General features: G+C 40.4%; 93 protein-coding genes, 10 tRNA genes and 3 rRNA genes (1 of these 106 running past the window's edge). 70 read left to right on the forward strand and 36 right to left on the reverse strand.

Annotation, left to right across the window (positions count from 1 at the left end; genetic code table 11):
• Positions 1-217 precede the first annotated feature (217 nt).
• Both J8Z25_RS06625 and J8Z25_RS06630 read left to right on the forward strand, forming a co-directional pair.
• On the forward strand, positions 218-3,076 hold the full coding sequence (locus J8Z25_RS06625; RefSeq protein WP_250661874.1) for a TonB-dependent receptor domain-containing protein: 2,859 nt from the start codon (positions 218-220) through the stop codon (positions 3,074-3,076).
• 93 nt (positions 3,077-3,169) lie between these two features.
• Positions 3,170-4,816 carry a tetratricopeptide repeat-containing sulfotransferase family protein gene (locus J8Z25_RS06630; protein WP_167658861.1) on the forward strand — a complete coding sequence of 549 codons (1,647 nt, stop codon included), beginning with the start codon at positions 3,170-3,172 and terminating at the stop codon, positions 4,814-4,816.
• 46 nt (positions 4,817-4,862) lie between these two features.
• Here J8Z25_RS06630 and J8Z25_RS06635 read toward each other — a convergent pair whose 3' ends face one another.
• The 4 genes from J8Z25_RS06635 to J8Z25_RS06650 all read right to left on the reverse strand — a co-directional run bounded on the left by J8Z25_RS06635 (position 4,863) and on the right by J8Z25_RS06650 (position 9,078).
• A complete protein-coding gene (locus J8Z25_RS06635; protein WP_250661875.1) occupies positions 4,863-6,653 on the reverse strand; it encodes a putative 2OG-Fe(II) oxygenase in 1,791 nt (596 codons plus the stop codon).
• Between the two features lie 53 nt (positions 6,654-6,706).
• Positions 6,707-7,084 carry a hypothetical protein gene (locus J8Z25_RS06640; protein WP_250661876.1) on the reverse strand — a complete coding sequence of 126 codons (378 nt, stop codon included), beginning with the start codon at positions 7,082-7,084 and terminating at the stop codon, positions 6,707-6,709.
• Positions 7,085-7,138: 54 nt separating this feature from the next.
• Positions 7,139-7,840, reverse strand: coding sequence for a DUF547 domain-containing protein (locus J8Z25_RS06645; RefSeq protein ID WP_250661877.1), 702 nt, complete (start codon positions 7,838-7,840; stop codon positions 7,139-7,141).
• Between the two features lie 62 nt (positions 7,841-7,902).
• A complete protein-coding gene (locus J8Z25_RS06650; protein ID WP_130051828.1) occupies positions 7,903-9,078 on the reverse strand; it encodes a DUF547 domain-containing protein in 1,176 nt (391 codons plus the stop codon).
• Positions 9,079-9,718: 640 nt separating this feature from the next.
• Between J8Z25_RS06650 and J8Z25_RS06655 the strand changes: the two genes are divergently transcribed.
• The 4 genes from J8Z25_RS06655 (at position 9,719) to J8Z25_RS06670 (ending at position 17,874) form a co-directional block, all read left to right on the forward strand.
• Positions 9,719-12,382 (forward strand): TonB-dependent receptor, encoded by a 2,664-nt coding sequence (locus tag J8Z25_RS06655; protein ID WP_167658864.1) that lies wholly within the window; start codon positions 9,719-9,721, stop codon positions 12,380-12,382.
• Positions 12,383-12,967: 585 nt separating this feature from the next.
• The gene (locus J8Z25_RS06660) at positions 12,968-15,610 is read left to right on the forward strand and encodes a TonB-dependent receptor (RefSeq protein ID WP_167658865.1); all 2,643 of its coding nucleotides are present in this window, start codon (positions 12,968-12,970) and stop codon (positions 15,608-15,610) included.
• A 50-nt stretch (positions 15,611-15,660) separates the two neighbouring features.
• Entirely contained in the window at positions 15,661-16,635 is a 975-nt protein-coding gene (locus tag J8Z25_RS06665) for a class I SAM-dependent methyltransferase (protein WP_167658866.1), read from the forward strand.
• A 99-nt stretch (positions 16,636-16,734) separates the two neighbouring features.
• On the forward strand, positions 16,735-17,874 hold the full coding sequence (locus J8Z25_RS06670) for a transporter substrate-binding domain-containing protein (protein WP_250661878.1): 1,140 nt from the start codon (positions 16,735-16,737) through the stop codon (positions 17,872-17,874).
• 6 nt (positions 17,875-17,880) lie between these two features.
• Here J8Z25_RS06670 and J8Z25_RS06675 read toward each other — a convergent pair whose 3' ends face one another.
• Positions 17,881-18,978 (reverse strand): ISAs1 family transposase, encoded by a 1,098-nt coding sequence (locus tag J8Z25_RS06675; protein ID WP_175081192.1) that lies wholly within the window; start codon positions 18,976-18,978, stop codon positions 17,881-17,883.
• Positions 18,979-19,088: 110 nt separating this feature from the next.
• Here J8Z25_RS06675 and J8Z25_RS06680 point away from each other — a divergent pair, with 110 nt between their 5' ends.
• Positions 19,089-21,122 (forward strand): ATP-binding protein, encoded by a 2,034-nt coding sequence (locus tag J8Z25_RS06680; protein WP_250661879.1) that lies wholly within the window; start codon positions 19,089-19,091, stop codon positions 21,120-21,122.
• 1 nt (position 21,123) lies between these two features.
• On the opposite strand, the gene J8Z25_RS06685 is transcribed toward J8Z25_RS06680, so the two are convergent.
• On the reverse strand, positions 21,124-22,023 hold the full coding sequence (locus J8Z25_RS06685; RefSeq protein ID WP_250661049.1) for an IS5 family transposase: 900 nt from the start codon (positions 22,021-22,023) through the stop codon (positions 21,124-21,126).
• Between the two features lie 125 nt (positions 22,024-22,148).
• On the opposite strand from J8Z25_RS06685, the gene J8Z25_RS06690 reads away from it, so the two are divergent.
• From J8Z25_RS06690 to radD, 5 genes are all read left to right on the forward strand, one after another.
• A complete protein-coding gene (locus tag J8Z25_RS06690) occupies positions 22,149-22,721 on the forward strand; it encodes a response regulator (RefSeq protein WP_250661880.1) in 573 nt (190 codons plus the stop codon).
• Between the two features lie 65 nt (positions 22,722-22,786).
• Positions 22,787-23,686, forward strand: coding sequence for an IS5 family transposase (locus J8Z25_RS06695; RefSeq protein WP_250661049.1), 900 nt, complete (start codon positions 22,787-22,789; stop codon positions 23,684-23,686).
• 28 nt (positions 23,687-23,714) lie between these two features.
• Positions 23,715-24,275 carry an Hpt domain-containing response regulator gene (locus J8Z25_RS06700; RefSeq protein ID WP_250661881.1) on the forward strand — a complete coding sequence of 187 codons (561 nt, stop codon included), beginning with the start codon at positions 23,715-23,717 and terminating at the stop codon, positions 24,273-24,275.
• Between the two features lie 110 nt (positions 24,276-24,385).
• On the forward strand, positions 24,386-24,691 hold the full coding sequence (locus J8Z25_RS06705) for an H-NS histone family protein (RefSeq protein WP_063707100.1): 306 nt from the start codon (positions 24,386-24,388) through the stop codon (positions 24,689-24,691).
• A gap of 69 nt (positions 24,692-24,760) precedes the next feature.
• On the forward strand, positions 24,761-26,506 hold the full coding sequence (gene radD, locus J8Z25_RS06710) for a DNA repair helicase RadD (protein WP_250661882.1): 1,746 nt from the start codon (positions 24,761-24,763) through the stop codon (positions 26,504-26,506).
• Between the two features lie 25 nt (positions 26,507-26,531).
• Here the strand turns inward: radD and J8Z25_RS06715 are convergent, their stop codons facing one another.
• Complete coding sequence (locus J8Z25_RS06715) at positions 26,532-26,864, reverse strand: ribonuclease E inhibitor RraB (protein WP_130051822.1); 333 nt, start codon at positions 26,862-26,864, stop codon at positions 26,532-26,534.
• Positions 26,865-27,035: 171 nt separating this feature from the next.
• On the opposite strand from J8Z25_RS06715, the gene J8Z25_RS06720 reads away from it, so the two are divergent.
• From J8Z25_RS06720 to J8Z25_RS06745, 6 genes are all read left to right on the forward strand, one after another.
• Positions 27,036-28,763: an autotransporter assembly complex protein TamA gene (locus J8Z25_RS06720; RefSeq protein WP_502934594.1), complete on the forward strand. Its 1,728-nt coding sequence runs from the start codon at positions 27,036-27,038 to the stop codon at positions 28,761-28,763.
• Positions 28,763-32,449, forward strand: coding sequence for an autotransporter assembly complex protein TamB (tamB, locus tag J8Z25_RS06725; RefSeq protein ID WP_167658868.1), 3,687 nt, complete (start codon positions 28,763-28,765; stop codon positions 32,447-32,449). The genes J8Z25_RS06720 and tamB overlap by 1 nt, the downstream gene beginning before the upstream one ends.
• A gap of 91 nt (positions 32,450-32,540) precedes the next feature.
• Positions 32,541-33,431: a peptidylprolyl isomerase gene (locus J8Z25_RS06730; RefSeq protein ID WP_178926822.1), complete on the forward strand. Its 891-nt coding sequence runs from the start codon at positions 32,541-32,543 to the stop codon at positions 33,429-33,431.
• Positions 33,432-33,680: 249 nt separating this feature from the next.
• Entirely contained in the window at positions 33,681-37,571 is a 3,891-nt protein-coding gene (gene hrpA, locus J8Z25_RS06735) for an ATP-dependent RNA helicase HrpA (RefSeq protein ID WP_250661883.1), read from the forward strand.
• A gap of 73 nt (positions 37,572-37,644) precedes the next feature.
• Positions 37,645-38,058, forward strand: coding sequence for a response regulator (locus J8Z25_RS06740; RefSeq protein WP_256855174.1), 414 nt, complete (start codon positions 37,645-37,647; stop codon positions 38,056-38,058).
• An 8-nt stretch (positions 38,059-38,066) separates the two neighbouring features.
• Positions 38,067-38,363, forward strand: a complete 297-nt coding sequence (locus J8Z25_RS06745; RefSeq protein WP_130051816.1) for a PilZ domain-containing protein — start codon at positions 38,067-38,069, stop codon at positions 38,361-38,363.
• A gap of 9 nt (positions 38,364-38,372) precedes the next feature.
• Here the strand turns inward: J8Z25_RS06745 and J8Z25_RS06750 are convergent, their stop codons facing one another.
• Positions 38,373-39,563, reverse strand: coding sequence for a class I SAM-dependent methyltransferase (locus tag J8Z25_RS06750; RefSeq protein WP_250661884.1), 1,191 nt, complete (start codon positions 39,561-39,563; stop codon positions 38,373-38,375).
• A 135-nt stretch (positions 39,564-39,698) separates the two neighbouring features.
• On the opposite strand from J8Z25_RS06750, the gene J8Z25_RS06755 reads away from it, so the two are divergent.
• The gene (locus tag J8Z25_RS06755) at positions 39,699-40,346 is read left to right on the forward strand and encodes an HD domain-containing protein (protein ID WP_239977729.1); all 648 of its coding nucleotides are present in this window, start codon (positions 39,699-39,701) and stop codon (positions 40,344-40,346) included.
• Between the two features lies 1 nt (position 40,347).
• Entirely contained in the window at positions 40,348-40,740 is a 393-nt protein-coding gene (locus tag J8Z25_RS06760) for a VOC family protein (protein ID WP_130051813.1), read from the forward strand.
• Positions 40,741-40,756: 16 nt separating this feature from the next.
• Here the strand turns inward: J8Z25_RS06760 and J8Z25_RS06765 are convergent, their stop codons facing one another.
• Positions 40,757-41,746, reverse strand: a complete 990-nt coding sequence (locus tag J8Z25_RS06765) for a response regulator (protein WP_167658872.1) — start codon at positions 41,744-41,746, stop codon at positions 40,757-40,759.
• On the reverse strand, positions 41,743-45,072 hold the full coding sequence (locus tag J8Z25_RS06770; protein ID WP_167658873.1) for a PAS domain S-box protein: 3,330 nt from the start codon (positions 45,070-45,072) through the stop codon (positions 41,743-41,745). The genes J8Z25_RS06765 and J8Z25_RS06770 overlap by 4 nt, the downstream gene beginning before the upstream one ends.
• 137 nt (positions 45,073-45,209) lie before the next feature.
• On the opposite strand from J8Z25_RS06770, the gene J8Z25_RS06775 reads away from it, so the two are divergent.
• Positions 45,210-46,280: a GGDEF domain-containing protein gene (locus tag J8Z25_RS06775; RefSeq protein WP_130051810.1), complete on the forward strand. Its 1,071-nt coding sequence runs from the start codon at positions 45,210-45,212 to the stop codon at positions 46,278-46,280.
• Here the strand turns inward: J8Z25_RS06775 and J8Z25_RS06780 are convergent.
• Entirely contained in the window at positions 46,277-47,257 is a 981-nt protein-coding gene (locus J8Z25_RS06780) for an ion channel (RefSeq protein WP_130051809.1), read from the reverse strand. The genes J8Z25_RS06775 and J8Z25_RS06780 overlap by 4 nt on opposite strands.
• A gap of 99 nt (positions 47,258-47,356) precedes the next feature.
• Between J8Z25_RS06780 and J8Z25_RS06785 the strand changes: the two genes are divergently transcribed.
• A complete protein-coding gene (locus J8Z25_RS06785; RefSeq protein ID WP_205987934.1) occupies positions 47,357-48,040 on the forward strand; it encodes a M48 family metallopeptidase in 684 nt (227 codons plus the stop codon).
• Positions 48,041-48,153: 113 nt separating this feature from the next.
• Here the strand turns inward: J8Z25_RS06785 and J8Z25_RS06790 are convergent.
• A tRNA-Tyr gene (locus J8Z25_RS06790) sits at positions 48,154-48,238 on the reverse strand.
• A 48-nt stretch (positions 48,239-48,286) separates the two neighbouring features.
• Positions 48,287-48,371 (reverse strand) — tRNA-Tyr (locus tag J8Z25_RS06795).
• A gap of 112 nt (positions 48,372-48,483) precedes the next feature.
• On the opposite strand from J8Z25_RS06795, the gene J8Z25_RS06800 reads away from it, so the two are divergent.
• Entirely contained in the window at positions 48,484-48,999 is a 516-nt protein-coding gene (locus tag J8Z25_RS06800; protein ID WP_250661885.1) for a VC2046/SO_2500 family protein, read from the forward strand.
• Positions 49,000-49,149: 150 nt separating this feature from the next.
• Complete coding sequence (locus J8Z25_RS06805; RefSeq protein WP_130051806.1) at positions 49,150-49,449, forward strand: DUF6172 family protein; 300 nt, start codon at positions 49,150-49,152, stop codon at positions 49,447-49,449.
• A 53-nt stretch (positions 49,450-49,502) separates the two neighbouring features.
• Here J8Z25_RS06805 and J8Z25_RS06810 read toward each other — a convergent pair whose 3' ends face one another.
• From J8Z25_RS06810 to J8Z25_RS06820, 3 genes are all read right to left on the reverse strand, one after another.
• A complete protein-coding gene (locus J8Z25_RS06810; protein WP_130051805.1) occupies positions 49,503-49,943 on the reverse strand; it encodes a hypothetical protein in 441 nt (146 codons plus the stop codon).
• A 148-nt stretch (positions 49,944-50,091) separates the two neighbouring features.
• Positions 50,092-51,060, reverse strand: coding sequence for a cysteine synthase A (gene cysK / locus J8Z25_RS06815; RefSeq protein WP_130051804.1), 969 nt, complete (start codon positions 51,058-51,060; stop codon positions 50,092-50,094).
• Positions 51,061-51,518: 458 nt separating this feature from the next.
• Positions 51,519-53,852, reverse strand: a complete 2,334-nt coding sequence (locus J8Z25_RS06820; RefSeq protein WP_502934595.1) for a carbohydrate binding family 9 domain-containing protein — start codon at positions 53,850-53,852, stop codon at positions 51,519-51,521.
• Between the two features lie 215 nt (positions 53,853-54,067).
• Here J8Z25_RS06820 and J8Z25_RS06825 point away from each other — a divergent pair, with 215 nt between their 5' ends.
• From J8Z25_RS06825 to J8Z25_RS06885, 13 genes are all read left to right on the forward strand, one after another.
• Positions 54,068-55,219: a dicarboxylate/amino acid:cation symporter gene (locus J8Z25_RS06825; protein WP_054553767.1), complete on the forward strand. Its 1,152-nt coding sequence runs from the start codon at positions 54,068-54,070 to the stop codon at positions 55,217-55,219.
• 108 nt (positions 55,220-55,327) lie between these two features.
• Positions 55,328-55,978, forward strand: a complete 651-nt coding sequence (gene uvrY / locus J8Z25_RS06830) for a UvrY/SirA/GacA family response regulator transcription factor (protein WP_054553647.1) — start codon at positions 55,328-55,330, stop codon at positions 55,976-55,978.
• A gap of 8 nt (positions 55,979-55,986) precedes the next feature.
• Complete coding sequence (uvrC, locus tag J8Z25_RS06835) at positions 55,987-57,810, forward strand: excinuclease ABC subunit UvrC (RefSeq protein WP_250661886.1); 1,824 nt, start codon at positions 55,987-55,989, stop codon at positions 57,808-57,810.
• Between the two features lie 41 nt (positions 57,811-57,851).
• Positions 57,852-58,397 carry a CDP-diacylglycerol--glycerol-3-phosphate 3-phosphatidyltransferase gene (gene pgsA, locus J8Z25_RS06840; protein ID WP_130051801.1) on the forward strand — a complete coding sequence of 182 codons (546 nt, stop codon included), beginning with the start codon at positions 57,852-57,854 and terminating at the stop codon, positions 58,395-58,397.
• A gap of 139 nt (positions 58,398-58,536) precedes the next feature.
• A tRNA-Gly gene (locus J8Z25_RS06845) sits at positions 58,537-58,612 on the forward strand.
• A 12-nt stretch (positions 58,613-58,624) separates the two neighbouring features.
• A tRNA-Cys gene (locus J8Z25_RS06850) sits at positions 58,625-58,698 on the forward strand.
• Positions 58,699-58,732: 34 nt separating this feature from the next.
• Positions 58,733-58,819, forward strand: a tRNA-Leu gene (locus tag J8Z25_RS06855).
• Between the two features lie 62 nt (positions 58,820-58,881).
• Positions 58,882-58,957, forward strand: a tRNA-Gly gene (locus tag J8Z25_RS06860).
• Between the two features lie 39 nt (positions 58,958-58,996).
• Positions 58,997-59,083, forward strand: a tRNA-Leu gene (locus J8Z25_RS06865).
• Positions 59,084-59,208: 125 nt separating this feature from the next.
• A tRNA-Gly gene (locus J8Z25_RS06870) sits at positions 59,209-59,284 on the forward strand.
• 18 nt (positions 59,285-59,302) lie between these two features.
• Positions 59,303-59,376 (forward strand) — tRNA-Cys (locus J8Z25_RS06875).
• A 35-nt stretch (positions 59,377-59,411) separates the two neighbouring features.
• A tRNA-Leu gene (locus J8Z25_RS06880) sits at positions 59,412-59,498 on the forward strand.
• A gap of 183 nt (positions 59,499-59,681) precedes the next feature.
• Entirely contained in the window at positions 59,682-60,128 is a 447-nt protein-coding gene (locus tag J8Z25_RS06885) for a hypothetical protein (protein ID WP_250661887.1), read from the forward strand.
• Positions 60,129-60,145: 17 nt separating this feature from the next.
• Here J8Z25_RS06885 and J8Z25_RS06890 read toward each other — a convergent pair whose 3' ends face one another.
• Positions 60,146-61,564: an alanine/glycine:cation symporter family protein gene (locus tag J8Z25_RS06890; RefSeq protein WP_130051799.1), complete on the reverse strand. Its 1,419-nt coding sequence runs from the start codon at positions 61,562-61,564 to the stop codon at positions 60,146-60,148.
• 591 nt (positions 61,565-62,155) lie between these two features.
• Between J8Z25_RS06890 and J8Z25_RS06895 the strand changes: the two genes are divergently transcribed.
• The 8 genes from J8Z25_RS06895 to ihfA all read left to right on the forward strand — a co-directional run bounded on the left by J8Z25_RS06895 (position 62,156) and on the right by ihfA (position 72,979).
• Positions 62,156-63,696: ribosomal RNA gene (locus J8Z25_RS06895) — 16S ribosomal RNA — on the forward strand.
• Between the two features lie 278 nt (positions 63,697-63,974).
• A 23S ribosomal RNA gene (locus tag J8Z25_RS06900) occupies positions 63,975-66,857 on the forward strand.
• 126 nt (positions 66,858-66,983) lie between these two features.
• Positions 66,984-67,098 (forward strand): 5S ribosomal RNA (rrf, locus tag J8Z25_RS06905).
• Together the 16S, 23S and 5S rRNA genes form the textbook arrangement of a ribosomal RNA operon.
• Positions 67,099-67,450: 352 nt before the next feature.
• Complete coding sequence (locus J8Z25_RS06910) at positions 67,451-68,506, forward strand: DUF2066 domain-containing protein (protein ID WP_250661888.1); 1,056 nt, start codon at positions 67,451-67,453, stop codon at positions 68,504-68,506.
• The gene (gene hda, locus J8Z25_RS06915; RefSeq protein WP_178927468.1) at positions 68,506-69,216 is read left to right on the forward strand and encodes a DnaA regulatory inactivator Hda; all 711 of its coding nucleotides are present in this window, start codon (positions 68,506-68,508) and stop codon (positions 69,214-69,216) included. The genes J8Z25_RS06910 and hda overlap by 1 nt, the downstream gene beginning before the upstream one ends.
• A 77-nt stretch (positions 69,217-69,293) precedes the next feature.
• Positions 69,294-70,274, forward strand: coding sequence for a phenylalanine--tRNA ligase subunit alpha (gene pheS / locus J8Z25_RS06920; RefSeq protein ID WP_062568835.1), 981 nt, complete (start codon positions 69,294-69,296; stop codon positions 70,272-70,274).
• Positions 70,275-70,289: 15 nt separating this feature from the next.
• Positions 70,290-72,677 carry a phenylalanine--tRNA ligase subunit beta gene (gene pheT, locus J8Z25_RS06925; RefSeq protein WP_130051797.1) on the forward strand — a complete coding sequence of 796 codons (2,388 nt, stop codon included), beginning with the start codon at positions 70,290-70,292 and terminating at the stop codon, positions 72,675-72,677.
• Between the two features lie 2 nt (positions 72,678-72,679).
• On the forward strand, positions 72,680-72,979 hold the full coding sequence (gene ihfA / locus J8Z25_RS06930) for an integration host factor subunit alpha (protein ID WP_002960690.1): 300 nt from the start codon (positions 72,680-72,682) through the stop codon (positions 72,977-72,979).
• 62 nt (positions 72,980-73,041) lie between these two features.
• Here the strand turns inward: ihfA and J8Z25_RS06935 are convergent, their stop codons facing one another.
• Entirely contained in the window at positions 73,042-73,848 is an 807-nt protein-coding gene (locus tag J8Z25_RS06935; RefSeq protein ID WP_130051796.1) for a DUF2989 domain-containing protein, read from the reverse strand.
• Positions 73,849-74,022: 174 nt separating this feature from the next.
• Here J8Z25_RS06935 and J8Z25_RS06940 point away from each other — a divergent pair, with 174 nt between their 5' ends.
• The 9 genes from J8Z25_RS06940 to ccoG all read left to right on the forward strand — a co-directional run bounded on the left by J8Z25_RS06940 (position 74,023) and on the right by ccoG (position 85,682).
• Entirely contained in the window at positions 74,023-75,465 is a 1,443-nt protein-coding gene (locus J8Z25_RS06940; RefSeq protein WP_167658630.1) for a glyceraldehyde-3-phosphate dehydrogenase, read from the forward strand.
• A gap of 202 nt (positions 75,466-75,667) precedes the next feature.
• A complete protein-coding gene (locus J8Z25_RS06945; protein WP_250661889.1) occupies positions 75,668-76,795 on the forward strand; it encodes a M14 family metallopeptidase in 1,128 nt (375 codons plus the stop codon).
• A 287-nt stretch (positions 76,796-77,082) separates the two neighbouring features.
• Positions 77,083-78,585: an alanine/glycine:cation symporter family protein gene (locus J8Z25_RS06950; protein ID WP_130051793.1), complete on the forward strand. Its 1,503-nt coding sequence runs from the start codon at positions 77,083-77,085 to the stop codon at positions 78,583-78,585.
• A gap of 151 nt (positions 78,586-78,736) precedes the next feature.
• Positions 78,737-79,063 carry a hypothetical protein gene (locus J8Z25_RS06955; RefSeq protein ID WP_130052303.1) on the forward strand — a complete coding sequence of 109 codons (327 nt, stop codon included), beginning with the start codon at positions 78,737-78,739 and terminating at the stop codon, positions 79,061-79,063.
• A 1-nt stretch (position 79,064) separates the two neighbouring features.
• A complete protein-coding gene (locus tag J8Z25_RS06960) occupies positions 79,065-79,346 on the forward strand; it encodes a YeaC family protein (RefSeq protein WP_054561213.1) in 282 nt (93 codons plus the stop codon).
• The gene (locus tag J8Z25_RS06965; protein WP_250661890.1) at positions 79,336-82,017 is read left to right on the forward strand and encodes a DUF349 domain-containing protein; all 2,682 of its coding nucleotides are present in this window, start codon (positions 79,336-79,338) and stop codon (positions 82,015-82,017) included. Before J8Z25_RS06960 ends, J8Z25_RS06965 begins: the two co-directional genes overlap by 11 nt.
• Positions 82,018-82,071: 54 nt before the next feature.
• Positions 82,072-82,629: a YceB family lipoprotein gene (locus J8Z25_RS06970; RefSeq protein ID WP_130051790.1), complete on the forward strand. Its 558-nt coding sequence runs from the start codon at positions 82,072-82,074 to the stop codon at positions 82,627-82,629.
• A gap of 112 nt (positions 82,630-82,741) precedes the next feature.
• Positions 82,742-84,148: a sigma-54 interaction domain-containing protein gene (locus J8Z25_RS06975; protein WP_250661891.1), complete on the forward strand. Its 1,407-nt coding sequence runs from the start codon at positions 82,742-82,744 to the stop codon at positions 84,146-84,148.
• A gap of 151 nt (positions 84,149-84,299) precedes the next feature.
• On the forward strand, positions 84,300-85,682 hold the full coding sequence (ccoG, locus tag J8Z25_RS06980; RefSeq protein ID WP_130051788.1) for a cytochrome c oxidase accessory protein CcoG: 1,383 nt from the start codon (positions 84,300-84,302) through the stop codon (positions 85,680-85,682).
• Positions 85,683-85,711: 29 nt separating this feature from the next.
• Here ccoG and J8Z25_RS06985 read toward each other — a convergent pair whose 3' ends face one another.
• From J8Z25_RS06985 to J8Z25_RS06995, 3 genes are all read right to left on the reverse strand, one after another.
• Positions 85,712-86,128: a hypothetical protein gene (locus J8Z25_RS06985; protein WP_130051787.1), complete on the reverse strand. Its 417-nt coding sequence runs from the start codon at positions 86,126-86,128 to the stop codon at positions 85,712-85,714.
• Positions 86,129-86,311: 183 nt separating this feature from the next.
• Positions 86,312-87,217 carry a M14 family metallopeptidase gene (locus J8Z25_RS06990; protein WP_250661892.1) on the reverse strand — a complete coding sequence of 302 codons (906 nt, stop codon included), beginning with the start codon at positions 87,215-87,217 and terminating at the stop codon, positions 86,312-86,314.
• A 62-nt stretch (positions 87,218-87,279) separates the two neighbouring features.
• Positions 87,280-87,870 carry a hypothetical protein gene (locus J8Z25_RS06995; protein WP_250661893.1) on the reverse strand — a complete coding sequence of 197 codons (591 nt, stop codon included), beginning with the start codon at positions 87,868-87,870 and terminating at the stop codon, positions 87,280-87,282.
• Between the two features lie 152 nt (positions 87,871-88,022).
• Here J8Z25_RS06995 and J8Z25_RS07000 point away from each other — a divergent pair, with 152 nt between their 5' ends.
• Positions 88,023-89,060, forward strand: a complete 1,038-nt coding sequence (locus J8Z25_RS07000; protein WP_130051784.1) for an AI-2E family transporter — start codon at positions 88,023-88,025, stop codon at positions 89,058-89,060.
• Positions 89,061-89,119: 59 nt separating this feature from the next.
• Here the strand turns inward: J8Z25_RS07000 and J8Z25_RS07005 are convergent, their stop codons facing one another.
• The 5 genes from J8Z25_RS07005 to J8Z25_RS07025 form a co-directional block, all read right to left on the reverse strand.
• A complete protein-coding gene (locus J8Z25_RS07005; protein WP_130051783.1) occupies positions 89,120-89,536 on the reverse strand; it encodes a hypothetical protein in 417 nt (138 codons plus the stop codon).
• The gene (locus tag J8Z25_RS07010) at positions 89,523-90,860 is read right to left on the reverse strand and encodes an ATP-binding protein (protein ID WP_250661894.1); all 1,338 of its coding nucleotides are present in this window, start codon (positions 90,858-90,860) and stop codon (positions 89,523-89,525) included. The genes J8Z25_RS07005 and J8Z25_RS07010 overlap by 14 nt, the downstream gene beginning before the upstream one ends.
• On the reverse strand, positions 90,854-91,528 hold the full coding sequence (locus tag J8Z25_RS07015; RefSeq protein ID WP_054552907.1) for a response regulator transcription factor: 675 nt from the start codon (positions 91,526-91,528) through the stop codon (positions 90,854-90,856). Before J8Z25_RS07015 ends, J8Z25_RS07010 begins: the two co-directional genes overlap by 7 nt.
• Before the next feature lie 2 nt (positions 91,529-91,530).
• Complete coding sequence (locus J8Z25_RS07020) at positions 91,531-91,782, reverse strand: PepSY domain-containing protein (protein ID WP_130051781.1); 252 nt, start codon at positions 91,780-91,782, stop codon at positions 91,531-91,533.
• A 152-nt stretch (positions 91,783-91,934) separates the two neighbouring features.
• Positions 91,935-92,234, reverse strand: a complete 300-nt coding sequence (locus tag J8Z25_RS07025) for a YciI family protein (RefSeq protein WP_175580462.1) — start codon at positions 92,232-92,234, stop codon at positions 91,935-91,937.
• Positions 92,235-92,410: 176 nt separating this feature from the next.
• Between J8Z25_RS07025 and J8Z25_RS07030 the strand changes: the two genes are divergently transcribed.
• Complete coding sequence (locus J8Z25_RS07030; RefSeq protein WP_130051780.1) at positions 92,411-93,835, forward strand: sodium-dependent transporter; 1,425 nt, start codon at positions 92,411-92,413, stop codon at positions 93,833-93,835.
• Positions 93,836-93,906: 71 nt separating this feature from the next.
• On the opposite strand, the gene J8Z25_RS07035 is transcribed toward J8Z25_RS07030, so the two are convergent.
• The gene (locus J8Z25_RS07035; protein ID WP_167658624.1) at positions 93,907-94,545 is read right to left on the reverse strand and encodes a CPBP family glutamic-type intramembrane protease; all 639 of its coding nucleotides are present in this window, start codon (positions 94,543-94,545) and stop codon (positions 93,907-93,909) included.
• A gap of 57 nt (positions 94,546-94,602) precedes the next feature.
• The gene (locus J8Z25_RS07040; protein ID WP_250661895.1) at positions 94,603-95,190 is read right to left on the reverse strand and encodes an inner membrane-spanning protein YciB; all 588 of its coding nucleotides are present in this window, start codon (positions 95,188-95,190) and stop codon (positions 94,603-94,605) included.
• A gap of 192 nt (positions 95,191-95,382) precedes the next feature.
• Between J8Z25_RS07040 and J8Z25_RS07045 the strand changes: the two genes are divergently transcribed.
• Together J8Z25_RS07045 and J8Z25_RS07050 are read left to right on the forward strand one after the other, a co-directional pair.
• Entirely contained in the window at positions 95,383-95,652 is a 270-nt protein-coding gene (locus tag J8Z25_RS07045) for an HU family DNA-binding protein (RefSeq protein WP_130051777.1), read from the forward strand.
• A 136-nt stretch (positions 95,653-95,788) separates the two neighbouring features.
• A complete protein-coding gene (locus tag J8Z25_RS07050) occupies positions 95,789-96,361 on the forward strand; it encodes a type 1 glutamine amidotransferase domain-containing protein (protein WP_167658622.1) in 573 nt (190 codons plus the stop codon).
• 54 nt (positions 96,362-96,415) lie between these two features.
• Here J8Z25_RS07050 and trpA read toward each other — a convergent pair whose 3' ends face one another.
• Genes trpA through J8Z25_RS07080 form a run of 6 tightly spaced genes read right to left on the reverse strand, consistent with a single transcriptional unit; the run spans position 96,416 to position 102,976 of the window.
• Positions 96,416-97,228, reverse strand: a complete 813-nt coding sequence (gene trpA, locus J8Z25_RS07055) for a tryptophan synthase subunit alpha (RefSeq protein ID WP_250661896.1) — start codon at positions 97,226-97,228, stop codon at positions 96,416-96,418.
• Positions 97,225-98,409, reverse strand: a complete 1,185-nt coding sequence (gene trpB, locus J8Z25_RS07060; RefSeq protein ID WP_250661897.1) for a tryptophan synthase subunit beta — start codon at positions 98,407-98,409, stop codon at positions 97,225-97,227. The genes trpA and trpB overlap by 4 nt, the downstream gene beginning before the upstream one ends.
• Before the next feature lie 7 nt (positions 98,410-98,416).
• Entirely contained in the window at positions 98,417-99,781 is a 1,365-nt protein-coding gene (gene trpCF / locus J8Z25_RS07065) for a bifunctional indole-3-glycerol-phosphate synthase TrpC/phosphoribosylanthranilate isomerase TrpF (protein WP_250661898.1), read from the reverse strand.
• Entirely contained in the window at positions 99,774-100,793 is a 1,020-nt protein-coding gene (gene trpD / locus J8Z25_RS07070; protein ID WP_178926836.1) for an anthranilate phosphoribosyltransferase, read from the reverse strand. Before trpD ends, trpCF begins: the two co-directional genes overlap by 8 nt.
• A gap of 9 nt (positions 100,794-100,802) precedes the next feature.
• On the reverse strand, positions 100,803-101,408 hold the full coding sequence (locus tag J8Z25_RS07075; protein WP_130051771.1) for an aminodeoxychorismate/anthranilate synthase component II: 606 nt from the start codon (positions 101,406-101,408) through the stop codon (positions 100,803-100,805).
• A complete protein-coding gene (locus J8Z25_RS07080) occupies positions 101,408-102,976 on the reverse strand; it encodes an anthranilate synthase component 1 (protein WP_250661899.1) in 1,569 nt (522 codons plus the stop codon). The genes J8Z25_RS07075 and J8Z25_RS07080 overlap by 1 nt, the downstream gene beginning before the upstream one ends.
• A 535-nt stretch (positions 102,977-103,511) precedes the next feature.
• Between J8Z25_RS07080 and rnm the strand changes: the two genes are divergently transcribed.
• The 8 genes from rnm to J8Z25_RS07120 all read left to right on the forward strand — a co-directional run bounded on the left by rnm (position 103,512) and on the right by J8Z25_RS07120 (position 109,559).
• Positions 103,512-104,351 carry an RNase RNM gene (gene rnm / locus J8Z25_RS07085; RefSeq protein WP_130051769.1) on the forward strand — a complete coding sequence of 280 codons (840 nt, stop codon included), beginning with the start codon at positions 103,512-103,514 and terminating at the stop codon, positions 104,349-104,351.
• A gap of 9 nt (positions 104,352-104,360) precedes the next feature.
• Positions 104,361-104,984 (forward strand): L-threonylcarbamoyladenylate synthase, encoded by a 624-nt coding sequence (locus J8Z25_RS07090; RefSeq protein WP_167658620.1) that lies wholly within the window; start codon positions 104,361-104,363, stop codon positions 104,982-104,984.
• Positions 104,985-104,992: 8 nt separating this feature from the next.
• Positions 104,993-105,829 carry a segregation and condensation protein A gene (locus tag J8Z25_RS07095; RefSeq protein WP_175580461.1) on the forward strand — a complete coding sequence of 279 codons (837 nt, stop codon included), beginning with the start codon at positions 104,993-104,995 and terminating at the stop codon, positions 105,827-105,829.
• Between the two features lie 213 nt (positions 105,830-106,042).
• Positions 106,043-106,405, forward strand: coding sequence for a hypothetical protein (locus J8Z25_RS07100; RefSeq protein ID WP_239977212.1), 363 nt, complete (start codon positions 106,043-106,045; stop codon positions 106,403-106,405).
• Between the two features lie 250 nt (positions 106,406-106,655).
• Positions 106,656-107,114 carry a hypothetical protein gene (locus J8Z25_RS07105; protein WP_250661900.1) on the forward strand — a complete coding sequence of 153 codons (459 nt, stop codon included), beginning with the start codon at positions 106,656-106,658 and terminating at the stop codon, positions 107,112-107,114.
• Positions 107,115-107,294: 180 nt separating this feature from the next.
• Complete coding sequence (locus tag J8Z25_RS07110; protein WP_250661901.1) at positions 107,295-108,146, forward strand: GNAT family N-acetyltransferase; 852 nt, start codon at positions 107,295-107,297, stop codon at positions 108,144-108,146.
• A gap of 278 nt (positions 108,147-108,424) precedes the next feature.
• Entirely contained in the window at positions 108,425-108,979 is a 555-nt protein-coding gene (locus J8Z25_RS07115; RefSeq protein WP_250661902.1) for a cytochrome b, read from the forward strand.
• A 1-nt stretch (position 108,980) separates the two neighbouring features.
• Positions 108,981-109,559 (forward strand): YceI family protein, encoded by a 579-nt coding sequence (locus J8Z25_RS07120; RefSeq protein WP_130051764.1) that lies wholly within the window; start codon positions 108,981-108,983, stop codon positions 109,557-109,559.
• 32 nt (positions 109,560-109,591) lie between these two features.
• Here the strand turns inward: J8Z25_RS07120 and J8Z25_RS07125 are convergent, their stop codons facing one another.
• Both J8Z25_RS07125 and J8Z25_RS07130 read right to left on the reverse strand, forming a co-directional pair.
• Positions 109,592-110,452, reverse strand: coding sequence for a TIGR02285 family protein (locus J8Z25_RS07125; RefSeq protein WP_167658617.1), 861 nt, complete (start codon positions 110,450-110,452; stop codon positions 109,592-109,594).
• A 112-nt stretch (positions 110,453-110,564) separates the two neighbouring features.
• Positions 110,565-110,732: a hypothetical protein gene (locus J8Z25_RS07130; protein ID WP_165381452.1), complete on the reverse strand. Its 168-nt coding sequence runs from the start codon at positions 110,730-110,732 to the stop codon at positions 110,565-110,567.
• A 363-nt stretch (positions 110,733-111,095) separates the two neighbouring features.
• Here J8Z25_RS07130 and J8Z25_RS07135 point away from each other — a divergent pair, with 363 nt between their 5' ends.
• From J8Z25_RS07135 to J8Z25_RS07150, 4 genes are all read left to right on the forward strand, one after another.
• Positions 111,096-111,671 carry a dienelactone hydrolase family protein gene (locus tag J8Z25_RS07135; RefSeq protein ID WP_250661903.1) on the forward strand — a complete coding sequence of 192 codons (576 nt, stop codon included), beginning with the start codon at positions 111,096-111,098 and terminating at the stop codon, positions 111,669-111,671.
• A 46-nt stretch (positions 111,672-111,717) separates the two neighbouring features.
• Complete coding sequence (locus tag J8Z25_RS07140) at positions 111,718-112,659, forward strand: acetoacetate decarboxylase (protein WP_250661904.1); 942 nt, start codon at positions 111,718-111,720, stop codon at positions 112,657-112,659.
• An 8-nt stretch (positions 112,660-112,667) separates the two neighbouring features.
• The gene (locus J8Z25_RS07145) at positions 112,668-114,899 is read left to right on the forward strand and encodes an NAD(P)-binding protein (RefSeq protein WP_250661905.1); all 2,232 of its coding nucleotides are present in this window, start codon (positions 112,668-112,670) and stop codon (positions 114,897-114,899) included.
• A 142-nt stretch (positions 114,900-115,041) separates the two neighbouring features.
• Positions 115,042-115,343 carry the 5' end (the start) of a TonB-dependent receptor gene (locus J8Z25_RS07150; protein WP_250661906.1) on the forward strand. 1,963 nt of this gene lie beyond the right edge of the window, so only the first 302 of its 2,265 coding nucleotides appear in the window; its start codon is at positions 115,042-115,044; its stop codon lies off the right edge, out of view.

Here is a 115,343-nt window from a genome sequence, read left to right on the forward strand (position 1 = left end):
GATCAAGTGGACAGGTTTAAATGCTTATTTGGGTGTTTTTTGTTCACAAAAACAGAAAAAGTAAACTTTTTGCTGCTTCATTAAAAAATTGTAAATAAAGAGCTGGATATTTTGTTTTATTTGTTTATTATTTGTTTGTCGCAGTCCTGATGCGATACAAATAATAAACAAGCTTATGCTAAATATAACCACAACATAGTGGTCCAGGGAGAATCAAATGTTAAATAATAAAGTTTCAAAAGCAGTTCGCTTAGCGCTTGCTTTTGGTACAGCTTCAACAGCTGCGTTTTCTGTAAACTCTTATGCTGCCGAAGAAGAAGCAGTAGAAAAAGTTGAACGTATTGAAGTTACAGGTTCACGTATCAAACGTACTGATATTGAGACTGCAAGCCCAGTACAAGTTACAACAGCTGAAGATATCGAAGTTGCTGGTTTTACTCGTGTTGAAGACATGATGAACAGCTTGCCTCAACTTGAAGCTTCAAGTACTGCATTCCAATCAAATGGTGCTTCTGGTACTGCTACTCTTGATTTACGTGGTATGGGCTCACAACGTACCTTAGTACTTATCAATGGTCGTCGTATGCAAGCAGGTGGTATCTATAGCCAATCTGCAGATATCAACCAAATCCCAGCAGCACTTATCAAACGTGTTGATGTTATGACTGGTGGTGGTTCATCAACTTATGGTGCTGACGCAGTAGCGGGTGTTGTAAACTTCGTAATGGACGATCAATTCGAAGGTTTCGAAGTAAACTTAGGCTCAACAGCTTATCAACATGATAACGATAACGAGTACATCCAAGGTTTAATGGATGAAAAAGGTTTTGAATACGAAAGCGGTAATACTGGTTTTGATGGTTCATCGTTTGATTTCTCTGCTACGCTAGGTGGTTCATTCGATAGCGGTAAAGGTCATGCTGTAGGTTATTTTACTTACAACAAACAAAACGAATTACGTCAAGGTTCACGTGATTACTCATCTTGTGCATTATCTTCTACAGGTACTTCATGTGGTGGTTCTGGTAACGCAGTTGTTCCTAACTTCTATATCGCTGGTGTTACAGATGCTGGTGGCTTCAATTGGGATGATTACGATTACTGGACACTAGGTACTGATAGCAGCTTCATTCCTTCAAGCGGCAACCTATATAACTATGCGCCAGTTAACCACTTTATGCGTCCAGATGAACGTCATACACTTGGTTTATTTGCTAACTATGAAGTAAATGATAACTTCCACCCGTTCATTGAAGCTATGTTCATGCGTGACCGTACTTCTGCACAAATCGCAGAATCTGGTACGTTCTTCAACGAAAATTATGTAATGGATTATGATAGCCCATTACTAACTGATGCACAGCGTCAAAACCTAACTGACCGTTTCGGTTTAACTTCAGGTGACCAATTTGCAACTTACATCGGTAAACGTAACGTTGAAGGTGGTCCTCGTGTTAACCAACTTGAGCATAGCTCATTCCGTTTAGTATTAGGTAGTAAAGGTGAAATTAGTGACCTTTGGTCATATGAAGCGTTCATGCAATATGGTTCAACTTCTTCATCTTCTGCATACGAAAATGACTTCTTCGGTCCACGTATCAGTACAGCTCTTTCTGCAAATGGTGAAGATTGTGCGGCAACTGACGGCTGTATTCCTTACGAAGTATTCACTTACCAAGGTGTTTCTGCTGAAGCAGCTGGCGCACTAACTGGTACTGCAATCCTTAACGGTGTTACAGAGCAATTCATCGTAAGTGGTTTCGTAACAGGTGAATTTGAATTTGGTCTACCTTCTTCTGATTACCCAATTGCAGCAGTATTTGGTGCTGAGTACCGCGAAGAGACATTCGGCCGTACAGCGGATGAAGTTTACGCGCAAGGTCTACTACTTGGTCAAGGTGGTCCAACTAAGAGCCTTAACGGTGAGTACGATGTAACAGAATTCTTCGGTGAGTTAAGCTTACCAATCGTTGAAGGCATCACTGGTGTTGAAAGCCTATTAATCGACTTAGGCTATCGTTGGTCTGATTACAGCACTTCAGGTTCAGAGCCTACTTATAAAGTAGCAATGAACTGGGATGTAACTGAAAACTGGAAAATCCGTTCAAGCTACAACCGTGCAGTACGTTCAGCAAACAATGGTGAATTATTTGCTCAACAAAGCCGTGGCTTATGGGGTGGTGTAGATCCATGTGCGACTGCAACTCCAGAACTTAGCCAATCAGCTTGTGCAAACACAGGTGTTTCAGCTTCTCAGTATGGTAGCATCGGTAAGAGCCCTGCGGATCAGTACAACGGTTTCTTCGGTGGTAACCCAGAACTTCGTCCTGAAATTGCAGACACAATCACCCTAGGTGTTGTTGGTAACCCATTTGAAGATTTCAACTTCTCAATCGACTACTGGGATATCGAACTTGAAGACGCAATCGGTGCAATTGACCCTGAGTTAATCGTTCGTCAATGTGGTCTAACAGGCGATGCACAGTTCTGTGATAAGATTGAACGTACACCTGGTAGCGGTAGCTTATGGGTTGGTTCTGGTCAAGTTGTTGCAACTAACACTAACTTAGGTAACATTCACTTTGAAGGTATCGATTTAAGTGCTAACTACGACATGGAAATTGGCGGTGGTACACTTTCGACTAGCCTAATCGGTACTTACATGATGACTAAAGAATATGAAGATATTCCAGGTGTAAGTGAACCGTATGATTGTGTTGATACACTAGACAATGGCTGTTTCCCACAACCAGAATGGCGTCATGTTCTTAGCGCAAGCTACGACACTGGCAGCTGGTGGAAAGCGACAGCTAAATGGCGCTTCTTTAGTGGCGTGAACGATTACACTGGTTCTGACACATTAGTTCAAGACGGTATCGGTTCACAAAGCTACCTTGACCTTAAGGGTTCATTCACAATCAATGATTACACTCGTGTTCTTGTTGGTGTGAATAACGTATTAGATAGAGAGCCACCATTAGTAGGCGGTACATTATCTACAAATGGTAACGCAGTAGCTGGTTACTACGACACACTTGGTCGTTACTTCCACGCAAGCGTTTCATTAAAATTCTAATTTGAATTAATTAATGTATGATAAAGCGAGCTTCGGCTCGCTTTTTTTATGGGGAAGCTTTTTTTATGGGGAAGCTTTTTTTATGGGGAAACAATGACATCAGAACAACACACGTTTACCCAAGCTGTTGCTTTACTTCAGCAAGGTAAAGTTAGCCAGGGGATAGAATTATTAAAACCGTTAACACATAACAGTGAGTTTGCTGAAAAAGCGTTACAGATTCTCTTTAAAGTTGCTATGCAGCAACAAGACACTGAAACAGCCATTTCTTATTGCCAGCAACTGGTATCAATTGCTCCTACAAAGTTTGATTACGTACTGACCCTAGTACAATTAAGTTTAAGTTGTGGTGAGCTAGAAATTGCAAAAAACGCGCTATTACCTTTATATGAGACAAACCCGCAGCAAGCTGATATTTGTTTTCAGCTAGGTAAAATAGAAAGAAAGCTTGATAACGCAGATGCAGCATTAACTTATCTAGATCAAGCGAGGGTTTTGTCTGAGCAGTTTAAAGTACCTGCTTTAATCGAAATCTCTTTTGTCCATAATGATCAACTACATCAGCCAGATTCAGCAATAAAGTATTTAGAACAGGCAATTAGTGCCGATAGTAATAATCTGCAAGCCCACTTTGCATTGGCAAATATTTATGAACAACTCGGTGATAAAGACAAGGCTAAGAAGGGATTTCAACAGGTTTTAAAAATAGATGCATTTAATGCGATGGCTCAAGCAAGATTGGCCGATATTGAAACCTTCACTGAACGCGATGCAATTGACTATGAACGAGCAAGCTTAGCCATATTACAGCGGGAATCAGATGATATAGCGTGTGCTGATATTTATTATGCACTTGGTAAAGTATTTAATGATTGCAAAAATTATCAGCAAGCTTGGCATTATTATGTAAAAGCTAATCATTACAATAAAAAGTATTTACCAGCCTATGATCGCCAATCTGTTGAGAAGATTACTGACTACACCTTAGCTCGTAATATTGTTCTGCAAGAAGCGAATAGCTCAATAACACCAATTATAATTTGCGGTATGTTTCGTTCTGGCTCAACACTAATTGAACAAATCATCAGCTCTAACGAGCAAATAGCGGCAGGTGGTGAAATTGCCTATTTACATTCATCGTTATTCAATTTAATTGGCGATGAAAAGGCTCTTGCTAATAAGGCTAAAGAGCCTGAATTTATTGATGGTTATAAAGAACAATTAACCTTAAGAGCTGAAGGTGCGCTTTATGTAACAGATAAACGCCCTGAAAATTACCTTTACTTAGACATTATCAAGCAGCTATATCCAAAAGCTAAGATTATCTGGACAGAGCGAGATATTAAAGACAATAGCTTATCAGCTTTTTTCCAGCATTTAGGTCCAAGTTTAAATTATGCTGTATCGCTAAACGATACATTGCATCATTACGAGCAGCAACAACGAATTAAGTCACATTGGCAGTCGCGTTTTGGCGATGATATTTTTACTCTGAATTACGACCAGCTCGTTTGCTCACCTGAGCAAGTGTTAGAACAGTTGTTTAGTTTTTTAGGGCTAGAATACTCTGATGAAGCCCAGCGGTTTCATAATAAATCTGGCACTGTAAGTACAGCGAGTGTCTGGCAGGTTAGAAAACCACTTTATAAGTCTTCGTCAGGTCGTTTTGTAAATTATCTAAAGCATATACAGGCTGATGAGAAATCCTATTTAGATGCAAAAGCGCTTTTAAATAGATAACAGCTAATTAGAGGAAAAGACCATCAGTTTGATGGTCTTTTTTTCACTATTTTAAGGGCATGATATCGCAAGGAATTGTTAGCCTAGGACTCTTACTTTTGAGTTGGTAAGTGCCATGCCAAATATAGCTAGGGAAAATAATAATATGACCTTCTTCTGGGCATATTTCACGAGCAATAGATTCTCGATCACCTAAGTTAAGACTTGTTTCCCCCAGTTTTAACCAACCATTTTTAGTCGGATCATCTTTACTCATTTCATCAGGAATAGAAATATAGCTCGGAGCCGATAACCAACCTTGTGGGTGAATATGGTTAGCATGAAAACCACCTTGTTCTAGTTTGACAGACCAACTACCTTTGGCAACAAAGCGTTGATGGTTACGTGCCAATAGAGGATGGTTAGCATCTTCTGGCAGCTGCTGCAGATATTGGTTTATGCATGTCGTCATTGATGACTTAAATAAATCAATGAGTTGATTAGAGCGGTGCAACAGGTGACCCTGCGTTTGACTGCCACTGCGCACACTTTGATCTAATGGTTGTAGTTTATTGGTGTGTAGGCCAATCATTAGCTCTTGCAGTTGTTTATTGAAATCGCCATACGTTTTAAAACCATGCGGGGCAGGAAGCTCCATTACCTTAACGAATTTATCAAGGTTAGTTAACCAATGATATTTATCATTATTTGATAGTCGCCAAGCAATACTTAAATATGCCCAAAGCTCTTGGTTATTAGGATTAAATTTTACTGCGGTTTCTAAATGAGAGATCGCTGAGCTGTAATCGCCTTGTTGTATGTAAAAGTTTGCTAAATCAATACAGTAACGAGCATTTTGTGGGGCTGCTTTGACTAGTTGCTGAAGGAGTGAAAATGCTTTTTCTGCTTCTCCTGTTTTATCAAGAAGAATACTATGGGCATGAAGTAAATCTAAGTTCTGCGGATGGCTTTGTGTTGCTTTACTACTTATAACTAACGCTTCTTCTAACTTGTCTAATTGCAGCAATTGGCCAATTTGAGAATGGATTAAAACAGGGTTAGCATCATAGTTTTTAAAAGTATGGGCATATGAACTCATCAACTGGTTTTGTGAGTGTTCCCAGTAGAGCTTATTAAGACTTTCATGTGCAGGTACATAGTTAGGAGCAAGCTCTAAGCATGCCTTGAGATGAGCTTGTGCATGTTCATATTGTTGTAAATCATAATGTGTACAACCAACTATATAATGTAATTCAGCACTTGGTTGCTGTTTTAAAAGCATTTTCAAAAGCTCCAATGCTTTGTCAAATTTACCCAAATTACGATAATTACACGCTTCTTTATAAACGAAATGAAATAGCCCCTTTAATTGGGCTGGTAATTTTGTTTGAAAATAGTCTTCGATACGTTGTAAATCACCCAATCGCTCGAAAAGCTCTAGAGCGAGCCAGTGATATCGAACTAATGAAGTTTGCGAAGGGGATGTTTCGTTAATAAACAGCTCAGCCTTCAGTAATTCGTCTTGGTTAATTAGACTTTCGATATAATTAAGTCGTGGCTTTTCGAGTGACAAAGAAGCTGTGTTGTATTCACAAAACTGAATACACTCTGCATACTTTTTTTGTTTACAAAGTAGATTGGTGTAGTTGTCTAAAAGGCCAACATGATTACTAAATTGGCTAAGGCCTTTTAAATAACACTGCTCTGCTTCAAAAGTTTTGTTTACAGCTGATAAACATAAGCTATTCAATGTATACCAATCAGCGGTTTTATTTGTATGTAAAGAAAGGAGTTGTAATGCCTGCACATATTGTTGTTGATTGAATGCGTGCAAAGCTCTTTGCAATGTATTATTCACTCGTACACCCTGTTTTTGCTTTATGTTAACAGGGCGTACAGTAAAGTAAAATATTACTCTTGATTTACATCAAGGTCTTTGATTTCTACTGTACCTTTAATACGTTCTCTTTGTTTATAAAGCTTGCGAATTTTCTTCCAAACTTGTGGTGGATATCGACCAAATTGAGCTAGCCGCTTCGTTAAGGGATCGGCGATATAGCTTCCATCTGCTGCACGATATCCATATGTTATTCCACCTATACCTTCTAACGGAGCCCTGTTAATAGCTGAAGAGGCTCCATAGGCTCTATGCGTGCGATATAAATCCACGATATGCCAATCATCTATTGTAAGCTTAAACCCTTTAGATGACTCTACAGCATCTTTTAAAGAGCCATTAGTATAGTGTTCAATATGAGACTTTAAATCTTGTTCAAAGTCGTCAAACAAGGCTTCTGTTTGCTGGTAGTAGACGGATAGGTAAAGCCTATCTTTCCCTTTAATTTATATACCTCGGTTAGAATTAACAAATTCCTCACCATTGTCTGCTAGTTGGTAATACACTTTGCTTCCTACATAGGCTTCTGGGCGAAGATTTGGGCTGCCGATATTCCCTTGATGAAAGCCGTACATTACAATCGGTTTACTTTTGCCAAACTTTTTAAAGACAATGTTGTGTTGTATGTCATTTAAAGACAGGCTATGTCCCATAACAGTAATAAATTCCTCATCAAGTAATGAATTATCACCAAATAATAAATCTTCAGTACTGAAGATAGGGTAGTGCTCAATGAGTTTCTCTAATAATGCTGTGGTATATAAATTTAGCCAATAAGCGAGTTGCTCAGATAGGACGAGCTCATTAAGAGGGATTTGTTCAAGGCTCAGACGTATTTTTCTAAAACCAGTTTTTAGGTTTGCCTTTACAACTTCTTCATAATAAAAACGGTTTGCTTCTAAAGCAGTATCGTTATTTTTATGTGCTCGGGTGCGTGTCCCAATGCTTGATTGGCCTTTTCGAAAACCTCGGTCTGAGCGGCCTAAGTCAATAACAGTGATTTTAAGCAACTGATCTAAATCACCATAAGATATTGTTAAATCATTATCTAAGCCGAAATCGGCAAATTCTTCTGGTAGAGTGTCTAGTTTTGCTGACGAGTATGCAGTAAAGAAAATTGTGGTAATTAATAAGAGTGGTTTAAGCATAGCGAACTCCCTGTTCAGAAAAAGCCACCCATCACATTCTTTTGACGAGTGGCTATCTTATTTTAATTCTTTGAATCAAGATCCTTAATCTCAACAGAGCCACTGTTGTCTTGGCGCTTTAAATTAAGCTTTTTGATTTTTTCTAACATTTCAGGAGAAAAACGACCAAAATCCATGGTGCGCATCATAATTGAATCAGTAATGTGACTAACGTTTACTGCCCCAATACCAGCGCCACTACCTTCAGGGCCGATAGGTACTGCAGAGTTGCTTACAACAGCATTTAGCATTGCCGCAGGGTTAGTTGATGCAGAACCGCCATAGTCACGGTCGGTGCCATATAAATCAGTGATACTCCAATCTTCAATATCAATTTTGAAGCGCTTGGCGTATTTAACATCGCTTTTCATTTGACCTTCAGCATAGTCTTCTAAGTGCTCACGTAAGTCATTTTCGAAATCTGAAAATAAAGACTCAGCTTGTTCATAATACTTAGACACATAAAGGCGGTTTTTACGCTTAATTTGCATGCCTCGATTTGAGTTTACAAACTCTTCACCATTTTCAACAAGTTGATGGTAAACCTTGCTACCTTTATACGCTTCATCTCGAAGGTTTGGGCTACCAATGTTACCTTGATAAAAGCCATACATAACAATTGGCTTCTTTTTACCGAATTTTTCAAAAACAATTTTATGTTGAATATCATTGAGTGAAAGTTTGTAACCGGCAACGGTTAAAAACTCATCTTCTAAAATTGAGTCATCACCAAAAAGAAGATCTTCCGTATCACGAACAGGGTAGTGTTCAATTAACTTTTCAACCATCGCTGTATTATATAGGTTAAGCCAATATGCCAATTGTTCATCAAGGCTTAAATCGTTTAATGACACTTCACTCGGTACCTTTTCTAGGCTAAGCCTAATTTTGTGAAATCCATCTTTTATGTCTGATTTAACAACCCCTTCGAAGAAAAAACGATTGGCTTCAAGCGCAGTATCATTATTTTTGTGGGATTTCATGCGTGTGCCAATAGAGGATTGAGATTTACGAGAACTTCGATCTGATTTCCCCATATCTATTACGGTCATTTCAAGTAGCTTATCGAGATCCTCGTACGAGACTTTAATGTCACGATTGAGACTAAAGTCAGAAAACTCTTCTGGGAGTTCATTTATTTTTGCATACGAAGAAAGTGAGCAAAAAGTAAATGTAATTAGTAATAATTGTTTAATCATGGTTTTTCCTTGTTGTTTTAACAATCTAACTATTGCTGATTGTTACATTTTTTTCAAGTGATCATGTACCGAATATATAACTGGATCCAATGTTTACCCTAGTAAATAAGGAGGTGTTGTAAATTGCTGGTTAAGTTGTCTTTCTGTTTGTGGTTAATAGAATGTTCATTCTATTAACTTTTGCATTTTTAAGTCTTGATTTTATCATTACCCTTTAATTTGACCTGTTTAATTGTGAATTGACCGTAATTACTGGGTGTTTATTTTTTTATTTTTATTTTTTACCAGATAAAAAATCTAAAACAACAAAGCTTTAATTGTTGCTTTTATTGCAATTAATTGGTTGGTTTTGTGCTTGTACCTATATTAATGCCAGAAATGTGGATTTTTAAATTCTTTTATAACTTGTTGTAAACACTGTCATGCTCTTTGTAATTCAAGGGATTTAAAGGTGTTAATGTTGTTTTTTTATTTTGGGTGTTCTTATATTTATTGTTAAAAGTTGAACTTTTGCGTTACTGAAGTGTTGACCTTTGAGAGTCGCGAGTATTATTATCATGGCTCAAAATGACTGTGTAATATGCATTTATTTTGAATAACTATAAATATTCCATGAATAACATGGACCAGGGAGAATCAAATGTTAAATAATAAAGTTTCAAAAGCTGTTCGCTTAGCGGTTGCTTTTGGTGCAGCTTCTACTGCTGCATTTTCTGCAAGCTCATTTGCAGCAGACGAAGAAAACGCAGAAAAAGTTGAGCGTATTCAAGTTACAGGTTCACGCATCAAACAAGTAGACCTTGAAAACAGCTCTCCAGTAACTGTTTTATCAGCTGCAGAAATTAGCCTTTCAGGTGAGCCTACAGTTGCTGACGTTTTAAATAACCTTGCTTCTAACTCTTTCGGTTCTTGGAAGGGTGTATCTGGTTACGGCGCAGGTGGTGCAGCATCTTCTAACATCAACTTACGTGGCCTGGGTTCTGATGCGACACTTGTATTATTAGACGGTCGTCGTATGCCTGGTACCAGTTCATCTTCAGGTTCATCAGCAGATACTTCAATTATCCCAATGGCAGTTGTTGAGCGTGTTGAAATCCTTCGTGATGGCGCATCAGCTGTTTATGGTTCATCTGCAGTTGCTGGTGTAATCAATATCATCACTAAGAAAGATTTTGATGGCGTTAGCGTTAAATACGATTACGAGGTACCTAAAGTAGAAGGTGGCGAAAGCAAAACTTTCTCAATTACTTCAGGTTATACATCTGAAAAAGGTAATATCATTTTCACGTATGAGAACTCACGTGACAACGCAATCTTCGACAAAGAAATTTGGGCGATGGACGATCCTACGTACGGTGCGTACAGTGGTTATAGCCATGTACCAAACTATCGAATTGGTGGTGCAGGTAGCTACATCTCAAACCCAGAGTTATGTGATCAAACAGCTGACGTAGTGAATGCTATGGATGAAAATGGCGTTGGCGGTTGTTTATATAACTACGGTAACGTTACAAAATTCTACCCAGACGTAGAAAATAACTCATTCTTAACAAACTTTAACTATGAACTAACTGATAACATCCGTTTTGTTGGCCGTGCAATGGCAAGTTTCAACGAAACAAATTCACGTTATGCTGGTACTCCAGTATCTACGGGTGCTGTATGGATGGACGCTGACAACCAGTATAACCCAGAAGGCGAAGACATCCGTCTTTACATGCGCTCTGTACCAATTGGTAACCGTGACACTAAAACAGAAGTTGTTACAACTGATATCGTATTAGGTCTTGAAGGTTTCACTGATATTGGCAATGGCCTTGATTGGGAAATCAACTACCAAAATAGCATTTCTAAAACAAACGTTTTCGGTAGTAACCTAGTTAACGACGTAATGTTACAAAACGCGATTGATTCTGGTGAGTACGATATTCTTAATACTACTGGTATGAGCTACGATGAGTGGAACACTCAATTAACTGATTTATACCAATATGCAGCGCACACTGGTACTTATGAAGGTCGTTACGAAAGTCAACAAATTGATGGTTTAGTGTCTACTACTTTTGTTGATAACGGTGACTTCGTTATTGCTGGTGTTGTTGGTGCTGAATTTGAAGAAATTGATTTCACTCAAGTATCTGATCCTGAATCTGCAAATGGTTTCATCTCTGGTGGTTCAGGCGGTGATGACGTGTATGCAACTCGTGACCGTACTGCTGCTTACATGGAAATCCAAGCAAGCTTACCATACGAAATTGATGTAACAGTTGCTGGTCGTTATGAGAAATACGAACAGTCTGGTATGACAAACCTTGGTGAAAAGAGCACTACATTCGATAAAGTTGTTCCAAAAGTAGGTGTTACTTGGCGTCCAACTGAAACATTATTAATCCGTGGTTCTTGGGGTGAGTCTTTCCGTGCTCCTAACATGGGCGAAATGTTCCAGTCTTATGCATTAAGTTTCCCAACTGTTCGTGATACAGCATGGTGTGATGCTAACCCAGGTCAAGCACTAGAAGGTTACTGTTCTGACGCTGGTGAGCAAGTAGCGACATGGTTCGGTGGTAATGCAAACCTTACTGAAGAAACAGGTGATTCTACGACTCTTGGTTTCGTATGGGATATCGTTGATGGTTTAGCCGTAGAATTAACTTACTACGATATCAGCTACGAGAACCGTATTGATGACGTAAGCACTACTGAGCTTCTACGTATTGAACAAGAAGAGGGTGGTTTAGGTTCTACGCCAGATGCTATCGACCGTGCTAATGGTAATGGTCAAATTGATTACATCTACACAGGTTATATCAATAAAGCATCACTACAAACGTCTGGTATCGACTTCTCAACTCGTTACAAGCATGAAACTAGCTTCGGTGACTTCGGTGTTATGCTAAACGTTTCTAAAGTTATGGAATTTGAAGAGAAAGCTGACAAAGATGCAGAACCATTTGATTATGCAGGTCTTCAAGATTACCCAGATTGGAAAGCTGATTTAGGTGTTAGCTACTCTTATGAAGACTACAGTGCGTCTTGGACTATGTTCTACGTAGGTGCACAAGAGTCTGGTAATGAAGAGTGGGGTGTTGATTACCTTGCTGATGTACCTTCATACTTCAAGCATAATGCTCAGTTCACATACACTGCACCAACAAATACTAAAATTTCTGTAGGTGTTAACAACGTATTTGATAAGAAAGCTCCTTCTTGGTATGACGGCTTCCGTGACTACCGTGATTCAAGCTGGTCATTATACGATCAAACAGGTCGTTCAATGTACCTTCGTTTAGAACAAAAATTCTAAACTTTGAAAACAAATTAGTATAAGCAATAAAACCCCGCGACATCGCGGGGTTTTTTTTGTTTAATTCTCGTTTCTCAATACTTAAAAATGGATTCATCAATATTAGTTGTTGTTAAAACCGCTGTGCTTCGGTTTGCAAAAACTTAATTACAAACCTTTTGTCTTAGTCTGATTTTGTGCAAACAGTCGTTCTTTCTAAGAAAAATCTTTAAGTTATCGAATAAAGTTCCCAGTAAATAGTGTTGTTGTTTTCGCAAAAACGAAAGCTTATTGGTTTTGTTTTTTGGAACTATCTTTTAGAGCTTTAATGGTTTTTTTATTGTATTAAAAAGGCTGTGTCGGTTATTTTAAAATTAGTTTGTCCCTATTTTTAAAATAACGGTTAATGGTGTATGAATGGTTTTGGGAGTATTTTTAGATATAACGAATTACTGGATTTTACATTAAAAAACAAAGGTTAAAAAACTGTTGACCAAAAGTTGTCCCTGATATTAGTATTTAATTCCCTTATAGGGTACTAGTACCTCTTTAAGGGTTAAAATAAATTAATAAAGTCATAACATGGATATGACCAGGGAGAATCAAATGTTAAATAATCAAGTTTCAAAAGCAGTTCGCTTAGCGATTGCTTTTGGTGCAGCGTCAACTGCTGCATTTTCAGCAACGAGCTATGCTGCTGATGATAAAGGTGTAGAAGAAGTTGAACGTATCGCCGTAACAGGTTCACGTATTAAACGAACTGACTTAGAAGGCTCAATTCCTGTAACAGTTATTGACCGTGCTTCAATCGACTTTTCAGGTCAAACTTCAGTTTCTGATTTGATCCGTAATACAAGCTTTAACTCAGCAGGTTCATTCCGACCTCAATCTGGTAGTTCAGCTCAAGGTGTTTCGCAAGTTAACTTACGTGGTTTAGGCGCATCTCGCTCTTTAATCCTTGTAGATGGTCGTCGTCTTCCTAAATCACCATCAACTGGTAATTCTCAAGACTTAAACTCAATCCCTATGGCTGCTGTAGAGCGTATCGAGATTTTATCTGATGGTGCTTCAGCTGTTTATGGTTCTGATGCGATTGCGGGTGTAATCAACATTATTACTCGAAAAAACTTTAATGGTGTTGAGGTACGTCTAGGTGCGGGCGATGTAAGTCTTCCTGAAGAAGGTGGTGACCGTGAGGAAGGCTCTGTAGTTTTCGGCTCATCAAGCGATAATGCATCAGTGATTGGTGGTATTTCTTGGAATAGCCGCGATATTATTTATGAACACGATTACCCTTGGGTTCAACCTGGTGCATCTAGCTTTGGTGTGAACGCTTTAAAAGAAGCTGGTTACAGATCTATCATTTCTCAAGAAGAATGTGACAGCTTAGAAAACTTCATGTATGGCTCTACGGGTGCCTGTGGTTATAACTTCAACGCAACCAATGCTAATGAAGCATCAACAGGTAACCAATCTGCTTTCCTAAAAGCAGAATATGAGATAAATGACGATTGGAAAATCTTCTCGCATACTCTTGTTTCTAAAACAAAATCATTTGGTCGATATGCTCCTTCTTTGAATGATGCAGGTGATGCAGCTTTCTTATCAGATGATAGCCCTAACAACCCTATTAACCCAAATAGCCCTTTTTACGATGCAGAATTTGCAAGCTATATGGCTGACAAACGAGCTGGTGAAATTGCCAATGGCGATGATCCAAGTTTAGTTCAAATCCGTCACCGCTTTGCTGCATTGGGTAACCGTGATAACAACGTAGATAACTGGTCTACAGATTTCTTATTCGGTGCTGAAGGTTCAATTGGTGATGTTTTTGTTGATTTTGGTGCACGTAAGACTAAAACTAAAACATACGAAATCGGTCGCAACTACTTAATGGGTAGTAATGCCCGTGCTGCAATGGATAGTGGCGCTTATATGTTAAATGACCCATTTGGTGATCGTTTTACAACGGATACTGAGAAGAGCGATTATCAAGAGCTTTTAAGCGGTCTTAAAGTAACTACTTCTCGTATTGGTGAATTCAATCAAGAAGAGCTATTCGCGTCAGCATCATTCGATGTCATTGAAATTGGCGGTGGTATGATTCAAGCGGTAGTCGGTGCAGAATACCGTAAAGAAGAGTATCAAGATACTTATGATTCACTTTCAGAAGCTGGTCAAGTCGGTGGTTCATCAGGTAACAGTGCGGGTGGCTCTCGTGACGTTAAAGGTGCTTACTTCGAAGCATTGTTCCCGTTAATGGATGATCTTGAGATGACTCTTGCTGGCCGTTATGATGAATATTCAGATTACGGTAGTGATTTCTCGCCAAAAATCTCGTTTAAATACGATGTAATGGAAGGTTTAGTTCTTCGTGCTTCTTATGGGGAAGGCTTCCGTGCTCCAACACTTGATATCACGACAGCTAAGCCAGCACCTGACAACCCAAATGTTAGCGATGACCCTTCTTGTCTAAACTTTGGTCTTGAAGCTGGTTGTGACGTTCAAGTTAACGCAGTTACGCTTGCTAACCCAGAAATTGGTTCTGAAACATCTAAACAAACGTCAATAGGTTTAGCTTATCAACCAACAGATTGGTTAAACTTCTCTGCAGATTATTATGATATTGAAATATCAAATATGATCCGTTTCTTTGGCGCAACAACTATTCTTAACCGTGAACAAACAGGTGACCCAATTCCTGCAGGTTTAGGTGTAGAGCGCTTAAGCAATGGTGGTATCGACTTAATCACTCAAGGTTATGCTAACGAAGGTAGCTGGTCTATAAATGGTTTAGACTTGAACTTGAATACAACGTTTGATTTTGGTGATGCGGGTACATTCAAGCAAACTCTACAATGGAGTCACCAGTTTGAAAGCGTTGTAGATGGCGGCCGTAATACACTTAAAGATCCAGGTGAGCCTCAAGACCGTGCTGTTCTTAACAATACGTATACTTGGAGTGACTTTGACTTTGTATGGAATATCAATTTAATTGGTAAGCAATATGAAGACGTGACTCAAAATGATGATGGTTCTTTAGATAAGACAGGTAATATTGCAACTTGGGTAACACATGATTTGCAAGTTACATATAACATGTCTACGGGTACGCAGATTTCTCTAGGTATGCAAAATGCCTTTGAGAAAGAGCCGCAATTAAGCCCATTTGGCGGTCGTAACTATAACTTCGATTTATATGACGCATACGGACGTATTACATACCTTCGCTTCCGTCAATCATTCTAAATAAAACAATATGAGGGGTGGGCTTAAGCCCACCTTTTTTTGGAGTAAGTGTGAAACATTGGGACTCATATTGGCTATCGACTGAAACTTTAAGCAGTTTTGCCCAAAGTAATCACAAAGATGGTTATCAAGGAGATGTTTTAAATTTCTGGAATGCCATTTTTAGAGAATTTCAATCATCAGCCAAACTTTTAGATATTGGTTGCGGAAATGGTGCCTTGGCTGTTTTAGCTGAACAATATCCAAATGAATTTGAAATTACGGCAATTGATGCTGCGAATATAGATCCTACTAAGCATTTTAACGACAATGAAAAAGTTTCTCTTTCACTAAAAAACATCAATTTTTACAGTGAAATGTGTTGTGAAAAGTTAAACTTTAACGATTCATCTTTTGATTACCTCATTAGTCAATTTGGCATTGAATATTCAGATCTAAACTTTTCTTTTCTTGAAGCTAATCGAGTACTTAAAAGTGGTGGCGAACTGATTGCTTTAGTTCATCATAGAAATTCTTTCATTACCCAAGATTGCCAACAAGGAATTAAAGTACTTTCACAATTCGTAAATCAAGATGGGCTCGCATATAAAGTTAGAAACTTTGTTAATTTCTGTAGTAATTATCGTCTAATAGAAAAGCCAACGGCAAAAGAACAAAATGAATTCCTACAAAATAATGAGAAGCTGTTATTAGATTTTAAAAAAGTTCAAATTAATTTTAACTCTGAAATTGAACAAGATTGGTTTGGGCAGTTAGCAAAAAGTTTTATTCCGATGATAGTAAACTGGAGGGAAGTAGCTGTTCATCAAGTTGAGAGTTTGATTGAGGAACTTGCTAATTATAAATTACGGATAAATGAGCAAATCGAAGCCTCTTGGAGCGAAGATGATCAAAAGGCAATCATTTCTAATATGAGCTCAAGCTGGGAAACCTTTGATATTACGCCCAAAAAAATTGATGGAGAATTGTTCTGTTGGGTATTAAGAGCTAAAAAGTTACAGGAAAACACTGATATCTTTCGCTAAGCACATAATTGTGTAGAGTGTAAGCTTTAATAATACAGTGTATTGGTATTGTAAGAATTTGGCTAAATGAATTTCAACTTCAAGCTATAAACAATAATTGTGTATTCAAATTACACTGCTAGAATATATTTAGTTATTGCTTTTTTAAATGGTCAGGCTCTGATAAGACTACTTCTGTTTTACTTTTCTATTATTACGCTTTCATTTTCTGGTGATGTGTTTGCAACACAACTCAAAGCGGGTATCGTTAACTATAACTTTTTCCCTTACCATACTCGCGACGCTGATGGCCAGTTCTCAGGTGTAATTGTTGGTTACAGTAATGAAATCGCTCGTTTGGCCGAAGCTGATCTCGAATACCGCGTTTATGATAGCCTAGATGAGCTTTTAGATGCCCTTAAAGCTGGTGATGTTGACTTTGCCGTCGGCTTAAATAAAACCTCACAACGTAAAAAGCACTTTTTATTCTCAACGCCATTCATGGAAGCGCCAAGAGGTATTGTTGCGAATAAGTCCATCGCGAATGATGCATTAAAAAATTTGGCTAGCCTGCGATGGGTGTGTATTACGGGGAGTTCGCACTGTGAATATCTAGTAGAAAATGGTGCGCTATTTATCAACCGTTTTATAAAACCAGAGGACGCCTTTAAAAAAGTAGCTGATGGCTCATTTGATGCGTTTATGGGTGATTACTCGGTTTTATCTCACCAACTTAAAAACCTTTCCCAAGAAAACCTGAAAGTTGTAAGTCCAGTTTGGTTATCCAGTGAAACCCTGCATGTTATGTTTAATAAAAATAATACGGCATTACGTAATCAGGTTAATTCGGTATTAGCTGCTATTTCTCCTACAACTAAACAACTATGGGAAAGCTCTGCCAGTGAAGAGTATTTAGCAGCAAAAGCTTATAGCCAATTTAAGCGTGATTTCAATCAGATTGACAAAGTGGAAGATAATAATTACTTACTCACTTTTTCTTTTGTAGATGGTTTATTTCCAATTCACGCAACCAGTAATATAGGAGAAGCAAAAGGCTATTTAAACGACACTTTGGAACTATTAGCACAACGAAGTGATTTTCAATTTAAATATATACCAGCTGCCAACTCTCAAGAGCTAGAAAGGCTCTTTTTAGCTAATAAAATTGATTTAATTCCAACCATGAACCCCACAAAAATAGAAGAAGGTGTGTTAATTGCGTTACCCTCTCACTATCAGGGTGAGAGCATACTTTGTTAACAAGTATTAACCAAAGATAAGCTCAGCCCTGAATTCATCGTCAAAACTAGCCCTAACACACTTACTGCGTATCGAGTCTTTACGGCCTTTGTGCTGTTTTACCAGGTTGCGAACAACCCGTCTGAACAGCGCCATATTCTCCGCCGAAATCGGCTCGCTTATCTGGCAAGCGTCTTCCTTAAAGACGACATCCAACACCCAGTGCTGCTGATTTTCTATGTGCCAATGATGGCGGATTGCTTTCTGCAACATCTGTGCATCTGGCTCGACAGAAGTAACATAAAAGTGCGTGTCTATTTTTATTATTGAGTCGGACTTATTGTGCCTTTCGACTGCGACCAACGAAGTAAGCCCTGGCCATTTTTCTTTTATCTCTTTAGGCAGTTTGTCTGCTTTTAGAGCGTAAGTGATCCGTGTTTCCTGACGTCCATGCCCATTGCTGGTTTGTACGTCCTCAGGCAAATCTCCCTCTTCTTCAAAAGCTTTTTCAAAACATGAAGCGACTGCTTTATAAAGCGTTTTCTGATTTGCTTTGACCTGAACCAAATAGTCCGCATCTCTTGAAGTCAGTGCTGAGAGTGTCGCTTTCTGACAATGTAGTGCATCTAGTGTGATGATAGAGTCTGAAATATCGAGCACATCTAATAAGGCCCTAACTGCTGGGATCTCGTTAGATTTACTTTCTACGGTACGCTGATACAAAGTTAAACCAGATTCACAATCAAAAGCGGACACCAAGTGTAAGTTATCCTCACGCTTTTTACTGGCACCACGCAGAGTTTTCCCATCAAATGCAATAATTGGCTTGTCAGATTGAGTTCGTTGCTCGTTAACCCAACTAAGCAGGGCCAAAATCAGAGAGTCAGTTTCCACTGTTTTAAGAATACGAGCAATACTATGTCGCGTTGGAATACCATGTTTAAATGCTCTGAACTGTCGGAGCCAAGACAGCTTGCTGTGTCCAAACACTTCGATATCTTTCCAGCCTTCACAACCAGATAAAACCGCCGAAATGATAAGAAATAAGACATCAGTAAGGTCATGATGTTGATTGATGAAAGAACGCTTATCTTCCACAAGTTCAAGGTGGCTAAATAACGACATAATTAACAAGTAGATAGTGACAATGTGGGCGTTATTAGATCAGAAAAGAGGCGGATGTTAAAGCCTTTTTACAAAGTGCGATCCCGCCGTGCTCTCACTATAGTTTAGAGATGGTGTTAATCTCTAAACGAGCTAGTCAAACCAAGCGAATTGGCTATTTAGAGGTGTTCGCCGATCCTAAACAAAAGCTATTGACCAATGAATTAGTCGAAACAGTCTCATTTGATTCAATCAAAACGCTGTTTTATGCATTGAGAAATGACAACATAGATGCGGTGATACTACCGCAAAGTATTGCGGCGTATCAGCTAAACCAATTTTATATTGGTGAGTTTTATATCAATCCAAAATACCGTTATACCCAGCCTATTTATTTTTTAGTGAATAAACACTTCTCAGAATTTGCGACTCTGCTAGACAGCCTATTTAAAACATTGACCAGCAATGATTTTAACTATGTTGTTAGTCGTCACGGAATTTTTAGTATTGAACGTGGTTACGACCGTAAAACTGTTAATACCACAGCTATTCTCATTTTAATTTTGATTGCTGTGTCGGTAATTTATTTTATTAGCTGGCGATTAACCATTAATCGTGAAATTGCAAAGCGCAAAGATGCTGAAGAAGTGGCTTTAAGTAAGCTTAATTTTACCCAAAAACTGATAGATGACTTACCCACTATGGTGGTGATACAAGATCAGCACCAAAAGCGTATTATGTGGAACAGAGCTTATAAAGAAAATTTTGCTCACTTATGGGATGAAAAAAACCAATATTTGCGCGGAGATATTAAAGTCGTAAAAAAACTGATTTCGCAAAATGAGCAAAGTTTAAATTCAGGCAAGGTAATCAATCAGCATATAAATTACACGAATAAATCGGGTAAAGAGCTGGAGTTACTTTACACCAAAAAGCCATACTTGGGCTCAGGGGGTGAATTTGCAGGTATTATGACGGTGATCACTGATGTAACTGAACATCGTCACCTTCAGCGTGAGAATCAATCTGTACAGCAACTGTTACAAACCATTACGGACACAATACCTGGAGGTGTATTTCAGTATGAGTACTACGATGACGGTGAGGGTTGTTATACCTATATTAGTAAAGGTGCACAGAGTTTATTAGGGATTACTTCGCGAATGATTAACCAGCGCGGCATGACGGGATGTATTTCGCCGCTTATTGTTGATGAAGACCGAGTGCAAATTGCAAAGAGTTTTAAAGCAGCGAGTAAACTCAACAAAATGATTGATATTGAGTTTCGGATAAACAATCTAGGCCAGCAAATTTGGTGTCGTTTTATTGCCAATGCAGAAACTAATAAGCGCGAAAATAAGCAGGGTGTGCGTTGGAATGGTATTTTGCTTGATATCAGCATACTCAAACGTCAGCAGGAAGATTTGAATAAAGCAACGGAGCTTGCACATCAAGCTCAGTTGGCGAAAGGTCGTTTTATTGCCACTATGAGCCATGAACTAAGAACACCTATGTCTGGAGTAAATGGCTTTATAGAGCTTTTAAAATCATCATCACTTGATGAAGAGCAACACTATTTAATCGAGCACATAGAGAGCTCAGTAACAAAGCTTCGCACTTTAGTCGATGATATTTTATATTTCGCAAACAGTAGTACAGGTAATATCGAAGTCGACTTAAGAGAAACCGACCTTGAGGCGCATTTATGCCGTGTTATGCGTGCTCATGAGTACCTCGCTAAGCAAAAAGGGCTCGCTTTCAATGTACTATGGCGTAAAGCTACTTTTAATTTGGCTTTGGTCGATATAAGTCATTTGATGCAAGTGCTTTCTAATGTACTAAATAACGCCGTGAAATTTACAGAGCAAGGGACAATAAGCTGTGATGTTTTATTTGATAAGCAATCTTTAAAGATTGAAGTATCAGATACAGGTAAAGGTATGACAGCCGAGCAGTTGGCTAATATATTTACCCCTTTCGAGCAGGCAGATAACTCTATTCAACGTCGCTATGGTGGTACTGGATTAGGCTTAAGCTTGGCAAAGCAACTTGTTGAAGCTATGCAGGGTGAAATCTCCCTATCAAGCACCTATGGTAAAGGCACTAATGTTTATATTTCAGTAGGCCTTGTTGATCAAATACAGCTCTCTAACAAACTCACTTAACTTACTGATATTTAGGCAGACCAAGGGTGTTGATCTTATTTAGCGCCTTCACTTTGATCATCGCTTCAACCAGCTGGCGATTGTAATCACGCGCATTTAGCTTAGCCCCCATCAACTGTTTAAAACGGTACATCGCTGTTTCTGCTAATGAGCGCACATGATATCCACTGAGCTTTTTCCATTGTGCGATTCCTAACTTATTGCACAACATGACAGCCTCATTGCGTGGATGCTTATCAGTCCACAGCCGTGCATTCTCTCTCGGCGGGATAGCAGGTATCGCGCCTTTTTCAGTAATTTCTGCATAGCAGCGGCGGCTATCATAAGCACCATCAGCGCTCACTCTATCTATACGCCGGCGTAATGGTCTTATCAAATCTTGGAGGGTCTCGCCGTCGGTGACGTTACTGAGCGTCATTTGCGCCCCCACAATATCATGCGTGTTGGCATCCACCGCAAGGTGCAGTTTTCGCCACTTTTTTCTTGCCTTTACGTGGTGCTTCTGTGCATGCCATTCACCTTCGCCAAACACCTTAAGTCCTGTGCTATCAACTACAATATCTACAAATCCAGTGGTGCGGACTTTACTGCGAAATTTAATATTCAACTCAGCACTGCGCTTACACAGACAACTGTAGGTTGGGGCTTCAAGCGGAAGCTTCATCAAAGATAATACCGATTGTGTGAACCCTTGTAGTGCCCTGAACGACAAGCCAAAGACAGCTTTGAGTGTTAAGCAAGTTTCAATAGCAAGATCAGAGAAATGATTAGAGCGGCCACGCCCACCGTGAGTACATTCGTTATACCAATGACGCGTTGCTTTTTCGTCAAACCAGAAGCGAATATTACCGCGGTTAACGAGGGCTTGATTATAGTGAGACCAGTTTGTGATTTTGCTCATTGTTGTTGCACGGGCTAGTAGGATATAGATGATCTGATCACAGGCTGGCAAGATAGTTCAAACTTTTAGGAAACAACGCCATTTCAGTACCACTTAAAAACGCAAGTAAACAGAAGTTACGAGCTTTGTCAGTTAATTGGGCTGTTTGTACCCAGCACGATCAATTACTAAATAACCTAGCCAGTATGGGGGTGAAACACTATCAATTAAGTTGGCCAATCGATAAAGACGCATTTGAACAAGCTGATAATATTCTCATTGACGAGAGTTATGTTAATGCACTGTGGGGCGCTAATTGGCAGCAATCAATTAGTAATGCAAGTAATAATTATATTTTAGTAGCATGCGCTAACAAAGTGCATACACCAGCAAATTGTTGCTGCCATATTCTACCTATTGAACCATTGTATCCAGATACTTTGAGAGAGCTTATAAATAGTGCACACATTCGCTTGGATGATGAGATGCTAACGCAAAGCTATCCGTTACATGGGAAAATATTAATAGCTGAGGATAATAAAACAAATCAGTTATTGCTCGAAAAACAATGCCAAAAACTAGGAATTAAAGCGGTCATGGTTGACGATGGTATTGCTGCTCTAAGAGCACTTGAAACAGGGCATTTTGATTTATTATTAACAGACTGTCACATGCCTGATTTAGATGGATTTCAATTAACTGAGGGCGTTGTTTCCTAAAAGTTTGAACTATCTTGCCAGCCTGTGATCAGATCATCTATATCCTACTAGCCCGTGCAACAACAATGAGCAAAATCACAAACTGGTCTCACTATAATCAAGCCCTCGTTAACCGCGGTAATATTCGCTTCTGGTTTGACGAAAAAGCAACGCGTCATTGGTATAACGAATGTACTCACGGTGGGCGTGGCCGCTCTAATCATTTCTCTGATCTTGCTATTGAAACTTGCTTAACACTCAAAGCTGTCTTTGGCTTGTCGTTCAGGGCACTACAAGGGTTCACACAATCGGTATTATCTTTGATGAAGCTTCCGCTTGAAGCCCCAACCTACAGTTGTCTGTGTAAGCGCAGTGCTGAGTTGAATATTAAATTTCGCAGTAAAGTCCGCACCACTGGATTTGTAGATATTGTAGTTGATAGCACAGGACTTAAGGTGTTTGGCGAAGGTGAATGGCATGCACAGAAGCACCACGTAAAGGCAAGAAAAAAGTGGCGAAAACTGCACCTTGCGGTGGATGCCAACACGCATGATATTGTGGGGGCGCAAATGACGCTCAGTAACGTCACCGACGGCGAGACCCTCCAAGATTTGATAAGACCATTACGCCGGCGTATAGATAGAGTGAGCGCTGATGGTGCTTATGATAGCCGCCGCTGCTATGCAGAAATTACTGAAAAAGGCGCGATACCTGCTATCCCGCCGAGAGAGAATGCACGGCTGTGGACTGATAAGCATCCACGCAATGAGGCTGTCATGTTGTGCAATAAGTTAGGAATCGCACAATGGAAAAAGCTCAGTGGATATCATGTGCGCTCATTAGCAGAAACAGCGATGTACCGTTTTAAACAGTTGATGGGGGCTAAGCTAAATGCGCGTGATTACAATCGCCAGCTGGTTGAAGCGATGATCAAAGTGAAGGCGCTAAATAAGATCAACACCCTTGGTCTGCCTAAATATCAGTAAGTTAAGTGAATTTGTTAGAGAGCTGTATTTGATCAACAAGGCCTTAACTGAGCAATTACGCAGTCAAGAGAAGTTTAAAAATTTGCCAATTATTGGCTTTACTGCGGATGATTCTAAAGAGTGTTTAAATAAAGCATTAAAATCAGGAATGAGCTGTGTGTTATTTAAGCCATATAAACTCAATGAATTATATAATCGACTAGCTGAGTTTATAGAGTTAAGTAGTGATGATTTGCCAATTACCGATGATAATCCCGATTTAAGCTTACAAGGTATAAAAGATAAACAGCATTGGTTAAATGTTTTCGGCAATGAGAATGATGCAAAAATGCTCGCAGAGGTATTTATTACTAGCTTGCAAGCAGACTTAAATTCCTTACAAGAGCAAATAAAAAATCAAAATTTAGAAAAGGTTTCTGGCGCAATACATAAACTTAAAGGCGCTATTGTAATGCTTCAATATCCTCCTTTATCTGAGCTTATCGTAACGACCGAGAGTCGTTTTAATCAACTGCAAGATACATTAATTGTCGAAAAGTTAATTGCAGAGCTAAGCGATGTAATAGATAAAATAAAGCTATGGCTATAATAAAAAGATAGGATAAAAAATAAACATGGAATAGATTATTTCATTAAATCCACATATACTAGCTACTGTTAAACTTTTAACTTAACTTTTAATACTTAAGAGAGCTCTCAATGAAAGAAATCCGATCTTTTGTGAAATCTGCGTCATTATCTGAATTAGAAAAAGCAAAACAGCTAATTGACACAGCAATCGAGAAATATACTCAACAGCAAGAAGCTAAAAAAGAAGTACTCGATCTACTAAAAGAAAAAGGACTTACATTAGAAGATCTACAGGATGTAGCAACAACTGATAAGCGTACTAAAGTAAAACCAAAATATCGCATCGAATTTAATGGTGAAATTGTTGAATGGACAGGCCGTGGTAAACGTCCTAAAGCTTTCCAAGGTGTAGATCTAACAAAACACCTCGCTTAATTTTTGCTTTAAAGAATAGGAAGGGAAGCGTATGCTTCCCTTTTTTTATGTCGATAATAGTCAGATAAAATGAAGTACGTACTCAGACCCTATCAACAAGAGGCCGTAGCACGCACAGTTGCTCACTTTCGACAAACTGATGATGCAGCACTTATTGTGTTACCAACAGGTGCAGGTAAGAGTCTTGTTATTGCTGAACTTGCGCGTATTGCCAAACAAAAAATTATGGTGCTTGCTCATGTTAAAGAGTTGGTAGAGCAAAACGCTGAGAAATACACCAGCTTTGGTTTTAAGGCCAGCATATTTTCAGCGGGTTTAAAGCAAAAGTCTTTAACTGAACAAGTCACCTTTGCAAGTGTGCAGTCACTGGCGCGAAATACAAAACAGCTAACCGACGCCTATTCATTATTGATCATTGATGAATGCCACCGTGTAAGCGGTGATGAAAAAAGCCAATACGGACGGGTGATAGCGAGTCTAAAAAAACAAAATCCTAGTCTTAAAGTACTTGGACTAACCGCGACTCCATTTCGAATGGGCATGGGGTGGGTTTATCATCATCACTATCATGGCTTTGTTAGAGGTGATAGCGATGCGCCATTTAAAAAGTGTATTTTTGAGTTACCACTGCGATATATGATCAAAAATGGCTATTTAACGCCGCCTCACGAGGTGGATGCTGCGATTAGTCATTATGACTTTTCATCACTGCCGAGTGATTCATTTGGTCGTTACAGTGTCGAGAATATGAATGCGTTATTGAAAGATAACACTCGCGCGACAAAAGCTATTATCAACCAAGTAATAGAATATAGTGAGCAGCGTCATGGTGTAATGATCTTTGCTGCAACTGTGATGCACGCCAAAGAAATAACAGGCTACTTACCTGAGCATAATACTGCACTGATTACTGGTGATACCGATAATCAAGAACGCGATAGGATTATTAATCAATTTAAAGCAAAAAAAATAAAGTATTTAGTCAATGTATCAGTACTTACGACAGGCTTTGATGCCCCTCATGTTGATTACATCGCAATTTTAAGGCCTACAGAATCGGTGAGTTTATACCAACAAATTGTAGGTAGGGGGCTTCGTTTAAGCGAAGGTAAAGAAGATTGCTTAGTTATTGACTATGCTGGTAATGGCTTTGATTTGTTTTATCCTGAGGTAGGTAGTATCAAAGCACAAAGTGATAATGAGCCAGTACAAGTACTTTGCCCTGGTTGTGGGTTTGCGAATATTTTTTGGGGTAAAACTGATAGCGAAGGTAAAGTTGTTGAGCACTTTGGCAGGCGTTGCCAAGGGTTGCTGGAAAATGATGAAGTGCAAGTACAGTGCGATTATCGTTTTCGTTTTAAAGAATGTGAGCACTGTGGTGAACAAAATGACATAGCAGCAAGGCAGTGTCAGTCATGTGGTGCTATGATGGCAGATCCTGATGATAAACTAAGAGAAGCGCTTAATCTAAAAGATGCTTTGGTATTAAGGTGTAGTGGTTTGTCGGCACAGTTGCTTGCTAAAGGTTTACTTAAAATTAGTTACTATGATGAAGACGGTGCAAGTTGTGATGAAGTATTTAATTTAACCAACGATACGGGGCGGTTTATCTTTAATAAGCAATTTGGCAAACGAGCGGCACCCGGTTACAGTCCCGTTGAATGGCAAAGCGCAGAACAAGTTGTTGAATTACAGAAGCAACTACTTGCACCAGACTTTGTGATTGCCCGTAAAAATAAAAAATACGGTTGGAAAGTGGCTGAAAAGCTATTTGATTATCAGGGGAGTTTTCGTAAGGCGAATCAATTGAGTTGATTCGCTTTACGAAATTGGGGCAGACCTATTTTTCTTCGGCCATTAAACCCCAGCCGTCACCATATCCATTGTGACCATTTGCGATGCTCTCTAAGTATTGCTCTGTTTGGCTAAGTAAAGTGTGATCTGGCACCATTTTCACACGAGTAATTACTTCCCACACCCCTGTATCAGGGCATTTGTTTAATTCCGTAGAAGGTGCAAGCTCATCACTTTCAATTACTTTTGAAAATTTTTCTGCTTCTGGTTTTTGTTCAAAAAGAATATAGAAATCGATGGTTTGCATACTGGTTAAGTCGACACCAGCTTCAGCAATTTCAGCTAATAATTGACCGTTTTCGTCATCAGGGAAGTGCATTTAGTCGCTCGTTCATTATAAATCTAGGTATTATCCGCTATTGTAGCGAAAATAAAAGTTTAACGCGTACTAATTTTAACATTTCAATTATGTCAGTGGCTATAACGCTGTGTTAATATCATTTTGTACTCATTTTAGATTATGACTCTTCCAAAAAAGTAAGGATAATTTTTGTATACTCGGCATCTCTATTTTGTCTTTTTGCTTTTCTGTTCTTCGTATAGCCAGTACTCAATTGGTACGGAAGGGATTATTAAAGATTATAAAATACAAGGGATTAGTGGCGAGCTTGAGGGGAACGTTGAGCTTTACATTAAACAACTTGTCGATGAAAAAAACTCTAAGGCTCTAAAGCGTCATGCTAAAAGCCAAGTTGAAATGAGTTTAAAAGCTCTTGGCTACTATAAACCTACCATTAAAATTAGCTTCGATAACGCAGAGCAGCTTTTGATAGTTAATGTTGAACGCGGCCCTGTTACACGAGTTGCAGATATCAAAGTGACTATCACTGGTTCAGGTAAAGATGACGCTGAATTCATGTCTGTAGTCAACAGCATCAAAATAAAACAGGGTGATTTTTTAAATCACGGTAAATATGAGGCCGCTAGAAAACGCATTGAAAGCCAACTATTAGAGTTAGGTTACTTTGATGCAAAATGGCATGAGCATAAATTAGCGGTGTCTTTGAAAAATAATAACGCGAGAGTCATTTTTAATGTTGATACTGGGCCTCGGTACCAGTTTGGTGATATCACAATCGGCAGTGAGACTCCCGCTGAAAAATATATTCGCTCACTAGCGGAGTTTAAACAAGGCCAGCCTTATAAAGCGACTGAGATTTCTGATTACAATTTAGCATTGTCTAGCACGCCTTATTTTGCGAGTGTGCGTGTTTATGCTGACATTGCTAAACGTAAAAATAATCAAGTGCCAATTAATGTTGATGTGTTACATAAACCTGCAAATAGCTTCGAAGTGGGTGGCGGTTATAGCACCGACCTTGGGCCAAAAGTTCGCTTTAAATGGACAAAACCCTGGATCACTGAAGATGGTCATTACTTAGAGAGCAATCTGAATGTATCAGAACGTCAGCAAGATATCTCTCTCGGCTATACGGTACCTGTAGATGACCCTAACGATGATTTATGGCGTTTTTCTTTGGGCTACAAACTAGAAGACGAATTAACCAATGATTTATATAGCCGCATATTTACAGGCCAATTACAGCGCCAATGGCTAACAGACGACGATTGGGTACGCACTGCATTTTTAAGGCGTGACTATGAAACTTACCGTATTGGTGATGAACAGCAAAGTGCAAAAATGTTAATGCCTGGCATCAGTTATGCCAAGAAAGACACTGAAGGAGGCACAACGCCATATAAAGGCTATCAATGGATGATGTCAGCCGAATTTGGTTTAAAAGATATGATGTCTTCAACTAACATTTTGCGATTACAACTGCAAAATGCTTGGTTAACCACGTTTGCAGATCGCCATATGCTGTTTTTAAGAGCCAACCTAGGCGCAATGCTGGTCGATAATATCAATGAAGTTCCTCTATCTTTGCGCTTTTATGCGGGTGGTGACCAAAGTGTGCGTGGTTTTGCTTATGAATCTATTTCGCCTGAAGATGAAAAAGGACGTTTGATAGGTGGTAAATATTTAATGAGCGGAACCGTTGAATATAACTACCAATTTGCCGAGCATTGGCGAGCAGCCTTATTTGTTGATAGTGGTACCGCGACAAATGATTTTACTGATCGTGTAGAAGTTGGGGCTGGTTTTGGTTTTAGGTATTTAACACCGGTTGGTCCTGTGCGTATCGACCATGCTTGGGGTCTGACAAAAGAAAGTAAAAGCACTCGACTAAGTATTACCATAGGGCCTGAAATCTAATGAAGATGTTAAAAAAGATAACCAAGGTTCTATCAATTACATTGACAAGTTTGGCAGTCATTGTGTTTTGTTTGTTGTTCACAGCACCCGGTAATCACTTTATTGCATACTCTGCTAATAAGCTAGTTGATGGCTTAACAATTAAGTTGCCATCAGGGCGTTTTTTATATAACGATGCGTTTGATGTTTTCTTTGAAAACCAAGGTATCATGCTTGATGCAAAGCAACTAAAAGTTGATTTGTTCTGGTGGCGTTGTGATGGTATTTGTATTGAAAATTTAAGCGCCCAGTCGATTGATTTAAATATTAAAAAGCAAGCTTCATCAACTGAACCTCGTAATGAATCAGAGCAAGAAGTAGAACAAGCCACACAAATTAGCTTACCAATAAAAATCACTCTAAACCGAGTTGCAATTAATCGGTTTAGTTTAGTGCATGCCAGTGCCGACGTAACAGTAAATAAATTAAGCCTTGAGGGGCGCGCCGAAGCATCAGACGTCACAGTGAATTCATTGAATATTGCTGACATAGAGGTGTTATTGCATGAAACTAAAGAGCAGCCTAAGTCGACTCCACTAAAGGAGGTACCGGCACTACCAGAAATCGATACTACGCTCCCGGTTAACCTCCAAGTTAATCAATTTCGAATCAGCAAGGTTGCTATTACACCTTCTGGGGTAGAAGAGGCTCAGCTGGTTGAAAATATTGAATTGGTCGCTTCAGTTAATGGCAGTGATATTAACCTTGAAAAACTTGCTGCACGCTATCAGCAATGGCAATTACAAACCAAGCTAACGGCTGAACTCTCTGGTGATAATACTGTTAGTGGCTCGCTGTCGGTAGGTAACACTGAGCATCAAGCTAATTTAACTGTTTTAGGCCCACTTGCTAATTTAAAGTTAGATTTAGTAACTCAGGGGACATACCCAGCAAAGCTAAAAGGGACTGTGAATTTAAGAGAAACAAATTTTCCATTTGATTTAACAGGCCAGATAGAAAAGTGGCAAATTGAAACTAATACACAAAACCTGCAATTAACTGACTTTGATTTACAAGCCAAAGGCCACGCCGATGCTTATGAAGTCGATTTGAGCTTAGTCACACAGTTAGACGCGTTACCGGCAATGACTGTGAAATCGCAACTACAGGGTAGCTTAACAAGTGCAAAACTGAAGCAATTAAACCTTAATGCGAATGACAGTAACGCAGTAGTAACCGCTTCGGTTGATTGGTCAAATGGGGTAAAAAGTCAATTTAAAGGAACTTTGAGTCACTTAAAAGCACAATACTTAACGGATGCACTGAGCAGTGACTTATCCGGTGAGTTTAAGGGTTCATTCAATTTACAGGCAAGTGAATGGCAGCTTGCGTTAGATAACACGCAATTAAATGGTTCAATAAATGAAGTTCCTGTGACCTTACTTTCGGATTTTGAACTTGATAGCAGCTTACATGCGAGTTTTAAAAAGCTTGAAGTGAAAAGTGGTAAAAATGAAATTGCCTTATCAGGTCAGGTAGATGATGTATGGCGCGTCGAAGGTAAAATGCGTTTAGATGCAAGTGGTCAAGATATCTTGCCTATGCAAGGTAAGGGGTTTGCTGATTTGACTTTACGTGGAAAGCGACTCGCGCCAACGGTTGATTTAAATATGGTACTTCATACGTTGAGTTATCAAGATATCCAGGTCGATGGTTTAACATTAAAAGGGCAATTCGATTATGCCGCAGACTGGCAAACTGACCTGTCACTTATTCTTGATTCTGCAAGTGTAGGCGAACATAAAATTAATCAAATTGAGTTAGATGCCAGTGGAGATAAAACTGATCACCATTTAGCTTTTTTACTCGATGCAGATCAAGGGAAAGCATCATTTGATGTTGACGGTAAATTTAATAAAGAAATCTGGCAAGGTGCGTTAAGTCAAATTCTTGTAACCGATAATCAGGTGCGCTTTGGTACTAATAAGCCGGTTAATATTCAACTAAATACCAAAACCTTTGACTTTAATGTAGCCGCGCACTGCTGGCAAAGCGATAACTCAAAACTATGTTTTGAGACCTTGCAGCAAACTAAACAATTAGGTCAGTTGAATGCAAAGCTTGCTGCGTTATCTATTGCTGAATTTAAACACTTCTTACCAGATAATTTGAAAGTAATTGGCGATGCAAACGGGGAGTTTGTTGCTAATTGGAATAATGGCGCATTGAAAACGATTCGTGCCAATATCAAAACACAGCAGCTAGAAGCATCCTTAATTGATGGTGCAAATGTCTATAAATTACCGGTAGAGGTTTTAGATATCTCGGCAATGAGTGATGCGCAAGTTGGTAAACTTAATGCCACCCTTGATTCATCCGTATTAGGTAAAGTGACTTCACAGCTCAACATTGATGATATACAAAATAAACAGACCTTAGCGGGCGACTTGGTTATTGAGAAAATTGAGTTAACAAACTTAAGACCCTTTATTGCATCACTTGAACAATTAACAGGCGATATTAAAGGCCGTTTAGCAATCGCAGGCACCTTGAAAGAGCCATTACTCAATGGTGAATTTGATGTTGAAAAAATCAATCTAGAAGGGGCAACATTGCCCGTATCGCTGCAAAATTCATATGTAAACATTGCCTTTAATAACCAAAGTGCAAAGCTCACGGGTGAGCTGAAAGACACTGAAGGGGGCGCACTTAACTTATCTGGCGGTGTCGATTGGCAGCAAGATTTACCAGACGTTGACGTGAAATTGAACGGTAAAGAGTTTTTTGTGCGTGCCCAGCAAGATGTTACCTTTAAAGTATCACCAGATTTAACTATGTCATTGAAGAATAATGCGTTTAATCTCGATGGCCAAGTCGTGGTGCCATGGGGCCGAATTGCTATTGAAGAGCTACCAGAGGGCGCAGTACAAGTCAGCGATGATGAAGTGATTGTTGATATTGAGCAGCAACAATCTGAGAAAGTACCATTTGACTATGCGATAAATTTAAAAGTATTGGTTGAGAATGATGTACGAATAGATTCTTTTGGCCTTAAGTCAAAAGTTGAAGGTGATTTAAATATAAGTATGGACCAAGTCACTCCTATGATAGCAACGGGTGAATTGAACCTAGTAGACGGTACATACCGTGCATTTGGACAAGACTTGCAAATCCGTACTGGTCAGGTGGGGTTTAGTGGCTCAATTGATAAACCTTACTTAAATATCAAAGCGATTCGTAACCCTGATAACACCTCAAATGGTGTTGTGGCAGGGATCACCTTAACAGGTAATGTTGAACAGCCTTCGTTAAAAGTATTTTCAGAGCCAGCGATGGATCAGGGTCAAGCCCTGGCTTATTTGCTAAATGGACAACCTCTTGATGAAGGTGACAGCTCGACTGATGCCATGTTAACACAATTATTGCTTGCCCAAGGTGTAAACCGCAGTGAGGGGGTGGTGTCTAAGATAGGCGAAAGTTTTGGTTTGTCAGATGTAAGCTTAAGTTCGAGTGGTAGTGGTGACGATACAAAAGTTGAGATATCTGGCTATCTTACACCGGGCATTCAAGTCAAATACAGTGTTGGTATTTTTGATTCGTTAAGTGAAGTTGCTGTGCGCTATCAATTGTTGTCACAATTGTACATTGAGGTGACCAGTGGCCTTTATCAAAATGTTGATATTCTCTATAAATTTGATTGGGATTAATAATGAGCATTGCCTTAATAAGTCGCTTTTACTTGCTTATTGGGGCATAAATTAATAGGCTGAATTGTTAACTACTTAAAAGATAATAACAATGAAATTAAGACTATTAACCTTGTGTCTTGGTGCGGTATTAATTGCACCAACTCATGGAAAAGAAACCAGTCAAAAACGTTCTGCTGGCGAAATCATTAAAACTGCCAGCGATAGTGAATGGCGAACTGTTAGTGCCCAGAACATCATTAAACTAACCCTACCTACGGGTGCTGCTTATATTGAACTAAACGATAAATTGGCGCCTACGCACGCAAACAACATGCGACAGCTTGCCAAAGAAGGGTTTTATCAAGGCCTGAGTGTGTATCGCTTTGTTGAAGGATTTGTAGCACAAGGAGGCGATGTCAGCGAAAGCAAACCTGTTAAAAATGCTAAAAAAGCCTTACCCGCTGAGTTTTACTTACGTACCGAGACTCCTCTAAAGATTACAGAGCTCAAAGGACCTGATGGTTATGCAGCTAAAACGGGCTTTTTAAACGGCTTTGCTGTGGCACAAAACCAAAGCCAAACTGAAACATGGCAAGTACATTGCCCTGGTGTTTTTGCTATGGCTCGCGATAATGATATCAATTCAGGTGGTACAGAATTTTATGTGACCATAGGGAATAGCCAGCGCTATTTAGACCGTAACATCACTGTATTTGGTCGCGTTTTAGAAGGGATGGAACATTTTAATCTCTTACAGCGTAAAGCCACTGAAGGTCAGACATTTAACCCCATTACAGATATGCAACTATTAGCAGATATTAAAGACACAGACAACAGTAAATTTCGGGTCATGAAAACAGACTCAAATGCGTTTATAGCCCTCATTGAAGCGCGTAAAAATCGCGTTGAAGCGTGGTTTGTTGAAAGCCCTGATTACATCAACGTTTGTGCAATGCCAATCCCAACAGAGAGGGTGATGCCAACTCGCAATAATCCTTAATCATTTTGAGGGATTAAATCTGTCGCTAACTGCGTTAAATATTACTTATTTACGACTGCATGGATGCAGGAAGTAGAGCAATTGCCGAGAACAATTAAACAACGAAATTTTTGCCTTGTTATCAACGAGATTTTATTGCCTCAAAACGGTTCACTTAATTAAGCGAATTGGCATAAATAAAGCCATGACCACCTGATAGATTATTTGATACAATATCAATCTATTGGTTAAGAAATATAAGGGTATCGGGTGGTTAACCTAGGTCCGCTGTTCGGCGAATTAAAAACGTGTTTACGCAAAGATCAATTCATCTTCAAAAAACGCCTTCATGGCATCAAAAAAATCAACGATGAAACTAAGCAAGCAAACATAGCGCAAAAAATAGCAGAAGATATTAGCCGTTCTCAGCAATTGCGCGAGCAACGTTTGGCTGCCTTGCCAAAAGTGACTTACCCAGAGCAACTACCAGTTAGCCAAAAGAAAGATGACATTAAACAGGCCATCGCCAATAACCAAGTCGTGATCATTGCTGGTGAAACAGGCTCAGGTAAAACCACGCAGATCCCAAAAATGTGCTTAGAGCTTGGCCGAGGTGTTGATGGATACATTGGCCACACTCAGCCTCGTCGACTCGCTGCACGCAGTGTAGCGAATCGTATTGCAGAAGAAATGCAGTGCGAGCTAGGTCAACAAGTGGGTTTTAAAATTCGCTTTAGCGACCAAGTCTCTGACAATAGCTACATTAAATTGATGACAGACGGTATTTTGCTGGCTGAAATTCAACAAGACAGATACCTAAATCAGTACGATACTATTATCATCGATGAAGCCCACGAACGAAGTCTGAATATCGATTTCATCTTAGGCTATTTAAAAAATTTACTGCCAAAGCGACCAGACTTAAAAGTTATCATCACCTCAGCGACGATTGACCCTGAGCGTTTTTCTAAACATTTTGATAATGCGCCAATTATTGAAGTATCAGGCCGTACTTTCCCAGTAGACGTTCGCTATAGACCAACTACTGAAATCAACAAAGATGATATGGAAGCGGATGGTGACCAATTACAGGGGATTTTTGATGCTGTCGATGAGCTTTGCGATGAAGGCCCCGGCGATATTCTGATTTTCATGAATGGTGAACGAGAAATTCGCGATACTGCTGATGCGTTATCAAAGCGAAACCTCAAAGGCACGGATGTTTTACCACTCTATTCGCGTTTATCAAACGCTGAACAAAACCGAATTTTTGCGCCGCACAGCCGCCGTCATATTATTTTAGCCACCAACGTTGCTGAAACGTCATTAACGGTGCCAGGTATTCGCTATGTTATCGATCCAGGCACTGCGCGCATTAGCCGTTATAGCTATCGTACTAAGGTACAACGGCTTCCGATCGAACCAATTTCGCAGGCAAGTGCCAATCAGCGAAAAGGCCGCTGTGGTCGTATTGAAGCGGGTATCTGTATTCGCTTATACAGTGAAGAAGACTTTAATTCGCGCCCAGAGTTTACTGATCCTGAAATTTTACGCACCAACTTAGCCTCTGTTATTTTGCAAATGCTCGGTTTGGGACTTGGCGACATGCAGCAGTTTCCGTTTGTGCAAGCGCCTGATAGTCGTAATATTAACGATGGTTTGACGTTGCTTGAAGAACTCGAAGCCATTAAGCCTGCAAAACGTCACAAGAAAACCGAACTGACTAAGTCAGGTAGGAGCTTAAGTCGATTACCGGTAGATCCACGTCTAGCGAAAATGGTGCTAACTGCTGATAGCTTAGGTGCACTGCGTGAAGTGATCATTATTGTTGCGGCATTGTCTATTCAAGATCCAAGAGAACGACCGCAAGAAAAACGTGGCGCAGCAGACGAAAAACATGGTCGTTTTGATGATCCAGATTCAGACTTTATCGCTTTTCTAAATCTGTGGAATTACCTTGAAGAGCAGCAATCAGAATTGAGCAATAGCCAATTTAGAAAGTTATGCCAAAAGGACTTCTTAGCCTATATGCGCATCCGTGAATGGCAAGATATAGTCTATCAGCTATCGACGGTTTGTAATGAAATGGGCATGAAGGCTACCACCAATGTTGCTGATAGTGACCGAATCCATCAATCTTTATTAAGCGGTATGTTAAGCCATATTGGTTTTAAGGATGAAAAACAGCTTTATAAAGGTGCACGCAATAGTCAGTTCCATATTTTCCCTGGCTCAGGCTTATTTAAAAAGAGCCCAAAATGGATTATGTCGGCAGAGCTTGTTGAAACGAGCAAGCTTTATGCTCGAATCAACGCGCGTATAGACTTGAAATGGGTTGAAGGCTTTGCGCAACATCTAGTTAAGCGCAGCTACAGCGAACCGCATTGGGAGAAAAAGCCTGGTGCAGTTATCGCGTTTGAACAGCAAACCTTGTATGGGCTGTTAATTGTTAATAAGCGCCGCTGTGTGTATAGCAATATTGATCCTAAAGTCAGTCGTGAGTTGTTTATTCGTACAGCTTTAGTAGAACAAGAGCTGGGTCAAAATGAAGGGTTTTTACAGTATAATCAAGAGTTAATTGAAGATATTCAGGTACTCGAAAATAAATCACGTCGGCGTGATATCTTGGTCGATGAACAAACCTTATTTGAATTCTACGACAAGAAAATTCCACAAGATATAAATAATCGTGCCGCATTTAATAAGTGGTGGAAAGGCCAAAAGCAAAAGGATAAGCGCTTTTTGCACATGTCTCGAGAAGAGTTAATGCAGCATGGTGCCGATCATGTCACTGAGTTTGACTACCCTGATACTTGGCAGCAGGACAACTTGTTATTACCTCTGGCTTATCATTTTGATCCGGGTCAGGCAGTTGATGGTGTTGCGGTACAAATTCCGGTAGCGCTTCTAAACCAAGTACAAGAAACAGGCTTTGATTGGCACATTCCAGCATTTAGACATGAGTTAATTTGTGCGCTAATTAAGTCGCTACCAAAGACAATTCGTCGCAACTTTGTGCCTGCACCAAACTATGCCGACGCCGTACTCGCTGCAATTGAGCCTATGCAAGGCAGCCTAATTGATGCAATCAGCACTCGTTTGTTACGTATGACAGGGGTTCGTGTGGAGTCTGATGCGTGGGACTTATCAACCCTTGCTCCGCATTTACGCTTGCAGTTTGAAGTACGTGATGAACACAATAAGTTACTCGCTCGTGGTTTAAACTTGGCAAAGCTGAAAGCCCAGTTACAAGGCAAGGTAACGGATACCTTATCGAAAGTAGCCGACAAGGGCATAGAGAAAGCCGATTTGACCGAGTGGAGCTTTGGTGAGTTACCAAGCTCTTATGTGAAAAAGCAGGGTCAATACGAAATCAAAGCGTTTCCAGCACTCGTGGATAAGAAAGATTCTGCAGCGGTTGAGCTATTTGATAATGAACACAAAGCACAGCAGGCGCACCAACAAGGTTTACGTCGCTTAGTATTATTAAATGTGCCATCACCGATTAAATATTTACAGCAAAATTTACCAAATAAATCTAAATTAGGTTTGTACTTTAACCCTTTTGGTAAGGTGAATGACCTAATTAATGATTGTATCGCCGCAGCAGTGGATAGCCTATTAACTAAATATGGCAACATCCGTACTGCAGATGCATTTGAAAAAGCGAAGGAGCAAATTCGCGGAGAGCTCGGTGATACTGTTGTTGAGATTGCCACCCAAGTAGAGCAAGTGCTGAGTATAGCTCATGGCTTAAATAAACGTATGAAAGGTCGTGTTGATTTAACTATGATCTCGGCGCACGGTGATATTAAATCACAGTTACAAAGCTTGGTGTTTAAAGGCTTTGTCAGCCAGCATGGTGCAGCAAAAATGACGGATTTAATTCGTTACTTAAAAGCCATTGAACGACGCTTAGAAAAATTACCAGTCGACCCTAATCGTGACAGGCTGTGCGTGCTTGAACTTGAAAAAGTGGCTGAGCAATATCAAAAGTTAGCGAATAAAATTCCTAAGGGTATGCCTATTCCCGAAGAAATAAGCGCGATATTTTGGATGCAACAGGAGTTACGTGTTTCTTTATTTGCACAAACACTAGGGACGCCTTATCCTGTATCTGCTAAACGTGTTTTAAACGCAATCAAAGAATGTGAGTTATAATACTAAGGAATGAGCAGTGAGCTAAGCGCTTCCTTGCTTTAAGTTACAAACACAAATGCTAAAAGGAGATTATGTGGGCATTGAAAAGGAAAGACCGATCTCAGTTCCTGAGCGAGCGGTAAATCGACCGCGACCAAGCATTTTGGTCGTTGATGATGAATATTTTAATTTTGAAATGCTCAAAGCAAGCCTTGGAGATGAGTTTTCGTTAAGCTATGCAAACTCAGGCACATCGTGTTTAACGTCAGCCATAGCTGAGCCGCCAGATGCTATACTGTTAGATGTTTGTATGCCGGGCTTAGATGGTTATGATACTTGTCGATTACTAAAAAACACCCCAGAAACAGAGCAAATCCCTGTTGTCATGGTGTCTGGCCTTGAAACCGAGCTTGAACAAAAAGCGGGGTTTGATGCTGGGTGCGACGCCTATGTAGTGAAGCCTTTTTCTGTTAAAACATTAATAGAGAAAATAAAAACACTGGTATAGGAGGCCATATGTTTCATGAGGAGAAACGCGACTTTCGCCGCATGCAAATTCATACCCCTGCAAAACTTATCCCGTTAGATGTTGCTAATGGCGCAGAAATTGAGGCGATATGCACTGACTTAAGTGCAACAGGGCTTGCAATTCATCTTGATGAAGCTTTAGAAATAGGCCGTCTTTATCGCGTGTTAATTGCTTCGACTAGCACCGCTATTACCTCATTTGATGCTACAGCACGGGTGATACGAGCAACCAAGGAGCAAGATGGCTCCTTGAGTGCCGGTTTAGAAATTGTAAATTTTAATTAATCTCTTTGCTTAGTATACTTTACAGATTAGGCCTTTAAGATAAAAACCTTCAGGGTAGCTGCCAGCAATCGGGTGGTCGGCAGCTTGATTTAGTCGCTCCATGATCAATAAGTCTTTACCTGCATCAAGGGCAGCATCCGCAACCACTTTCTGAAATAAATTTTGTTCCATTAACCCAGAACATGAAAATGTCAGTAAGGTTCCCCCAGGCTTTAAGATTTGCATCGCAATCATATTAATATCTTTATAACCACGACATGCACCGGTTAATTGCGCTTTGTTGTCAGCAAATTTTGGTGGGTCCATAACAATAGTATCAAATTGCACACCTTCATCACGGTATTGGCGCAATAACTTAAAGACATCTTGTTTCACAAAATCAACTTTAGATAAGTCAAGTTTGTTATGCTCAACGTTACGCTTAGCCGTATCGAGCGCTGGCTGTGACACATCGACGTTAGTAACGTGTTTACAACCGCCACGTAAAGCATAGAGCGAGAAAGTACCTGTGTAGCTAAAGCAGTTTAATACTGTTTTGTCTTTAACAAAGCGCTCAAGAGCTGCACGACTATCACGTTGGTCTAAGTAAAAGCCAGTTTTGTGGCCTTCAAGAATGTCTACTTCGAGTTTTAAGCCATTTTCTTCAATGACGACTGGCTCTGTTGGTTCTTTACCCCAAAGTACGCCCTTGATTGGCTCAAGGCCTTCTTTAGTACGAACATCAACATCTGAACGTTCATAAATATCGCAGCCTGGGAAAATAGTCATTAGTGCAGCAACAATTTCACCTTTATGGCGCTCTGCACCGGCACTAAGCAGTTGGCACACCAGTACATTATCAAATTTATCGATAGTGATGCCTGGCAAGTAATCAGACTCAGCAGCGCTTAAACGAAAACCCGTTAAGCCGCCTTCGCTGATCACCTGTTCGCGCGCATCATAGGCACGGCGCAAACGCTTTTCAAAAAATGCTTGGTCAATGATTTCGTTTTGATCGAAGCTCCATACGCGAGCACGAATTTGCGACTGCGGGCTGTAAGCAGCAATCGCTAAAAATTTGCCGTCATTGTCATAGATAGTGACAGTATCACCTAGTCCTGGCTTACCTTTTACTTTTTTAATGGCTTTTGAGAACACCCATGGGTGTTTTCTTTTTAGTGATTTTTCTCGACCAGCTTGCAGGTAAATAGCAGATGACATAGGGATTCTCGCGTCAAACAAAAGGGGGCATAGTTTAATGAAGCACTGACAAACATACAATGAATGTTTTGAACAAATCCAGCAACCACGCTAAAGTAAGCATAATTTCAATTAGTTAATGGTGATAGTCTGTATATGCAGCCAGAAATAGACTTTGCAGCTTTAGAAACTCAGTGTCGAGACTTTATTTTGTCTTTACTTCATGCCGATGTCGCACACGATATTAGTCATATTGAGCGAGTAGTGAGGGTTGCAAAACAATTATGTATTGCCGAGCAGGCAGAAATGGCTGTGGTGTTACCCGCAGCTTGGTTACATGATTGTGTTGCGGTTGCAAAAAACCACCCAGATCGGGCAAAAGCATCGACCATGGCTGCAGACAAGGCGTTAAGTTTTTTAGCCTCAATTAATTATCCAGAGCAGTATTTCAGTGCCATTCATCATGCTATTGTGGCACATAGCTTTAGTGCCAATATCAAAGTTGAAAGTGTCGAAGCGCAAATAGTACAAGACGCAGATCGAATGGATGCATTAGGTGCAATCGGTGTTAGCCGCTGTATGAAGGTAGGGGGCTCAATTGGTCGCTATCTGTACCATAAAGACGATCCATTTTGCTTAAACCGCGAACCCGATGATACAAAATACACCCTCGATCATTTTTTCATTAAGCTGTTAAACATTAGCGAGAGTATGAACACGCCATCAGCGAAAGATGAAGCCAAAAGACGCACAGCTTATATGCTCGAATTTTTAGAACAGTTAAAAACAGAAATTGGCGAGTAATATGGCTATTCCATCTTTATGTGGTGTTGACCATTGCCACTTAAATGTTGATGATTTAGCTAAAGCTGTTGGCTGGTATCAACAGGTACTTGGTTTTACCGTCGTTCCTGAGCTTGCTTTTTGGGATGAAGGAAAAGGTCCGTTAACCCTAGAAGATCAAGCAAAAACGATTCGTCTGGCACTGTTTGAAGCTGAGGGTAGAAGCAAGGGGATTGCTTTTGGCGCAAATGCAGCACAGTTTCTAGAATGGCTTGAACATTTAGCTCAATTTGATATTAAAACTGTTGTTGCCGACCATGGTGTTACTTACTCAATGTATTTTAAAGATTGTGCTGGTAATAGCCATGAAATTACTTCGCATGATTATGAAGCAATTAAAAAAGGCCTCAAATGAGGCCTTTAATTCGCCATTAGCTGGTATAAGTGTTTTTGATTTCTATGATGCTATCTATTTGGCCGATAAATAAATCAACTAATTGCGGATCAAAATGCTTACCTGCCTCATCTTTTAATAAGTCGAGGGCTTCTTCAATCGACCAGGCTTTTTTATAGGGGCGTTTTGAGGTTAAAGCATCAAATACATCAGCAATAGCTACAATACGTCCTTCAATACTGATTTCTTTGCCTTTAAGGCCATACGGATAACCCGTACCATCCCACTTTTCATGGTGTTCAAGGGCAAGCTTATGAGCTAATTGTAATAGCGGCGAAGGTGAGTTTTCTAAAATCTTCGCACCTATTAAAGCATGTTGTTTCATGTGCTCGTATTCGTTTTCGTTTAAGCGCCCAGGTTTCAAAAGCACGGCGTCGGGAATACCGATTTTACCAACATCATGCATTGGGGCAGCCTGTTTAAGCTGCTCGGCTTCATACTCACTCATGCCATAGGCAAGGGCGAGTACTTTACTGTAGCGGCTCATTCTTGCGATATGCTCACCGGTGTCAGTGTCTTTATATTCGGCAGCTCGACCTAAACGTTGAATCAAATCAATATGAGCTAATTGCAGTTGCTCAGCTTGCACCAGAGATAAGTGATTTTTAACCCGAGCCCTGACAATTGCGGGGCTAATTGGTTTGGTAATATAATCGACTGCACCAAGAGCAAAGCCTTCAGATTCATCTTGTTCATGTGAAAGTGCCGTAACAAAGATAACAGGAATATGCGCTGTTTTAGGATTTGCTTTTAACACTTTACAGACTTCGAAGCCGCTCATATCGGGCATCATAATATCGAGCAAAATCAACTTAGGTGGTTCATTCTCAATAAGTTGAAGAGCAAGTTCCCCAGATTTAGCAAACGATAAGCGATAATCGTTAGCAAGTACTTCACGGATCACTTTTAAATTTGCAGGTTCATCATCGACGACCAAAATCTTTGCACGTTCTGAGAGTTGTGTCATAGGTGTTCCTTAGCAGCTTGGACTGTATGCTTTAAAGTTAATAAAGCGGTACTTGCTGCATCAAAGTCAAAGTTTTCAAAATGCGCACAAATTTCAACAACCTGCTCTTTATAGGTTGTAGGTGCTTGGGATTGCACCAGGCTTAATAAATCATCGTCTATTTCTGCATGCTCAGCTTGCTCTTGCAGTGTGTCAATTTGGCTAATAAATGCGTCCAATGACACTTCGTGTATACGTTGCTGTTGTGAACTGGGCTGCTGCTGATCTGCAAGCAATGCAATTAGAGTTTGCCATTCCTGTTCGCATTCGGCAATGAGTGAAGGGAAGCTTTCCTTTTCACGTTCTTTCTCAGCGTTTGATAACAAATATAATAATTTTGCTAGGGCTAAATTACCTGCGACTCCTTTAAGAGTATGCAAAATTAATTTTTGTTCGTTTTCACTGAGTTTTTGATCCTTCAGTCGTAGAATGCTCTGTTGATGATTGCTTAGGAATAAGCCAATTTCCATATTTAACTTCTCTTTGCTTCCCCACATCAAAACACCTTTGTCGTAGTTGATGTGTTTTCTTTCATCACGCATTTTATTACTAGTGACTTTATTTACTTCTAAACCAAGCACTTTCGCGATTTCATGGTTCAGCTGGTTAATATCAACAGGTTTATTTGCAAAACCATTCATCCCGGCTTGCTTTGTAGTAATTTTATCTTGTTGTAAAACACTCGCCGTTAAAGCGATGATAGGAGTAATTTTTAAGCATCTGACTTTTTCAATTTCACGGATTTCCTTACAGGCAGTTATTCCGTCACATTCTGGCATATGTATATCCATTAAAATCACATCAAAGTTTTGTTGCTCAAATGCAGCAATGGCTTCAAGGCCATTCTGAGCGGTAACTACTGTGTGCCCAGCTTGAGATAATAAAATATTGAGCAGCTCAATATTTTGCTCAATATCATCAACCACTAATATTTGAAGCTTTGGTAAATTCAATTGATTACAAGAAAATACATCTACTTTGTTAATATCACCCTCTTGCAAAGGAAGGGTGAAGTAAAAGCAACTTCCTTTTCCTTCTTCACTATTAGCATCAATTGAACCGCCCATTAATTCAACAAGCTGTTTACTAATAGTGGTGCCTAAACCTGTGCCACCAAAGCGGCGTGTCATAGTACCGTCAGCTTGTTCAAATGGCTGGAAAATAGCATCTAAGCGGTGCTTCGCTATGCCAATACCACTGTCTTGCACTTCAAAAAGTAATTGCTTATCTGGAGTTTGACTTACAGTAATCGTTACAGAACCTTGTTCTGTAAATTTAATGGCATTACCAATGAGATTATTCATCACTTGGCGAATTCGGGATTCATCGCCAATATAAATAGGCGCAACATTATCAGCGATGATCAAATCAAGCAGGATATCTTTTCGCTTAGCTTCGAGCCAAAAGGTCGATACGATGTTGTCGAGTAGCGCTTGTAAGTTAAAGTGCTCAGCGTGAATATCGAGTTTGCCTTTTTCTAATTTTGCAGAATCAAGGACTTCATTGAGTAAATGCAGCAGTGAGCGAGCTGATTTATTCACTGTAATAATATGCTTTTGTTGCTCTTTACTGAGTGGGCTATCCATTAATATGTCGCTAAAGCCAATTATTGCATTCATTGGTGTGCGTATTTCATGACTCATATTTGCCATAAATGATTGTTTTGCTTGTGCTGCAGCTTCAGCTTCTTGTTTTGCTTGTTTAAGTGACTCTTCATATTCGTGACGAGTAGTGATATCAATGAGTACACCATCGATCCACTTTTGGTCAGAGTCACTATTTTCGTTAATTGTTCCTTGGTCTAAAACCCACACAACTTTTCCACTTCGGTGGCGAATGCGGTATTCAACAGCATATTGGTTTTTTTCTGCTATGGCTTTTTCAATAACTTCATCAATATGCACTACATCATCATTATTAATGATTTGAGCAAATGTAACTGTGCCATTGGTAAACTCTTCAGGGCTATATCCTGTTAAGTCAGCAACACTTGGGCTTATAAATTTCATCGTCCAGTGTTCATCTAACAAGCAACGAAATACAGCGCCGGGGGTATTGTTCATTAACGTACGATATTGCTTCTCTTTTTCTTCAAGACTTTGCTGCAGTGCACGTTGCTCTGTTAGATCGGTTATAAAGCCAACAAATAGTGTTTCTGCATTAGGCTGTTTTACTTCACCAAGTCCTAGGCGAATAGGGAATAAGTGACCATCTTTATGTTTTGCATAGACATTTCGGTTAACGCCAATGACTTTTTTAACTTCATGCCTGCTACTATCAGCTAAATAATCATCGTGCTGAGCAGCAATATCGTCGTTCATTAATAGTTTTACATTTTTGCCTAGTACTTCGTCTTGGCGCCAACCAAAAATAGTTTCTGCTGATTTATTAAAGCTTAAAATAATGCCATGAATATTAATCGTGACGATGCCATCTATTGCAGTGCCTAAAATGGCATCTAGGCGCGACTCTTCTGCTGATTTTTCTGCAAGTAATAAACGAAAACGCACCATGCCATTAATAATCCCAACCAGAGCGGTTAATAATACGGTGGCAAATGAAACGCTAATGGCGATAAAAGTAAGTTGCGACGTTTGCACGTTTTCGGATAACAAAGGTGAGGTTGCGACAAAACGTGTTGCCGCCATGCCCATGTAATGCATTCCTGCGACTGCAAAGCCAAAAATAATGGCGCAAATGACACGGGTTTGTAGCATGGTTAGCTTTTTAAAATGTTCGCTAAGATGAAAGCGCGCATATAAGCCTACAAAAGATAAAGCAATTGCCACCACAATTGATGCTGCAAACCAAACTGGATCGTAGCGAAGTAGAGGGCTCATTTGCATGGCAGCCATGCCTGAATAGTGCATGGTTCCTATACCTGACCCCAGCAACACAGAAGCAATTAGCAGTTTAATTGTTTTTGGAATTTGCTTTAAATCTTTGCGTCTCAAAAATGAAAAAGCGGTGTAGCAGGCTAAAAATGCAGGTATGAATGAAAAAAATGTCAGAGTTGGGTCGTACTCAACGTTGGTGCACAAAGAAAAAGCTAACATACCAATAAAGTGCATGCTCCAAATCCCGCCTGACATAACCAAAGCACCGGTTGCACTGCCTAATTTTCGGTATGAATTAAAGTGAGTTCTGTTCGCTAAATCAATGATATGGAGTGAAAAATAAGCAGCAAAGATAGCGGTAGCAATAGAAAGTACAACTAAGCTTGGATCATAAACACCGCTGACAATTAGGCTGGGGTCTTGATTGGTAATAAAAAATTTTGCGAGCATAATATTTTTTTGAAACGGCTTATAAAGCTAGTTTAATACAAATTATTGTTAAATTAGAGAAAAACCTATCACTTAAGTACGTAGTATTGAAAACCTTGACTATATTTAATTAAAAAGGAGTAGTCCGAGGTGAGTAGATGAGAAGAACTGAGCAGACTTTAGTTGAGCAAATGCAAATTAATGATGTCGAAATTCAGCATAGGATGAGCTTATTGGGGCTGAGTTCAAACAGTCTCTCATCTCTTTTGAACTACAAACCTATTATCGAATCAGCCATCGAAAATGTAGTGAATGAATTTTATAAAAAGCAAACCGAAGTTGATGAAATTTCTTTATTAATTGGTGATGCGGATACTTTAACGCGACTAAGAGATGCGCAACGCCAATATATTATTGATCTATTTTGTGGTCGTTACGAACATGAATATGTTAATAACCGCTTACGTATTGGCATGGTACATAAGCGTATTGGGGTTGAACCAAAACTCTATTTATCGGCAGTGTGTACTTTAAAAGAACTCATTTTTAATGTGCTTAGGGCGACAATAAGCGATCAAGCTGAATTGAATCAAACGCTAAACATCATAGATAAGCTAATTTACTTTGATACCACCTTGGTCTTTGACACTTATATTGATAGTTTGGTGGGCGAAATTGAAAATGCGAAACGTCGCACCGAAGTTTACGCAAAAGGCCTCGAAGAAAAAGTTGCGCAGCGTACTCAAGAGCTTGAGAAGCTAGCGAAGCTTGACCCACTCACCAACCTATATAATCGCCGTGTCATGCAAGAGTTATTACAACGGGATCTTGCCAGAGCAAGACGGCACAAATCACCATTAACCATTGTGTATTTTGATCTGGATGACTTTAAGTCAGTAAATGATACGCAAGGGCATTTAAAAGGCGATGAAGTGCTTAAATATATAGGCCAATATTTACTTGAAAATATACGCGAGATTGATATTCCTTGTCGCTACGGGGGAGATGAGTTTTGTGTCATTTTGCCTGATTGCGAGATAGACAGTGGTGTTAATATTTGTGAAAAACTAATAGCTGCATTCGAACAACAGTACCCAGAGCTTCATTTAAGTTTTGGCCTTATAGCAGCACCACTTGATAGCACAGTAGATGCTGAGGAGTTAATTAATCGTGCTGATAAGAAAATGTATCAAGCGAAGGAGCATATAGGCTCATATATTATGCGCTAGCGGGTCATTCGCTTTACAAAGACAACAACGAACAAAGCAAGCGAGAAGCTGCCACAGAATGCTTCTATTGCTGCAATCAACCTTGAAAAGCCAATCGGAGTAATATCCCCATAACCAAGGGTTGTAAAAGTTACCACACTGAAATAAAAACTATTTAATAATGCCGATAAATTGCTTGTAAATGAGTTTTCAACGCTTAGTTGCATCACTGAATCTTGATAACTTACCCCAAATAAGAAATAACAAAAGGCACAGCAAATAATTAGTGACAAGCTAAAGCGAATAACATTCTCGGGTTTTTCTCCATAACCGCACAGCATGTCAATAAAACTTGAAGTAATTTGCTTGGTTGAACCTCTAGGGTACTGCGCATGGCGCATCCGTAATTCTTTGTATGTAAAGTTACCGGCTAGCTCAAATAGCCCTTGATGTTCTGAGGCTTTCCTTAAGTTTCGGTATATTTCTTCTGATTGTTCAAATAAGTCTCGGGCTTCTGCGAATTGTTTATTTTTACGAGCTTTAAATGCAGCCGCTTCTTGTAATAATTGATCGCCCAGTTCGATATTATCAATACGGCTGTCATTGAGTTTAATACCCAGTAGGTTGGTATTTTTTAAATCACAGTAATGCAAACTAGCGCTATGTAAATTGGCTTTCATCAATGAGGCGTTGGAGATTTTGTTATTAAATAAGTGAGCGCCCGTTAAATTCGCGCGGTAAAAATTACAATAAGAGAGATCATAGCCTTCTTCGTCATCCTGTTTGATTAAGTTTAGTCCTGAAAGGTTCGCTCTTTTCAGTTGCAGGCCTTCTAATAATCCCCCTTTTTTTGCATAGCGCTCTAATTTTTGGGTGAGGTCTAGCCCTGATTTATCAAATTTACTATCATGCCAAAAGCAAAATCCAGAGCCCATATCTGTTTCTTGGCACTTGTTACCTGTTGGTGAGGTATAACTACAACATGGTTTATCAGGCATAAGGACGAAAACTTATTTGTTAGTCATCTTTATAGATTAGCAGCTATTTAGCAGGGTAAAATGGAATCTCTCATTTTTATTAATTGAATTGGCTTATATTTGTTAGATTACACCTTAAAGCGCAGTAAACGCAGAACAACAGTTGCAATTAAAGTTGCTGAGCAGAAACTCACTGTTTATGCGCCTTTTTATGTCTCACAAACTGAGATAGATGGTTGGCTAAAGACAAAACAGGATTGGGTCGCAGAACAAATCGCGAGACAATCCTCACAAGCTGAACGACGTCAACTTCCTCTTGTAAACGCGACTATTAAGTTATTCGGTCAGAGTGTGCCGATAATTTTTGCTAAAGGCCCTAAAAGCACTTGGCAACAAGATGCACAATCTCGGCTCACTTTATCTATTTCATCACGGGTCAAATATCAAGAAGCTAACTACTTAGCTCTGCTAGAACGGTTTTTACATGAAAAGCTTGAGAGCTATATTGAAATGCGTGTTCATGACTACTGTTTGCAAATGACTGAAGCTTTACCTGCAAAGTTAAAGATTCAACATTATAAACGTCGTTGGGGCAGTTGTAATAAGCGCCGAGAGCTTGCATTTAATTTACATTTAGCAAGCGCGCCGACATGGGTGATTGATTATGTCATTATTCACGAACTTGCGCACCTCAGACATATGAATCATAGCGCTAAGTTCTGGCAGCGAGTGTGCCATTTTTATCCTGACTATAAAAAAGCAGAAAGTTGGCTAAAAGCAAATGGTAGTAGTTTGAGTTGGTAGCTTAAGTTAGAAAGAGTAAAGTTAGAAAGAGTAAAGTTAGAAAGAGTAAAGTTAGAAAGAGTAAAGTTAGAAAGAGTAAAGTTAGAAAGAGTAAAGTTAGAAAGAGTAAAGAGTGGTGGAGGGAGCTGGATTCGAACCAGCGAAGGCTGAGCCGTCAGATTTACAGTCTGATCCCTTTGGCCGCTCGGGAACCCCTCCACACAGATTTTACTATTGCATTTGGCCCCACTTTTCAAATAAGAAAAGTGGTGGAGGGAGCTGGATTCGAACCAGCGAAGGCTGAGCCGTCAGATTTACAGTCTGATCCCTTTGGCCGCTCGGGAACCCCTCCAATGCAACGGCGCTGATAATAGCAAACTGGTTATTTAAGTAAAGAAAAAAACTAAAGAAAATTACATAAATGCCGATAACTGGTTAATCAAGAAACTATTTGGCTAAAGACTATGCAAATTGATGGTTTGTTGCTCACAGAGAGTCAACTCGATAATCGTCTAAATAAAAGTGTTCAAGAGAAACGCCCTGGGGAGTTTGCTTTATTACTAGCAATGCTTTCTCATGATGTGCTCGATTTTAGTCAGTTTCACCTACCAAAAACTGAATTAACCAACCCTGATGTGTCTGAATCTGTTCTGCGAACTGAATTAGGAGCAGGGCCAGCACAACCATTGGCACCTGAGCAGTTTGACATGCTGATTGGTCAAGAAAATGCTTACAGGCTATTGCAAGGTGGTTTATCAGATATCAGGTTGCGTAATTGCTTAAATCCTGAACCACTGAATATACGTGATGATAGGCAGCATGTGCCACTTGAAGTGATTGATAACTGTGAACCTGCAGTTAGAAAACGTTTTTACGAAAAGAATAAACCAGTTGAGCGGCCACAAATAGATGCAGCTGCCTTTTATGACAGCCTAAATGATGAAGCTATACATCAACCTCTACATTTAGCAACAGCCTAAGTATTAGCGGCTTAATCGAATTGTCATAGACTCTGAATAAACTATATTTAAGTAAAATGGCAAAAAGTACAGCTAAATTAAGATGTGCTTGTTATAATAGCAGCCTATGGCTTAATGCCATTGTCATTGAACCAAGTTACTAGGACTATAATGAAGAAAACATTCACGCTAAACCACGAGAAAATTAAATATCCTCGTATGGTTGATGCAGCCAAGCACGAAGTAAAAAAATACTTAAAACGTGAGCGTAATAAAACACTCCCAGCAGGTGCTGACTATTGGGCATTTGACTGTAAGTTTGGTGAGTCAGCGGATGAGGCCAATGTCGTTCACGTGGCAGAGATTAATAAGTGTATTAGCGATATCGAAGCTAAAGGGCTTACATCGTTTTACGTTGAGATCTTAGCGCGTCCTGCACAGCGTCAACATCAAGAGTTTGACGAAGAGTAATATCAATACTCTTATACTAAAAAAGGGCCATCAGGCCCTTTTTTAGTTTTAAATTAACGTGCAAATGGATCGGCATTAATTTTTTCTATGTACCATTTTCCTTTCTTACGTATCATTTTCACACTGCGCATATCATCAACTTTCTTACCATTAAAATAACCAGTAAAAATTAAATTGATATTGGCTTTATCGCCATATTGCTCGCGTAAACTCATATTGGTCATATCGACTTCAATTACGACTTCATCGTATTGCATATTGACAAGGTTACGAGCGAACTGCCCAGCAGTACCATAAGATTTCATAATACGCGCCATTTTTGGAGTGGAGTATTCCATGGCAAGATTCAAATCGTTTTGGTTATATAAGGCATCAAAATAGAGAGTAGCCACATTACCTGGCGTATTTTGTTCGCCTTTTGGAGCGTCTTCGGAGCCGCAACCGAAAAGGACGCTGCTACTTAACAGGATAAAAATTAAGAGTATATTTTTCATTTTTGTTGTTTTACGAGTGAACTTAATATTAAGTGTGTGACTAAATTAGCATGATGTAAAGTTAACTCGGTAAATTTATTGGTTTTATCTATTTTAGGTAATAAAAAAGGATGCATCTTTGCATCCTTTTTAGACAACTTAGTCGTTCTTACTGAACAAGCTCTTTATCGCTGAACTCTTCAGCGAATAATGGACTAGATAAGTAACGCTCAGTTGCACTTGGTAAAATTACCACAATATTTTTATCTGCGTTTTCAGGCTTTTCAGCAAGGCGTTTTGCAGCAACAACTGCAGCACCAGAAGAAATACCTACTAAAATGCCTTCATTTTTCATCAGTTCATGCGCCATTGCAATTGCATCTTCATTTGATACTTGCTCAGCGGCATCAACAACTTCTAAATCAAGGTTACCAGGGATGAAACCTGCACCGATACCTTGAATTTTATGAGGACCCGGTTTTACTTCTTCACCAGCTAAGGTTTGGCTGATCACTGGTGAGTTAGTTGGTTCAACAGCAACTGACTGAACATTTAAACCTTTTTCAAGTTTAAGGTAGCGGCTAACACCCGTAATAGTACCACCCGTACCAACACCTGCTACGAAGATATCGATTTTACCATCCATTGCTTCATAGATTTCAGGGCCCGTGGTTTCAAAGTGAATTTTCGGGTTTGCAGGGTTTTCGAATTGTTGTAGAAGAATGTATTTTTCAGGGTCACTTGCTTGAATTTCTTTTGCTTTCTCAATTGCGCCATTCATACCTTTAGCGCCATCAGTTAGAACTAGGTTAGCACCTAACGCTTTTAACAATTTACGACGTTCTAGGCTCATAGTGTTAGGCATAGTCAGTGTTAACTTATAACCACGAGAAGCAGCAACAAACGCAAGTGCAATACCGGTATTTCCCGAAGTAGGCTCGATTAACTCTTTGTCTTTGGTTAATACACCTGACTTTTCTGCTTCCCAGATCATTGAAGCGCCTATACGGCATTTAACACTGAAACTTGGGTTACGTGATTCTACTTTAGCAAAAACATTACCTGAGGTTACGCGGTTAAGCTTTACGATTGGAGTATTACCAATCGTTAATGAATTATCTTCAAAAATGTTAGACATAGTGTTCCCTTGGAAGCAATTTATTCAATCGTGATCGAATAGCTTAGGCTAGCGATCTGTAATAGTCACACTTTACTGTGGTGAATAAAAAACGAAAGTAAAGTTTGGCTATAACATATAGCGAATAGGCTTATATACCCAAACCATCTCAAGGTGCGAGTTTCAGTTGGAATTAAAAGCGATTTAGGCAAGGCATTGATTGCAAGTAATAGTGGTTCTATTGCTAAAATCAATAACGCAGTATAAATCGCTTTTAAACCAACCCGTTGGGCGCTTCACAGGCACTTACTCTCATCGTTGTTACTTCTTAAAAGGGACTGCCATTCTTGCAAAGTAACGCCTTGATATTAAGCACCTGTGAAACGCTGAATTCTGCATCTTGAGGTGGCTTGGGTATAGTTTAGGAATAAGCAAACAAAAAAAGGGGAGGGCGCACCAAAAGATGCGCTAATAAGGTATTAAAGCAACCAAGCGTAGCTAAATTTAGCAAACAACGTACGCTGCTCTTTAGTAATTGATGAAAGCTCATCATCTTGATAGCCATTATCAGAATAACCTGCAAAGAATACCGTTTGCGGGTTCAGCTTGTAAGAATACAGCAGCTGAGTGGCTAACTTTTTATATTGGCTATCTACATCATCAATGTAATTAGCCTGATTGCGCTCTAAATCGGTATAAATGACTGCAAGGCGTAAAAAGCTATTCACATTAAATTGGTAAGTTAAACGCACATCACTTAGGTTGGCGGTAAATACTTCACTGCCGTCGGCTTCAAGCTGCTCATAAGTATGGCGTAAACGCACTTCAAAATGCTTACCAAGGTTCATATTCAGCACAGGGCGTATATGGAACTTATCACCAACACGATTATTAGCTAAGTCAACGGCATTACCTGTATACATATATAAAGAGGCAAATACCCCTGCGGTTGGTTTAAAGTCACTGTAAAAACCAACGCCATTTTCGCTAAACAAGTCAGTGTTACCATCAATATCTAAACGTGATTTATCGTGGCGAAGGCCGGTGCGGTTACGGTGCTCAACAGAGAGCTCAAAAAAGCTCTGCAACGGGCCGCTGACTGAAAAACTAGTTTGTGCTTCTTTTTCGAGAAGTTCATTATTTTCGTTGTGGGTAATATCCCAATCGGCGTAAAGGTTAGCGCGATTCCACCAATTGCCTTTATCGCCATACCAGCGGTATTCACCGCCAGTCGTAAACTTTTTAAAATCAACTTGTGAGATAAAGCCTAAGTCAGCTCTTAAATCAGCATCGCGATAATTATAGTCAGCAAAGGCACGCCAGTACTTCTCGTCGTGTTGATACTTTACGTAGTAGCCAGTACCTGATTGCTGTTCTTTACTTAAAACACGAAGTACGCCTTCGTTATAGTCGCAGTCACTATTTAATTCACAAATTACTTGCTCGGGCTGTGAGCAGTTATCACCATCACATAACTCGTCGATAAAATCTTGGCTGTATTGTGTTTGTGACTTTAATACTTGGACTAAGAAAACATCGTTCACTGTTGGCTTGTATTTACTATCAATACTGTAAACCGTGTTTTTATAATCATGACTTTGTCTGTGTGTTGCAGTTGAACCGAGCGATAACCCTGACTCAAAATCGTATCGATAACGCATAGCGCCATTTTCACTTTTCTCGTCAAGGGCAACAAGAGATGAGCCTAAATTGCCAGGGATCAACACATTGGTTTGTGTGTCATTGGCAATGAAGCCGGCAAATGTATGGCCATTTTTGCTGCCGGTGATCTTTGTTCCGTAATCTGGTTGGGCAATATTACGGGTATGAATAAGGTTGAGAGTTGAGGCAAAGTAGTCAGCGTTATCTAAAAAGAAGGCGCGCTTTTCAGGGAAGAACAAACTGAAATTATTGTTCACACTCAATTGTGCGACATCCGCTTCAACCTGAGAAAAGTCAGGGTTGATGGTCGCATTTAGGGTAATATCAGGAGTGATCCCCCATTTTACATCTAGGCTGGCTTCAGTATTGTTCTCTGACTCCCAATCATCAACTCGAGCGCCATCAATATCGCGGGTCTCATTTTTGCCAAGCACCACAGATGGGATAATCGCCACGTTATTGCCTTGTTTGGCTTGTTCAAAACCTTGGTAACTTGGCATTTGGCAAATCCAACAATTGTTACCGTGGTCAATCTGCATATTAGAGATACGCAACCGTTCACTGCGCGGTAAAAAGCGTAAAAACTCCATTGCCATGGTTTTGCTTGCGACGCTGTCGTCAAAATTTAGTACGCGTAAGGGAATAGCAACTTCAACTGTGTAGCCTTTATCATGGATAACACCGACGCTATCCCAAATACCGTCCCATGATGAGCTCTCATGTTTAGTTAGTTCGTTTTCTATTGAATCTTGCTGTACGCCAAGTGGGTTAATAAAAAATTGATACGCTAATTGAGAGTTATTGTATGAATCAATTTTTAGCCCGACTAAGTCATCATCCCAAGCTGCGTCACGGTCACGGTAAAAAGCACGAATAAGTTCTGGGTTAGGGTCGTTCGCTTCAAAACCTATAAATAACGTTTCGCCATCTTCATAGACATAAGCGTAGGTAGTAACAGGGCTCTTACTGTTCTCATAAGGCCAAGTGACGTTATCTATTGTAATTTTTTTTGCACGTTGCCAACTTGCTTCATCAAGCTTACCGTCAATTGTTGGCTGTTCTGCAATAAAAGGAAGGGTGATAGGTTGGCTGATGGCCAAGCTAGTAAAAGGCACACTCAACAGAGCGGCACTCAACATTGATTTATACATAAGCACTATATGGGTATTCAAAACTGCGAGCATGTTATTAATTTGCAACTTTGTTAACAAATGCAACGCGACAGGCCGCATATATTTACGTTCAAATTAGATTCTGCCAAGCTCTGGTGGTAAATTGCGCAGTTAAACGTTAATTTGGCTGTTTTATAACAAAAGTAAACTAAAACGTGGTAAAAGATTACCACCTAAAAATTGAAGTGATCGTTATGAATTTAATTTTAAAATTAATTGCTGGTATTGTTGCCGGTATTTTAGTGGGCTTGTATGTGCCACTAACAGGTGTTGAACTCCTTTACACAGTAAAAGAAATAATAGGTCAGTTGATCACCTTTACCATTCCGTTAATTATTTTATTTTTTATCGCATCAGGTATTGCTGGCTTACCAAAAGGGTCAGGCCACTTGTTAGGAAAAACGGTTGGCTTTGCATATGGTTCAACCGTTATTGCAGGTACCTTAGCGTTTTTACTTGTCAGCGCTATGATCCCATTGTTTGATGGGGGCTTAACGTTTGAAGCTGAAGTCGCCACAGAAGTGGGTAGCTTTATTGATTTAGAAATTCCACCTCTAATGAGTGTAATGACGGCTCTTGCTGCAGCATTCATTTTTGGTATTGGAATGAGCCAGTTACAGCTTGATACTTTAAAGAAAGTGTCTGATCAGGGCCGTGATGTGATTGATGGCTTACTAGCAAAAGTAATTATTCCAGCTTTACCTTTTTACATTGCTGGTGTATTTGCTGAAATGACAGTCGCTGGTACTGTGGTTGATACACTACAAACTTTTGGTATTGTTCTGCTGGCTGCATTAATTATGCATTGGTTATGGCTAACGGTTTTATATGTATCTACAGGACTGCTACTAAAGCGAAACCCATTAGAGCTTGTAAAAAACATGCTACCCGCGTATTTTACTGCTTTAGGTACAATGTCGAGTGCAGCAACTATTCCGGTTTCACTTCGCTCAAGTAAAGCAAATAACGTAAAAGAAGATGTTGCTAACTTTACGGTACCTTTATGTGCAACAATTCATTTGTCAGGTTCAACAATTACTATTGTGACGTGTGCGATGGCTGTGATGTTCTTATCTCCTAATATGGATGTACCATCATTGTTTGGTATGTTGCCATTTATTATGATGCTAGGCGTTGTAATGATTGCAGCTCCTGGTGCACCAGGTGGTGCTGTTATGTCGGCATTGGGCCTTTTAACAAGTATGCTTGGCTTTAATGAAGGCGCTGTTGCATTAATGATTGCACTTTATTTAGCACAAGATAGTTTTGGTACTGCCTGTAATGTAACAGGTGATGGTATCATTGCTTTATGGGTTGATCGTTTCAGCGAGAAAGCATCAGCTTAAAATTAATGAGTGGAACGATATTTTGATTTATCGTTTCACTTTTTCTGTGCTAATGTGGCACATTAAATTGTGCGAAAGCAGCTATTTGGGTTATTTGAGGGTGTTCCATTGATTAATGTACTTTTAGTTGATGACCATGAACTTGTACGGACAGGGATCAGACGTATACTTGATGATGTTCGTGGTTTTAAAGTGGTGGGTGAAGCTAAAACCGGTGAAGAAGCGGTGCAATTTTGCCGTCAACATTCGCCTGATATCGTGTTGATGGACATGAATATGCCAGGTATTGGCGGTTTAGAAGCGACAAAGAAAATCTGCCGCTACTGCCCAGATGTAAAAATTATTGTACTTACTGTGCATTGTGAAGATCCATTCCCAAGTAAAGTAATGCAAATTGGTGCTCACGGTTATCTAACCAAAGGTGCCGGTTCTGATGAAATGGTTAACGCCATTCGTGCTGTAAATGCAGGGCAACGCTATATTGCACCTGAAATAGCACAGCAAATTGCCCTTGCACAGGTCAGCGGCCGTACAGATGAAAACCCATTCCAGAGTTTGTCTGAGCGAGAATTACAAATTATGCTGATGATCACCAAAGGTGAGAAAGCGCAAGATATCGCAGAGCGTTTGAATCTTAGTTCAAAAACAGTGAATAGCTATCGCTATCGCATGTTTGAAAAGCTAAATGTAGGTGGTGATGTTGAGCTTACACATTTAGCAATTCGCCACAAAATGATCGACATTGATAGCTCGCATTAATTTGCTCAATGTCTGATTTCGAACCAGCCCGTTTTCTCAAAACACTATCAAGTGAACCCGGTGTGTACCGAATGCTTGATAGTGAAGGGCAAGTCATTTATGTAGGTAAGGCCAAAAACTTAAAAAAGCGCGTAAGTAGTTATTTTCGAAGTAATGTTACTGATAGCAAAACGCGTGTACTAGTAAGCAATATTTGCAGTATTGAAGTCACCCTGACCAACACTGAAACCGAAGCCTTATTACTTGAAAACAACCTAATTAAAAAATATCAGCCTCGTTACAATATTTTGTTGCGAGATGATAAGTCATATCCGTATATTCTGTTAACTGCTCACAAACACCCACGCCTAGCTTTTCATCGTGGTAGCCGTAAAATAAAAGGCGAGTATTTTGGTCCATTCCCAAGTGCGGGGGCAGTATCTGAAAGTTTGCGTTTAATGCAAAAAATCTTCCCTGTACGTCAATGTGAAGATGCTTATTATAGAGCCAGAAGCCGTCCATGTTTACAATATCAGTTAAAACGCTGTTCAGCGCCTTGTGTAAATAAAATCTCCGATGGTGAGTATCAGCAAGAAGTGGATTTTGTTCGTAAGTTTTTATTAGGCAAGTCCCATGAAGTTATTGCCGATTTAATTGCAAAGATGGAACAAGCTAGCAAAGAACTTAAATTTGAGCTTGCTGCAAAAGTACGAGACCAAATTTTGTTGCTCAGGAAAATGCAGGAGCAACAATCTATTTCAGGTAACCATGCTGAAATGGACGTAGTGGGCTTTGCTCACTTAAATGGATTAAATGCGGTTCACTTATTAATGATCCGCGACCACAAAGTGCTAGGCAGTAAAACCTATTTTCCAAAAGTGCCAAAAGACTCTGGTGAAGAAGAAATCCTAACCTCTTTTTTAGGTCAGTATTATTTAGCACCCGGTGCAACAGGGCGCATTGCCAAAGAAATTATCTTACCATTCAGTATTGAAGAAAGTGAGCCTTTAAGTGAAGCGCTTACGGCAATCTCTGAGCGTAAAGTCAGTTTAAAAGTTGCTAATCGTGGAGAGCGGGCGCAGTATTTAAAGCTCGCTAATAAAAATGCACTTAACAGCATCAGCGTAAAACAAAGTACGCAGGACTCAATCAATAAACGCTATGCACAACTAAAAGAAACATTACGTCTTGATGATATTAATCGCATGGAATGTTTTGATATCAGCCATACAATGGGTGAAAACACCATTGCAAGTTGTGTGGTGTTTGATTCACAAGGTCCAAATAATAAAGAATATCGCCGCTTTAATGTTACGGGTATAACTGGTGGCGATGATTACGCAGCGATGGAGTTTGCACTTAACAAGCGCTACAACAAAGTAGTTGATGAAGAAAAAATTCCAGATGTCATATTTATCGATGGTGGTAAAGGTCAATTATCTCGTGCTGAGCAATATTTTGAAAACTGGCCACATAATAAGATGCCATTGCTGGTGGGTGTTGCAAAAGGCACAAGTCGAAAACCAGGTTTAGAGACTTTATTAATTGATGGCGGACGTAAAACAATACCACTTGATTCAGATGCGCCAGCGCTGCATTTGATTCAGCATATTCGTGATGAGTCGCACCGTTTTGCCATTGCAGGACATCGCAATAAACGTCAAAAACAACGTACTCAATCATTATTAGAAGAAATTAACGGTGTTGGACAAAAGCGCCGACAAGCATTATTAAAATATTTAGGGGGCATGCAAGGGGTAAAAGCTGCTAATATAGACCAATTAAAACAAGTTCCTGGGATCAGCCCTGAAATGGCTGAAAAGATATTTAATCATTTGCATGACAAGGCGTAGCCTTCGTGCGAATATAGAAAAAAAGACATCTCCAAGTAGTTATGTGGAATATTCCAAACACACTCACAACCTTTAGACTTTTTCTTATCCCCATTTTTTTGGTGATATTTTATTTGCCTTTTTCATGGGCGTTTTTCGCAGCTGCGTTTGTTTTCTGGCTTGCGTCAATCACAGATATCCTTGACGGTTATTTAGCGCGTCGTTTAAATCAATCAACGCCTTTTGGTGCTTTCTTAGATCCAGTTGCTGATAAAGTAATGGTGTGTGCGGCATTAGTTGCCTTATCAAGTCATTACCAAACTTTATATATGACGATACCGGCATTAGTTATTATTAGCCGTGAAATTGTAATCTCTGCATTACGAGAATGGATGGCAGAGCAGGGTAAGCGTGATAACGTGGCTGTATCAAACATGGGTAAGTTTAAGACTGCGGCACAAATGCTAGCCATTATTGGTTTGATTTGGCAGTTTGATACATGGATGATCTACTTAAGCTATGGTCTTTTATACATTGCAACATTCTTGACGCTAAGCTCTATGTTGCAGTATTTAGTTGCCGCATGGTCTGAATTGACCAAAAATTGATCCTAAACGTATAATTACACACCATTTTAGATAAAAAATAAGCAAACAGTTCAAAACTAGCATTTTTTATATTGACGCGTTTAATAATCTCTGTAGAATGCGTCCGTGTTGAGAGGGCATAGCCCCCAAGATAAAGAAAGCGGCACTAGCTCAGTTGGTAGAGCGCAACCTTGCCAAGGTTGAGGTCACGAGTTCGAGCCTCGTGTGCCGCTCCAATTATCTAATGTGGCGGAATGGCAGAGTGGCCATGCAGCGGATTGCAAATCCGTCCACCTCGGTTCGACTCCGGGTTCCGCCTCCATCAACACTCCACGCAGCTCTATGAGCAACCCGATGCCCGGGTGGTGGAATTGGTAGACACAAGGGATTTAAAATCCCTCGTTCGTAAGGACGTGCCGGTTCAAGTCCGGCCCCGGGCACCATTTGTGGTTAACTACAACACCAAATGTAGTTTTAAAAATATTTTTTTTAGAGTTAATATGATGCGGCACTAGCTCAGTTGGTAGAGCGCAACCTTGCCAAGGTTGAGGTCACGAGTTCGAGCCTCGTGTGCCGCTCCATATTAACTTTATCCACTTGCTTTAAATAGCAAACCCGATGCCCGGGTGGTGGAATTGGTAGACACAAGGGATTTAAAATCCCTCGTTCGTAAGGACGTGCCGGTTCAAGTCCGGCCCCGGGCACCATTTAAACTTAAATAGTTTATTGGATAAAGACTCAAGTTTTCGGCACTAGTTCAGTTGCCAGAACGTTAGCATCGCAACCTTCAAGGTTGTGAACCAACGGACAAATCACTGATAGAAATAAATTTGCGGCACTAGCTCAGTTGGTAGAGCGCAACCTTGCCAAGGTTGAGGTCACGAGTTCGAGCCTCGTGTGCCGCTCCAATTATTTGGAAGCGATAAGGCGGAATGGCAGAGTGGCCATGCAGCGGATTGCAAATCCGTCTACCTCGGTTCGACTCCGGGTTCCGCCTCCATATAATACTCCACATGCTCATACGAGCGACCCGATGCCCGGGTGGTGGAATTGGTAGACACAAGGGATTTAAAATCCCTCGTTCGTAAGGACGTGCCGGTTCAAGTCCGGCCCCGGGCACCATTTATATACAACACCTCCTATCTATTTCATTAACACTTCAGTTTATAAATTAATCTAATTGTTTTTTATTTCACTAAATAGCTTTATAGTTTCCTTATTCTTTTTCAAATTAGTTAAAAAGTTTGCAGTATAAAACTTTGAACTGGTACAACGGAATTAAATAAATGGGATCAAGGAAAGATAATGGAGCAATTTAAAGGTGGTTTAAATCAGTTCTGGGTTGGTGCAGTGTTTGGGCTATGTTTAGCAATCTCATTAGTACTTATTCCTGTTGCTATTATTATGTCGAACATTAACGATGTACTTAAAATTCATGAAGTCAGCGTGCTTGTTGGTCAAGTATCCACAGTCTTTGAAAAATCTGAACGGGCTATCAGTAATGCTAAAACAGCGTTAATTGACTTTGATAATGACGTGGTGATGGATACGCTCACTGCCGTGCAAGCTTATCATCAACAATCGCAGCCATTATTAACTGCCAAGCAAAGACAAACATTAAAAGCGCAAATCAAAGAGCAGCTTGTCATGCAACTCGAGTCAAAGCTTAACGAACAGCAAATTACATTCATATTGTCTGTTTTTGAAAAGTTAGTAGATACAAAAAAGGGAGCACAAACGCTCCCCAATTAAACATTAATTAAACTTGATTATTTGCGCCACGCGCCTTTAGGAATGGTTTGATCGAGTTTTTTGTTTTGCGAAGGATCAAAAGTAGGTAATTTACCTTCTTTACGTTGTGTATTGTAATCCTTCGCTAACCAAATAACGACACCCGATAACATAAATAAAGCGATTACGTTAACGATAGCCATTAAACCCATTGAAACATCTGCAAGGGTCCACACTAGTGGCAATTCGCCTAGAGCACCAAACATCACCATACCAAGTACTAGTAATCGGAAGATCAACATACCCGATGCATGGTTATGCTCTAAAAACAATAAATTGGTTTCGGCATAAGAATAATTAGCAACAATAGATGTAAATGCAAAAAACAAAATGGCAATTGCAACAAACGTTGCTCCCCAACTACCAACATGTTCTTCAAGTGCAGCTTGTGTTAACGCAATACCTGTTACTCCTGAATCAGGTATTAGCTGTTGTGATAATAAAATAAGGGCTGCAGTTGCTGTACAGATAATTATTGTATCTACAAATACACCTAACATTTGCACATAACCTTGTGAGGCAGGATGCGGTGGGTTCGGTGTTGCCGTTGCAGCAGCGTTCGCAGCGCTACCCATACCGGCTTCATTAGAGAACAAACCACGTTTAATACCCTGGATCATGGCCTGCATTACACCATAACCAATAGCACCAGCGCCTGCTTGCTCTATACCAAAGGCACTATTAATAACATGCATAAATACATTTGGTAATAAATCGTAGTTCATGGCACATACATAAAGTGCAACTAACAAATACGCCAATGCCATAAAGGGCACAACCATTTCTGCAAAACGTGAAATGGTTTTTAAGCCGCCGAAAATGATAATGCCAGAACCTAATACTAAGGCGATACCAACAACATAGTTTGGAATACCAAAAGCGACATTAAATGCAGCTGCTATAGAGTTTGATTGAACAGCATTAAATACCAAACCAAAAGCAAGAATGAGACAAAGCGAGAAAATGACTCCCATCCAACGTTTACCCAAACCATATTCCATATAATAAGCAGGACCTCCACGAAAGTTGCCCTCTTCATCGACCGTTTTATATGCTTGGGCAAGGGTACTCTCTGCAAAACTTGTTGCCATACCTATTAATGCAATAAGCCACATCCAAAAAATTGCGCCTGCGCCACCTAAATAAAGTGCAACGGCAACACCTGCCATATTACCCGTACCCACTCGAGCTGCTAATGAAGTACAAAATGCTTGGAATGAAGAAATGCCGTCGCCAGAACCTTGTCGGCTCTGAAACATAACTTTGATCATATGCGGGAATTGCGTGAATTGAATAAAACCAAGTCGAAGTGTAAAAAATAGCCCCGCAGCTATTAAGAGGTAAACCAGAATGTGGCCCCAAAGGAGGCCACTTATACTATTTATAATGTCTGTCATTTTTCTTGCCTTGTGAGCGAGTGGAAAATCTGCGGCGCAAGTTACCATAACAAGTGAGGAGAGTTTAGTTATTCTGCTAAAAAACGTCAGTTATCCACAGTTGTTTGTGAGTAACTTGTTTGCATTTGGTGGGTATCTAGCTAATTTGAAAATAAGCAAAAAAACCTGCAAAAAGTGCTTGCGTAAAAAATCCATCTCCCTATAATGCGACCCCACTGACACGGCGGGCAGCAACGAAAGACGCTGAACAACGTAGCAGAGAGTTAAGTAAAACTTCGGTTTAAAACGGTCTAAAAAGAAAGTTTAAAATTAAGTGTTGACTCGAAAAATTAAGGATGTATTATACGCATCCCTAGCGACAACGTCGCAACGTTCTTTAACAATATAAAGCAATCATCTGTGTGGGCACTCGTACAGATTGAGTTCTAACAGCCGATTCTAGTTCGCTAGATGACGCAAACAAATTTAGAGTCTCAATTGAACTGAGTGACCAACGGAAACAAGTTTACTTGTTTCAGCACAGTCAATTCGATTCGAAAGAATCAAAATTCAGAATTCATTGAGCATGTCCTTCGGGACAGAAAAAACTTTTAATTGAAGAGTTTGATCATGGCTCAGATTGAACGCTGGCGGCAGGCCTAACACATGCAAGTCGAGCGGAAACGAAGAGGTGCTTGCACCTCTGGCGTCGAGCGGCGGACGGGTGAGTAATGCTTGGGAATATACCTTATGGTGGGGGACAACAGTTGGAAACGACTGCTAATACCGCATGATGTCTACGGACCAAAGTGGGGGACCTTCGGGCCTCACGCCATAAGATTAGCCCAAGTGGGATTAGCTAGTTGGTGAGGTAATGGCTCACCAAGGCGACGATCCCTAGCTGGTTTGAGAGGATGATCAGCCACACTGGGACTGAGACACGGCCCAGACTCCTACGGGAGGCAGCAGTGGGGAATATTGCACAATGGGCGCAAGCCTGATGCAGCCATGCCGCGTGTGTGAAGAAGGCCTTCGGGTTGTAAAGCACTTTCAGTAAGGAGGAAAGGTTAAGTGTTAATAGCACTTAGCTGTGACGTTACTTACAGAAGAAGCACCGGCTAACTCCGTGCCAGCAGCCGCGGTAATACGGAGGGTGCGAGCGTTAATCGGAATTACTGGGCGTAAAGCGTACGCAGGCGGTTTGTTAAGCGAGATGTGAAAGCCCCGGGCTCAACCTGGGAACTGCATTTCGAACTGGCAAACTAGAGTGTGATAGAGGGTGGTAGAATTTCAGGTGTAGCGGTGAAATGCGTAGAGATCTGAAGGAATACCGATGGCGAAGGCAGCCACCTGGGTCAACACTGACGCTCATGTACGAAAGCGTGGGGAGCAAACAGGATTAGATACCCTGGTAGTCCACGCCGTAAACGATGTCTACTAGAAGCTCGGGTCTTCGGACTTGTTTTTCAAAGCTAACGCATTAAGTAGACCGCCTGGGGAGTACGGCCGCAAGGTTAAAACTCAAATGAATTGACGGGGGCCCGCACAAGCGGTGGAGCATGTGGTTTAATTCGATGCAACGCGAAGAACCTTACCTACACTTGACATACAGAGAACTTACCAGAGATGGTTTGGTGCCTTCGGGAACTCTGATACAGGTGCTGCATGGCTGTCGTCAGCTCGTGTTGTGAGATGTTGGGTTAAGTCCCGCAACGAGCGCAACCCCTATCCTTAGTTGCCAGCGATTCGGTCGGGAACTCTAAGGAGACTGCCGGTGATAAACCGGAGGAAGGTGGGGACGACGTCAAGTCATCATGGCCCTTACGTGTAGGGCTACACACGTGCTACAATGGCGCATACAGAGTGCTGCGAACCTGCGAGGGTAAGCGAATCACTTAAAGTGCGTCGTAGTCCGGATTGGAGTCTGCAACTCGACTCCATGAAGTCGGAATCGCTAGTAATCGCATATCAGAATGATGCGGTGAATACGTTCCCGGGCCTTGTACACACCGCCCGTCACACCATGGGAGTGGGTTGCTCCAGAAGTGGATAGTCTAACCTTCGGGAGGACGTTCACCACGGAGTGATTCATGACTGGGGTGAAGTCGTAACAAGGTAGCCCTAGGGGAACCTGGGGCTGGATCACCTCCTTATACGATTTAGAACTTATTTGTTCGTAGTGTCCACACAGATGATTGTTAGTTAGCTAAACCACTTGGTTTAACTAATTAATATGCTCTTTAAAAATTTGGAAAGCTGATATTAAAATTCTTATAGATACTTGTATCTATAAAGAGTTTTCAAAAGTAAAAAATATGCCATTAATCGAAAGATTAATTGGTATCTACTTTAGTATTCTCATCATTATTTGATGAATTAACTTCTGGCGAAGTTAACAGCTGTCACTAACAAAGACCCGTTTGGGTTGTATGGTTAAGTGACTAAGCGTACACGGTGGATGCCTTGGCAGTTGGAGGCGATGAAGGACGTATTAACTTGCGATAAGCCTAGTCAAGCTAGTAAAAAGCGCTTGAGACTAGGATTTCCGAATGGGGAAACCCACCTGCTTGCAGGTATCGTTAACTGAATACATAGGTTAACGAGGCGAACGCGGAGAACTGAAACATCTAAGTACCCGTAGGAACAGAAATCAACCGAGATTCCGGAAGTAGCGGCGAGCGAAACCGGACCAGCCCTTAAGCTTATTATGTGTTAGTGAAACATTCTGGAAAGTTTGACGATACAGGGTGATAGTCCCGTACACGAAAATGCATCTTAAGTGAAATCGAGTAGGTCGGAGCACGTGAAACTTTGACTGAATATAGGTGGACCATCATCTAAGGCTAAATACTCCCAACTGACCGATAGTGAACCAGTACCGTGAGGGAAAGGCGAAAAGAACCCCTGTGAGGGGAGTGAAATAGAACCTGAAACCGTGTACGTACAAGCAGTAGGAGCCCTTCGAGGGTGACTGCGTACCTTTTGTATAATGGGTCAGCGACTTATATTTTGTAGCGAGGTTAACCGATTAGGGTAGCCGTAGTGAAAGCGAGCGTTAACTGCGCGTTTAGTTGCAAGGTATAGACCCGAAACCCGGTGATCTAGCCATGGGCAGGTTGAAGGTTGAGTAACATCAACTGGAGGACCGAACCCACTAACGTTGAAAAGTTAGGGGATGACCTGTGGCTAGGAGTGAAAGGCTAATCAAACCGGGAGATAGCTGGTTCTCCCCGAAATCTATTTAGGTAGAGCCTCGGACGAATACTTACGGGGGTAGAGCACTGTTAAGGCTAGGGGGTCATCCCGACTTACCAACCCTTTGCAAACTCCGAATACCGTAAAGTACTATCCGGGAGACACACGGCGGGTGCTAACGTCCGTCGTGAAGAGGGAAACAACCCAGACCGCCAGCTAAGGTCCCAAAGTCATAGTTAAGTGGGAAACGATGTGGAAAGGCCCAGACAGCCAGGAGGTTGGCTTAGAAGCAGCCATCCTTTAAAGAAAGCGTAATAGCTCACTGGTCGAGTCGGTCTGCGCGGAAGATGTAACGGGGCTAAACTATGCACCGAAGCTGCGGATTCAAACTTTGTTTGAGTGGTAGGGGAGCGTTCTGTAAGCCGTTGAAGGTGTACCGGGAGTTATGCTGGAGGTATCAGAAGTGCGAATGCTGACATGAGTAACGATAATGCGGGTGAAAAACCCGCACGCCGGAAGACCAAGGGTTCCTATCCCATGTTAATCAGGGTAGGGTAAGTCGACCCCTAAGGCGAGGCCGAAAGGCGTAGTCGATGGGAAACGGGTTAATATTCCCGTACTTGGTATAATTGCGATGGGGGGACGGAGCAGGCTAAACAAGCATGGCGTTGGTTGTCCATGTGAAAGTGAGTAGGTTGAGAGTTTAGGAAAATCCGGACTCTTAAGACTGAGACACGAGACGAGCACCTAAGGGTGTGAAGTTGTTGATGCCATACTTCCAGGAAAAGCCTCTAAGCTTCAGATTATACCGAATCGTACCCCAAACCGACACAGGTGGTCAGGTAGAGAATACTAAGGCGCTTGAGAGAACTCGGGTGAAGGAACTAGGCAAAATCGTACCGTAACTTCGGGAGAAGGTACGCTCCTATCTGTGATGAGACTTGCTCTCTAAGCGGACGGGAGCCGCAGTGACCAGGTGGCTGGGACTGTTTATTAAAAACACAGCACTGTGCAAAATCGCAAGATGACGTATACGGTGTGACACCTGCCCGGTGCCGGAAGGTTAATTGATGGGGTTAGTTTTCGGACGAAGCTCTTGATCGAAGCCCCGGTAAACGGCGGCCGTAACTATAACGGTCCTAAGGTAGCGAAATTCCTTGTCGGGTAAGTTCCGACCTGCACGAATGGTGTAACCATGGCCACGCTGTCTCCACCCGAGACTCAGTGAAATTGAAATCGCAGTGAAGATGCTGTGTACCCGCGGCTAGACGGAAAGACCCCGTGAACCTTTACTACAGCTTGGCACTGAACATTGAACCTACATGTGTAGGATAGGTGGGAGGCTTTGAAGCAGAGACGCTAGTCTTTGTGGAGCCGTCCTTGAAATACCACCCTTGTAGTTTTGATGTTCTAACGTTGGTCCCTAATCGGGATTACGGACAGTGCCTGGTGGGTAGTTTGACTGGGGCGGTCTCCTCCCAAAGAGTAACGGAGGAGCACGAAGGTTGGCTAAGTACGGTCGGACATCGTACGGTTAGTGTAATGGTAGAAGCCAGCTTAACTGCGAGACAGACACGTCGAGCAGGTACGAAAGTAGGTCATAGTGATCCGGTGGTTCTGAATGGAAGGGCCATCGCTCAACGGATAAAAGGTACTCCGGGGATAACAGGCTGATACCGCCCAAGAGTTCATATCGACGGCGGTGTTTGGCACCTCGATGTCGGCTCATCACATCCTGGGGCTGAAGTCGGTCCCAAGGGTATGGCTGTTCGCCATTTAAAGTGGTACGCGAGCTGGGTTTAGAACGTCGTGAGACAGTTCGGTCCCTATCTGCCGTGGGCGTTTGAGAATTGAGAGGGGTTGCTCCTAGTACGAGAGGACCGGAGTGAACGAACCGCTGGTGTTCGGGTTGTCATGCCAATGGCACTGCCCGGTAGCTACGTTCGGAACTGATAAGCGCTGAAAGCATCTAAGCGCGAAGCAGGCCTCGAGATGAGTTCTCACTAGACTTTTAAAGTCTCTGAAGGGCCGTTGAAGACTACAACGTTGATAGGCAGGATGTGGAAGTGGTGCGAGCCATTAAGCTAACCTGTACTAATTACCCGTGAGGCTTAACCATACAACGCCAAACGCGTTTTGTGACAGCGTAACAGACAGAAGTTAAGAAACTAAAGTAGACATTTACTTGATATCAGAATTCCAGATTTATTAATTTGCTCAGATGAGCGAATTAAAACCAAATTTGCTTGGTGACAATAGCGTTTTGGACCCACCTGACCCCATGCCGAACTCAGTAGTGAAACGAAACAGCGCCGATGATAGTGTGGCATTTGCCATGTGAAAGTAGGACATTGCCAGGCTTCAAATTAAAGAAAGCCCGATTCGAAAGAGTCGGGCTTTTTTGCGTCTGGGAGCTGTCAGCTTTCAGCCGTCAGACGTCAGCTGAAACACAGAGACATCAGACGTCAGATAATAAATGTCAGCTGAGCGGTGGGGGTGTTTAGTGAAGAGTCTCCCTCAGCAACAAAACCTTGTAGGAGGCACTTCAGTGCTTAATTAAGCCCATAATAAAACATGCATGGCTACGATTAGACTTAAAGCTTTATTCTTGCAACTCCCAATTCGCTCATCTGCCGTTCATTAAATTAACTTTGCTTTGTTTATGGCTTTGATTTAGGATCAAATCAGTTTAAAAGCAAGAACTAATGGCCTGTGTCTAGATTACTTATTTGTTTATTATTATTTTTTTCGAGTGCTTCAAGCTTTGCAGTTGAAGTGACTAATTTATATCAAGATACCCTCAAAGTTGCGGACAAATCACGTGATGCTCGTTTTGCAGCAAGTCGTGAAGCGCTGCTAAATGTATTGGTGAAAGTGAGTGGTGATACAAGCGCTGATCAAAACTCTGTAGCTAAACAGCGTATCCGCGACATTTCAGATTATATGCTCAAATTTGAATATGACGAAAAAGCAGATGGTAGTTTAAATCTGGTTGTTAAGTTTGAAGCTAACAAAATTAATGCATTGCTTAAAGATCTAGGCTTGCCATTGTGGGGCACGCGTCGTCCATTAGTGGCTATTTGGTTAGCGATTGAAGATAATTGGCGTCGTGAACTAGTTACACAAGAGTCGTATCCGCAGCTTGAGCAACTTATTTATGACAAAGCAGATCGTCGTGGTTTACCTGTAGTTGTACCATTACTAGATTTGCAAGACCGCGCTATCGTTGGCATTCCTGAAGTATGGGGTAACTTTTCTGAGCCCGTCGAGCAAGCTTCCAGCCGTTACAGCGCAGAGCGCAGTATTACCGCAAGAATGTATCAACAGGCTGATTCAGAAACGTGGATCCTTGATTGGCGTTTTACTAATGCAGAATTATTTGATACTAATCGTTTGATGGGTGATAAGCAGCAAATTGTTGCTGATATGATTGACAGTTTAGCGGGCGGTTTAGCACAAGAGTATGCAATCGATCCTACAATGATTGGCCAAATAGCTACAGCTACCTTTTATCTTAAAGGCATTAATAACTTCGTAGATATTGAATTCGCTAAACGCCGCTTAGAAAGCTTAAGTGTTGTTACACGAGCAGTGATATCTGTACGTACTCCAGATGCAGTGCAATTTACAGTAAATCATACTGGCAGCATGAATGATTTCAGAAAAGCGTTAGAGCTTGATACTGCCTTTAAAGCCCATCAGGATCCTCGTGACTTTTATCAGGTAGTCAACAAAGACGAACTTGAATATCAATGGAAGGGGCTTTAATCACAGTGCAAGAACCAATGCAAATGGCATTGCCAGTTACTTTGCCTGATGATGAAACATTTACTTCTTATTTTGGTGGCGAAAATTCTCTTGAAGTTAGTCACCTTAAAGATGCGTTTACAAAGCTTAGTAATAAATTTCAATATACCTACTTATGTGGATTAGGTGATTCTGGCAAATCACACCTTTTGTATGCTACCTGTATTCACGCACAAGAGCGTGGCTTATCAACTATGCTGCTTTCGATGCGTGAAGTGATTGATTATGGTCCTGTTGTACTTGAAGGCCTCGAAAATCTTGATGTGCTATGTATTGATGATGTGCACCTGGTGGCCGGAAATGATGTATGGGAAAAGGGATTATTTAACTTTTTCAATCGGTTCAATGAGCCTGGTAAATACCTTGTTGTAACAGCTGATTTATTACCCGATATGTTGCATATTAATTTACCTGATTTAGTATCTCGTTTGAAATGGGGCACGACATTGCAAATTCGCTCAATGAGTGATGATGACAAAGCCGAAGCTTTAGTTCGACGTGCTCATATGCGTGGTCTTGAACTTACCGAAGAATGTGCACGCTTTTTATTAACGCGATTAAGCCGTGATATGCGCGCATTATTAGATGTTTTAGATAAACTTGACCATGCCTCAATGGCTGCACAAAGAAAATTAACAATTCCTTTTATAAAATCAACGTTAAAGCTTTAGTAGGGCTAGAATCTAGTCCTTGCTTTCAGTTATCATTAGCTATTACAAAAATCCTTCTGTGAAAGACCAGGTACTCAATGAACTTAGAAAATATTTTAGCGCAAGCACTAGAGGCTGTTGCCAGTGCGAATGAAATCGCGCAATTAGAAGATATCAGGGTTAATTACCTTGGTAAAAAAGGTGAAATCACCAACTTACTTAAAACGCTTGGCAAGATTGCCCCTGAAGAGCGTAAAGAAGCGGGTCAAGTGATTAACCAAGCAAAACAAGAAGTACAAACAGCGATAAACGAAAAGCGTGAGTTACTAGCAAGTAAGGCTCTTGAAGAGAAGCTAGCGGCAGAAACGATCGACGTAACTTTACCGGGTCGTGTTATGCCTACAGGTGGCTTACACCCAGTAACTCGTACAATTGAACGTATAGAAAGCTTTTTTGGTGAGTTAGGTTTTGCGGTTAAATCAGGTCCTGAAGTTGAAGATGATTTTCATAACTTCGATGCGCTAAATATTCCTGAGCACCATCCAGCGCGTGCTGATCATGATACTTTCTATTTCAACCCAAAACTTGTGTTACGTACGCAGACAAGTGGTGTACAAATTCGTACCATGGAAACTGAACAGCCACCACTGCGTATCATCTCTCCAGGCCGTGTTTACCGTAATGATTATGACCAAACACACACGCCAATGTTCCATCAAGTCGAAGGCTTAATGGTTGACACAGATGTAAGCTTCACTGAGTTAAAAGGTATTCTGCACGACTTCTTACGCAACTTTTTTGAAGAAGACATGGAAATTCGTTTCCGTCCTTCTTACTTCCCATTTACTGAGCCATCAGCTGAAGTTGATGTTATGGGTAAAAACGGCAAGTGGTTAGAGGTATTAGGCTGTGGCATGGTTCACCCTAACGTTCTTAAATCAGTGGGTATTGATCCAGAAAAATACACTGGCTTCGCATTCGGTATGGGTGTTGAGCGTTTAACCATGTTGCGCTACGGCGTAAACGACCTACGTGCATTTTTCGAAAACGATTTAAAATTCCTAAACCAGTTCCGTTAAGAGTGAAGATATAAAATGAAATTTAGTGAAAAGTGGTTAAGAGAGTGGGTTAACCCAGCAATCGACACGCAGGCTCTTTCGGAACAGTTATCAATGGCTGGTCTTGAAGTCGATGGTGTTGAGCCAGCGGCTGCGGAGTTTACAGGCGTTGTTGTAGGTGAAGTTGTTGAATGTGGTCAACACCCTGATGCTGATAAATTACGTGTGACGAAAGTAAACGTAGGTGGTGATGAGCTACTTGATATCGTTTGTGGCGCACCTAATTGTCGTCAAGGTTTAAAAGTAGCGGTTGCTACTGTAGGCGCTGTATTGCCAGGCGATTTTAAAATCAAAAAAGCCAAACTTCGTGGTCAACCTTCACATGGTATGCTTTGCGCATTCGTTGAGTTAGGTATCAGCGAAGAAGGCGATGGCATCATGGAATTACCAAGTGATGCACCAATCGGCACTGATTTACGTGAATACTTGAGCCTAGACGACAACATTATTGATGTTGACTTAACACCAAACCGTGGTGATTGTTTAGGTATCAAAGGTCTGGCGCGTGAAGTGGGCGTACTTAACAGTGTTGATGTAAATACACTTGAAATCACACCAGTTGCTGCAACGATTGACGACAAAGTATCGATTGAGCTTGTAAATGATGAAGCGTGTCCTCGTTATTTAGGTCGTGTAATCAAAGGTATCAACCTTGATGCAGAAACACCACTTTGGATGGTAGAAAAACTTCGTCGCAGTGGCATTCGCTCAATTGACCCGGTAGTTGATGTTACAAACTACGTGTTACTAGAGCTTGGTCACCCAATGCATGCATTTGATTTAAATGCGATTGAAGGTGGCATTAAAGTACGTAGCGCAAACGCGGGTGAAGAGTTAGTTTTGCTAGATGGCAACACTGCAAAACTTAACGAGTCTACACTTGTGATTGCTGATCACAACAAAGCACTTGCCATTGCAGGTATTTTTGGTGGTGAAAAGTCAGGTGTGACTGAAGCAACATCAGACATCTTATTAGAAAGCGCATTCTTTAACCCTGTCGCTATTGCAGGTCAAGCACGTAGTTACGGCTTACACACTGATGCATCACATCGCTACGAGCGTGGTGTTGATTTTGCACTACAAAAAGATGCTATGGAACGTGCGACTGCATTACTACTTGAGATTGTCGGCGGTGAAGCTGGCCCTGTAGTTGAAGCCGTAGCCACTGATAAATTACCAAAAGTGACAGAAGTGCGTTTACGCCGTGAGCGTTTAGACCGTGTAATTGGCCACCACATTGATGATGCAAAAGTGACTGACATCCTAACGCGTTTAGGTTTAGATGTGAAAATTGTTGATGGTGTATGGAGCGCTGACGTACCGAGTTATCGCTTTGATATTCGTATTGAAGAAGATTTAATTGAAGAAGTTGCGCGTGTTTACGGCTATAACAGCATTCCTAACGTTGCACCAACTGCTAAATTAAAAATGACTAACCATGACGAGTCTCATGTTGCAGTAACTAAATTCCGCAATACACTTGTAACACGTGGTTACCAAGAAGCAATTACTTACAGCTTCGTTGATCCAAAAGCACAAGCAATTTTACATCCGCAAAGTGATGCGCTTGTATTACCACACCCAATTTCGGTTGAAATGTCAGCAATGCGTGTTAGCTTAATGCCGGGTCTATTAGCGTCACTAGTTTACAACCAAAACCGTCAGCAACCACGCGTACGTTTATTTGAGCATGGCCTTAAATTCTTACGTGAGGAAAATGCTGAAAACGGTGTAAACCAAGTTGCTGTCATTGGTGGTGTAATCTCTGGTCTTGCACACGGTGAACATTGGGTTCAAGAAAAGCGTAGCGTTGATTTCTATGACTTAAAAGGTGATGTTGAAGCACTTTTAGCAATTAGTAACGATTCATCACGTTTTGAGATAAAAGCAGAGCAGTCTGATGGCTTACACCCAGGCCAATCAGCCGTTATTTATGTTGATGGTAAAAAAGTAGGTTTTTTTGGTGCAGTGCACCCACAAGTGCAAAAGTCACTAGATATCAATAACACAGCATTTGTGTTTGAAATCGAAATGTCTGCACTAGAAAAAAGAAAATTACCAGAAGCAGTGGCAGTGTCGAAATTCCCGTCAAACCGCCGTGATATCGCGATTTTAGTGGAAGATCACGTAAAATCTGGCGATATTTTAAATGTCATAGAAAAAGTTGGCGGAAATCAATTGGTTGACCTAAACTTATTCGATGTGTATAAGGGCAAAGGTATTGAGCCAAATTATAAGAGTTTGGCGATTGCTCTAACACTGCAAGCGGTTGATAGAACGCTCGAAGAGAAAGATATCAATCAAGTAGTTGATAATGTGGTGGCCGCACTGGCCGAACAATTTAACGCATCGTTGAGGGACTAGATATGGCGCTTACTAAAGCCGACATAGCTGAACACCTATTTGAAAAACTCGGGATCAATAAAAAAGATGCCAAAGATTTAGTTGAAGCGTTTTTTGAAGAAATCCGCTCAGCGCTAGAAAAAGGCGAGCAGGTTAAGCTCTCTGGATTTGGTAACTTTGATCTTCGAGATAAAAAAGAACGTCCAGGCCGCAATCCGAAAACAGGTGAAGATATTCCTATTTCGGCGCGCCGAGTTGTGACTTTTAGACCAGGTCAGAAGCTAAAAACTCGTGTAGAAGTTGGCACAAGCAAAGCAAAATAAGAAAAGGCAGCGTTAGCTGCCTTTTTTATTTGTTTAAGTATTTACTTGCGAGCTATCAAAAGCTAAAAACCGCGTGGTGATACGAAGTTTCCTCCTTGGATACTGTCGTAGGTTTTTTGTGCTAAATCATCTAAGCTGTCTAAGCTTTTACCTGCGGCAGCGAGTTGATGCTCAATAGGTAAAATATCGACATCTTCATACCCTGATAATTGTGCTACACGTGCAAAGGTGTAGGCATGCTTATACTTTTCATGTTTGTAGAATAAGCTCACGAGAGTAGGGTAGATCTCAGGGTTGGGTGTTGCACCTGCTTTATTTAGCTCTAGCGTTTTGTAAAGCAAATCAATGGTTTTTTCATCATCAAACTTCACGTAGTAGCTCGCTAAGAAAAACTGCATTTCGGCATCTTCAGTGACGCGTTTATCTTGTTTTTCTTCAAGGGCGAGTAACTTAGTTAATGCAGATTGGTCATTATTACGTGACCAATGGTAATACAACAAACCTGGGTGGTCAGTATTTTTGGTATCTTGAAAAATTCGCGTCATTTCTTTAATGCTCGTTAAATGGCCTTCAACGCGAGACGTGGTTTTTTCTTTTAGTTTTATATGCTCAATCTTGGCGGCAAGAGACACACATTGATCGTATTTCTCAAAATCCTTTAATAATTGGTATTTGTTCTCGTCTGTTGGTGACTTATATTCAACGTAACGTTGAATGATAACTTCGGCACGTTGCTCTTTACAGTGACTGTCTTTATTCAAATCACTACAGAAGCCAGGTGTTTCGTCGCACACTTTTGCCAGTGTAAGTGGATCTTCACAGCCTGCTAATGCCAATAAACCAAGCAACACACTTGCTCTTAATAACATTCCTTAACCTCAACTTAATTTGTACTACTTTATTCTAGCGCAATGATTTGTTCTGTAACAGTGGAGAATCGTTTGAGTTTAAATTAGAATACCCCTGCCTGAGATGTGTTGCTCTCAAATCACAGCACATTTTTTAAGGCTATCCGTTCAAAATTGTTTAATTAGGTAAAAAAAATGACCTCATCTCACGAGTTAGAATACACAAGCAGCTGGCAAGAACGTCAAGATTACGCAGAAAGTATGCAACCTATTATTGGTAGACTTTACCGTAATCGTGGTATCGAAATCGCTGTATATGGCCGTCCTCTCGTTAATGCCAGTACAATCGATATCATCAAAGCGCATAAAACAGTTGCTCAGTTTGAAGGTACAAAACTACGTTTACGTGAAAGCTTCCCTTTCTTAGAAGCAATTAGCAAAATGGACTTAAACTCTGCACGTATCGATATTGGTAAACTAGCGTATGGTTATTTGTTTACAGATGCTGCAAAAGGTCGTTCAGTTGAAGAGTACTTAACTGACGAATTAGCAGAAATCGCAAACTCTGAGCGCAAAGAGCCACGTGATGTTGTGTTATACGGTTTTGGGCGTATCGGTCGTTTATTAGCACGTCTATTAATCGAAAAATCTGGCCCTTATGCAGACCTGCGTTTACGTGCAATCGTTGTACGTGGTGGTAAAGACGGCGACCTAGAGAAGCGTGCAAGCTTACTTCGTCGTGACTCTATCCATGGCCCATTTAATGGCTCTATTACAATTGATAAAGAGCGCAACGCAATTAAAGCTAACGGTAGCTACATTCAAGTTATCTACGCTAACTCACCAAGCGAAGTTGATTACACTGCTTACGGTATCGAAAATGCACTAGTTGTTGACAACACGGGTATCTGGAAAGACGAAGCAGGCCTTGGTCAGCACTTAGAAGCAAAAGGCGCGGCAAAAGTATTACTAACTGCACCAGCTAAAGGTAACATCAAAAACATCGTATACGGTGTAAACAACCAAGATATCAAACCTGAAGATAAAATTGTATGTGCGGCTAGCTGTACGACCAATGCTATTACGCCAACGTTAAAAGCGCTTAACGATAAGTTTGGTATCAAAAACGGTCACGTTGAAACTGTTCACTCATACACCAATGACCAAAACTTAATTGATAACTACCACAAAGCTGAACGTCGTGGCCGTGCTGCTGCACTTAACATGGTTATCACTTCAACAGGTGCTGCTAAAGCAGTTTCTAAAGCTTTACCAGAGCTTGAAGGTAAACTAACGGGTAACGCTATCCGTGTTCCTACACCAAACGTATCAATGGCTATCTTGAACTTAAACCTTGAAAAAGGTACAAACGTTGAAGAACTAAATGCTTTCTTACGTGAAACTGCACTTTACTCAGATCTTCGTGACCAAATCGATTACACAGCGTCTACTGAAATCGTATCTACTGACTTAGTGGGTAGTCGTTACGCAGGTGTTGTTGATTCACAAGCGACAATCGTAGATGACAACCGTGTTGTGCTTTACGTTTGGTACGATAATGAGTTTGGTTATAGCTGTCAGGTAGTACGCTGTATGCGTGATATGGCTGAAGTAACTTTCCCAAGTTTACCTCGCTAATACCTAAACTATATAGATTCAAGAAGCCAGCATTATGCTGGCTTTTTTAGTCGTGAAAGTTTTTGCAAATTTTCTGCATGTGATAGGCTGTTTAGGGTCTACACCATATTACTAACAAAACGTTCTAACTACAGAGCGTTGGCTTACTTCTTAACTAATAAGCGAGTAGCTAAGAATTATATTTAACCAATAGGTTTATAAAATGAAAATCACCAGCAATTTTGATAGTGGTAATATCAAGGTTATTGAAGCCGTTGATCCACTGAACATTCAATTAGAAATTAATAAAGACAATCAGTCTGATTTTTTCCAGTGGTTTCACTTTCGTCTTGAAACAACTGCGTTTCAAAACCATAAATTACATATTAATAATCTAGAAAATTCAGCCTATCCTGATGGCTGGGAGGGTTATCACACGGTTGCATCATACGACCGTCAAACGTGGTTCCGTGTTCCGTCTGAGTACGCAAACGGCACACTATCATTTGAAGTTGAGCCTGAGTGTAGCAGTATGTATTTTGCTTACTTTGCACCTTACAGCTATGACCGTCACTTAGATTTACTTGCATGGGCACAAAGCCAGCATGCGTGTGAATTAGAAACATTAGGTGAAACACTTGATGGTCGTGACATGAGTGTATTACGTGTGGGTATTCCTAGTAGTGAGAAGAAGAAAATCTGGATCACGGCGCGTCAACACCCAGGCGAAACAATGGCAGAGTGGTATGTTGAAGGATTACTTCATAAATTACTTGATGATGAAGACCCACATGCAGCTGCGTTACTATCTAAAGCAGTATTCTACATCGTGCCAAATATGAACCCAGATGGCAGTGTGCGTGGTCACCTACGTACTAACGCTAAAGGTGTCAATTTGAACCGTGAATGGCAAACACCGAGCATGGAAAATAGCCCTGAAGTTTTCTTAGTGCTTAACAAAATGCGTGAAACGGGCCTTGATATGCACTTAGATATTCATGGTGACGAAGCAATTCCTTATAACTTTGTTGCGGGTAGTGAAGGTATCCCAGGCTACGATGATCGCTTAAAAGAGTTAGAAGATAGCTTTAAAGCTGCGCTTTTAACTGTGACGCCTGAGTTCCAAGACGAACATGGTTATCCAAAAGATGAGCCGGGCCAGGCTAACTTAACTGTCGGTTCTTCTGCTGTCGCGCATGAATTTAATGCATTAGCTTACACGGTAGAGATGCCATTTAAAGATAACAATGATTTACCAGATCCAGATTATGGCTGGTCAGATCGTCGCTCGTATCAATTTGGTCAAGATACGTTAGCGGCTATCGTTAACGTGGTTGATAAATTAAGATAACGAACCTTACGGGCATCAGCAAAACTGATGCCCGTAATTGTATCTGTAGACTGAAAAATGACGGTGCAGAGCAAGATGCATCGAATGTTAACTAGGTGGGTACATTTGTCATATTGAAAATTAACTGTTAACAAACTTGGTTGGTTTAAGTTAATATTCAATATGTTCAACTGAGAAGTACCAAAATCTCATTTTTTTATTTCTCACAGTCATAGTGTCGCGCATTCTCACAAGCTCACGCTGAGTATCGTAACTAACAATAAAAAATATAATCATAGAGGATATCCATGGAAGCTTTAGTAAGCGCCGTTAATGACATAATTTGGAGTAGTGCACTCATTTATTTATGTCTAGGTGCAGGTCTGTTTTATTCCGTTTTAACCCGATTCGCACAAGTTAGACATTTCAAAGAAATGTGTAAATTATTGCTAAGCTCAAATAATTCAGATACGGGTATTTCTTCATTTCAAGCGCTAGCTGTATCGTTATCTGGCCGTGTAGGTGTAGGTAATATTGCTGGGGTTGCTGCAGCAATTGGCTTTGGTGGTCCAGGTGCGATTTTCTGGATGTGGATTGTTGCGTTTTTAGGCGCAAGTACTGCGTATGCAGAGTCAACACTTGGTCAGATTTATAAATCAGAAGAAGACGGCCAATATCGTGGTGGTCCTGCATATTACTTCGACCGTTGCTTACAACAAAAGTGGCTAGCCGTATTATTCGCGGTATCAGCGATTATCGCCTGTGGTGTATTCCTTCCAGGCGTTCAAGCTAATGCGGTAGGTAATGCATTCACTCAAGTTTTCGGTGAAGGTACACTGGTTAGCACCAGTTTTGGTGAAGTAGGTAGCTTCAAGTTAGTAGCCCTTGCAATCATCTTAATTGTGCTGGCATTTATTATCTTTGGCGGTATTAAACGTATCGCAAACTTCACCCAAATTGTAGTGCCATTTATGGCGTTAGGTTACATCGTGTTAGCTTTAATAGTGGTGTTCTTAAACCTAGATAAAGTACCGGGTATTTTCTCAATGATTTTATCTGATGCCTTCACAGCTCAAGCTGGCTTTGGCGCAGCAATTGGTTGGGGTGTTAAACGTGGTATTTACTCAAATGAGGCAGGTCAAGGTACCGGCCCACATGCAGCATCAGCTGCTGAAGTAGATCACCCAGCACAACAAGGCTTAGTACAAGCATTCTCTGTTTATGTTGATACTATCTTTGTATGTACAGCAACAGCGCTAATGATTCTAATCACTAAACAATACAACATTGTTGGTGAGTTACCTGCAGGTCAATTCATTGTTCAAAACGTTGATGCTGCAACTGAAGTAGGCTCTGCTGCTTTCACGCAAATGGCATTATTTAGTGTATTCGGTGGCTTTGGCGAAGCATTTGTTGGTATTGCTTTATTCTTCTTCGCATTTACCACAATTCTTGCTTATTACTATATTGCTGAAACCAATGTTGCTTATTTAAACCGTTATTTCAAAGGCAATATTCCGTTAGTTATCGTAAAGCTAGTTATTATGTTTATGGTAGCTTATGGGATGGTGAATAGCTCAGGCTATATCTGGAATATTGGTGATATAGGTGTTGGTTTAATGGCGTGGATCAATATTGTTGGTATCTTGGCTATTTTCTTTGTCGCTAAACCTGCTCTTAGCTGTTTACGTGATTATGAAGACCAAAAGAAAGCCGGTGGTGAAATCACTTTTGACCCAGTTAAATTAGGCATTAAAAATGCTACTTTCTGGGAAAAGCGTCTAGCTGAAAAGGCGAAACAGAAACAATAAATCAGGATTTTGAGTTTTTGTGATGGATTTAATTGTGCAGGTTTTCGAATCTTCACAAATGAATGAAATTCAAATAAGACATCGACTCATAAAACAAGTACAATAAAGGGCGCCTTAAGGCGCCTTTTTTATGCGTAGTATGGAGAAAGATATGGCGATTATTAGTTGCCCGCAGTGTGCAAAACCAATATCTGACAAACATAAACAATGCCCGCATTGTGAATGCCAAGTCACCGATCTAAGCAATGAGCAATTGCAGCAAATGCAAAAAGAAACGCGTATTCGTAGACAACAAAAGTTTATGAATCAGTCTTTCCTCGCACTGATTTTATTTTTAGGGGGCTTTTTCTGTTATTACTTTATGCACCCCGAAGCAAAGTCTCTTGAGTGGTATGCTTATACATCGGCAATGGCAGTCGGTTTTGTATGGTATCTCGTAAGTCGCATCTATTTAGTTGTTTTAAAAAAGAAAAAGTAACATGAATATTGATCATATCGTTAAAAATATCACCCCAGAAGTATTTGAACGTCTTCAGTATGGTGCCTCAACCGGTAAGTGGCCTGATGGCACGCCTTTGTCTGAAGAGCAAAAACAACAAACCGTTCAACTCGTGATGCTTTATCAAGCTAAAGTTTCGCAAAGCAATGAGCAGTTTACCATTGGCGCAAATGGTGAAATGGTGCAAAAGAGCAAAGCTCAATTGCAAAAAGAATTCGCATCAGAAAATGAAATAGCTAGGTTTAGTGAAAATGATCTTTAAACACCTGTTTACTCCAAAATGGAAGCACCCTAAAAATCAAGTTCGTTTAGCTGCGGTTGAACGTCTTGATACAGAGCGTGACCTTAGTATTTTAAATAGCATTGCTCTTGAAGACAGTTCTGCTGAGATCCGTAAAAAAGCCCTGAACAAAGTCAATGATATTGTTCTATGGTGGCAAGCATACAAACAAGATCAAGCACTTAAAGACGTTGCAGAGCAACATATAAACCAAGCTGTGTTAAACACTGATAGCAAACTAGATGCAAACATCAAAAATGAGTTTATTGAGCGTTATGCACCAGTAAAAACGCTTGAAAAACTTGCGTTTGCAGAAAAAGAAATTCAAGTTCGGGTTAAATTATTAAAACGCTTAGCAAATCCAAGTTTAATTGATAAAGCCTTTAAAGAAGGCCGCGAAGAACTGCAATTGCAACTTGTTGAGCTTGTTATTAGTCACCAACTTGCTAAATCATTACTTAAACATGCAAAAGGTGAAGCGTATTCACAGCTAGCCGCTTACCTTGAAAATGAACGCCTAGCAACCGAAATGCCTGCAAAAGTTGAAGCAGATACACGTGTAGTATTAGCAAAGCTGAATGCACTTCGTGATAAAAATGATTTTCAGTTGGTATCAATGCAACAAGCTGAGTTATTACAGCAGTGGCAAGCTATTGAATTAAAATGGTTAAGCGATGAGCAAGTAAGCACACTTGATAAAAAGTATTCAGCGATTACGCAAAAGCTTGAGTCTCATATTGCACAACTAAGCAAAGAGCATGAAGCGGCGCAGCAAGCTTTAGCTGAGCAACAGCGTCAGGTCTTAGCATTAGCAAGCCTTGAAGCAATTGGTGAAGAAATTGAAAATGCATTGCAACTGGGTTTAGAAACGCCAGAACAAATTCAGCAAGACTGGCTTGAAGCTAAAGTTGCACAAGCAAAAGATGCGTTAACAGAGGCGAATCTACCTAATAACCAAAATGTTCGTGATGTAAAACAGCACTTAACAAATTTATTCAACCAAGTTGAAGAGTTACCGCAATTAGTTACTGCTATCGCTGAGTTTAAAGATGCATTTGATAAATTAAACACGGTTGCGACAACAGAAGAAGAAAGCGAGTTTGACGGCCTGAAACAGCAGTTTGAACAACAGCAAAAACTTGCACGTAAAAAGCTGGCAAGTATTCCTAATCGCTTACAAGGTCGCTTTAAAGCAAATTTAGCTGAAGCAGTAAATAGCTGGCAGCAAGCGATGGCACCGCTTACTAATAAGTTTGAGAAGAACCAACAAACAGCAAAGCGTAAAGCACGTGATGTAAAACGCTTAATTGACCAAGGGCGCTTCAATGTAGCATTTGGTGTGTTTAAAGGTTTTGAAGAGTTATACGCTACGCTTACAGAGTATTACAAGCAGCCATTAAATAGCCTAAAAGCTGATTTAGAAGCGCAATTAGCAGAAGCAAAAGATTGGCAAAAATATGCTTCAGCACCAAAGCGTGAAGCATTACTTGCTGAAGTAAATGAATTAGCCGCAACAGAATGTACAGACCCTAAACAACGCGCTGAGCAAGTTAAACAGCTGCGTCGTCGTTGGAATGAATTAGGCCGTTTAGACACTGATGCAGAGAAACAACAAGGTGGGTTATTCGATCAGCAAATAGAGTTGCTGTTTGCACCATGTCGTGAGTATTTTGCTGAGCAAGAGCAACAGCGAGAACAAGCTAAGGCACAGCGTCTTGATACAATCAAGCAAATGCAAGAGCTAACAGATCTTGATACGTCTTCTGACGAGTTCGATTGGAAGCAGTTTGAGAGTAAGTTCAATCGTACCGCTAAAGCTTGGCGCTCAGCAGGAAATGTTGATCCTAAAACGTATCGTGAACTACAAGCGCAATTCAAAGCTGCGCAATCACTAGTGCAAGCACAGCTAGCTGCCTTCCATAAAGCAAATGCTGAGCAAAAAGCAGCGCTGGTAGAGCAGGCAACACAGTTATCTCAAAGCGATGATTTAGCGTCTGCGTGCCAAGAACTCAAGGTATTGCAACAAACTTGGCAAACTATTGGCTTTGCAGGAATGAAAGCAGAAAATACCTTATGGCAGCAATTTAGACGTGTTAATGACGACACCTTTGCAAAGCGCAGCGCCGAGTTTGAACAGCAAAAGCAAGTACAGCAGCAAAATGATGAAGTTGCAGCAGCGCAGTTGAGTGAGCTTGAGTCAGCACTTGAAACAGTGGTGCATCTTGCACAGCTTAAAGATTTGACAGTGAAGCTGGCTGAACTTGAGTACTCAAAAGCATTATCAGCACGAGTGAGTCAGTTAGAGACAGCGATTAGTGCAAAAACAGCGCACATTAGCAAGCAAGCAGAGCAGTCTAAGTTAACGGCTTTATTTGCTGCTCTTGAGAGCGGCAGCGAACTTCCTTCGCAATTCCAAGCTGCATTAACGACAAACTTAAATGCTGCGCAGCTCTTAACTCGTATCGAAATTTTGGCAGGCGTTGAGTCAGCTGATAGTCAGTTACGTATGACAGAGCAAGTTGCGATGTTAGATGATAAACACCGTGGTGAACATGCAGATGTTTATTATTACTTAAAGCAATTACTTGCAGTCAGTAAGGGTTCAGTTTCAGCTGACACACTAGCAAGGCTTAAAACAATATTTGCAATTTAACGAATAAAACCGCTTTTTGAAGCGGTTTTTTTCCGTGTGTTTTTGAGGAAAACAATGAGAATTTTATTACTACTTACCTGTTTATTTTTAGGGGCATGTAAAAGTACAGATCAAGGAATGTCGGTGTACTCGTTTACTAATTCAGAAATTGAAGCAGCCCTTGCTAATCAATTACCAAAACTAAGTGAACAGATTAAGCTGATGGGCTTACCTGTTGATTTTGCTGTAAACGATCTGAGTGTCAATGTCGGCCCAGATAAGCGTGATGTGGTGGTTTTAGGGGCTGATTCTAGTGCTGTCATCAAAGCTTTCGCGCTTAAGTATCCAGTCCGCTTAAAGCTTCAAATCGAAGGTAGTCCATTTTATGACAGCGAGAAAAAAGCGGTCTTTTTACGAAATGTAAAACTGGTTGATACAACTTTAGATACAGCGGGTTTTAAGGGCAGCTTAAACTTATTAGATGATCAAGCAATGCAAGTGATTAACGGCTTTTTAGCGGTTAACCCTGTTTATAAATTAAATATGAACGACCCTAAAGTTGCACTACTGAGCAAATTGCCATTAGATATGAAAGTATCTCAGGGCGAAATTATCTTAGTACCTAGACTATAAAAAATATTAAAAATTTTTAAAGCGGCCTTGAGCCGCTTTTTTGTAATTACTTGTTAAGCAAGTTCAACCTTGCCATAATTGCTCGTGATATTTCGCGAAACAAGTAATTGCTATGATCAAGGAATTTTTAAACGACCCTACGTTACTGTTAAATGCAGTTGGTGAAGGGATCTATGGCTTCGATTTATCGGGTAATGCGGTTTTTGTAAACCCTGCCGCTGAGCGCATGACAGGCTGGAAAGCAGACGAGCTACTTGGTAAAAAAATACACCAATATCATCACCATACTCGTAAAGATGGGTCACCATATCCCGCAGATGAATGCCAAATATATTGCACTATGTTCGATGGTAAACATCGTCATGTAAACGATGAAGTCTTCTGGCGTAAAGATGGTAGCTATTTTGCCGTCGAGTATACTTCAACCCCAGTTTATAAAAATGGCGCCTTGATTGGTGCGGTCGCGATTTTTCGCGATGTGTCAAAACAGCAGCAAACAGAAGTGGCATTGCGCGACGCTCTAGCGCAAGTTCAGCACTTGTCTGAGCAACTACAAGCTGAGAATGCTTACCTTATTTCAGAGTTAAACGAAGATTGGCAAGATTCCGGTTTGGTTGGTCAAAGTCATTCATTCCAAAGTATGCTCGAGCAAATTACCTTGGTAAGCCAAACTAATAGTACAGTTTTGATTTTAGGTGAAAACGGCACGGGTAAAGAGCTGGTGGCACGAAACCTTCATCGCTTGAGTAGCCGTGCTGAGCAACCTTTTATAAAGGTCAATTGTGCTGCGTTTTCAGCTAATTTAATTGAGTCTGAACTATTTGGTCATGAAAAAGGGGCATTTACTGGTGCAAATGAACGTAGAAAAGGGCGCTTTGAATTAGCTGACAAGGGGACTTTATTTCTAGATGAAGTGGCAGAGCTGCCATTAGAAGCGCAAAGTAAATTACTTCGCGTGCTACAAGAACAAGAGTTTGAGCGAGTTGGTGGCAGTCAAACTATAAAAGTTGATATTCGCGTGTTAGCTGCAACAAATCGAAACCTGTGGCAAATGGTTGAGCAGGGTAGCTTTAGAATGGACTTGTATTATCGCTTAAATGTGTTTCCTATTCGTGTGCCAGCTCTACGTGAACGCAAAGAAGATATTCCACTTTTAGCGGCAAACATAATAACTCAGCTTAATAAGCGCTTAGGTAAGCAGTTAAAGGGGCTTAGCAAAGCAACGCTCACTAAGCTGGGTAATTATGATTGGCCTGGCAATATTCGTGAATTACAAAATATCCTTGAGCGTGAAGCTATTTTATCTAAGCAGTCTGTACTACAACTCTCTGCTCCGTTGAATAATGAACAACCGGATGAGCAGGTTGTCTCGCTTGATGCTGTACAAAAGCAGCATATTCTCCAGGTGCTAAAGCGTTGTAACGGACAAGTATCAGGTGATAATGGCGCTGCAACTTTACTGGGTCTTCCAGAAAGTACCCTCAGGTCAAAAATGAAAAAGTTGGCTATAAAACGTTAATTCGCAATATATCGCGAGCATTCGTGATATTTCGCGATTTCAATATTCTTAAATTTAAATTTTCCCTTTTATATCAATGGTTTGATTTTGTTTTTTGTTGGCCTGATAGTTGCTCTGTCAGGTTATTACCGACACAATAGTAAGTAGCAAAATGAAATTTGATATAAAAGAGCAAGACTTAATCATCAAGCCCTACAACCAAGATGGGCCAATTTATATTCGAGAGCAAAAAGGGCATTTCCAACGTATCCGCCGTTACTTAGGCTGGGTGCTGATGCTGACTTTTATAGCTATTCCGTGGATCCCATATGATGGTCGACAAGCCGTATTACTTGATGTAGCAAGTCAAAAATTTACCCTGTTTGGATTAACGTTGTTACCGCAAGATTTTATGATCTTAGCCATGTTATTTATGACTGGTGCGTTTGCTTTGTTTTTCGTCACTAACTGGCTAGGTCGTGTTTGGTGTGGTTACACTTGCCCGCAAACAATCTGGATGCTTATGTTCACTTGGGTTGAACACAAAGTTGAAGGTAACCGAAACCAGCGTATTAAACTTGATAAAACAGCTTGGTCAGCAAGTAAATGGCAAAAGAAAATCACTAAACATGCCGCTTGGCTTGTGATCTCTTTACTCACATCAATGTCATTCATGGCTTATTTCATCCCGGCTAAGTCTTTATACATGAGCCTATTTACCCTAGAAATGTCTGGCATTGTAAGCTTTTGGGTATTTTTATTCGCATTTTGTACGTATGGGAATGCGGGATTCTTGCGTGAAAAAATGTGTACTGTTGCTTGCCCATATTCGCGTTTTCAATCAGTAATGTTTGATAAAGACACCTTGGTGGTCACGTACGATCAAGAGCGAGGAGAATCTCGCGGTGCTCGTAAGCGTAAAGCCGATCCAAAAGAGTTAGGCTTAGGTGACTGCGTAGACTGTAATTTGTGTGTAGAAGTATGTCCAGCTGGTATAGATATTCGTAATGGCTTGCAATATGAATGCATAAACTGTGGTTTATGTATTGATGCCTGTGATAGCACAATGGAAAAGTTCAACTATCAAAAAGGGCTGATCAAGTACGCCTCGGAAAAACAAATGGAAGGTAAAACGACCAACCCATTTAGACTAAAACTTCTTGGTTATGGTGGTTTGACGGCGCTATTTGTCGTTGGGATGGTTGTGTGGATGGCAATGCGCACACCAATCGAGGCCTCTGTAATTCGTGACCGTAATGCACTGTACCGAGTTAATTTTGAAGGCTTGGTAGAGAATCCATATACCTTATCAATCATCAATAAAACGCAGCATAGTTTGAGTTATTCAATTGGTATAAGTGGTATCGAAGAAGCAAGCTTACAATTGCCTGAAACTATCAAAGTTGAAGCAGGTCAGATGAAGCGAGTACCTGTTACTGTGGTTGCTGATGGCTATGACTTAAAGTCAAAAGTAACGCCTATCAGTTTTCACATTCAAGCATTAGAAGATGCCAATATCGCAATTACTAAAGAGACTAAGTTTTACCGAGATTAATCCAACCCCAAAATGAAAATGGCTTGTTTTTAACAAGCCATTTCTGCAAATTCGAGTTTCTTTAGCACATGGGCTTTAGCGCTATCTAAATCATCAAATAAACAGTCCATTATCTGAATTGGTGATTGTGCTTGTGCAATGATGCGTTTCATTTGATTGAGTACAATTGATGAGCTAAACATGTATGCGGTAGCGACACAGTTAGTGCTTTGTAGAGCACGTAACAATTGGATAAACCCGCGTTCGGCCTCAGGAGTTGTAGCAAGTAATTGGGTAGAATGACTAATATAAGCCCACGGCTTTCCAGCTAGATCAGAAATATGCTTTTTTATATCTACTGCAAAGTCATTGACTAAACGTGCGTTAATATTACCAGAAAATTGTCCAATTATAATTGGACCATCAGTGATGATACTGACACTGCCATAGTGATTCTTAAATTCCAATTTGCTTCCCTTTTGAATTAAAAGAGCGCGAATTTTATACAATTCTATGTATGTGTCTAGTTATTTAATATACAATTATTAAAAAACATAAATAATTCAATTGAGTTGTTTATTTGTGTGTTTTATACATTTAAGTGGTTTGGAGTAAATTATTTATTTACTCCAAATTTAAAATATAACTAACTATTTATTAATAATATAGTTCAATGCACCGGTAATCGAGGCTACTTGTGCATCAATACAGACTTCATCATTTGCCTGTGGGCTATCAGGGTAAACTTCTGTTGTTGTCACAAATTCAGCATCAGTGAGACCCATACATAAGCCGAGTTTTTTCGCTTGGTAATGAATAACACCCAATTGGGTTTGCGGTACACCAATCAACTGGTTATTCTCATCGCTAGGTGCGATATGAGTTACTTTTTCAACAGACTTAATAATCGCTGCCTGAAACGCGTCATGTGGACGTTCACTATCAGCAACGAGATAAAAGCCATCTGGGATGTTCCAGTTATCGTGAGTGGTTGCATCACGTGCTGCAAGAGCAGGACGAAACTCACTATTATCAGTATCAGTTGTTTCATGTAGGTCGATATGCACGTAAGGTGCAATGGTATTGTCAGCTAAATACTGCATGATTGCTGCAGACTCTTCAGCTGGGCTGTCAGCGTAGAATGAGCGGTTTGGATCTGTCGCATTAGGGTTCCAGCGATTAATTGTTTCATAACCCCACGGGCTGATACACGGTGCTACTAAAATATTAAAATCGGCAAAGTAGTCTTTAGCTTTGTTCTTAGCAAACGCTAATGCGCCATGCACACCACTTGTTTCATAGCCATGAACGCCACCGGTAACCAATACTGTCGGTTTATCAGCTTGCCATTGCTTGCTCTTTAAAATGTAAAGAGGGTACTTGTCGCTGTCGTAACTTAATGCACCATACTGTTCAATATTGAAATCGATTGATAAAGACTCTAATTGAGATACAACATCATCTATATAGCTACGTTTTACTGTCTGTGATTTAAACCATGCTTTTTTATCTGCTTCGTTCCACGGTTTACCTGGTGTTCCTATAGGGTAACTCATAAAATACCTTATTCGACTTGCTGCAAAACGCCAAGCTTATCTAAGCCGTTAAGTCACTGCAACTAGATAAGTTCAGTGATAAAGGTACCTTGCTCATACAGCTTTGCGTGATGGTGCTTATGGGCCTCAAATAAGTATCTACGAAGTTCCTCTTCACCTTTGCAAACCTTTACGATCTTACCTGCAATCCCTTTACTAGTGGTTCGAATTGGCTTCACACTAAGAATAATGTGATCTCTGCTAGGTAAATCAAATGCGAGTAATATGTCTTTGTTTAGCTCTGGAGCTTGACGCTTAGGCTTGAGTAACACGCCAGTACTTGATAAAGACAATATTTGAAATTGCTCGGTATGTATTTCGAGATCAGGAGTTCGCCAGCTGCGTTCGATCCCTTTGGTATCTATCACTTCTGGAGCACTGAGTAAGGGTATCAGCTGGCCATTTTCGTCATTGATAAACTCAAGTGGAAACCAAAGCTGATAAATACCCACCTCGGCAAGTAAAGTTAGTTTGGAATTTGCTAGTAAGCCGTTTAATTTATTTGGCAAGTTGAGCCTAACAGACATTTTTGTATCGGTTGGATCGCCATCAAGGTTTTCAGCCTCGAATAAACGGTTGAAAAAAGTAAGTTCTTGTTCGGATAAATGTGCCATATAAAGCTCCTTCTTTAGCACGCTTACTTATATGTATCATAAATTGTTCAAATTATGCACGTATAATCAGCATTAATTATGCCAGAAGCTTTGTGATTTATTTTGCGGCGTATTTCACTTACACTGATAAAAAAGTTAACAAGGATTTTATTTTGTCGAGCCTGACTGGTGTAAATAAAAGTTTAGTAATATTTGCTGCTTTAGTCGTTGTTTTAGCGGGTATTAAAGCTGCAAGTGTGATTGTTATTCCATTTGTGTTGGCGGCCTTTATCGCTATTATTTGTAATCCCTTAATCCGTTTCTTTGCCAAATACGGTATCCCTAAAGGTATTGCTGTGGTTTTTGTGATGCTGATGATTGTCGGTATAGGGATAAGCCTTGCCGGTCTGGTTGGGCAATCTATGACCGATTTTTCAGAAAATTTACCTGAGTACAAGGCACAACTCAAAGAAGAGTTTGTCTGGGTGGTTAACGTTGCTGCAAGCTATAACATTTTGATTGATAAAGAGCAGATTATTTCTTTATTTGATCCAGGTAAAATGATTGATGTTGCAACTAATATGCTCACCGGGTTAGGTGGGGTGATGGCGAACCTGTTTTTAATCATATTAACTGTCGTGTTTATGCTATTTGAAGGGCCAATGCTCAGCAAAAAAGTGCATTTAGCACTCGATGACCCTGAAATGAAAATGCAGCAAGTTGACCGTTTCTTAGATTCAATTAATTCTTATCTAGCCATAAAAACAATGGTTAGTCTAGGCACAGGTGTTCTTGCAGGATTCATGCTGTGGGCACTTAATGTTGATTATTTTGTGCTCTGGGCTGTGGTGGCGTTTATGCTTAACTATATTCCTAATATTGGTTCTATTATTGCTGCAGTACCAGCTGTGTTACTTGCTTTAATCACGCAAGGCCCATTGGTAGCAGGGTTTATCGCTGGTGGATATTTAGTTATTAACACAGTGATGGGTAATATTGTAGAACCGCGCTTTATGGGGAAAGGGCTGGGCTTATCGACGCTAGTGGTGTTTTTATCGTTGATTTTCTGGGGCTGGTTGATGGGAACAGTTGGTATGCTATTGTCAGTTCCATTAACTATGATAGTTAAAATTGCTTTAGAAACCAGCCAAGAAGGGCGATGGCTTGCTACTTTGCTAGGTAATGGTGAAGAGCTAAAACTTGAGGATTAAAAAGGCGCTTAAGCGCCTTTTTATTTTTCAAAATGATTAACGATTATAGCGACTTGGTATCACTTTAGAGGTTGTTGTAAAACCTTTACATGGTTTTTGAGAATTTCAATCTCACATTGTTTGTAGGCAATAGCGGCACTAGTGCCATTTGGCATTTTTTGTAAGTAGCGCCAACGACAACTGTCTTCTAAATAACGCTCTTGGTTTTTTATACTGCGATTAAAAATTGGTAGCAATTGGCTATTACCGGTATCTTCTTTTATTTTTTCAAGATCCATAGTGAGCTTATTAACCCACATTTTTTGGTCACGTTGCAGGTCTGCAATAACTTGATCAAGGCATTGAATATACCGCTTGGTGTCATCAGTATGGTTGCTCGCGAGCTCACAAGCTTGCTCTGCTTGAGCCTGTGATGCAGTCGTAATTAAACCTAAAAAGATGCTCTTAACGAATATGGATGTTTTATTTTTTATCATGGTAATTAAACTCTAATATAAACTCAGCGCCGGCTAGCTTCTCTGCATCTTTAATGGTTAATGTGCCATTATACGAGTTTACTAAATCAGATACGATAGCCATGCCAACACCATGGCCATTTTCGTAAGTATCGAGTCTGGTACCGCGAGTCAGTAATGATTCGCGTTTGTGCTCAGGAACACCTGGGCCATCATCACTTATGCTGAGTGTTAACTTTTTGTTCTGTTTAACCTTTATATCGACCTGTGAACGGCAAGCTTTACAGGCATTATCGATTAAATTACCGAGTAGTTCCATTAAATCGGTTTTATCACCTAAGAAATAGTCTTTTTCACTAACCTCAGAGGTAAAAATAATATCTTTATCGCGATAAACCTTGCTCATCGCGCTTAAAATTGAATCAATAACAGGTTTAATATGGGTTTGCTTTTTCCAAGTATCAGAAGCACCCGTTGCAGCTCGTTTTAATTGATGTTCGATCATCACATTAATACGATCTAACTGCTCTTGTGCATCGGCATCATTGGCTAAAGGGCTTGATTTAAGGACTGCCAAGGGGGTTTTTAATGCATGAGCAAGATCGCTTAACGAAGCCCTATAGCGCTCTTTTTGGCGCTGTTGCGATTCAAGTAATAAGTTTAAGTCGGCCTTTATGGTTTGCAGCTCTACTGGGTAGAGACCTTTTATTTGCTGATTATCGCCCGATTCAATGGCTTTAATTTCTTTATCAAGACGTTGCAATGGCCTTGCACTCCAAACAAAACCAATCGCCATAAGCGCTGCAATGGCCACACCCATTACATACATCCAATTTACTAACGTTTGTTTAAAGCCATCCATCAGCCTGAGAAGTGCATCATTACGTTTTAATAAGATAAAACGCGCATGCTCCGATTGGTCAATGTTTTCTAAAATAACGGTAAGGGTTAATTGCCAGTACACGGTCTTGTTGTATTCAACACGGCGAAAATCCGCAGAGCCTGCTGGGGCTTCAAAGTTATCTGGAATAAAATTGATGTTGGTGGCTGATTCAGAATACCAAACAGGAAGATCACCACGATAAATCATTGCATAAGTATCTGAATTTAAACGATTTAGCTCTGGAGTTAAGATGGTGCTCGGCATTACAATGCCGCGTTCAGTGAAGTCAACTTCAGAAATAAGAGAATATAAATGAGCTTCGAGGGTTTTTTCGGTCGCTTCGACCAAAGAAGCGTAGTAAGCCTTACCAATTGAGAAAAACAGAATTGGCAAGGCTACTAATAAAACAAAGACAAGGATAAATCCTTGCCTTACTTTAAGCGGTATTTGCGATGCTACCACTGACTTTTAAGCCTATAACCACGGCCACGTAATGTTTCAACTGGGTTAAGGGTACCGTCAGGGTCAAGCTTCTTACGTAAACGCAATACGAAAACTTCTATTACGTTTGAATCAAGGTCGAAGTCTTGATCATAAATGTGCTCTGTCAATTCAGATTTAGAAATTACCTTTTGTGGGTTAACCATTAGATATTCTAAAACTTTGTATTCGTATGCAGTTAAGCTAAGTTCTTTATCGTTAACCCAAACTTGTTGTGAGCGAGTGTGTATTTTGATAGGACCTGCTGTCATTTCTGGGTTTGCTTTACCTGCGCTGCGGCGGATAAGTGCATTACAGCGTGCAATCAGCTCTTCAACATGGAAAGGTTTAGTTAGGTAGTCATCAGCACCTGCATCTAAGCCTTCTACTTTATCCTGCCAACGGTCACGTGCAGTTAAAATCAAAATAGGGATAGTAATCCCCTGAGCACGGGCTTTGGTAATTAATTCGATACCATCTACTTTTGGTAAGCCTAGATCTACTACCGCCATATCAAGCGGGTACTCGGTAATATGGAATAAACCAGCTTCACCATCGTGACAAAGGTCAACGCTATAACGCTCTTTTTCAAGTGCATTACGGAGGTTATCTGCTAAGTGTAAATCATCTTCAATAACTAAAATTCGCATTCTTAATCCTTTTTCACTTCGCCAGTCTTTTTGTTCACATGGACATCAACCACATGGCCGTTCGTTTTTAAAATTCTTACGGTAAATACTTTATCTTGCTCTGTGATTTTTAGGGTTCGGCCGTCCTCAGATTTTTTGGCAATTGTCACAGCCTGTTTTTTAGTCACTTCAGAGACTTGTTTCTTACTGGCATCAGCATGAAAGCTTGATAATGCAAATAAAAGACTAAAACTGAAGGCTAATAATATGCGCATGACGGGGAACTCCTAAACCAGACCCATTTAGTTTAATTAACCAATTAACTAAAATTCAAGTAATTACGTTCAATTCTGTAATTTCAATAGGCAAATCTTAGTTAATAAGCCGTGAACAAACACTGAATTAATGATTCAGTTAAGTTCAGACGTTAACCAAATACTTTTTTAAATGGTTTTACAACTGAGTTGTCGTAAACACCTGCAGCAATATAAGGATCATTTGCTGCCCATTCACGAGCTGCTTCTAATGACTCAAACTCAGCAACGACTAACGAACCTGTAAAACCAGCTTCAGCGGGATCTTCACTATCAATGGCAGGAAGCGGACCTGCTGTGAATAAACGGTTTTGTTCATCTAATTCTTGTAGACGTGCTAGGTGAGCAGGACGCGCAGATTTGCGTGCTTCTAAACTATTTTCAACATCAGTTGAATAAATCATATACAGCATGGTGTGTTCTCAATGTTATTTTTAAAAAATAGTAGCATATTCTTAGCAATAGACGAGAGAATATTCGCGTAATAATCTTTACACAAACCCATATAACTTTAACTTATAAAGCTTGAAATACGCGGTGTAACACTGGTAGAGTCGCTGGGTTGAGAAAATAATAATAAGGTTTTTAAATGAGCGAAAAACGCGAGCATTTTAGCTCCCGCCTCGGTTTTATTTTAGCGGCAGCCGGTTCTGCTGTAGGTATCGGAAACTTAGTGGGTTTTCCTGTTTCAGCTACAAAAAACGGCGGTGGTGCTTTCCTATTAGTTTATGCATTGTTTGTCATTTTCATCTGTTTACCAGTGATGATGGCTGAAATGGCAATGGGTCGTAAAGCGCAAAAAGATCCTCTTGGTTCTTACAAATTATTAGCGGGCAACGATCCTAAATGGAACTTTGCAGGCTTTTTAGCAGTATTAACGCCATTTATGATTGCTGTTTTTTATATGGTTATCACTGTATGGATTTTTGGTTATTTATCGCAAACTGCATTTGGTAATTTAGATGCTTTGGCTCAGCCAGATAACTTTGGCACTTTTATTAACAGCTACACCGTGTTTGGCTATATGGCAGTGGTTGCTATCATCGTTAACTTGATTTTGGTTGGCGGCGTAAAAGAAGGTATTGAAAAAGCAGCTAAGTTTATGATGCCAGCTTTATTCGTTCTACTAACAGCGTTGGTTATTTATGTATTAACACTTGATAACGCGATGGCTGGTGTGAAGTACTATATAGTGCCTGACTTTTCAAAAATGGATGCAAGTGTATTAAATGGTGCATTAGCACAAGCGTTTTTCTCATTGTCGTTAGGTATGGGTATTTTAATGACCTATGCATCTTATATTTCAAAGAAAGACGACATTGTTGGTAGTGCTAAAATGGTTGCTGTAACCGATTCTCTTGTTGCATTTATTGCGGGTCTTATGGTTCTTCCTGCTATATTTAGCTTTAACCCAAACACTGACCCAAGCACTTTATCTGACTCATCGGTATCGATGATTTTTGTTTATTTACCAAAAATTCTATTAGCGTTACAAGCTGATATTGGTTATGTAGGTGCATCAATTGTTGCGTTTGTATTCTTTTTACTCGTCTTTTTTGCTGCAATTACGTCGCTTGTATCAATTGTAGAAGTTCCAACAGCAACATTAAGTGACCGCAAAGGTATTAGCCGTAAAAAAGCGTTGCTTATCTTAACTTTATCTACAGGTGTATTAACTGTGCTTTGTACGATGTCGTTTGGTATGGTTGAATCACTCACTAAGTTTGTTAGTTATGGCGGCGCAGATAAGAGTTTATTTGATATTGTTTATGATGTGTTTTACGACACAATTTTACCGCTTAACGGTTTAATGGTGTGTTTATTCGTTATGTACCGTTGGAAAAAAGCAAACTTATCAGCAGAGCTAAGCCAAGGCTGTGACGGCTATGTTGGTAGCTTCACAGAGAAGTATGTGAACTTCTCACTATCAACGTTTATCCCTGCCATTTTATTACTAATCTTTGTAAATACGGTGGCGACTAAATTCTTTGCATTTAGTATTTTCGGATTTTAAAAACCAGTTCAATACTTAGCCGCGCACTTTGCGCGGCTTTTTTATGCCTGCTATTTGTTGTGCTTTAATAATCAAAATGCTCCTGCATCAAGCACATCACCCAAGCCAAGGGTAAACATCCAAAGTCCCCACAAACTGTGTTCAATTACACACACGAAGGTAGAGCGGCTTTGCGAATAAGTATATGAGAACAACAGTCCACCTAAAAATGCTAGAAGTACGGCCAATACATTCGCATAGACAATATGCGCCAACGCAAACACCGATGCGCTGACAATAATACGCACCGTTTTACTTGGCATAATGCGTTTATAACGATGGAAAAAATAGGTTCTAAAAATAAGTTCTTGCGGCATCACCGATAAGATAGGGTAGAGCAGTAGCAACATTAGCCAATCGTTGAATGAGTTTCGTGGTAGTGAAAACCAGTTTTCTTGATTCATGATGCCGTAAAACATCCCGGAGAATAGCGCTCCTAAAAAGAAAAAACTAAATAAACGACGTTTTACCGCACTAAATTGCCCGAGGCTTGTTAAGCGAAAACGCTTAAAGTGGGGATCAGACAGAAGCAGCATGCCACATACAATCATTAAGATAATAAGTGCGGGAATGAGCCAGTTAGCGAGGTAGGCACGCAAAAAGAAGCCTAAGAGCGGCAAAGAAACAAATATGAGGGTAAATTCAAACCAGCGGTATTGGTTAGCGTTCAATGTCGTCTCAGCGTTTTTTTGTTTACGCTAACAAGCTAAGACGACAGTTTTATGACACTAAGATTGCTTTGAATCTTTCTCTTCGTCATCTTCTGGTAAGTATTTGAATAGGGTGATGATTGTTGCTAACACGCAGACAAAGGTAATACCCATTAAGCCAAACACTTTAAAGTTAACCCAAAAGTCGAGTGAGAAGTTATACGCAATGTAGATATTAAGCGCAGAAATACCCGCAGTAATTGCAACCCAAAATAGGTTAAGCTTGTTCCATAATGCTTCTGGTACCTTTATTTCTTGTTTACTCTCAGAGGCATTTTCTAAAATCGAGCTAAGTGCTTTTTTCACTAGGTTTTTGCCAAGTACATAGCGGCTTACTAACAAAGTGACACTGAAAATTGCATATACAATGGTGGCTTTCCATTTGACAAACTGTTCATCGTGAAAAACTAAAGTAAGTGTACCTAACACCACCGCAATGGCAAAAAACAGCCAATGTCTGGTCGGCACTTTGCCATACTTAAAATAACAATAAGCAACCTGAATTAAGGTGGTTAGCATCAGCAATGCTGTTGCCCAATAAATATCAACTAACTTGAAAACCGCAAAGAACAAAATCAGCGGGATGTATTCAATAATCGCATGCATAGATTTATAAATGCTCTAATTTAAAAAGATACTGGGTTGTATCAAGTTATTGCGCAAGATACAAGGTTGACTTAGTAGAGCTGAAAGCTTAGCCTCCCGAGCCAATCTGGCCTAAACCTGCGTTTAGGTTGTTTTACCTTATCTTTTTCCGCTTAACCTCAGATGATTAAGTGGCGTATTTTGGAGCATTTTATGAATAAAGCCGCGTTAGTATCACAAATGGCTGCCCACAGTGAATTAACAAAAAAAGACACACAAGCTGCCTTAACTAGTATGTTAAATGCTATCGAAAAATCACTGTCTGAAGGCGATCAAGTGCAAATTAATGGCTTTGGTACGTTTGCATTGAGTTATTACCCAGCACGTAAAGGTCGTAATCCACAAACAGGTGAAGAAATTGAAATTGAAGGCGCTAACAAGCCTGTTTTTAAACCTGCTAAAGCATTAAAAGACGCCCTATAAGCAGGATTTGCAAATTCGTTGTAGCATTTACACACTGAAACAGAATATTTTTAAATTAAGTTAATACTTTCAATGTGTTAAATTTGGCATGTTGTCTGCTGCTATTACTTTAGGTTTACCTAAATAAGGAGATAACATGTCAAATTTAAACAGCCAACTTAATGGTAAAAAGATTGCCATTCTAGCAACCAATGGTTTTGAGCAAAGTGAGCTATTATCACCACGCAGCGCATTGTTAGAAGCAGGTGCACTTGTAGAAGTCGTGTCTCTTGAACGTGGAGATATTACTGGCTGGGATGAAAACCAATGGGGTGAAAGAGTCACAGTGGATCGTGTGGTTAGCGAGGCTGACTCAAGTGAATATGATGCCCTATTGCTACCTGGTGGTTTATTCAATCCAGACACACTGCGTCAAGATAGCGAAGCAAAAGCCTTTGTTGATGGTTTCTTCAGTGCAGGTAAAAATAAACCCATTGCAGCGATTTGTCATGGACCATGGCTACTAGCTGAAGTTAACAAATTACGCGACCGCAAGGTGACGTCATACCCAAGCATTAAAACCGACTTAATCAATGCTGGCGCAAATTGGGTTGATCAAGAGGTGTGTGTTGATGAAGGTATAGTCACAAGCCGAAGTCCAGCTGACTTAGAGGCTTTTAATCGAAAATTCATTGAAGAAATTAAAGAGGGTGTGCATCGCCATCATTAATAGTTAGATACAATAAAGGGCCTATAAGGCCCTTTTTTAAGTAAACTAAACAACTTATTTTGTAGCTGCTTTCATACTGGCTACAAACTCTTTCAACCCACTTAGCATCGCTGCTTGGTCATCAAGGTTTGCTTCTATGATTTTAACTACTGCAGAACCTGAAATCGCCCCAGCGGCCCCTGATTCGAGTGCTGATTTAACATCTTCCGGTGTTGATACTCCAAAGCCTAATAAAGCTGGTGCAGCATGATAATCTTTTAGCTTTTTAACTAACGAGTCTGCTGGCATTTGTGCTTTAGTTTCTGTTCCCGTGACGCCCGCGCGTGATAACAGATAAGTGTAACCACGGCCATATGAAGCACACTCGCGTAAAGTGTCGTCATCAGCATTAGGCGTTGCAATAAAAATTGGGTCTATGCCATTTTTCATTGCTGTTTGGCGAAATAGCTTTGATTCATGTAGCGGTACGTCAGCCACTAAAATTGAATCGACACCTGCTTCTTTAGCATCTTGATAAAACTTTTCGATGCCACGCTTAAACACCAGATTTGAATACAATAATAGGCCAATTGGAATATCTGCATTGTATTCACGCACTTGTTTAATGATATCAAAGCAATCTTGGGTATTAATGTTTTCATCAAGCGCACGAATGTTGGCCGCTTGGATAACAGGGCCATCTGCAATCGGATCAGAAAATGGAATACCTAACTCAAGGGCATCAGCGCCGCCATCAATTAAGCTTTTGACGATTTCTACACTCAGTGCTTTATTAGGGTCGCCAATAGTCACAAACGGCACAAACGCACCTTGGTTTGTTTCATTTAATGTGGCGAACAGTTTTCCGTAACGGTTAGTCTGGCTCATAGTGCGCCTCCTTCTGATAAAACACTGTGTACGTGAGCCAAATCTTTATCGCCTCGGCCGCTTAGGTTAACCACTAAAATAGTGTCTTCGGTTTGTTGCTCGGCATATTTAAGGGCATATGCTAGGGCGTGGCTTGACTCAAGGGCTGGAATAATCCCTTCGTTTTTAGCTAATAATTGGAATGCCTCTAGAGCTTCAGTATCGCTAATACCAACGTATTGTGCACGGCCTGTTTCATGTAAATGAGCATGCTGTGGACCAACAGCAGGGTAATCAAGACCTGCTGAAACAGAGTAAGACTCTTCAATTTGACCATCATCATTTTGCATAATGTAGGTATAGGTACCGTGTAAGATGCCTTTTGTGCCTTTACATAAGGTGGCACCATGCTGGTGGGTGTCTAAGCCCTTACCAGCAGGCTCTACACCAATCAGTTTTACGCTTGGCTCATCAATAAAGTCTGTGAACATACCAATTGCATTAGAGCCACCGCCAACACAAGCAAGCACGGCATCCGGTAATCGACCTTCTGCTTTTAACACTTGTTGTTTTGCTTCTTCTCCAATCATTTTTTGGAACTCACGTACCATGGTTGGGAATGGGTGAGGGCCTGCTGCAGTGCCCAGTAAATAGTGAGCATCTTTGTAATTAGCAGACCAATCGCGTAGTGCTTCGTTTACTGCGTCTTTTAAAGTACCAGAGCCTGCTGTGACAGGAATAACCTCTGCACCCATTAGTTTCATTCGAAATACGTTTGGTTGCTGACGTTCAACGTCTTTTGCGCCCATGTAAACACGGCACTTTAAGCCAAGTAGGGCACACGCGAGGGCAGTTGCAACACCGTGTTGGCCAGCACCTGTTTCTGCAATGACTTCTTTTTTCCCCATGCGCTTTGTAAGTAGTGCTTGACCAAGTACTTGGTTGGTTTTGTGCGCACCGCCGTGGAGTAAATCTTCACGCTTTAAATATAGTTTTACCTTTGGGTTTTTAACTAAATTACGTGTCAATGTTAGTGGCGTAGGGCGACCTGCGTATTCATTTAATAGTTTTTCAAATTCAGCCTGAAAAGCTGGATCTTTTTGTGATTTATTAAACTCTGCTTCTAGTTGCTTGAGTGCAGGCACAAGCAACTGTGGTACAAACATACCACCGAATTCACCAAAATAAGCTGGATTTTGCATTATAACCTCAATAATTTCTGATATGCGAAAACGCATTTTGTAATTTTGTTTGGCACTTTTTACCCGCTGACGCTTCAACGCCAGAATTTAGGTCAAGGCCATTGGCACCGCGATAAAGCGCTGCATGAATATTCTCTGGATTTAAACCACCGGCTAACATAAATGGCACCGTTGCCGTTTCTAGTACAGACCAATCAAATGTTTCGCCTGTGCCGCCTTTTTGGCTTTTGCTGTAACTGTCGTATAAATGGCGGTCAACCCCTTCGAGCGGTTTTGGTAATTCGCCTTTAACGGCTTGTGCTTTCCAAATTTCACAGCCAAGCGGTAATTGCTTTCTGAGAGTTTGAATATATTCGCTATTCTCGTCACCATGTAATTGCACTGCAGCTAGCTTTAAACTTTGTGCATAATCTACTACTTGTTCAACAGGCGCATTGACAAAAACACCAACATAAGCGAGCGGGGCACTTTGTGTTACTTGCTTGGCGCAGTCGATATCGACATAACGTGGTGACTTAGGGTAAAAAATTAAACCGCCATAAACAGCACCACTCGCGTAGGCTGCCATCGCGTCTTGTGAACGGGTTAAGCCACACACTTTATTTTCACCTAAAATCACTTTACGACACGCGGCTTCTAAGTCGCGCTCAGCCATGAGTGAGCTACCGATTAAAAAGCCGTCGCATAATGGCGCTAGGCGTTTTACATCTTTATGGGTATAAATGCCCGACTCTGAAATGACCACTTTGTCATTTGGGATAAGCTGGCGTAATCGCTCTGTTGTCGCAAGATCAGTACTTAAATCACGAAGGTCGCGGTTGTTAATGCCAATAAGGCTGGCATTAAGTGCAAGTGCGCGGCTTACTTCTTGCTCATTACTGACTTCAGTGAGTACCGACATATTCAAAGAATCAGCCACTTTATGAAGCGCTAAATATTGTTCGTCATCAAGGACAGAGAGCATTAATAAAATAGCATCACCACCAGACAAGCGTGCTAAATAGACTTGGTACTCATCAATAAAGAAGTCTTTACAAATTAGCGGCTGCTCAACTTGGCTGCGCACATATTCAAGGTACTGATAGCTGCCTTGGAAATATTTTTCGTCAGTAAGCACACTCATGCAGGTTGCGTACTTTTTATATACCGAAGTAATTTCGTCTAAATTAAACGGCTCGCGAATAAGCCCTTTTGACGGTGATGCTTTTTTACACTCTAAAATAAATTGTGTGCCAGTTGCTGCTAACGCTGCTTCAAAGTTTCGCTTGGTTGGTACAACATCCTCAATGAATGACTCAAGCGGGCGCTGTGCTTTTCTTTGTTCTAATTCAATGCGTTTGTCGGCAACAATTTTGTCTAACACGTTAGCCATGACTTACCTCAATAATTGCGTTCAATGTGTCCATCGCTTTGCCTGATGCTAATAATTCACTTACTTGATCTGCGGCTGCTTTTAAATCACTTGTTTTATCAGTTAAATAAAGAAGTGCCGCAACGTTGGCTATAATAGCTGCGTTATGCGCCATTTCACCTTGACCTTGTAAAATCGCTAAGCTTGCTTTTGCGTTATATTCTGGCCCTTGGCCTGTTAGTTGTTCAAGTGAATAGTTTGCAAGACCAAAATCGCTCGCTGTTAGCGTGTATTCGCTTAGTTCACCGTTATTTAGCTCAACCACTTTGGTTGTCCCGTGCAAGGCAATTTCGTCAGTGCCTGCACCATGAACCACCATGGCGCGTTTAGTGCCAAGGGTTTTTAAGGTTTCTGCCATTGGTAAACACAGTGAAGCGTCATAAACACCAAGCAATTGAACCTCGGGTGCAGCAGGGTTGGCAAGTGGCCCTAAAATATTAAAAATTGTGCGGCTTTTAAGGGCTGTTCGCACGCCCATCGCATGGCGTACACCACTGTGATAATGCGGCGCAAATAAAAATGTGAAGCCAGTATTTTCTAAACAAATGGCTGCTTGCTCAGGGCTCATATCGATATTGATACCCAAGGCTTTTAGTAAATCCGCAGAGCCAGAATTACTCGATACACTACGATTACCATGTTTGACCATGTTGATGCCCGCAGCGGCGGCTACAATAGCAGCAGTGGTACTAATATTAATTGTGTTTGAGCCATCGCCACCGGTACCACAGCTATCTGCAAGCAAGGTTTTGCTGGTTTTAAATGGCACTGCATTGGCGCGCATTGATGCTGCCGCACCGGCGATTTCATCACTCGTTTCGCCTTTTAGTTTTAGGGCGATAAGTGCAGCGGTTAATTCAATATCATTAAGCTGACCATTCATGATGGCGTCAAACAATGCAGTTGCTTGCAGAAATGATAAATCTTGCTTTGCTAATAATTGGTTTAACTGGGTTTGGGTTGTTGCTTCCATGTTATTCCTCTACTGCACGCGTGCGGTTAAAAATTCAATGCTTTGCTGTAATAGCAATGCGCCATTTGGCGTTAAAATTGACTCAGGATGAAACTGATAGCCAAGGGCATTATCTTGTTGGTGGTAAATTGCCATCGGAATAGTCTCATAAGAAGCAATTACTTCAACGTCATCAGGGACTTTGGTTGCCATTAATGAATGATAACGAGCAACCGGCATTTTATCGCCCATACCTGCAAATACTGGGTGCTCAGTCAATGCAATAATTGATGACTTGCCATGCACTGTTTCACCTGCATGACCAATAATCCCACCGTAGCTTTGTGTTAGTGCTTGCTGTCCTAAACAGATGCCCAGCATCGGGAAGCGGCCTTTACACAGTTCAATGAGTTCCATTAAACAACCCGCATCCGATGGTGCGCCAGGGCCGGGTGAAAGCACTAATAACACGGGCATTGTCTCTTGGCACATTTTGTCAAAGATGCTTTGTGCACTGATGTTATTACGGTATACCACTAACTCGCACCCTAACATAGAAAGTTCATCGACTAAGTTATAACTAAATGAATCAAAGTTATCTAAAAAGTAGATTTTATAGGCTGATGTTGTTGTCATTATTGTGCCTCGTAGGTCGATTGAATCGCAGTGATCACGGCTTGCGCTTTAGCACGAGTTTCATTGGCTTCTGATTGTGGTTCTGAATCAAACACCACACCTGCACCTGCTTGCACGAAGGCTGTGCCGTTTTTAACAAAGGCAGAGCGAATAACAATGCAGCTATCCATGGCACCATCACCCGTTAAATAACCTACTGCACCACCATAGCTGCCACGGCGTTTTTGTTCGGTTTGACGAACTAATTCAGCGGCACGTACTTTAGGTGCGCCCACTAACGTGCCCATGTTCATACAGGCTTGGTAGGCATGGAGCGCATCTAATTCTGGTTTTAAAGTACCAACAACACGTGAAACTAAGTGCATCACTTGTGAGTAGCGGTCTACTTTTAATAATTCTTTAGCGTGGCGTGTGCCAGGTACGCTAATACGAGCTACATCATTTCGCGCTAAATCTACTAACATCAGGTGCTCAGCACGTTCTTTTTGATCGTTGCGAAGCTCAAGCTCAATGCGGCTGTCTAGGTCTGGATTAATTTGTCCGTTAGCAAACTTGCCACGAGGGCGAGTGCCGGCAATAGGGTATACCTCAACTTGTTTACTCTCTGGACAATATTTGAGGGCTGACTCGGGCGATGCACCAAATAATACAAACTCTTCATCGCGCATGTAAAACATATATGGGCTTGGGTTTTGTTGTTTTAATTGGCTGTAAGCATGAAGTGAGTCAGGGCAGGCGAGAGAAAAAGTACGTGATGGAACAACTTGGAAAATATCACCATCAACAATGTTCTTTTTTAACCTGATAACATGTTCACAGTATTGCTCGTCGCTAACATCGATAGAAATAGGGTTTGAGCCTGTTTGTTTTTGCCCTTGGTAGCTTTGTGCATTGTCACATACGGTATTTAAACGTTCTAACTGTTGACCCACTTCAAAGCAGTTAGCGTGTACTTCAGGGCCGTTAAACACATTGCCGATTAGTTCTGTTGTTTTTGCCTGATGGTCGATGACAACTAACGTTTCAGCTAAGTAGAAAACATAATCTGGGCAGCTATTTTCGCCGTCAGGTACATCAGAAAGGGTTTCGAAATTAGCAACCATATCGTAGGCAAACACACCGCCTAAGAACACAGAAAACGGGTTGTCTGTGGTACTTTTAATACTGTTAATGCAGCTACGTAGCGCACTAAATGCGTTATCTGCTACTAATTTACTGGCTTCATCAATGTCGCTTGCGATCTCGTTGTAGGTTAACGTTAACGTGTCATCTACAAGCTCAGCAGAACAGTTTTGCACATGACTTTGTAAATAAGGCAGTAATTGTTTGCCATTATTTGACTGTGCTGTGAGTGTGACCTGTTTGCCTTGGCAAACAATACGTAGCGCTGAGTCAACCAAAATTAGACTTTTTACACTGTCTTTTGAATCAATTTCAGCAGACTCTAATAGCAGTGAATTAGGCTTATCGAGTAAACTGTATAACGCAAGTGGGCTACTAATGTAGTCACGCACTTGAGTGATACTGGTTACTTCACCCGGTGTCGTCGTTATATGACTAAAAATCAAACCTTATTCTCCCTCATTCCCAAAAACTCTTTAAAAAACAAAACCCCGCGAAGCGATGCTTGGCGGGGTTCGTATAAAGATGCCTATAAATTAGATAGACCCTTACCGTCCCGCTAAGCCAGGCGCCACCACCAATGATGTGTAAGAGTTGCTATGTAATTCATTATAAAACCTTAAAATTTAGATATAAAAAAACCCGCTACATGAGCGGGTTTTGAAATCGTTAGACACGACAATTCGTCACCCGCTAGTTACGAGTGCCACCACCAAATTGTGATTTGAATTGTTTTGTTCATTGTTATTTCTTATTTAACGTGTCTGAAAGTGCCTACAGTAAAGCGTACCTAAGCCGATACTGTCAAGCATTAATTTACATATTAATACGAGTTCGGCATTTACCCATCGTAATTGCCCATTTATGAGGGTAAAACACACAGTTATATATCTTACTTAAAAAGATAATCACGCCCTCGCACTAAATTTTTGTTATACTCACATCATTGATTCAAGAACTTACGTAAAGCAGTCTTTCCCTTTGATAAAATACGATTTACATAGTCACACCACATACTCAGATGGTCAGCTATCAGTCGAGCAATTGTTACACCGCGCGGTTGAGAAAAACATAGATGTGTTTGCAATTACCGATCACGATACGTTAAGTGCGATAAAACCAGCACGCAAAGTCATTGCAGATGATAATTTACCGCTTAAATTGATTGCTGGTGTTGAAGTATCAACAAAATGGGAAAGCTTTGAGATTCATATTGTTGGCTTAAATATTGATGATGAGAACAATTCACTGCTGTCATTATTACACGCGCAACAAGCCAAGCGTGAAGAGCGAGCCACCGAGATAGGTCGCCGCCTCGCTAAAAATGGTTTTGAAGGCATTTACGACCAAGCAAAAACATTCGCTGAAAACGCACAGATCACACGCGCGCATTTTGCTCGTGCACTGATAGAGCGTGGCGTAGCTAAAAACTTCCCTGGCGTATTTAAAAAATACTTAGGGCGAGGAAAAACAGGCTATGTACCAAGTAGTTGGTGCGATATGCAAACGGCAATTGCTGCAATTCACCAAGCTGGTGGGGTTGCAGTACTCGCTCACCCTGGGCGATATCAAATGTCTAACAAATGGCTGCGTAAGTTAATTATTGAATTTAAAGACGCGGGTGGCGATGCAATGGAAGTAGCACAACCACAACAAGCACCGAGTGAGCGCCAGTTTTTAGGTGAACTTAGTCGTGAATATGGTTTACTTGCGTCGCAAGGGTCAGATTTTCATTTTCCGACCAGTTGGTTGGAGTTAGGTAAAAATTTATACTTGCCAAAAGATTGCCAAGGGGTTTGGCAAGCATGGGAAGGGCAATAGGAGCGTGTAATGAGTCAGTTTTTTCATATTCATCCAGATAATCCGCAACCACGCTTAATCAGCCAAGCGGTTGATATTATTAAGCAAGGTGGTGTTATTGTATACCCAACCGATTCGGGTTATGCACTTGGCTGCAGCATTGGTAATAAGCAAGCAAAAGAGCGCATCGAACGTATTCGTGGTATTGAAAAACACCATAATTTTACCTTGGTTTGCCGCGACCTATCGGAGCTATCTACTTATGCTCGCGTCGATAACCAGCTATTCAGATTAATTAAAAATAACACGCCGGGACCTTATACTTTCATCTTTAAAGGCACAAAAGAAGTACCAAAGCGTTTATTAAACGAAAAGAAAAAAACCATTGGTATTCGTGTTATCGAACACCCAATCACCTGCGCTTTATTGGCTGAACTAGGGGAGCCGTTAATGTCGTGTTCTTTGATTTTACCGGGTGAGCAATATACCGAGGCTGATCCTGATGAAATTCGCGATCGCATTGAAAAGCAAGTTGATTTAATTATTCATGGTGGTTATCTTCCTGAACAAGCAACCACAGTGATTGATTTGTCGGATGATGATATTGAAATTTTACGTGTGGGTTGTGGTGATACTAAACCATTTGAAATGTAGAGACTTCGTTGACTAGCCCAGAGCTTGATGCCCCAGATAATATACAAGAGCCAGTTCAGCAAAAGCTGCCACTGGCTTTTTTGCATGGCAAAGCGGTAGTCGACAAACCTGAAGACTTATACATTCCACCTGATGCGTTAGAGATCATTTTAGAAACCTTTGAAGGGCCTCTCGATTTACTTCTGTATTTAATCAAAAAACATAAACTTGATGTACTAGAGCTCTCTATTTTTAGTATTACAGAGCAATACGTTAGTTATGTTGAAATGATGAGTGAATTTCAGCTTGAACTAGCTGGTGAGTACCTTGTGATGGCGGCGCTATTAGCACAAATTAAATCACGATTATTACTGCCAAAACATGAAGAGCTTGAAGAGGAAGAAGATCCAAGAGCTGAGCTTGTAAGACGTTTACAAGAATATGAGCAATTTAAAAAAGCAGCGGAGAATCTTGATGAGATTCCTCGCGAAGGCCGCGATATCTTTGTAGCCGAAGCTCTGGTGCCAGAATTCAGTGAACGTGAGGTACTGTTACCTGATGTTGACATGAAAGACTTACTCGTTGCGCTAAGCGACGTTATGGCCCGAGCTAAAACATTTGAACACCATCATATTACAGCAGAAGCTTTATCGACCCGTGAACGCATGAGCTTAATATTAGATAAGCTCTCAGAAGCGCAATCACAATTACCTTTTCATACTCTTTTTACTATTGAAGAGGGCAGAAGTGGTGTTGTAGTAAGCTTTATCGCTATGTTAGAGCTAGTGAAAGAAAACCTGATCAGTTGCTTTCAGGTTGATGCCAATAGCCAGATTTATATTGGTTTGGTGGAAGAAAGCGAATAGTAGCAAGCTAATCGTTTTAAGCGGTAAGTTCTAAGTTTCAAAAGCTGTACCTGCTTTCATAGCAAGTAGGTATTCACCACTCAAAAAATAGATATTTGCATACGAATGAAGCGCTTAACTAACAGAGTGTTAAATAATTGCGCCAAGGCTCAGTACCTGTTAAGTTGTTTTTCCCACGCTTCTAGGTATAAGCCTACTATTAAGGAAAATATAATGAAAAAGTTAGGAATGGTACTGTTATCTCTCGCGGCATTTGGAGCCTCTGCTGCAGAAAATTTGCAATTAGACCTTAACCTTTATTTGAATAACCAACTTGTAAAAACGCACGCAGTTAAAACTGAAGAAGACAAAATTCAAACAGTGACTGCAGATGGCATTCTTAAATTTGATGTAACCCCTTCGTTGAACAACCAAATTGTGACACTGACATCAACACTATATAAATTTGAAAATGGCTCTTACAATAAATTTCAAGAACCTAAGTTAATGGTAAACCTTAATAAACCTGCAACGATTGAGGTTGGTACTGAGGGTGTTGAAGTTTATAGGATTGAAATAACAGCAAGTAAAATATAAAACTTAAATTTCTTTAGCTACTTAAAGTTATATGAATAAGTCGGCTGGATGTGATTTAACTGAATATCAACTATTTTGGTACATAGATAAATTGCATTCTTCTTAGCTTATTGTTTTTGAGACATAATTTTAATTAAAGTTGCTCTTTAAGTCGATTAAATTTAGTTTTGTAGTTTGTTCATCATTAGTGAATTTGGTCTTAGGTTCAATCTGAGAATAAAGCTTATTTCCATTATTAAGGAGGTATGGATTGAAGGAAGTAGAATTTATAACACAAGATAAGCAGTACGAATTATGCTATCAAGATACTCTTAAGGTCATTTCAGAAGCAAAGCAAAAGCTTTACGAAGTAACTAAATGGATTGTAACTCTGCAAACTTTAGTAGTTGGTGCTGCGTTTTCTAACAAAATGGATTTTTCTGAGTCGCTTGTAGTACTACCCTTGTTCATTGGTTTAATGGGGGTATTCTTAAACAAGTCTATATCAGATGAGTTGCTTGTTCATAGAAAAACACTAGCTAACATTAGAAATGAAATTGGTGGAGTTATATATGAACTAAATAAGGATCAAGTTAAACATTTTTTAAATGGAGATAAGCCTAAACACGTAAATTATTTCTTTTCTTACAAGATTAGTAATTTTGCCATAATTACATTATCTAGCTTGGTATCTATATGTATGGTTGCTTTTCATAAAGTTGCCTTCTAAAAAATCTTAATCAAATTAAATTTATTTAAATAGATTTAGGTTGAACCTATTTGGCGGTAATGTTAGTTATTTTAACTATACGAAATATAAATAGCTTAATTTGCTTTGTGAAATATTAAGAAAATTAACTTTGAACTTAAAGTTATCGGTCACGATAAAAAAGCTTTTTAAGGAAAGCAGATGCAGAGTAAACACTTTACAATCAAAACCATGACCAAAAAGGAAGTCGAACTCATGATTGATTGGGCTGCAGCAGAAGGTTGGAATCCAGGCCTTAATGATGCAGATTGTTATTTTGCAGCTGATCCTGAAGGATTTCTAGTTGGTTTTCTAGATGATGAGCCTATCGCTACAATTTCTGCCATTAATTACCACGATGTATTTGGCTTTATTGGCTTCTACATTGTTAAACCCGGTTACCGTGGCAAAGGTTACGGAATACAAATCTGGAATGCCGCTTTAAAACGTCTTGAAGGCTTGAATATTGGCCTTGATGGTGTGGTGGAACAGCAAGAGAACTATAAAAAGTCTGGTTTTAATCTGGCCTATCGCAATATTCGCTTTGCAGGAGTAGGTGGAGGTAGTACACCGCAAAATGCAGATATTGTAGATCTTAATGCTGTGCCATTCGAAATTATTGACGCATACGAACAGGCTTTTTTCCCGGTAAATAGGGCAAACTTTACTAAAGCGTGGTTAAGCCAACCCCAGTGCGATGCGTTTGGCGTAATGCAAAATGGGGAATTGGCAGGATACGGCGTTATTCGCAAATGTCAGAATGGCTTTAAAATTGGTCCTCTATTTGCCGACTCACCAGAAATGGCTGAATCTCTATTTCTAGCTTTAAAATCTAAAGTGGGTGCCTCTGACGCTATTTTCCTTGATACGCCAGAAATCAATCAAGCTGCTGTTGCTTTAGCACAGAAGTACAACATGCAGGTGTCATTTGAAACCGCCAGAATGTATACCAACGACTCTCCGAGTTTGCCATTAAACCGTATTTTCGGTGTTACTTCTTTTGAAATCGGCTGAGTTTATTGGGGTGAGCGATTAATCGGTTGTGAGAAAACTAAAAATTTTAACGTTAAGAATTAGACGCTTTTATTAACGAGGATTCATATTACTGCTAGCACCTAGCACCTAGCACCTAGCACCTAGCACCTAGCACCTAGCACCTGTTTTCCTTTTTCCTTACAACTTTCGCCTGGAGTGTGCATATACGCACAGAAGCTGTTCGTTTTACGCTATTTTCATTATTTAACCCATCGGTTAATCTGTATTTAGTTTCACGATTCTCATGGGAAATGAGTATGTTAAAGAATTCAAAGTCAAGTTATGGCTGGGTGGCCATCTTAGTGCACTGGTTAATGGCACTTGGGGTGTTTGGTTTATTTGGCTTAGGCGTTTATATGGTTGAGCTAACCTATTACGACGCTTGGTACAAAGGCTCTTTGGATTTGCATAAAAGCGTGGGTATTACCTTAGCGGCATTATTGTTGTTTCGTTTTGGTTGGCGCTTGTTAGGTACTCAACCTGAGCCTGTTGCAGGTAACTCGAAAGCAATGAATCGGGTTGCACACTCAGTACATAAACTGATTTATTTAGCTTTAATTGTCATTGTGACATCGGGCTATTTAATCTCTACGGCCGATGGCCGTGCAATTGAAGTATTTAATTTATTTGCTGTACCGGCAATACCAGAGTCGGTCGCAAACCAAGAAGATATTGCAGGTAAAATTCACTTTTATGCCGCGTATGGGCTAATAGCTGTGGTTGTTTTACATGCTTTTGGGGCACTAAAACATCATTTTATCGATAAAGATAAAACCTTAATTAGAATGATCAAACCATTGAAGGATGATTAACATGAAAAAATTACTATTAGGCACAGCACTAAGTGCTGCACTTTTCTCAACTGCTAACGCAAATGCAGCTGACTACGTTATTGATACAGACGGTGCGCACGCATTTGTAACTTTTAAAATTAAGCACTTAGGCTACAGTTGGTTACATGGTCGTTTTAATACCTTTTCAGGTGATTTTAGCTATGACGATAAAGCGCCGAATGCGTCTAAAATCAATGTAACGATTGAAACTAAAAGCATCGACTCAAATCATGCTGAGCGTGACAAACATTTACGTAGCAAAGATTTCTTAAATGTTGATAAGTACCCAACCGCAACATTTAAAAGTACTTCAATCAAATTTGATGAAGACGGTGATGAAGCTGATGTAACGGGTGAATTCACCTTAAATGGTGTCACTAAAACCATTACCTTTGAAATTGATAAAATTGGTGAAGGTAAAGATCCATGGGGTGGTTATCGTGTTGGCTTTGAAGGCGAAACAAGCCTAAAACTAGCTGACTATGGTATCGACTACAACCTTGGTCCTGCTTCGACACATGTTGATATAGGTTTATTTATTGAAGGCGTACGTAAGTAAGTTTATCAATGTTTAATTAATAAAAGTGCCGCTTAGTGAGCGGCACTTTCGTTTCTATCTTTTAATCTCTTTTCTAAAATTGGCTGCAAATTATCAGGTAGCCAGCGCACTAACACATCATGAAAAGCATCTGTATGAGCGATTTTCTCAAGTGTTTGATCTAATAATTTTACCGTTACCTCACCTTGCTTGTTTTTAGTGCAGCCTACATAGCCAATGCTTAACGCTGGTGCTTCAGTAAGTGTGATTTGGGTTAGTTCATCTTCAAAGCCCATGGAATGAGCAAGATAATAATGCTCGCTTGGGTAGCCAAGTAATATATCAATACGCTTTTTTTGTAGCATATAAGTCAAGCTTGCGAGGGTGTCTCTGCCGGGGCGTGAGATAATATTAGCGTCATGACTTTCGTTAATCACCTTGTCGATATTAGTCCCGAAAGAGCGGCTCATTGATACCCCTAATGCAAGGTTTTCGGCTAATAATGATTTTAGTGACACAGGCTTTGTGACGTCTAACTCAAGTTTTGCGGCTAACTCTTTACGTATTGCAATAGACGGCGACAAACCTACAGTTGATGAATGTTCAGTAAACTGAATATGCTGCTTACGGTGCTCGTTTTGATATAACGACAGCATACAGTAATTATTGTGTGGGTTTGATAGTTCATGCACAGCACGACTGGCTGGCAATAAAGTGCGTTTAAATGAAACCTCAGGCAGTGCTTTTTCTAATAATTTGATCACACTTTCATCACGACCTGTGCCTTCATATTTATCATGCATGATGTAGTAGGGGGCAAAATCAACCATGATCCACTCAATGGCTTTAGGTTGCTTATTTGCATAAGCTGGCAAGGAAAAAAGTAATAGTAAAATAGACCACACACTACGCATAGTTACTACCTATTTAGGAAATAAAATATAAGTGTAGCAGGAATATAGGCTTATGCTGGCTGGTGGTGAAAACTAAAACGCCAGCTTGTTGGCTGGCGTTTATCGGTAGGGTTTAGTTGGCTTTTAACCACTTCACAAATTGGCGTGCATCACTCGCCTTTTGGAAGATGGCATTTTTTAAGCCCTGCGTGTCGCTAAAAATTACACGCTGTTTGTTTACCGAGATTGATTGCACTGGATGTGCGATCTGGATCAAAGATCCGTTGTATTTATATGACATAATAAAACTCACTTTTTCTTTTGTCTGTGTCTGTAGAGCTTTAATAGGCATTTAAAAAATACAGACCGACATTTGTTGTCTTGCTAACAGTGTTGACTAAGTTTGTGACAGTTTGGTGATGATTTGAAAATTCATCAAAATGTCATTTAGCGAACAAGCTGCAAGTATTTATACGAATATGCGGGAATTACTGGATCAAGGTAAGGGGTTAACCGCGTGGTTTCTAAAAACCAGACAATCAGAGTACTGTAAGAATCAATTAAGCGCAAGGTTTATTTTTTAAACATCAAAAATAATCTCTGGATGTTTAACAGAAACAGGCGTATTGTGATTAGGCACAAAATAACAATAAGAAGTATGCTTATGAATTACCTTTTGGTATCAGATATATTCGGTAAAACAGCGCATCTATCGCTGCTTGCTCAGCAGCTTCGCGGTAAAGTTAGCTTTTGTGACCCTTACATGGGGGAAATTCAGCTCCCCATAAATGAGCAGTTTCAATATCAACATTTTATGACTCAATGCGGCCATGACAGTTATTTTGAGCTAGTGCATTTAAAAATGGCGACTGTCCGTCAGCCAACCACGATTATTGCATTTAGTGCAGGCGCTGCCGCTGTGTGGCGTGCTCAAGCAGAATTAAAAGATTCTTTCATTAAAAAAATCATTGCCTTTTATCCATCACAAGTTAGACATCATCTTGAGCTTGAGGCTAACGTTCCTTGTCGATTTATTTTTCCTCACAGTGAAGAGCATTTTGATATTAAGCCTGTGATTGCTTCATTAAAAAGTAAAGCCAAGGTGAGCTGTGAAGTAGCCGACTATGCTCATGGGTTTATGAACCCGCTATCTGAGAATTTTAATCAGCTCGGCTATCAGCAATTTACCGAACAGCTATTAAAAGAGTGTTGTAACTCAGAACTTGTCCCCAACGATTAAAAAACTGGTCTATAGTCATTACTAAACAACAATATAAGTAATGACTATGACGGACCAAACAAATTACAGCCACTTCTTATCTAACCCGGTTGCTAAACCACCTTGTCGAATGATCAACGCGCAAATGTATGGTTTTTTTGTGTCTGGCTGCGAGCAAAAAATGCAGCAGTATGTTGATGCAACTTTAAATCTACTAGCAACTGAATCAACCTCGTTTAATGTGTTAGGGAGTGCTTGTTTACTTACCTTCACTGATATCGAAAAAATTTCTTCGTTAACGCCACCGTTTTCTGAGCATGGCTGGATGCAAGAAACCGATATTATTATTTGGCTTCCAGTAGCAAAAATGCAAGATGGTGATATTAGCCATTTATATTGGTATCCGGCTTTTATTAGTGTGAATAATATCTATGCCTTAATTAATGGCAGAGAGGCTTGGGGTTACAATAAATACTTATGTGAATACCAAATGCCTACAGCTGTGAGTGATGTGGGGCCCTTTAGTATAACTTTAGAATGTTTTGATGTGTTTAACCCAGACTCTAAATTAGCGATGCATGAGCTATTAACCATTGAGCAAACACAGGCAAGTACCAAGGAAAACTTACTCGATAACTTATCGGAATTTTCTAAGCACGTAACAGACTTGTTTTATGCGCAAATTAAAGGCATTGATTTATCGCTTCTTAAACAATTATTAGACGGGTTTATTCATCCGCAGATGGATCAGATTTTATTTAAACAATTTCCCGATGGTGTAGGAGAAAAAGCGGTTTATCAAAGCGTGGTTCACTCTCCATCGTTAATCAAAAAAATTCACCAATTAAAACTTTTACACAATGATTTTAGTCTTGATGTAAAAGCGCTTGCGAGTTTTCCTTTAAATGACATGTTTGGCATCGCACTTGGCAAGCAAGTTGTTCATTTACCTTTTTACGTCAATATGGATTTTGACCAGCTTGGCGCAACACAACTGTTACCAGCATAGAGGTGACCATGGAAAAAGAAAAAATCACTATTGTCGGGGGCGGTGTTGCAGCGATGACTGCGGCTGTGTACTTAACCGAGCAAGTTAATTGGCAAAGCCAGCGCGAAATTACTGTCTATCAACAAGGCTGGCGTCTTGGCGGGAAAGGGGCAAGTGGCCGTAACGCCCATTTCGGACAGCGAATTGAAGAGCATGGTTTACATGTTTGGTTTGGCGCATACGTGAATAGTTTTCGCACCTTAGAAGGTGTATATAATTCACTCAATAGACCCGCTAGTTGTTCATTGGCTACTTGGCAGCAGGCCTTTAAACCACACAGCTTTATTGCCTTACAAGAGTTTATTGATAACGAATGGCAAACTTGGCCGATTGATTTTCCAACCGTTGCAGGTAACCCCGCTGATGGCAGCCTAGATATAACAGTGTGGGACTTTGTCACCATGACATTAGCATGGCTAAAAAAATGGACCGAAGGCATTGAGCTTGTTTGTCAGCAGCAACATGCTCAAACTACGTTAGTGACTAAAAAATCACGGGATCAATCGTTACTCAAGCACATGTATCAAGAAATCAAAGCAGATATTGATACCCATTTAAATGGCGCAAAGCAGTTTATTGATGATATTGAAGCAGGCGCAACTGAAATTGCCTCGAACCCACGAACATTGATAACCCATTTGCTACAGTTCACTGAAAAGCAGGCTACGCACACCGATAATCAAGCTGATCGCTTGGTGATTTGGTATATCGTCAGAAAGTTAAAACGTTGGTTCAAAGATCAAGTCATTGATTTACTGGATGACAACCCAGAGTTGCGTAGACTTTATATTTGCGCCGATCTTGCTATTGCAATGCTCACAGGACTGATTAAAGACAAGGTCTATCGAGACGGTTTTGGCGTCATTAATTGCTACGATTTTCGTCAGTGGCTAGAAAAAAATGGTGCTAACAAAACTTACAGTGTCGATTCAGCGCCAGTACGTGGCTTTTATGATTTGGTGTTCGCTTACCCAAAAGGAGACTTTAATAAACCCAATGTTGAAGCCGGCGTTGCCGCCCTTGCCATGTTACGAATAGGCCTTTGCTACAAAGGTGGCGTGATGTGGAAAATGCAAGCTGGGATGGGCGATGTCATTTTCGGTCCAATTTATGAGCTTTTAAAGCAGCGCGGCGTTAAGTTTAAGTTTTTTCATCAGTTAACTAACTTATCGGCAGGACAAAATGACCAAGGTGAGCCGCTGGTAAGTGAAATTAAACTTTGCCAACAGGTGAGTTTAATTGGCCAAGATTATGAACCGCTTATTGATGTAAAAAAGCTACCTTGCTGGCCTAGTGAGCCATTGTATGAGCAAATCAGTCCTGAACAAGCGCATTTATTACAAGAATATCAGATCAATTTAGAGTCATTTTGGAGTAATTGGCCCGAGGTCTATCAAGAGCACTTTAGTAGCCCATTGCCAACAGTGACGCTTCGCCATGGTATTGATTTTGATACACTGATTTTAGGTGTCTCAGTTGCCTCACTTGAACATGTAGCCTCTGAACTTTTAGCTGTAGATTACGCGCTTTCTAAACAAGCAACAAAAGTGCAAAGTGTGGCGACCCAGGCTTGCCAAGTATGGTTGAATAAAACCGATCCACAACTTGGCTTTACGCAAACTAATGCCGCTGATGAAGGGCCTATTTTAAGCGGCTTTGTTGAGCCGTTTGATACTTGGGCCGCAATGGGCAATTTGCTAGATAAAGAAGATTGGCCAAGTGAAAATGCGCCAGTGAACATTGCCTATTTTTGCAGTGCGTTTAGCTGCGAAAACTACCCACCTGCCAGTGCACATCAATTCCCAGAGCAAATGAAAGCCGAAGTCAAATTGAATATGCATAATTTGTTTAGCGCAGATATGCGGCCACTTTGGCCCGAAGCCTATATTGATAACAAGTTTGATTGGCAGGTTTTTTATAGTGATCCACACAGCATTTTACCTGTTCTCGAACAGCAATATTGGCGCGTTAATGTAGACCCTAGTGAGCGCTATGTTTTATCTGTGGTTGATTCGAGTAAATACCGCCTTGCTACAGATGGCAGTCAGTTTGTCAATTTACGCATCACTGGCGACTGGATAAAAACAGGGGTTAATGCAGGCTGTGTTGAGGCTGCTGTGATGGCAGGTATGCAAACAGCGCGGGCAATATGTGGTTGGCCAACTAAGATCAGCGGAGAGCACGCATTCGAAAAAGGTTAGTGTGAGTAAAGTTGTAAATAAGTATGCATATAAGTCATGAAATTCCATGATTTATATGCGACTTTAATTGATTGTTTGGTCTATACTTACCACTAAATTACAACAATTTAACAAGTTTCCCTCTTTTAAGGTCTAAAAGCTAATGAAGCGACCCTTTCTGAAAGATCCTAAGTTTATGATGTTGTCGAGCACCAGCTTGGCGGCATGTGTAATGGCAAGCGCTGTTGCACAAGGAGCTGAGATTGAAAAAGACATGGAAGTTATTAGCGTTTATGCACAAAAACGTCCGCAAGCAATTGAAGACGTGAGTGTAGCGGTAAGCCAAGTGGATGGCGAAATTTTAAAAGCTCAGCATTTTAAAGATTCAACTGAAATTGGTTTGTTTGCGCCAAATGTAAAAATAACCCAAAACGCCGCAGAAGGAACGCCACCTGCTGTTAGTAT

This window comes from Pseudoalteromonas sp. SCSIO 43101, from assembly GCF_023650775.1.
Classification (GTDB): Bacteria; Pseudomonadota; Gammaproteobacteria; order Enterobacterales; family Alteromonadaceae; genus Pseudoalteromonas; species Pseudoalteromonas apostichopi.

Bases quoted from the DNA above. Each gene is read 5' to 3' on its own strand.
- J8Z25_RS06625 (WP_250661874.1), top strand. From the start codon at position 218: ATGTTAAATAATAAAGTTTCAAAAGCAGTTCGCTTAGCGCTTGCTTTT.
- J8Z25_RS06630 (WP_167658861.1), top strand. From the start codon at position 3,170: ATGACATCAGAACAACACACGTTTACCCAAGCTGTTGCTTTACTTCAG.
- J8Z25_RS06645 (WP_250661877.1), bottom strand. From the start codon at position 7,840: ATGCTTAAACCACTCTTATTAATTACCACAATTTTCTTTACTGCATAC.
- J8Z25_RS06650 (WP_130051828.1), bottom strand. From the start codon at position 9,078: ATGATTAAACAATTATTACTAATTACATTTACTTTTTGCTCACTTTCT.
- J8Z25_RS06655 (WP_167658864.1), top strand. From the start codon at position 9,719: ATGTTAAATAATAAAGTTTCAAAAGCTGTTCGCTTAGCGGTTGCTTTT.
- J8Z25_RS06660 (WP_167658865.1), top strand. From the start codon at position 12,968: ATGTTAAATAATCAAGTTTCAAAAGCAGTTCGCTTAGCGATTGCTTTT.
- J8Z25_RS06675 (WP_175081192.1), bottom strand. From the start codon at position 18,978: ATGTCGTTATTTAGCCACCTTGAACTTGTGGAAGATAAGCGTTCTTTC.
- J8Z25_RS06680 (WP_250661879.1), top strand. From the start codon at position 19,089: ATGGTGTTAATCTCTAAACGAGCTAGTCAAACCAAGCGAATTGGCTAT.
- J8Z25_RS06685 (WP_250661049.1), bottom strand. From the start codon at position 22,023: ATGAGCAAAATCACAAACTGGTCTCACTATAATCAAGCCCTCGTTAAC.
- J8Z25_RS06695 (WP_250661049.1), top strand. From the start codon at position 22,787: ATGAGCAAAATCACAAACTGGTCTCACTATAATCAAGCCCTCGTTAAC.
- J8Z25_RS06705 (WP_063707100.1), top strand. From the start codon at position 24,386: ATGAAAGAAATCCGATCTTTTGTGAAATCTGCGTCATTATCTGAATTA.
- radD (WP_250661882.1), top strand. From the start codon at position 24,761: ATGAAGTACGTACTCAGACCCTATCAACAAGAGGCCGTAGCACGCACA.
- J8Z25_RS06715 (WP_130051822.1), bottom strand. From the start codon at position 26,864: ATGCACTTCCCTGATGACGAAAACGGTCAATTATTAGCTGAAATTGCT.
- tamB (WP_167658868.1), top strand. From the start codon at position 28,763: ATGAAGATGTTAAAAAAGATAACCAAGGTTCTATCAATTACATTGACA.
- J8Z25_RS06730 (WP_178926822.1), top strand. From the start codon at position 32,541: ATGAAATTAAGACTATTAACCTTGTGTCTTGGTGCGGTATTAATTGCA.
- J8Z25_RS06745 (WP_130051816.1), top strand. From the start codon at position 38,067: ATGTTTCATGAGGAGAAACGCGACTTTCGCCGCATGCAAATTCATACC.
- J8Z25_RS06750 (WP_250661884.1), bottom strand. From the start codon at position 39,563: ATGTCATCTGCTATTTACCTGCAAGCTGGTCGAGAAAAATCACTAAAA.
- J8Z25_RS06755 (WP_239977729.1), top strand. From the start codon at position 39,699: ATGCAGCCAGAAATAGACTTTGCAGCTTTAGAAACTCAGTGTCGAGAC.
- J8Z25_RS06760 (WP_130051813.1), top strand. From the start codon at position 40,348: ATGGCTATTCCATCTTTATGTGGTGTTGACCATTGCCACTTAAATGTT.
- J8Z25_RS06765 (WP_167658872.1), bottom strand. From the start codon at position 41,746: ATGACACAACTCTCAGAACGTGCAAAGATTTTGGTCGTCGATGATGAA.
- J8Z25_RS06770 (WP_167658873.1), bottom strand. From the start codon at position 45,072: ATGCTCGCAAAATTTTTTATTACCAATCAAGACCCCAGCCTAATTGTC.
- J8Z25_RS06775 (WP_130051810.1), top strand. From the start codon at position 45,210: ATGAGAAGAACTGAGCAGACTTTAGTTGAGCAAATGCAAATTAATGAT.
- J8Z25_RS06780 (WP_130051809.1), bottom strand. From the start codon at position 47,257: ATGCCTGATAAACCATGTTGTAGTTATACCTCACCAACAGGTAACAAG.
- J8Z25_RS06800 (WP_250661885.1), top strand. From the start codon at position 48,484: ATGCAAATTGATGGTTTGTTGCTCACAGAGAGTCAACTCGATAATCGT.
- J8Z25_RS06805 (WP_130051806.1), top strand. From the start codon at position 49,150: ATGAAGAAAACATTCACGCTAAACCACGAGAAAATTAAATATCCTCGT.
- J8Z25_RS06810 (WP_130051805.1), bottom strand. From the start codon at position 49,943: ATGAAAAATATACTCTTAATTTTTATCCTGTTAAGTAGCAGCGTCCTT.
- cysK (WP_130051804.1), bottom strand. From the start codon at position 51,060: ATGTCTAACATTTTTGAAGATAATTCATTAACGATTGGTAATACTCCA.
- J8Z25_RS06820 (WP_502934595.1), bottom strand. From the start codon at position 53,852: ATGTATAAATCAATGTTGAGTGCCGCTCTGTTGAGTGTGCCTTTTACT.
- J8Z25_RS06825 (WP_054553767.1), top strand. From the start codon at position 54,068: ATGAATTTAATTTTAAAATTAATTGCTGGTATTGTTGCCGGTATTTTA.
- uvrC (WP_250661886.1), top strand. From the start codon at position 55,987: ATGTCTGATTTCGAACCAGCCCGTTTTCTCAAAACACTATCAAGTGAA.
- pgsA (WP_130051801.1), top strand. From the start codon at position 57,852: ATGTGGAATATTCCAAACACACTCACAACCTTTAGACTTTTTCTTATC.
- J8Z25_RS06885 (WP_250661887.1), top strand. From the start codon at position 59,682: ATGGAGCAATTTAAAGGTGGTTTAAATCAGTTCTGGGTTGGTGCAGTG.
- J8Z25_RS06890 (WP_130051799.1), bottom strand. From the start codon at position 61,564: ATGACAGACATTATAAATAGTATAAGTGGCCTCCTTTGGGGCCACATT.
- pheS (WP_062568835.1), top strand. From the start codon at position 69,294: ATGAACTTAGAAAATATTTTAGCGCAAGCACTAGAGGCTGTTGCCAGT.
- pheT (WP_130051797.1), top strand. From the start codon at position 70,290: ATGAAATTTAGTGAAAAGTGGTTAAGAGAGTGGGTTAACCCAGCAATC.
- ihfA (WP_002960690.1), top strand. From the start codon at position 72,680: ATGGCGCTTACTAAAGCCGACATAGCTGAACACCTATTTGAAAAACTC.
- J8Z25_RS06935 (WP_130051796.1), bottom strand. From the start codon at position 73,848: ATGTTATTAAGAGCAAGTGTGTTGCTTGGTTTATTGGCATTAGCAGGC.
- J8Z25_RS06940 (WP_167658630.1), top strand. From the start codon at position 74,023: ATGACCTCATCTCACGAGTTAGAATACACAAGCAGCTGGCAAGAACGT.
- J8Z25_RS06945 (WP_250661889.1), top strand. From the start codon at position 75,668: ATGAAAATCACCAGCAATTTTGATAGTGGTAATATCAAGGTTATTGAA.
- J8Z25_RS06950 (WP_130051793.1), top strand. From the start codon at position 77,083: ATGGAAGCTTTAGTAAGCGCCGTTAATGACATAATTTGGAGTAGTGCA.
- J8Z25_RS06955 (WP_130052303.1), top strand. From the start codon at position 78,737: ATGGCGATTATTAGTTGCCCGCAGTGTGCAAAACCAATATCTGACAAA.
- J8Z25_RS06960 (WP_054561213.1), top strand. From the start codon at position 79,065: ATGAATATTGATCATATCGTTAAAAATATCACCCCAGAAGTATTTGAA.
- J8Z25_RS06965 (WP_250661890.1), top strand. From the start codon at position 79,336: ATGATCTTTAAACACCTGTTTACTCCAAAATGGAAGCACCCTAAAAAT.
- J8Z25_RS06970 (WP_130051790.1), top strand. From the start codon at position 82,072: ATGAGAATTTTATTACTACTTACCTGTTTATTTTTAGGGGCATGTAAA.
- J8Z25_RS06975 (WP_250661891.1), top strand. From the start codon at position 82,742: ATGATCAAGGAATTTTTAAACGACCCTACGTTACTGTTAAATGCAGTT.
- ccoG (WP_130051788.1), top strand. From the start codon at position 84,300: ATGAAATTTGATATAAAAGAGCAAGACTTAATCATCAAGCCCTACAAC.
- J8Z25_RS06990 (WP_250661892.1), bottom strand. From the start codon at position 87,217: ATGAGTTACCCTATAGGAACACCAGGTAAACCGTGGAACGAAGCAGAT.
- J8Z25_RS06995 (WP_250661893.1), bottom strand. From the start codon at position 87,870: ATGGCACATTTATCCGAACAAGAACTTACTTTTTTCAACCGTTTATTC.
- J8Z25_RS07005 (WP_130051783.1), bottom strand. From the start codon at position 89,536: ATGATAAAAAATAAAACATCCATATTCGTTAAGAGCATCTTTTTAGGT.
- J8Z25_RS07015 (WP_054552907.1), bottom strand. From the start codon at position 91,528: ATGCGAATTTTAGTTATTGAAGATGATTTACACTTAGCAGATAACCTC.
- J8Z25_RS07020 (WP_130051781.1), bottom strand. From the start codon at position 91,782: ATGCGCATATTATTAGCCTTCAGTTTTAGTCTTTTATTTGCATTATCA.
- J8Z25_RS07025 (WP_175580462.1), bottom strand. From the start codon at position 92,234: ATGCTGTATATGATTTATTCAACTGATGTTGAAAATAGTTTAGAAGCA.
- J8Z25_RS07030 (WP_130051780.1), top strand. From the start codon at position 92,411: ATGAGCGAAAAACGCGAGCATTTTAGCTCCCGCCTCGGTTTTATTTTA.
- J8Z25_RS07040 (WP_250661895.1), bottom strand. From the start codon at position 95,190: ATGCATGCGATTATTGAATACATCCCGCTGATTTTGTTCTTTGCGGTT.
- J8Z25_RS07045 (WP_130051777.1), top strand. From the start codon at position 95,383: ATGAATAAAGCCGCGTTAGTATCACAAATGGCTGCCCACAGTGAATTA.
- J8Z25_RS07050 (WP_167658622.1), top strand. From the start codon at position 95,789: ATGTCAAATTTAAACAGCCAACTTAATGGTAAAAAGATTGCCATTCTA.
- trpA (WP_250661896.1), bottom strand. From the start codon at position 97,228: ATGAGCCAGACTAACCGTTACGGAAAACTGTTCGCCACATTAAATGAA.
- trpB (WP_250661897.1), bottom strand. From the start codon at position 98,409: ATGCAAAATCCAGCTTATTTTGGTGAATTCGGTGGTATGTTTGTACCA.
- trpCF (WP_250661898.1), bottom strand. From the start codon at position 99,781: ATGGCTAACGTGTTAGACAAAATTGTTGCCGACAAACGCATTGAATTA.
- trpD (WP_178926836.1), bottom strand. From the start codon at position 100,793: ATGGAAGCAACAACCCAAACCCAGTTAAACCAATTATTAGCAAAGCAA.
- J8Z25_RS07075 (WP_130051771.1), bottom strand. From the start codon at position 101,408: ATGACAACAACATCAGCCTATAAAATCTACTTTTTAGATAACTTTGAT.
- J8Z25_RS07090 (WP_167658620.1), top strand. From the start codon at position 104,361: ATGAGTCAGTTTTTTCATATTCATCCAGATAATCCGCAACCACGCTTA.
- J8Z25_RS07100 (WP_239977212.1), top strand. From the start codon at position 106,043: ATGAAAAAGTTAGGAATGGTACTGTTATCTCTCGCGGCATTTGGAGCC.
- J8Z25_RS07110 (WP_250661901.1), top strand. From the start codon at position 107,295: ATGCAGAGTAAACACTTTACAATCAAAACCATGACCAAAAAGGAAGTC.
- J8Z25_RS07115 (WP_250661902.1), top strand. From the start codon at position 108,425: ATGTTAAAGAATTCAAAGTCAAGTTATGGCTGGGTGGCCATCTTAGTG.
- J8Z25_RS07120 (WP_130051764.1), top strand. From the start codon at position 108,981: ATGAAAAAATTACTATTAGGCACAGCACTAAGTGCTGCACTTTTCTCA.
- J8Z25_RS07125 (WP_167658617.1), bottom strand. From the start codon at position 110,452: ATGCGTAGTGTGTGGTCTATTTTACTATTACTTTTTTCCTTGCCAGCT.
- J8Z25_RS07130 (WP_165381452.1), bottom strand. From the start codon at position 110,732: ATGTCATATAAATACAACGGATCTTTGATCCAGATCGCACATCCAGTG.
- J8Z25_RS07135 (WP_250661903.1), top strand. From the start codon at position 111,096: ATGAATTACCTTTTGGTATCAGATATATTCGGTAAAACAGCGCATCTA.
- J8Z25_RS07140 (WP_250661904.1), top strand. From the start codon at position 111,718: ATGACGGACCAAACAAATTACAGCCACTTCTTATCTAACCCGGTTGCT.
- J8Z25_RS07145 (WP_250661905.1), top strand. From the start codon at position 112,668: ATGGAAAAAGAAAAAATCACTATTGTCGGGGGCGGTGTTGCAGCGATG.